We start from the raw sequence: 115343 nt of genomic DNA, 5'->3' as shown, positions 1-115343 counted from the left end.
CCGGTCGAGGGCGGCCAGCCCGGCCACGACGGGCTCGCCCCGCGCGCCGGACGCCTGCACCTCGCCGAGCACGCGGTCGACGAGCGACGGCGCCCCGGCGAACCGCGCGTAGATCGCCCCGAACGCGGGAAGCACGTAGGGCAGGTACGTCTCCTTGAATTCCCGATAACCCGGGTGGTCCGATTGCGACCCCCACAGCACGTGCTCCAGCACGAAAAGCGGCATTTCCACCGCGCCGGGGCCGAGGTAGCTCCGGCCCCCGACCCGAATCGGTTCGTAGTACGGCCGAAGCTCGTCGTAGAAGACCTGCACCGAGATATAGCGGTACGCGTAAACGATCGATTCGACCATCTTGTGGAGATAGTCCGCCAGCTCGTCGCACCCTTCGGCGAACGACGGCGACCGCAGGGGCACGTCGTACAGCTCGACGGTCATCCCGATGGCCGCCTCGAGCGCCGCCATCGAGATGCGCACGCTCTCGAGCAGGTGCGCTTCGTCGCGCAGCCCGGTGTAGCTCCGCTGCGCGTCGGCCGCTGCCGGGTTCCAGACCGTCACGTGCAGGAGCGTCTCGCGCGGCGGCAGGCCGGTCACGCGCGCCAGGTCGAGCAGCACCGGCTCGAGCCCGGGCACCGCGTCCACGGGCTCATGGCCGTGCCGCTTGAGCGAGCCCAGGAAGAACCCGATGTCCCGCATCGCGGCGGCGGCTTCGACGAAGCCCCAGCCGGCGGGCACGCCGCGCACCGGGAGGAACTCGCGCAACAGGCCGACGATGCCGGGCACGTCCTTTTGGCGGTTCAGGCCCGGCAGTTGCAGAACGAGTGCCCGCGCCCGCAGCGGATCGCAAGCCGCCACCGCGGCGTGCGTCGCCGCGAATGCGCATGCGCGGTCCAGGGTGCGCTCCACTACAGGATTTCCGGCGCCGCGAGCGTCGACCCGGGCTGGCTGCGAGACAGCCCCGCGCCGCCGTCGCGCAGCGACCGCAGGTAGTCGTAGTTCGTCGGCAGGCTCGTCCGCAGACGCTCGGCCTCGCGCCGGATACGGGCGAACATCGCCTCGGCCTTGTCGATCGACTCCGGCCGGTGCTGCAAGAGCGGCAGCGACCGGTCGGGCAGCAAGCCCAGGCCCGCAAAGATGCAGTAGTAGTTTCCGTTCAACCAGAAGTTCCTGAATTCGTAGTCGAACGTTTCGTAGTACGTGGAATCGTCGAACGACGTGGTGGTCAGCGGCAATCCTGCCTTGTAGCGCTGAACCTTTTCCTTGATGGCGTCCGAGAGGCGCAGGTCGTGCCGGTTCGCGAGCCAGAACGGCGTGTCGTCGCGCGACGCGGTGAAATAGTGCGCCTGGACGAAATCCCGGCAGTCGTCGAACATGTGGACGATCTCGGCGTTGAATGCGTCCGCCAGCCGCGGGTCGAACGAGGTATCGGGGAAGTGCTTCACGAGCTGGTAAAGCGCCGCGTAGATGAAGTAGATTCCCGTCGATTCCAGCGGCTCCAGGAAGCACGACGACAGCCCGATCGCGACGCAGTTGTTGACCCACGCCCGCCCGTTGCGCCCGACCCGGAACTTGATCTGGTTGAGCGGCTGCTTGTCCGACAGGCCCCAGAGGTTGAGGAAGTCGGCGGTGGCCTGGTCGCGCGACGTGAACTTGCTCGAGAAGACGTAGCCGCTGCCGAACCGGCCCAGCATCGGAATCTTCCAGGTCCACCCCGCATTCATGGCGATCGCCGAGGTGTACGGCTCGACTCCCACGCGCGCATCGGCGTTCGGCACGGCGCTGGCGACCGCGCTGTCGCACAGCAGGTAGTCGGACATGTCGATGAAGGGCTCTTTCAGCGTCTGGTTGATCAGCAGCCCCCGCATGCCGGAGCAGTCGATGAACAGGTCCGCCTCCAGCGTGCGCCCTTCCTTGGTGGACAGGCTGGCGATGTGGCCGCGTTCGTTCAGGTGAACCTGCTCGACCTCGTCGATCACCTGTTTCACCCCGCGCTCGATGGCCCAGCGCTTCAGGAAGTCGGCTACCAGGTGCGCATCGAAGTGCCACGCATGGGACATCTGGCGGGTGCCGTCGGACAGGCACGGTGCGAGCTTGGCGTCGAGCGCCCCGGGCTGCGGGTAGCACGCGTACTCCATCGGCTGCTGGAAGCCCTGTTCGCGCTTGCGCATCCAGTAGTGGGTAAGCGGCACGCCGTCGCAGTTCGGCACGGTGCCGAACAAGTGGTAGAAATGATCGTCGCGCGAGCGCTCGGGGGATTTCCTCCAGTTCACGAACTTGATGGCGGCCTTGAACGCGCCGTTCACCTGGGGCATCCACTCCCGCTCCGGTATCCCGAGGAAGTCGAAGAACACCTTCTGCAAACTCGGGATGGTCGCCTCGCCCACGCCGATCCGGGGGATCGCCGCGGACTCGACGAGCGTAATGCTCGTGTGCTGCTGGAGTGCCCGGACGAGGTACGAAGCGGCCATCCAGCCCGCGGTGCCGCCGCCCACGATGACGATATTCTTGATCGGGTTGCTCATGACACGGTTCTCATAGGATTTGAAACCTGAAGGGATAGTGCCGCCTGATCGAGCTGAACGCGTAAATCGTCCGGTAACGCGTCATGAATGGATTGGCTTGCCGATGCGGCAATTGCCATTAGCGTATCGAATACACTTAAAACTTCAGCTTCCCGAAGCTTTCCATACCGTTCGCGTAACCTGCCCGACACACCTTAACAGCGTTCACGTCGACACACCCCGCAAAATTTCATATCAATTTTCATTGCCCCAGAGAAATATTCAATCCATAAAATATCGGCGAGATATTTTCAAGATGAGCATTTACATTTTTAAAAATCAACCATTTCATTTTTAGGCAACGCATCAATTTATTGTATAAAAACGATAAATTAACTACCCAATTAACGGGAAACGAATGAGGTCGGCACCATTTGCGAAACGATGATGTCGACCCTTGCGCATTTCGGCGAACTTGACCTGCCCCCGGCGATGAAAGGGTGCTGCCCGACAGGCCTTAGCGGTTGAGTACGGAAAACGCCAGCGTGCCCGCGAACATCGCCAGCACGACCGACGCGCCGCGAAGCAGCGTTCCGGTATGGGTGGCCAGCGACCGGCGCGCCGTCAGGACGCCGCCGACCACAAGCCACATCGAACCGATCGTCACGGCGAGCACCGTGAAGACCGCGATCGAGCAGAGATAGAACGGAACCGATACGAAAGCCTGCGGGGGAAAGATCGCCGTGGCGAACAACAACGCCTTCGGGTTCATGGTTGTCGCGACGAACATGTCGCGAAAGCCGATGGTGCCCGACCGGATGCCATCAAGGTGCGGGCTTTTCCATAGCTGCAGGGCGAGATAGAAGATGTAGGCCGAACTCCCCAGCTTCAGCACATCGTAAAGCCAGGGCCGCGTGGCCGCGAAGGTCGCCAGGAAGAAACCCCACAGTGATATCGCGAAGCCGTAGCCCGATGCCTCCGCCACCAGGAGTCGCGACGATTGCCGGAAGCCGACCTTGATTCCCGAGGACAGCAACAAGGTATTTGTCGGGCCTGGCGTGGCCAGGACCAGCGAAACGTAGAGTGCCATCTTCAACATCACCTGGAATGTCGGCATCTTGCTTCCTTGGTGTCGATGACGGTCGCCATGTGTCGGGGCGAGCTGTCGTATCGGTTGTGGGTCATTCTGCATTCGGGCCGCTGTTGGCGTCCGCAACAGGCGCTGGCGGTGCCCGGAAACCATGCTTATGGCGATCAAGAGCAAACCAACCGGGTTCGAGGGGCTTTGGGGGAATGATGAATTTGTCACGGCATTGCCGTTTCGCAGCGAATTGTACGTCTCCGATCCGAATTATGCTGCGCCTTAAAATTCCTGCTCGCGATTATAAATAGACGCAACCAATGTTACTCAATCACACATTTTTTTGCGGCGCAAAGTAAAGCGGAATTTTCCGTGTGATTGATTCAATTACGCGTTATTAATCGTTTAATCGGGTCACGACGATCAGGATGGCCCCAATAGCCGCGAAAAGAACCGCACGGTAAAGGCAAGCATCATCTGTACGTCACTTTGAATATGCTGCGGGCCAAATCCGCCAATGCCGCCAATGGCCAGAGCCATATAGGTTCATAACAGGCACCGACCCTGCCGTTCGGCACGCAGACGTTCGCACAGATCACGCGCGCCGAAGTCCGCCAGCAACCGATCGATGCCGAAGCCGACGCGCTGCTCCCGATCAACCGTAACGACTGTCCGTCGTCGCGCGCGCAAATCGCTCGCAACCGCCAGCCTTACGCGCTCGCGTATCCCGACCGGCCCGACACCACCATCCCGTCCGGCAACCGCTTTACCCGCGTAGACGCCGCCGTGAGTCGCCGCTTCCCCGGCTCCGCCATTTTTCGAAATCCGGCGCTATTCGCGTGTCACTCTCATTCATCGACCTTCCACTGGATTGAAGGCATCCCCAGCCCAACGAAGTGAAGCGATGAACGCGAAACAATGGGTCGTGCTCGGCTCGGGCGTGCCGGGCGCATGCCTTTCCGTCCAGCCGGCGATGGCCGGCATTTCGATCGGTCTCGGCATCGCCGCGCCCGCCCGCGTCTATGTCGCGCCGGCATCCGTGTACGTCGCGCCGCCGGTCGTCGCACCGGCACCGCCCGTCGCGTACGCGCCCTATGCACCGGTCGTCGCCGCCGCACCTGTGATGGTGCCGACGGTGGGCATCTCGCTCGGCTGGCACTACGGCCGCGACCGGGACGGCCGCCGCTGGTGGGGCCGGCGGGAACGGGCAGCCCGCCGTCACGGGTAAGCCGCTCCCGATCCCGGGCCGCGCGCGGCCTCCCGCCGCCCGGCAGCACCGGCCCTTTCGGCCGTCCACGGTTTCACCGGTAACCGCGGCGCCGCGTGTGCCGTCACGCGGCGTCGGGCGAAATTTCCCGGCGATACAGCCTCTGTCCAGGAAACCGGGGAGCGGCCACCTTGTTATCAACCCAGCGCGGCATAAGTAACCTGCCATTCGAACCAATCGATGGTATCGCGAGGGTCGTTGGTTACCGCATGAATCGTGAAGCTTTGTGGCGTCGGAAAGTCCACGCGTAATCCCGACCAGGGTTCCGGCTTAGGATCGTTCTTGTAGATATGAATCGGCAAGACCGTCACCGAAACGATACCGAAACCCGGTGGAATCGTCGGGTTGATACGTGCGGGCAGATCAGCGTTACCTGTTACGCCGGATTTCCAGCCAATGCGGGTCGGGCTCGCGCCTTGACGTCCCTGGAAGGTCTGCCAGATGAACCAGTCGATACTGTCGCGCGGTTTAGTCCCGTCCGAACTGAGAAATATCGAACCGGATTCCGTAAATTCGGCAATCAAGCCGGGCCAAGGCTCGGGATTCGGATCATTGGAGTAAATGTGAATTGGCAGAACCGTGACCCCGGCAATGGCCTCATTGGGGGAGAGTTGCGTATTGATTTTCTGTGGCAACGAGGCGTTCGGGGTCACGCCGGATTTCCAGCTTCGTGGCTGATAGCCCGCCGGGGCGGTCCCATATGTAACCTGCCACATGAAAAACTGGATTGAATCGCGCGGATTATAAGGCTCGGCCGACAATATGAATCCGCGCCCGTCAGTCGTGAAGTTGGTCTGTAGCCCGGGAAACGGCTCGGGATGCGGGTCTTTGGAATAAAGGTGGATGGGCAAGACCGTCAGCCCCAGGATGATCGTGCCAGCTGGTAACGGCGGAAGTACCGATATAGAGCCATTTTGCTGCAGCGTGTTCTCGGCCGTTCCTGAAATCCATCCCGAGGGAGAAAATCCGGATACTCGATCGTCTGACATAGCATGCCCCGTTTTTAAAGGTGGTTTAAGAAGCCCCTCATGTACGTTTACATTTCTGCTACAACAGTTGCCCTATTTTTTTAATGCAACTCATTTGTGACAACTGATCGATTATTTCCCATTGCGAGTGAAAGGATAATAGTAATGAAAATGGCACGACGATACCTGTCAATCCTGGCAGGCCGAAGCCGATGATGTGGCGCGCATTATCGTGACGCGAGCGGCTGATAACTGATGCGAAGCTGACGTCCAAATGCCGGTTCAGCAAGACAGGCAAACGACGCCACATGGCCGGAAGCCGTCAGCAGCAGCCGAGCCGCCACCGACCATACATTCCTCCAGGGCGTGTCCGGAGTGCGGCATCTCGACGGAACGATTCGCATACAGAGGACCGTATATAAATCATGCCCCTACGGTCGTGCGGGGGAGCGTTCGACGCGAATAGACGACTTCGCTTCGGACATGGACCGGGCGACGCCAGCCGCTGCTCGAACTGATGACGCATGTCCTCGACAAACGTGGCGCATCGTCCCGGGGCAGCCACTGCACCCTGCCCCGTCGAACCCTGGCACGCTCCGGCGGCCCGCCCTCGTCAACGGCGATTCCTCCGGTTACCGGTCGTGGAAGTCGGAGACCATCGGAAAATACGAACGACCCGCATGGTCTCCTCCCTGCCCCCGCTTCGTTCAATTGCCGGGCGCGAGGTCGTTGGCAAACCGGTTCGTATAACCGAGCGTACCGACGCCGCCGATGGAGTTGCACGTCGACGATGCGGCGCCGGGCGGGCAATCGACGTCACGGTCGAACGACCAGAAGTGGACACCCACGAGGCCATTCTGTTTCACGAACTGCGCAACGGTGTCCGCATCGGCCGGCGTAAAGGTTTCGCCGCTCACATCGTTGCCGCCGATCATCGGCGTCAGCTCGATCTGGCTGTACGGCACGCCCCAGTGATCGTGCAGGTTCATCGCCGCCTGGATCGCCGACTGTCCCATCTGGCAGGTGCCGTTCGCCACCACGCAGTTCCCCGCCCCCGCCGACCCGTAGTCCATCGTCATCAGGTCGATGGTGTAGTTCTTCAGGCCGTGCGCCTGGATCGCCTGCATGACCCAGTCCCCATACACGTTGAAGCTGTCGGGGGCGCTGGCGCCCCAGGAGCTGGCCGTGGTCGCGCCCTGCTGGGAAGGGGCCAGTGTCGCGAGCGTAAAGCTGAAACGCAGGCCGGGATAATTCTGCTGGGCGACTGCCACGCGCCGGACGAGATCGTCGATCACCTGTTGTGTCTGCCCGCCCTCGATATCGAAGTCGATCCCGATGAGGTTGCTCGACGCATAACGATTGATGAAGGCCGCCATGCCCGCATCCGACCCGCACGTGAACATGCCGGCCGCGCCGCCGGTGGAAATCACGTAATTCACATTGGCCGCGGTGAAAAGCGGCACGTTGGCGGCCGCCATCGCGCCGCCGTCGACGCCCGCCCAGTTCTCGCTGCCGCATTCGCCGGTCGCAAACGCGAGCGTCAGCGTGCGGACACCGGCTGGCAGCACCGACAGCACCGGGCTCATCTGACCGGTGACGTTCGACGAGATGACGTTCGTGTTCCAGTTCATCGAAATCGTCGCGTCCTTGTACGGGCTATAAACGAATGCCGGCGCCGCGCCGGTACCCGTCCCGGCTGCCGCGGCGGTGCCGGTGCCAGTGCCGAAGGACGACCATGCCAACAGAAGCGCCAGCGCGCCCTTCAGGGTCGATCGCTGCATGATTCCGGATCGGTTGATCTTCATTTTCACGCCCTCATCGCGTTTTACGCATTACCGGCATCGGTCTTCCACGCGATCCATGCCGGGGAATATTTCAGGAAGACGCGCTCCGCCCACGCAGGCGTAACGGAAACCCGCCACGTCACGCGGACGGCAAGCGTCGGCATCATTGATACGGACTACAAAATCAATATCGTGATCAGATCAGCCATGTGGCTCCTCCACCCGGTGGCTTCCCCTTTCGATCGACAAAGCTCCGCCCAGGTCGAATTCACAAGAAATCAACCTTACAAATTGCCACCTGAAGACGAATTTCTATATCGATTCTGTTTTTATATCTACGACGGAAAAAACGACGACTTCGGTCTATGCTGGTGAAGCATGTGCACGCCACTTTCGCGCAGGGCCGGATGTCCGTCACAAGCGCGATGCAGGCGGTACGTGAAGCCGTTACGCAGGCCTGGGATAGCCGTGCCTGCCACGCGGCGGCGGATACCGGTCTTTTGCCGGCCGATGTAGTGATGCTTCAATCCGACGCCCACGTTTCGTTTGGTTATACTACATAATCGTCAGGCATCAACCCTTGAATCGAGTATTTTCACCCATATCGAAACCGGAAATATTCACGCGATCGCATTGCCATATTGAAATTATCGCCATTCGATAATTCAACCGGATATCCCGCAGCCATTTGGCTGATTGTTCAAATCAACGAAATTCAGGCGATGCGATCGGGCTTCATCGTATTGGCGGCCGACCTGCGATGACGTCACGTTGCCGTCCCTGATGCATACACCGAACCCGGAGGCCGAACATGACTGTCCATCTCGCCCCCCAAGCGTCGACCCGCACCGCCCAACTCATCACCCGGGTGTACGCGAGGCTCCTGCTGGTCGGCTTCGCGCTGGTGCCCGCCTATCTGATCGCCTACCTGTACTTCTTCCAGGACCCGTCGCTGAAATTCGAGAATCACGCCTTTCACGAGCTGGCGATCGCGGCCGCCACGCTCGAAGGCGCGTTCGTCACATATGTCTGCTGGCGCTGCTATCGCCTGTCGGGTGAGCCGTTGCTTCGCTGGCTTACGCTGGGCTTTCTGGGCTTTTCCGTCATCTATGCGTTGCATGGCCTGTTCACCGGCATGGCGCATCACAACATCTGGCTGTTCCTGCTGTACGGGCCGGCATCGCGCCTGACCATGTCGATCCTGATCCTTGTCGGGCAGCTCACCTACAGTCACAAGGCCGACAGCGCAGCGACCCGCGCCGATCCCCGCATCTGGTTACCCTGGCTCGCGCTGTTCGGGCTCGTCGACGTCGCGGTCGCCGTGATCGCCTTCTCGCCGGTGGCCGGCCACCTGTGGGTGCGCCTGTCGATGGAAGGCGGCGCACTGCTGCTCTCGGCCGTGAACGTCGTCGCGCTGGTCATACGTCGCATCCGCTCGCCGCTGATGACGATCTACGGCATTTCGGTCACGTCGTTCGCCCTCTCGTCGCTCGCCTTCATCCTCGGGCGGCCGTGGAATCACATGTGGTGGCTCGCGCACGCGATTTTCGCAGCCGGCTTCTTCCTGCTCAGTTTCGGCGTGGTACAGGCCTTTCAAACGACCCGTTCGTTTTCGAAGATCTACAGCCAGGCGGAACTGTTTGCCCGGTTGAGGGACGCGATGGCCAGGACGGAGCGCGCGTTGCAGGCGCTTCAACACACCAACGAAAAACTCGAGCACCTGGCGGCCACGGACCCGCTCACGGGCGCGGCCAACCGGCGGCAATTCATCGAAAGCGTGGAAGCGGAGATCAACCGGGCCAAGCGCAACGGCGCGCCGTTCTCGCTGCTCGCGCTCGACCTCGACCACTTCAAGGCGATCAACGACAGTTACGGGCATCAGGCGGGCGATCAGGTGTTGCAACGCTTCGTCGACAAATGCGCCGATGCGATCCGGCCGTACGATGGTGTTGCGCGGGTGGGCGGCGAGGAATTCATGGTGCTGCTGCCGCAAGCCGCGCTGGACACGGCCCGGTCAATTGGTGAGCGCATCCGCGCGGCGATCGCCGGCGCGCCGTTCGAAGCAGGCATCGGCGAACCGATCAAGGTCACCGTGAGTGTCGGCGCCTCCGAGTTCGGCCGGGACGGCGAGACGATCGACGCGATCCTGCGCAAGGCCGACGAACGCCTGTACCGCGCGAAGCATCAAGGCCGCAACCAGGTGGTCGCCGGATAAGCCGGTTACCGCGTGAGTGCCGCCCACCGCGCTCCTCACGCGGGTTGTTCATCTCATGACGCGCCGGGCATCGCCGGGCGCGTCATGTCGCGGCCGTATCAGAACGGGCTGCGTGTCGTATCGCCATTCGTGAAGATCGCGTCGACGACCTGATAGAACGCCATCGCCGTATCCGCGACTTCCCAGACCGCGAGGATCACGTGGTAGCCGCTACGCATCGGCAGCCGGCACGCGTGAATGGTCGGCTGCTGGGGCACCAGGTTCGCGTTCGGGTTCCAGTACGGCTGGCCGGGATTCTGGATCGTGCAGAACGGCGTGGGCTCGAACTGCGCACGCGTGAGCTTTTCCGACGGGTTCCAGTCGGCGCGTGTAATGAAGTAGTTCCAGCGACGCGTCTTGTGCACGGCGCTGAACTCCCATTTGAAATTCTGCACCGCGCCCGGTCGTAGCGGGATCTTCTGCCAGCGGCCCGGCGACTGCTCGTTCAGCACGGGCAGCGGGCCATTCGTGCTGGCGCCGGCGATTTCGCCGTCCTTCGGTGGCGCGGCATTCTTCGCGTCGTCCGGCGCGAACGGGTCCGACAGGCCGCTTTGCGTCGCGGGGAAGAACTTGCCGTTCTCCATCGCGTTCGCGTGCCACGCGTCGACAGGGCAGTTCGGATTCTGGCCTTGCGTGCACAGCACGATGCGCGAAGGCGGTTCGGTCAAGCGGCCGTGCGCGTGTGCACCGGCCGCCGCGACCAGCAGTGCCACACCGGCCAGCGCGCGTGGCATGACGGAAGCAACGTAGCTGCGGATGTTCTTGTTCATGAGCCCTCTCATGGCATGAATGTCGAAACGGATATGCGCACATCGAGCCTGTCGCAAGATTCCGCGAAGAGATTCCTGTCGACGCGTCGTCGCGCATGCTGATCGGCGAAAGCGGCGGTCGAATGAAACCGCGGCAAGCAATGATCAATCGCCATGCTTTCTGACAAATCACTTTCACCGAGTCGAACCTTATCCGCAAAAACCGGAAAAATAAACGTCCCTCATTGTTAATCTTTTGATTCGCGGCATCGAATCATCCATTCCCGCTTGCTTCGCTCGTCAACCCTGACTTAACGCGGATTCTGGTGCTTGACGATCGTGAATGATCGATCCCGGTATTTCGCGTTTGGAGGCTACCGGTATGGCCGCCGCCATTGTTCAATAATTTGATTCCTTGATTGATATTTGAATTGGATCAAGCCCGCCATTCATTCAAAATCCGGATCGGGAAGAATGATTATTTCGCTGGAAATTACGCCTGATTTGAAAATAGCTCAAATTTCATCGTCGACCGGGAGCTTCCAGATCAGGGCATATTCCAGCGCTGACGCGCTGCGCATCAATATCGGTCGCGTTGCGACGCGCGGCGTCAACTCCCCCGCGATGCGGCCAGGAGCATGCCCGCCTCCTGGAAGGGCGAACGGGTCATCACACCCCCAATCCCCCACCCCAAAGCGAACAACCCACAGCGCCCAACACCCGCGTTGTCGACCGCCCGCAGGCACGAAACCAACGCAAAAACTGAAAGACTGAATTGCCGATCCGCACGCTTTTGACGCAGCTATATTCTCGACGACCAGCCCTTTAAACAAGGACTGCGAACAATATCCGTCAACCTACGTTCGAGACCTTCATCCATGAATAAAACGACACGGCTGTTGCGCATGACGTGCGCACTCGCCTGCTGCAGCCTGTTCTCCCACGCGCATGCGCAAAGCAGCGTCACGCTGTACGGCATCATCGACACCGGGATCGACTTCGCGTCGAACGTCGACGGCCAGCACTTGTGGCAGATGGCGAGCGGCGTCAGCGCCGGCAGCCGCTGGGGGCTGCGCGGCAAGGAAGATCTCGGTGGCGGGCTCGCCGCGATCTTCGATCTCGAAAGCGGCTTCAATTCCACGAACGGCGGGCTCGGCAGCGGCCTCGCGTTCTCGCGCAACGCTTACGTCGGGCTGTCCGACCAACGCATGGGCACGCTGACGCTCGGCCGGCAGTGGGATCCGATCGTCGACCTGATCGAGCCGTATTCGCTGAACGACTATTACGGGGGCTGGTATTTCTCGCACCCGAACGACATGGACAACCTCGACAACGGCTTCGCGATCAGCAATGCCGTGAAATACACGAGCCCGACGATCGCCGGCTTCACCGCCGAGGCGCTCTACTCGTTCGGCGGGCAGCCCGGCCGCTTCTCCGACAACGCCGCGTACAGCGCGGCGCTCGCCTACACGAACGGGCCGTTCTCGGCCGGCGTCGGCTACCTGCGCGTCAACGATCCGGAGCAGGCCGTGCAGAGCTACCAGAACGGCGGCGGATACACGAACGCGGTGTACGGCGACGCGCTCATGAACGCGCGCAGCCAGAACATCTTCGCGGCCGGCGCGTCGTACCAGATCGGCAACGTCAAGCTGATGGGCAACTTCACCAACGTCGATTTCCAGCAAGGTGACGACGAACAGGACGTGAAGTTCCAGAACTACGAGATCGCCGGCACGCTCGCCGCCACGAGCCAGCTCAATTTCGGCCTCGGTTATACCTACACGACCGGCCGCGACCATGCGACCGGCCAGGAACCCAAATACCGTCAGCTGAACGCGAGCGCCGAGTACGAACTGTCGAAGCGCACGGCGGTCTACGCGCTCGCGGCACTGCAGATGGCGTCGGGCGGCGCCGTCGCGCAGGTCGCGGGCTTCGATCCGTCGTCGAGCGGCCGGCAGGCGGTCGGCCGGATCGGGCTGCGCCACACGTTCTAGGCGATCGCGCGAAGGGGCCGGCTTCCCGTGTACCGGAAGCCGGCCCCGGCCGGTGCGATCGACCCACGCGCCGAATCAGTTCGGCAGGCTGACCACCATCTGCTCGTCCTCGAGCAGTTGCGTGAGCGACCCGTGCAGGCGCTCGAGGCTCCGCGGCGGCAGCGCGAAACTCGCCCAGCCGAGCCCCGTATGCCGCAGCAACAGCACCGCGCCGCCGTACAGCGGATGGCGCTCCGCATACCAGCACGGGTCCATCTCCGTCACGAACTGCTGCGCGCGCGGCGGCATCTCGGGCACGGCCGGCTGCATCGACGCGCGCAACAGGCTCAGATACTGGATGACCGCATCGACGTCCTCCGGATCGAGCACCGCGGCACCCCGTTCGATCGACACCAGCACCACCGGCTTGCCGTGTTCCTGGATCATCTTGATACTCAGCGGCTGCGTCATGATTGCGTTCCTCGTGGCTACTCGCATCGGCCCATTATCGGCAGCCGCGTCACGCGCGCACCTGAAGATTTGATGCAGCTTCATTAATTTATTTTTAGGTTGTCTGCCGTTGCGGAAAACGCGTATTCGTCGTCGCGACGCACGACGATCTCGACGGTATGGTCGGGACCTTCGACGACACGCGTGTTCAGTGAATCGCAGCAACAGGCGAGAACGCCGTCCCGCACGCGCACGCGTCTTCCCCCGCGTCGTCCGCCGCTTCCTTAAACGAAATTTCATCCATTCCGCGTCGTTTTTTAAGCGTCCGGCGCCGGCCCGCATCCCATAATCGGCTCGCTACCTTGCCGGTCACGCGCGGCGGCACGCATCGAGCGATGCGTCGGCGGCGCATGCGAACGGTCAATTCTTTCCTTCGGCGGACCATGAACCAACTGCAAGCGATGCGCGTGTTCACGCGCGTAGTCGAGTTGTCGAGTTTCAATCTCGCCGCGCGCCAGCTCGGGATGTCGGCGGCCGCGGTCACGCGCAGCGTCGGCATGCTCGAAGCGCACCTGAACATGCGACTGCTGAACCGGACGACCCGCAGCCTGTCCCTCACCGAGACCGGCCGCGAATATCTCGACGGTTGCCGCTCGATCATCGAGAAGCTCGACGAGATTGAATCGAACCTCGTGCAGGTCACGCGCGACCCGCGCGGCACGTTGCGGATCGCCGCGTCGGCGACCTCCGTCGCGGCCGGCCTCGGCGTGCTGCTGTCGGCGTATCGCGACGGGCATCCGCGCGTCCGGTTCGACGTGACCACGTTCGACACGCACGTCGACATGGTCGAGGGCGGCTACGACGTCTGCTTCTGCGACGATCGCCGCCTCGTCAACGCGACCTTCGTGTCGCGGATGCTGACGAGCGTGCGCGACGTGGTCGTCGCGTCGCCCGAGTACCTCGCGCGCCACGGCACGCCGAACGATCCCGTCGAACTGAACGAACACAGCCTGCTGACCGTGTCGAACGGCACGGCGCGCAGCTGGGAATTCTCGGACGTCGACGGTTCCTACCGCGTCTACACCGGCAACGCACTGGCCTCGACCGGCAGCATGATGGTGCGGATCGCGGCGCTCAATCACATGGGCATCACGCAATTGCCGCACCCGCTCGTCGCCGACGATCTCGCACGCGGCGCGCTGGTGCCGCTGCTCGAACGCTACGAAGTGAACGGCGGCGCGCGCTGCATCTCGATGCTTTACCCGAGCCGCAACCATCTGTCGACCAAGGTCCGCAGCTTCATCGACTACGTGGTCGAACACTATCGCGCGCCCGAGCGCGCCGCCGCCTGATTCCGCCCGGGCCGCTCCGTCCATGCCCCACATCCTGACGATCGAAGACGATCCGCTGATCGCGGATCACATCACCCGGACGCTGCGCGCCGCCGGCCACCAGGTGGACGTCGCGCGCACCGGCCGCGACGGCATGGCCAGGGCGATGAGTGCGGACTACGACGTCGTGACGCTCGACCGCATGCTGCCGGATCTCGACGGGCTCACGATTCTCGCGACGATGCGCGGCGTCGGCCTCGACACGCCGGTGCTCGTGATGAGCGCGATGTCCGACGTCGACCAGCGCATCCAGGGGCTGCGCGCGGGCGGCGACGACTATCTCGTCAAGCCGTTCTCGCTCGACGAGATGTGCGCGCGCATCGACGTGCTGATCCGCCGCCGGCCGCGCGGCGCACAGGTCGAGACGGTCCTGCGCACGGGCGAGCTCGCATTCGACCTGGTGCGGCGCCGCGTCACGCTCGGCGCGAGCGAGCTCGCGCTGCTGCCGACCGAATTGCGCGTGCTCGAATTCATGATGCGCCACGCCGGGCGCGTGCTCACGCGCACGATGATCTTCGAGGCGGTGTGGGGCTGCCGTTTCGATCCGGGCACCAACCTCATCGACGTCCACGTCGGCCGCCTGCGCAAGAAGGTGAACCGGCCGGGTGCGGCACCGTTGATCCGCACGATCCGCGGCGCGGGCTACATGCTCGGCTGAATCCGGCCGCCGCCACCTAAAACTTCTTTCATCTTTTTAGCGACCGGCTGTTAGGGGCCGCTCCGCAGAATGCGGTCATCGGCTGCGTATCGGTGTTTTCCCGAAGCCGCGCGCATCCGGCTCTTCTTCACGACGCCTTTGAACGGAGCAGCACCCCATGCTGAAAATTGTCCGGCTCGCGCTCACCCGGCCCTACACGTTCGTCGTGCTGGCGCTGCTGATCCTGATCGCGGGTCCGCTCGCGGCACTCCGCACGCCCATCGACATCTTCCCGGATATCCGAATTCCGGTGATCAGCGTCGTCTGGAACTACGCCGGCCTGCAGCCGGACGACATGTCCGGACGCGTGATCACGTACTACGAGCGCACGCTCGGCACGACGGTCAACGATGTCCAGCATATCGAATCACAATCGTTCCGCGGCTACGGCATCGTGAAGATCTTCTTCCAGCCGACCGTCGATATCCGCACGGCGACCGCGCAGGTCACGTCGATCTCGCAGACCGTGCTCAAGCAGATGCCGCCCGGCACCACGCCGCCGCAAATCCTCAACTACAACGCGTCGACCGTCCCCGTGCTGCAGATCGCGCTGACCAGCAACACGCTCGACGAACAGAAGCTGGCGGATTACGCGGTCAACTTCATTCGACCGCAGTTGCTGTCGGTGCCCGGTGTCGCGATTCCGACGCCGTACGGCGGCAAGTCGCGTGAAGTGCAGATCGACCTCGACCCGCAGGCGCTGCAGTCGAAAGGGCTGTCGGCGCAGGACGTCGCGCACGCGCTCGCGCAGCAGAACCAGATCATCCCGGCCGGCACGCAGAAGATCGGCCGCTTCGAATACAACATCAAGCTCAACAACAGCCCGCTCTCGCTCGACGCGTTGAACGACCTGCCGATCAAGTCGGTCGACGGCACGACGATTTATATCCGTGACGTCGCGCACGTGCGTGACGGCTACCCGCCGCAGGGCAACATCGTGCGCGTGGACGGCCATCGCGCGGTGCTGATGAGTATCCTGAAGAACGGCTCGGCATCGACGCTCGACATCATCGCGGGCGTGAAGGCGAAGCTGCCGCTGGTCGAACAGACGCTGCCGCCGGGCCTGAAGCTCGTCACGATGGGCGACCAGTCGACCTTCGTGAACGGCGCCGTCAGCGGCGTCGCGCGGGAAGGCATCATCGCCGCCGCGCTGACGTCGCTGATGATCCTGCTGTTCCTCGGCTCGTGGCGCTCGACGCTGATCATCGCCGCGTCGATCCCGCTGGCCGTGCTCTCGGCGATCGCGCTGCTCGCGGCCACCGGCGAAACACTCAACGTGATGACGCTCGGCGGCCTCGCGCTCGCGGTCGGGATTCTGGTCGACGATGCGACGGTGACGATCGAGAACGTGAACTGGCACCTCGAACAGGGCAAGGACACGCGCACCGCGATCGTCGACGGCGCGAAACAGATCGTGATGCCGGCGCTCGTCTCGCTGCTGTGCATCTGCATCGTGTTCGTGCCGATGCTGATGCTCGACGGCATCTCGCGCTTCCTGTTCGTGCCGATGGCGAAGGCCGTGATCTTCTCGATGATGTCGTCGTTCGTGCTGTCGCGCACCTTCGTGCCGATGCTCGCGCAATACCTGCTCAAGCCGCATGCGTCGGCCGGTCATGCGTCGGGCGAGCTCGCGGCGATCATGGATTCGCATGCGGGCCATGCCGGCGCGCACGACGCGCCGCCGTCGCGCAATCCGCTGGTGCGCTTCCAGCGTGCATTCGAGCGCCGCTTCGAGTCCGTGCGCGCGTCGTACCGGATCCTGCTGGGCCTCGCGCTCACGCGCCGCAAGCCGTTCGTCGTCGCGTTCCTGTGCGTGGTGGCCGCATCGTTCCTGCTCGTCCCGTGGCTCGGCCGCAACTTCTTCCCGACGATCGACTCGGGCGAGATCTCGCTGCACGTGCGTGCGCCGGTCGGCACGCGGGTCGAGGAAACCGCCGCCGAGTTCGACCGTATCGAAAACACGATTCGCGGCGTGATCCCGCCCGCGCAGTTGCGCGAAGTGGTCGACAACATCGGCCTGCCGAACAGCGGGATCAACCTGACCTACAACAACAGCGGCACGCTCGGGCCGCAGGACGGCGACATCCTGATCTCGCTGTCGCACGACCACGCGCCGACCGCCGACTACGTGCGCGAGCTGCGCGAACGCCTGCCGCGCGCCTATCCGGGCACCACGTTCTCGTTCCTGCCTGCCGACATCGTCAGCCAGATCCTCAACTTCGGCGCACCGGCCCCGGTCGACCTGCAGGTGGCCGGCCCCAACCAGCAGGCCAACCTCGCTTATGCGCGGGAGCTGTATCGCAAGCTGCGCCTGATCGCCGGCGTGGCCGACCCGCGCATCCAGCAGGCCAGCACCTATCCGCAGTTCACGGTGGCGGTCGACCGGACGCGTGCCGACCAGCTCGGCATCACCGAGCAGGACGTGACGAACTCGGTGGTCGCGACGCTCGCGGGCACCAGCCAGGTCGACCCGACCTACTGGCTCAACCCGCGTAACGGCGTGTCCTATCCGATCGTCGCGCAGACGCCGCAGTACCGGATGACCACGCTGTCGGCGCTGCAGAACCTGCCCGTCACCGGCGCGAACGGCCAGTCGCAGCTGCTCGGCGGTCTCGCGACGATCACGCGCGGCGTCGGCAACGCGGTGGTGTCGCACTACAACATCGAACCGCTGTTCGACATCTACGCGACCACCCAGGGCCGCGACCTCGGCGCCGTCGCCGCCGACATCGGCAGCGTCGTCAAGGCCACCGCGAAGGACCTGCCCAAGGGCTCGACCGTCACGCTGCGCGGCCAGGTGCAGACCATGAACGGCGCGTTCACCGGCCTGCTGCTCGGGCTCGCGGGCGCCATCGTGCTGATCTACCTGCTCATCGTCGTGAACTTCCACTCGTGGGCCGATGCGTTCGTGATCGTCTCCGCGCTCCCGGCGGCGCTGGCCGGCATCGTCTGGATGCTGTTCACCACGCACACGCCGATGTCGGTGCCCGCGCTCACCGGCGCGATCCTGTGCATGGGCGTGGCCACCGCGAACGCGATCCTCGTCGTCAGCTTCGCGCGCGAGCGCCTCGCCGAAACCGGCAACGCGCTCGCCTCGGCGCTCGAAGCCGGCTTCACGCGTTTTCGGCCCGTGCTGATGACCGCGCTCGCGATGATCATCGGCATGGCGCCGATGGCGCTCGGCCTCGGCGACGGCGGCGAGCAGAACGCGCCGCTCGGCCGCGCCGTGATCGGCGGCCTCGCGTGCGCGACGATCGCGACACTGTTCTTCGTTCCCGTCGTGTTCAGCCTCGTGCATCGGCGCGATGCGCTGAAACACGACGCACCCCGCGCTTCCTCCCCTTCCGCGTCCGGAGCTTCCCATGTCCACTGAGATCGAAATCAAGTCGCCGAAACGGCTGCCCAACCTCAAGCTCGTCGCCACGATCGCCGCGCTGGTCGCAGCCGGCATCGTGACGGCCGGCGTCGCAGGCCGCGCGCACGCGAAACAGGAAATGACCCGATGGTCCGCCGAACAGGCGGTGCCGACCGTGGTCGCCTACACGCCGACGACCGGCGGCGACGGCGCCGCGCTCGTGCTGCCCGGCCACCTGTCCGCGTTCGAAAGCGCACCGATCCATGCGCAGGTGTCCGGCTACCTGCATGCGTGGTACACCGATATCGGCGCGCACGTGAAGTCGGGCCAGCTGCTCGGCCTGATCGACACGCCCGAGCTCGACCAGCAGCTGCAGCAGGCGCGCGCCGACCTGCAAAGCTCGCTCGCCAACGAGAAGCTGGCCGCGTCCACGGCCGCGCGCTGGACCAGGATGCTCGCGCAGGATTCCGTGTCGCAGCAGGAAACCGACGAGAAGACCAGCGACCTCGCCGCCAAGCAGGCGATCGTCGCGGCCAACAAGGCCAACGTGCGGCGTCTCGACGCGCTGGAGGCATTCAAGCGCATCGTCGCGCCGTTCGACGGCGTCGTCACCGCGCGCAAGACCGACATCGGCCAGCTGATCTCGGCCGGCGGCGGCACGGGCCCCGAACTGTTCGCCGTGTCCGACGTGCACCGGATGCGCGTCTACGTGAGCGTGCCGCAGAACGAGGCCGCCGCGATCCGCCCCGGCATGAGCGCGACGCTGACCGTGCCCGAGCATCCGGGCGAGACCTTCCATGCGACGCTCGCCGACACCGACGATTCGATCGCCGATTCGACCGGCACGCTGCTCGTGCAGCTGATGGTCGACAACCGCGACGGCAAGCTGATTCCGGGCGAATACACCGAGGTGCATTTCGCGCTGCCGGCCGGCAGCAGCCACGCGTTGACGATTCCGGCCAGCTCGCTGATCTTCCGCCAGGCCGGCCTGCAGGTCGCCGTGGTCGGCAAGGACGATCGCGCGGTGCTCAAGCCCGTCACGATTGCAACCGACCTCGGCACGCACGTGCAGATCGCGACCGGCCTCGCGCCCGACGATCGCGTGATCGACAACCCGCCCGACTCGCTGTCCGCGGGCGACCGCGTCCGGCTCGCGACGCCGGCCGGCACCGTCGCGGCGGCCGTGCGCGACACGGAGCGTGCGAATGGCTAACCCGCGTCGGCTCTGCGCGATGCTCGCCGGCATCGCGTTCCTCTCCGCCTGCTCGTTCGCGCCCGTCTATCACGCGCCGACCACCGCGCTGCCTGCCCGTTTCAAGGAAGCGGGCGGCTGGCAGCCGGCACAGCCGGCCGACCGCATCGCACGCGACGGCTGGTGGAAGGCGTTCCGCGATCCGGTGCTCGACCGGCTCGAAGCGCGGGTGGCCACCGCCAACCCCGACGTGGCCGCCGCGGTGGCCCGCCATGACGAAGCCGGCGCGCTGTTCGATCAGGCGCGCGCGGGGCTGTTCCCGACCATCGGCCTCGGCGCGCAGGTCTCGAGCAACCGGCAATCGGCCACGCGCCCGCTGCGCGGCGCGAACCAGCCGAACGTGTACGGCTCGAACACGCTCGAGGCCGGCTTCGACTACGACCTCGACCTGTGGGGCAAGGTGCGCAACGAGGTCGCGGCCGGGCGCGCGAACGCGCAGGCCAGCGCCGACGATCTCGCATCGGTGCAGCTGAGCCTGCAGGCCAGCCTCGCGAACGCGTACTTCAACCTGCGCGGGCTCGACCAGCAGCAGCAGTTGCTGTCCGACACGATCGACACGTACCAGCGTGCGCTGAAACTCACGATGAGCCGGCACGCGGGCGGCATCGCATCCGATCTCGACGTCTCGCGCGCGCAGACGCAGCTCGACTCGGCCCGCGCGTCGGCCGAGGACGTGCGGGCGCGGCGCGCGCTGTACGAGCACGCGATCGCGACGCTCACCGGCGTGCCGGCCTCGTCGTTCTCGCTCGCGCCGGACCTGAGCGTGGCGTATCTGCCCGCGATCCCGGCCGGCATTCCCGCCACGCTGCTGCAACGGCGGCCCGACGTTGCGGCCGCCGAACGCCGCATGGCGGCCGCCAACGCGCGGATCGGCGTGGTGCGCGCGGCGTTCTTCCCCGACATCACGCTCGGGCTGATCGGCGGGTACCAGAGTTCGGGGCTCGGCCATTGGCTCAGCGCGCCGAACGAGATCTGGTCGATCGGGCCCAGCCTCGCGCTCACGCTGTTCGACGGCGGCCGCCGCCAGGCGCTCACGGCCCAGGCGCACGCGCAGCTGGCCGAGAACGGCGCGAAATATCGCGCGGTGGTCCTCGACGCGTGCCAGCAGGTGGAAGACAACCTCGCGCTCACGCACCATCTCGGCGACGAAGCCGATCGCCAACAGGAAGCGCTCGACGCGGCCGAACGCACGTTGCAGTTGTCGATGTCGCGCTATCGGGACGGCGTCGTCAGCTATCTCGACGTGGTGACCGCACAGACCACCGAGCTCGACACGAAGGTGGCGATGCTGGAACTGGATACGCGCCGGCAGTTGGCGGCGGTCGGGTTGATCGCGGCACTGGGCGGAGGGTGGTCGGCCGACGACGCAGCGTCCGGCGCGAAAGCGCCGGTCGCGACGCCGGCGCGTTCGACGACCTGAGCCCGTTGCGGCACGTGGGGAGCGTGTCGCGTTTGGATGCACCCGTCATCGCGACGGGTGCTTTTTTTACGCGGGCCCGGCCGATCAAAACTTGTGACGGATGCCGGCCGCGACCACCGCCTGGCGATCGTTGCTCGACGCGGCCAGATTGAAGATCCCCGCGTTGCCGAGCACCGCGACACCGTCCGCGCCCGTCACGCGCTGATACACGCCTTCGAGATACAGATCGGTGCGGCGCGACAGCGCATAGTCGGCCTGCAGCATGAACTGGTTCCACTTCGGCGCGATGCTGCGGCCCGCATCGTCGAAGCGGCCCTGCGTGAACGTATACGAGCCGCCCAGCGAGAAGGCCGGCGTCAGGAAGTAGCGCCCGTTCAGTTCGTAGTTGCTGAAGGTCAGCAACTGGCCGTTCACGGTTCCATACGCGCCGCCCTGCGACAGTTCGCGCGGGTCGTTCAGGATCGTTCTCGTATAGACGAAGCCGATCGTCGCGTGATCGAACGCATAGTGCGCGCCGGCGCCGAACGTGCGCCAGCGGCCGCCCGCGAGCATCGCATCGCCGTCCGAGCTGCTCAGCGAGCCGCCGGTGTTCCGCGGCGCATTCACGCCGCCCGGCTGGTTCGACTGCAGGTACGCCACGGCCACGTCGAGCGGACCGTTCGCATACCGCGCGCCGACGCTGTACGCGTTGTTGTTGCTGAACCCGCCGCCCTGGTTGCTGAAACCGTACGCGCCGCCGAACGTGAGGCCGCCATAGTCTGCACTACGGAACTTCACCGCGTTGTTCATCCGCGTGTCGTTGGCGAGGTTGTCGTTGTCGTAAGGGTGATCGGCGATGTTGCCGCCGAATCCCGAGCCCGTCGCCGACAGCGGCGCGACGAAGTCGACCAGGAAATCGTATTGCCGGCCGAGCGTCACCGTGCCCCATTGGCGGCTCGCGAGGCCGACCCAGGCCTGACGGCCGAACTCGTCGCCGCCGTTGCCGAGCTTGCCGTTCGCGACGTTGAAGCCGTTCTCGAGGGTGAACACGGCGGCCAGGCCGCCGCCGAGATCCTCGTTGCCGCGCAGCCCCCAGCGCGACGTGCTGACGTTGCCGCTCTGCACGCCGTAAGCGGGCCCCGCGCCGGCCGCCGATTTCTGGTTGCTGATGTAGTCCAGGCCCGCGTCGATCGTGCCGTACAGCGTGACGCTGCTCTGCGCATGCGCCGCGCCTGCAAGCAGGCACGCAACCGCTGCCGGGATTGCCAGAAGTTTCTTCATGATGGTTTCGCTAGAGTGGATCGGTCTTCTCGCATCGCCGGCCGGTGTGGAACGGCCGATCCGTCCGCGATGCGATGGCGCACAATTTAGGCAGCGGGCATGACAGCGCCGTTATCGAAACGGCCCGAAAAATGAAACCTTCTTCATCCTCGCGATGCGTCGCATTCATGTCCGTGCGAAACGCGCCGGCGCATGAATTTCTTTTCACGTTGCGTATGCCGATCCGATAGCGCCGCTCCCCTATGCTTGTCCTCAACCCGACGCGCGGCGTCGACTGGCCGCACCGGGGATGATCCATTCAATCATCATGAGGATTCCGAACATGAAAACCACCACGATCGTCGCTTCCACGCTGCTCGCCGCGTGCGCCGCGCTGTCCGTTCCCGCGTTCGCGCAGACGAGTACCCAGGCGCAGATGACGCCGGCCGCCACCAAGGACGGCGTGCCCGGCGCGCAGGCCGCCGGCCAGTGGGTGCCGCCGTACGGACAGCCGATCCACGAGAAGACGCGTGCCCAGGTCTACGCCGAACTCGTGCACGCCGAACAGGACGGGCAGATCAAGTACCTCGACTCCACGCTCTATTCGCATTGATGCGCCCCGCCGTGCGGCCGGGCGTGCTGCCCGGCGCGCGCCGCCCGCCCCTCGCATCACCCGTCATTCATGAAGCTTCGTCCCTTACTCGTTCGTTCCGCCCGTGTTGCGCTCGTCGCGATCGCGGCCGGCGTGATGCTGTCGGGCTGCGCCGGCGCGCAACCCGACGGCCCCGGCGATTGTGTCGGCCCGCCCGATTTCTGTGTGCCGTTCTTCGGCTCGTAAACGCACGACGGGCGCGCTGCCATCGGCAACGCGCCCGTTCGTACAGGGGGGGCCGCGCGGCTATGCGTCCGGCAGCGTCACCTGGTAGCCGTAGCGGCTCACCGTATCGATCCGGACATCGGGCAGATGCCGCGCGAGCTTGCGGCGCAGCCGCGACACCACGAGATTGACGCTCGATGGATCGACATCGTCCTTGTCCTGCCACACATACCGGATCAACTGGTCGCGCGGCACCGGCGCGTTCGGATGGCGCATCAGGCATTCGAGCAGCAGGCATTCGCGCCGCGTCACGGCGAGGCGCAGCTTGCCGTCCTTGAGTTCGCGCGCGAGCGTTTCCAGCATGGACACCGCCGCGACCGGGCCTTCCGTGTCGCGCGGCCCGGCCAGCCGCTGCAACGCCTGCAGGCGCTCGTGCAGCTCGATGAACGAATACGGCGCGCCGAAACACGCATCGGCACCTGCGTGCAGCACGCGGATGCGCTCGCGCGCCGACGCCTGGCCGATCAGCACCACCAGTGCCGCGCCGCCGCCGTCGGCGACGAAACGCGGCAGCATCGCGATCAGCGCGGCATCGCTGCCCGGCTCGAACGCGGTCGCGACGATCGCGTCGAACGTCTCCTGCGACGCGAGGAACAACCCGTCGCGCAGATCGTCCGCACGCTGCAGGCTGTGCCCGCTCTCCTGCAGCGCCTTGTACAGCCACGCTGCTTCCGGGTGCGGCGAAGTCACGAGCAGCACGCGCATCGTCAGCCCCCTTCGCGGCGGCAATGCGCGCGCACGTGCAGCCGGATGCGAACGACCGTCATCCGAGCGACCTCGGCCAGCATTCGATCGTCACGCGCGTGCCCGGCTCTGCATTGCCGATGCGCAGCGTGAAGTCGTGCACGTTGACGACCGTCGACACGATGCTCAGGCCGAGCCCGGCCCCGGCGAGGTGCCCGGTGCGGCGGCTGCGGTAACGGTGCTGCAGCACGGCCTCGCGCTCGTTCGCGGCGATACCCGGGCCGTTGTCGACCACGTCGATGCGCGGACCGGCCGCCGTATCGTGAAGTTCGAGGCGCACGGTGTCGCCCGAGGTCGTGTACTTGAGCGCGTTGTCGAGCAGGTTCGTGAGCGCCTCGAACAGCAGCGCGCGATCGCCGTGAATCCGGGCGACAGGTTCGACGAGCACGACGAAATGGATGGCACGGCTGTCGGCGAGCGGTTCGAACAGTTGCCCGACGTCCGTCACGAGATCTTCCAGCGCGAGCTCGGCGAACCCGCCGCGCCGCTGCAGCGACCCGATTTCGGCGATGCGCAGCATCGCGCGAAACCGGCTGAGCAGCACGTCGGTCTCGTTGCGTGCGCGGGCGACGAGCGACGCCAGCGCGGCATCGTCGAGCCCGTCCGCGCGCTCCGCCGCATGCGCAAGCAGCGTATGCACGTGCGCGAGCGGCGTGCGCAGGTCGTGCGCGATGCCGTCGCAGACACCCTTCACCTCGTTCATCAGGCGCTCGACTTCCTCGAGCATGTGATTGACCAGATGCGACAGCAGGTCGATCTCGTCGTGCCCGCCGATCGGCAGCCGCTGCCCGAGGTCGCCCTGCGCGATGCGCTGCGTGATGCGCCGGACTTCCTTCAGGCGCCGCATCTGCCGCACGCTGAGAATCAGGCCGCCGACGACGCCCGCGCCCAGGCAGAACAGGCCGCCGCCGACCAGCGCCTGGATGATCGCCGCGCGAATCCGCAGGATGTGCGTCAGGTCGCGCCCGAGCACCAGCACGTCGCCGTTGGCGCGCCGCTCCGCCATCGTGCGAACGACCGGCGGCACCTGGTCGCCCGCGATCGTCATCGTGTGGTCGAGCGTCACGCCGTTGCGATCCGGCCGGATGCCGTCGGGCATGGCCAGCACGTCGCCGGCGACATGCCTGCCGTCGGCCGTGAAGAGTCCGTAGTAGTTGGTGTGCATCCGCTCGTGCTCGATCCGGTGCTGGATGGCCGCGGCAAGCTGGTTGTCCTGGAGCGAATCGAAGTAGATCATCTGCCAGTCGATCACCACGTCGGTTTCGCGCTCCATGTCGTGCGTGATGATCGATGCGATGAAGCCGAGCAGCAGCATCACCGACACGGAAAACGTCACCGCGTAGACCGACACGAGCCGGAACGTGCTGGAATACCAGTGACGCTTCGGCGCCGGCTGGACGTGATCCGTCGAGGACATCAAGGTCGCGGACTCAGCCAAGGATGTAGCCCGCGCCGCGTACCGTCTGGATCATCTGCTTCGCATCGGGTGGATCGATCTTCTTGCGCAGCCGGCCCATGTGCACTTCGATCAGGTTGGTGCCGGGATCGAAGTGATAGCCCCAGACGGCCTCGAACAGCATCGTGCGCGTGATGGTCTGGCCGGCATTGCGCATCATGTATTCGAGCACGCGGTATTCGGTCGGCAGCAGCGCGATTTCGTCGCCGTCGCGAAACACCTTGCGCGAGATCAGGTCGAGCTTGAGCGGGCCGACGGTCAGCGTCGTGGCGAACGGCGCCGGCGCGGTCTGACTCCGGCGCAGCAGGACCTCCAGGCGCGCCGCCATTTCCTCGGGATCGAACGGTTTGGTCAGGTAATCGTCGCCGCCCGCACGCAGGCCGCGCACGCGTTCGTCGACATCGCCGAGCGCGCTCAGCATCAGCACCGGAGTGCGCACGCCGACGCTGCGCATCGTGGTCAGGATCGTGAGGCCGTCGACGACCGGCAGCATGCGGTCGAGCGTGATCACGTCGAACTCGTTGCCGAGCGCGCGGGCCATGCCGTCGCGGCCGTTCGCCACCCATTCGACCGTGAAACCGCGCCCTTGCAGTTCCCTGACTATTTCGTTCGCGGTGATTTCGTCGTCTTCGATCGTCAGTACGTGCGCCATGGCCGTACCGCTCCTGGCCAGCCTGTCGGGCAGGGCCGGCGTGTTACCGGGGGAAACTGATGATGCCATTTACGATTCTCGTCTTCAGCGAAGGGACGCACGCGCTTCGACACCCGAAGGGCGAGCGCGTTCGGATGGAGACTACACGCGCGCGTGTAAATCGTGCGCGTCGACTTCATGAAGAAAGTTTCATATACGGCGGCAACGCCCGCCGGCGTTACCGGCGCGCGTTGTTGCGACAGGATGCCGCACGGCCCTTCGCCTTCGCGCACGGACGGTTGCAACCGATCGCGTCGAAAGGTATCGGTAAAGAATCGCGCATCAGCTTCGGTGCGGCTCCACGCCGGGCTGATCGACGCGATGCGAAGCGACGCGATGTGCCGCGTTCTCCACACGCTGCATGCGCTCGGCCTTCTCGTGCGCGAGCGTCACGTCGGCAATCGCGAGCCCCGTTCCCTGCACCTTCGCGAACGCCAGCACCGGTGAGCACACCAGCGCGATGAGCGCGGCCATCCTGACGGTCTCTTTCATTGCATTACCCCGATGCAGGCCGCGCCGTGCGCAGCGTCGATTGATCACGGGTTCGACGATACGCCCGCACGGCTAACCGTTCGGTCGCGCGTGCGTGAAGGTTTCTTTAAGGTTCGTTGCGTGCGACGACGATCGCTTCCGCGCGCGGTCGATGCGGATAAAACTAGTTTCATCTTCGCGCGGCCGTTTCGATAGTCCGCGGTGCCTAACCTGTGCCGTGAGGTCGACGTTGGCAAGCCACCGTACGGCCGGTTCCCAACGCTTCCCAGGAGTCGAAGATGAAACATCCCGCCCGTTACCTCGCCTGTTCCGCGCTGCTCGTGATGAGCTTCGCCGCGCACGCCGCGCCGACGCTCACGCCGGCGCAATGCCACGACTATCCGTTCGTGCATACGCACGGCCCGGTCTCCCACCGGCAACTGATCAACGAGCTGAACGAGCTGGAATCCGTCGGCTACAACCCGTCGTCGGGCGACGAGAGCAGCTATCCGGACGATATCGATTCGGCGCAGGCGCGCCTGATGAACGAGTATCAGAAGGATTGCGCGGGCGCAGCCAACACCGTCGCGTCGAACGGCAACTGACTCGCCAACGGCGAACGATCTCCGAGTTTGCGCGCGTGCCTCGCGGCCGCGCGTTTTTTTCGTCGATGCCGCGCACGCTACGCGACCGTTTTTTTTCAACGACGGGCGGATCGCGACGGAACGCAACGTCGTGATCGTGAACGTCGCCGGACGTGCGGTGATCGGTACGATCGATTTCACCGGCTACCACGGGCCGCCGCGACAGCGCGTTGTCCCCCGTATGGCAAGCACACACGCGCTCGCGATCGGCTTCAACGTGCGGTGTCGCTGTTCGGCGGCACGACGCCGCTCGTCACCGCGGCGCGCGTCGATCGCACCGGCGTCGCGCGCGACGGCACGCCGCCTGCCGTCCTATCCGACGCGATACATCGGCAGCACGTTGCTGCCGGCCGCTTCCTGACCCGACGCGAGCGGATGGCGCGCCTGTTCGAGCAGCCAGTTGGTCAGCACCGCGATGTCGAACTCGTTGCACGCATCCGGGTTCTGCACCAGCACGTAACTGCCCGATGCGACCGTGCAGTGCGCGAACAACTCGACGAGCCGGCCCTGCTTCAGCAACCCGTCGACCAGCGGCCGCCGCCCGATCGCGATGCCGTGCCCGTCGACCGCCGCCTGCACCAGCTGGTCGTACTGGCTGAAATGCAGCGCGCCGGCAGGCCGCAAGCGCGGCACGCCGAGTTCCTTCAGCAGATGGCTCCACCCGTGCCACGGCCATTCGCAGCGCGGATCGTCGAGATGCAGCAGCACGTGCTTTTCAAGGTCCTCCGGCTTCATCGACGCCGCATCGCCCGCCGTCGCCATCAGGCTCGGGCTGCAGACCGCCACGACGCGCTCGCGAAACAGCACGTCCGTATCGTCCGTCGACGTATACGGCCCCGCATATCGCACGGCCAGGTGCAAACGTTTGCGCTTAAGATCTTCAATTTCGCTCGTTGCCGATACGCGCACGTCGATGTCGGGGTAGCTTGCGCGGAACGAACCGAGGCGCGGAATCAGCCACAGCGCCGCGAACGATACGGTCGTCGACAACGAGATCGCGCGCTGTCCCACGCTCGACGACAGCTTGCCGATCACCGATTCCAGGTCGGACAACGCGAACGAGATCGCGTCGTACAGCTCCCGTCCCTTGTCGGTCAGCGTCAGGGATCGAATGTGCCGGTGAAAGAGCTCGATCCGGAGTTGCTCCTCGAGTGCCTTGACCTGCCGACTCACGGCAGATTGTGTGACGTTCAGTTCCTGCCCGGCGCGTGTAAAGCTCAAATGACGCGCCGCGCATTCGAAGCCTCTCAGGAAATCCAGCGAAGGCATACTTCTCAATCGTTTTGCCAATCTCACATTAGCCATACCGCCGCCTCAAAGTTGCACCCATCGACAGGCAAGTCGCCTTTCGTTCCCCTGAATCGTTTCTCCTATTTGGATTCTGAAGCGATTTTATATTGAAGGATGGATGCGGATCATTCTTATTTTCAATCGTGACACTTGTATTTATCTATCGATTTTAGCCACCACGGAAATTCTTACATTAAAATTATGAAGTAGTGATTTTGTAAATAAATATCCGGGTGGAATGATGCCGGAAACGGCCTGAAAATACCCGCAAAAACAGCGCATTGCGGGCAAAAAACGATGTCATGACGGGCATCCCGACGTCGCAACGGAATCACGCACCCGCGCCTACAATACAATTTCAGCCGCCCGACATATTTATTAATTTGCCGCATTACGGAAAGAAAACATACCTCAACATACACGCGGAATACCATTTAAATCCGGAATTCCATGTTTATAAAAATATACTAAACGCATGAAATTTGATTGAACCATGCAATAACAGGAAATTGATGAACCAATTGTGTCCGGAAATGAATATCCCGCCGGCCGGATACGGCGCGCCGTGCTCACTACGTCATCTTGCCGGCCGGAATCGGTTCCGCCCATGCTGGGCGGAACACGCATCCGCTATATGGCGTCCACCATGCCATCCGCCACACGGTTCGTCCGCGCGGTCACTTCTCGGCGATAGCGGTTCAGCTCCTGCGCGGTCGTGAATGTGCGCTCGAACAGGATCGACAGGTTGTGCAGGATCCGTTCGACGACCCTCTTTTCCCACTCGCCGTCGAACCGGATCTGCTCGTCGAGCCAGCGCTCGAGCCATTCCGGATCGGGCAGGCGCGACTGCACGGTATCGCGCGGGAACAGCGCCTGGTTCACGTGCAGGTTGGTCGGGTGCAGCGGCTTCTCGGTGCGGCGCGCCGATGCCATCAGCACGCCGATCTTCGCGAACGCCGCGCGCGCGACGTCGCCGCAGTCGTTCAGCGCCTTCTTCATGTAGCGCAGGTAGGCGCCGCCATGGCGCGCCTCATCGCGCGAAATCGTTTCGTAGATCTGCTTGATGACCGGCTCGGTGTGCCAGTCGGCTGCGCAGCGGTACCAGTGGTTCAGGCGGATCTCGCCGCAGAAGTGCAGCATCAGCGTCTCGAGCTGCGGCGCCGGGTCGAATTCGAAGCGCACCGCGTGCAGCTCCGCTTCGGTCGGCACCCTCTCCGGCCGGAAGCGGCGCAGGTATTCCATCAGCACGAGCGAATGCTTCTGTTCCTCGAAGAACCACACGCTCATGAACGCGGAAAAGTCGCTGTCGTGCCGGTTGTCGCGCAGGAACATTTCCGTCGCGGGCAACGCCGACCATTCGGTGATCGCGTTCATCCTGATCGTCTCGACCTGCTCGTCGGTGAGCAGCGAAGCGTCGAACCGGTTCCACGGAATGTCCGTCTCCATGTTCCAGCGCACCGCTTCCAGCGACCTGAATAATTCCGGATAGAGCATCGTCGTCACCGTCGTTGAACAACGTTCCGGCACGGCACGCAAGCAGGCGGCCGGCCCCGTCGCGGTCATGCCGATTGCGTGGACGCCGGCGCCGCCGCTTCGGCATCGGGCGCACGCTCGTCCGCATCGTCGTCAACCGTGCGCGGCGACAGCCTGCCGCGCAGCAGCGCGTAATAGAACTGCCGGTACGTGCGGTGGTAATAGCGGATGCGCGGCCCGATCGCGCCATGCAGGTCGTGCAGCCGCTCGATCGGCAGGTTCGGCATCATGTGATGCTCGACGTGATAGTTGTTGCCGTTCGTGAACCACGTCATGAATGCGTTGCTCTCGATCGTCCGCGTGTTGCGGAACGGGTCGGTGCTCGTCAGGTCGCAGCGGTAGTGCTCGGGCATCTCGACCAGCGCATGCACGGGCGCGGCGACGAACACCAGCGGCACGACCCACACCCACACGGCAAACCACGTGTGCAGCACGACCGACACGCCGGCCAGCAGCGCGATCGCCGCGACCATCAGCAGGTGATCGCGGCGGATCGCGCGTGACACGAGCGGGTTGTCGCCGAAGCGCGCTCCCGGCACGACGAGCTTCGCGACGTTCTTCGCGAACTGGATATAGTGCGCGGCCATCGACAGCCGCCACGCCCACAGGCCGAGATTGACGACGGGGCTCGCGCCGTACTGGTCGCCGTAGTCGAAGAACTCCTTGTTCTCCGGCGTGCCGAGCAGCCGGTGATGACGCAGGTGGCTGTCCTGGTACGCGTGGAACGACACCAGCATCGGCATGCCGAGCAGCACGCCGAACACCATGTTGAGCCGCTTGCTCCGGAACCCCTGGTAGTGCAGCGCCTGGTGCTGCAGCTCGACGCCGTGTGCGTACATCGCGCCGATCAGCAGGATCCCGACGATCTTCAGGATCACATACGTCGACAGCGCGAACAGCATGCCGTGCGCAACGAGCGCGACGTATACCGCGAGCTTCAGCGAGAAGACGACGCCGCTCGGGCGGCTCTTCATGTCTGCAACCGGTTTCTGACGGGCGACAAGCGATGAGGTGACGGACAAGACGCTCTCCTTGAGCCGGACCCTGCCCGGCGCCATGACACGGCGACGCTGGCGCGCTGCCGGGTTGCAATTCTTCTGTGAGTCGATGCTTCGGACAAACGAATTTTCCGAACGCATTGCATGACGCCCGCGCATGAGCGCACCACATCGTGAACTAGACGACCGGTCGAATGCGTACCGGCCATTCACCCGGCGCGGGTTCACATGCATCCGTGCGGGGCAGACACGAGTGGATGCGTGGCGCTCATGCATAGCCTGCAAATATTCCGTTTGTCGCGTCATGTCGATCCGGCAAGAATCCCCCTCACTCGACGAACGGCGCCGCCGGCACCGTGGCACGAGCGGCCGTGTTCCTCAACGGGAGATTCTCGTGACGAAGTGCGCATCCACCATTCATCGCCTGATCGAATCGCTCGAGGACGTCGCGGGCGCCACGCATCGCATGACGTTCGTCGACGAGGCCGGCAACGAGGCAGGCATCACGTACCGGCGCTTCGCGGAAGCAGTGTTTCACCAGGCCGGCGCGCTGCGTGAACTCGACGTGCGCGAGAACGACCTGGTGATGCTCGCCTTGCCCGCGTCGGTCGAGCACGCGGTCGCGATGATGGCCTGCGTGATGACGGGCGCGCTGCCCTGCACCGTGCCCGTTCCCGCGCGCCGCGCCACCGCCGGCAGGCAAGTGATCGACGTCGCGTGCGAGCTGTACCGGCCGCGCCTCGTCATTGCCGCCGATGCGCAGGCCGCCGCGTGGCGCGACGACGCGTTTCCCGCGGCATCGACGCGCGTGGTCGATCTCGACACGCTGTCGATCGCCGCGGATGCCGGCGCACGCGCGCTGATCAGCGCGAAAAGCGGCCGCGACCCGCATCATGTGCAGCTCACGTCGGGCTCGACGTCGCATCCGAAAGCCGCGGTGCTCAGCCATGAGAACGTGATCGCGAACGTGCTCGGCATCGGCGGGTCGGTCCGCTTCGACATCGCGGCCGGTGACGGCACCGCCTCGTGGCTGCCGCTCTATCACGACATGGGGCTGCTCACGCTGCTGTCGAACCTGCATTACCGCGCGCCGCTGCTGATGATGCAGCCGAACAGCTTCATCCGGAATCCGCTCGGCTGGCTGAAGCGCATCGCGTCGGCGCGCGCGACGACGACGTCGGTGCCGACCTTCGCGCTGCGCTACTGCGTGCGCCGCTTCAATGCCGCCGCGATGGAAGGCGTCGACCTGTCCGCGTGCCGCAACATCTTCATCGGCGGCGAACGCGTGGACGACGCGACGCTGCACGACTTCGCCGCGACGTTCGCGCCGTATGGCCTCGCCGCATCGGCGCTGCAGCCGTGCTACGGGATGGCCGAATCGACGCTCGCGGTGTCGATGCACCGTGCGTGGCATGAAGGCACGGTGGACGGCGCACCGTACGTGATCGCCGACACGCTCGACCGGCGTGCGCTGATCGAGCGCCGCGACGCGCAACCGGCCGCCGCGAACGACGGCGCCGAGACCGAAACCGAAACCGTGCTCGCGATGGGCACGCCGATCGACGGCATGGCCTTCCGGATCCTCGACGACGGCGACCATGCACTCGCGAACCGCGCCGTCGGCGAAGTCGCGATTCGCGGCACGTCGGTGATGCTCGGCTACCTGAATCCCGACGACGGCTCGATCGCCGCGCCGCTGACGGCCGACGGCTGGTTCCGCACCGGCGACATCGGCTACGTCGCGGACGGCCAGCTCCATATCCTCGGGCGCAAGAAGGAAGTCATCATCATCCGCGGCAGCAACTACTTCCCGCACGACATCGAGGAAGCGCTGGCATCGCATCGCACGCTGCGCAAGAACACGTGCATCGCGTTCGGGTTGCCCGACCCGGAGACGGGCACCGAGCGGCTGGTCGTCGCGATCGAGGCGCGGCCCGCCGATGCGACGCCGCAGACGCGTGCCGAGTGCCAGCAGCTGCTCGCATCGCGCATCGGCTTCGCCGCGCAGGATCTGTGCTTCGTCGAGCCCGGCTCGTTGCCGCGCACCACGAGCGGCAAGCTGCAGCGCCTGAAATGCCGCGACCTCTATGCGAACGGCGCGCTGCCTGTCATCCATGCAGCGGCGGCGGTCGAAGCCGGCCAGGGAGCGTACGCATGACGGCCGCCCCGCTCACGCCGGTGCTCGAGCTGCGCGACGTCACGCGCGTGTACGAGGGCGCGGGCCGCGTCGTCGCGGTGCGCGACGCGACGATCTCGATCGGCCGGCGCGACGTCGTCGCGCTCGTCGGCCCGTCGGGCAGCGGCAAGAGCACGCTGCTCAACCTGGCCGGCTTTCTCGACGTGCCGAGCAGCGGCGAACGCTGGCTCGAAGGCCATCGGATCGACGACGCGCCGGACACGCTCGAACGGATCCGCCGCGAGCGCATCGGCTTCGTGTTCCAGCAGTTCAACCTGATTCCGGTGATGTCGGCGCTCGAGAACGTCGAGCTCGGCTGCTTCGCGTGGGGCACGCCGCGCACGCGCCGCGAGCGCGCCCGCGCGATGCTCGACGCGGTGGGGCTCGCCGCGCGCGAACGCCACCGCCCCGGCGAGCTGTCCGGCGGCGAGCAGCAACGGGTCGCGCTGGCGCGCGCGCTCGCCAAGGAGCCGGCGATCGTGATCGCGGACGAGCCGACCGCCAGCCTCGACAGCACCAACGCGCGCGCGGTGGCCGAGCTGATCCTCGACACCAACCGCACGCTGGGCACCGCCTTTCTGATTGCGTCGCACGACGATCGTCTGTGCGCGCACCTGCCGCGCCGCATCGAGATGCGCGACGGCGTACCGGGAGTGAATCGTGAACTGGTCGACGTTTGCGTGGCGTAACCTCTGGCGCAACAAGCGCCGCACCGTGCTGACGATGGCGATGATCGGCGTCGCCGCGTTCGCGTCGAGCCTCGCGCTCGGCTACGTGATCGCGACCTTCGACGCGGTGCGCGAAGGCTCGATCGACAGCGGCGTCGGCCACGTGCAGGTGCTGCACCACGGTTATCTCGACCTGATCGGCGAACGGCCGCTGCAGTACGGGCTGACCGCCGACGAGCAGGCTGCCGCCGCGCGCGCCGTCGCCGCGCTGCAGGGTGTCGCCACCACCGCGCGCGGCATCGACTTCGACGGGCTGATCTCGAACGGCGATCTCAGCTACGGCTTCGTCGGCGAAGGCATCGAGCCGAACCGCGAGCCGCCCGGCTTCTTCGACTATCACACGGTGCTGTCGGGCCGCTACCTGTCGCCCACGAATGCCGGCACCGAAGTCGTCGTCGGCGCCGAACTCGCGCGCAAGCTCGGCGTGCACGTCGGCTCGGTCGTGCAGTTGATGGCCTCGACCGCGCACGGCGGCATCAACGCGACCGACGCGCAGATCGTCGGCGTGATGAGCACGGGCAACAAGGACGTCGACGAACGGATCGTCAACGTGACGTTCGCGGCCGCGCAGGCGCTGCTGCGTACCGACCGCGCGTCGCGCATCGCGGTGTTCCTGTCGGACACGGCGCGCACGCCGGCCGACGCCGCGACGCTGCGCGCCGCGCTGCCCGCGCTCGACGTGAAGACCTGGGACCAGCTCGTATCGCTCTATCACCAGGTCGTCGCGCTGTACAAGAACCAGTTCTCGGTGTTCGGCGCGATCCTGTGCGTGACGATCCTGCTGTCGATGAGCAACTGGATCCTGATGAGCATCGTCGAGCGCCGCCGCGAGATCTCGACCCTGCGCGCGCTCGGCGTGCCGGCCGCGACGGTGCGCGGCGTGCTGATCCAGGAGACTGCCTTCCTCGGCCTGCTCGGCGCGGCCGCCGGCATCGCGGCGGCGCTGCTGACGATGGTCATGCTCAACCACGCGCAGATCCACCTGCCCGCGCCGCCCGGCCGCGTGAAGCCGATCCTGCTCGAATTCACGGTTTCGCCGGCCGCCGTGGCCGCCGTCGAAGGCGCGTTCGTCGTGCTCGGCGTGGCCGCCGCGCTGCTCGCGACGCTCGGGCTCGCCAAACGCAACATCCTCGAAGGACTCGCCCCATGAACCGCATTCGCCTGATGGTCGCCGCGCTCGTCGCGTGCGCGCCGCTCGCCCACGCAGCCGACGCACCGGCGGCCCAGACCATGCTCGCCCGTGCCGACGCGTACCGCAGCACGGCCGCCGATACGCAGACGAACATCCAGATCACGAACGAGGTCGGCGGACAATCCGGCGACGCGACGCGCTATCTCGTCTACACGCGCGGCAACGGCGACACGCTCGCGCTGACGCGCAGCGGCGAGAACGACGGCCAGAAGTATCTCGCGACGACGCGCGGCCACTGGTTCTACGTGCCGAACACGCGCAGCGCGGTACGCATCAACGGGATGCAGCGGCTGCAGGGCGAGGTCGTGATCAGCGACATCACGCGCACGCACTGGGCGGACAGCTATCGCGCGTCGGCCGCGCCCGGCGCGACGACGATCGCCGGCAAACCGGCCACCGAGCTCGACCTGACCGCGACCGATCCCGACAACGTCTACCCGACGATCAAGCTGTGGGTCACGCCCGACACCGACGTGCCGGTGCGCGCGCAGTTCTTCCTCGCGAGCGGCCTGCTGTTCCGCAGCGCCGATTTCTCCGCGCCGGTCGATGCGAACGGGCGCAAGGTGATCCGCAAGATCACCTATCGCAACGAGATCGAGAAGCAGCGCGCGAGCGTCGTCGACATCCTCGACGGCCAGCCGCGCAAGATTCCGTCGGGCTGGTTCAACCCCGACACGCTTGCCGATGGCCAGTGACCACGACGCCCATGCCGACGCCCGTCGTGACCGCCCTCGCCCCTCGTCCGGCCGCCTCCGGCGCGGCATCGTACTCGCCGTTCCGCTCGCGCTCGGCTGCCCGCTCGCGCACGGAGAATCGCTGATGGAACAGTTGAGCACGCTGAACGGCATCGCCTACGCACGCTCGGTCGACAGCATGGACGGCCATGCGCTGCTCGGCAGCCTGATCGGCGACCAGCCGCGCAACCAGCAGGAAGCGGGCCTGCTCGCGCGCATCGACGGCGAGAACCTGTTCCTGAACGCGCGCGCCGTCGCGAGCAACCACTCGCTCGGCGCGCAGGCCACCCGCTTCAACGAGGCCGGCGTGCGCTACGCATTCGACAACGGCATCACGCTCACCGCCGGCAAGCGGATCGACCCGCTCGACACGTCGCAGGCGTTCTTCCCGCTCGGCTTCTTCCAGAAGCGGGCCGCGACGGCCGACATCTACGACCGCTACGGCGACGTCGAAGGCACGCCGCTCGTCGAAGCGAAATGGGCCGGCGAACAGGCCACGCTGCAGTTCATCGCCGGCGAGAACCGCACGCTGCGCAACGACGTCGACAACCGCGACGTGCAGGGCGCGACGCAGCTCGTGCGCGGCGCGTACAACTGGTCGGGCGGCTCGGCCGCGCTGCTCGCCGGACGTCATGCGGGCCACGGCGGCGCCGGCGCGACGCTGTCGTTCGACGTCGCGCGCTCGAACACCGTCTATGCGAGCGCATGGCTCGAACGCGGCACGACACGGCCGCTGCCGGCCTTCATCGCGAACGGCACGCCGCTCGATTCGCCGGCCGCATACGACGCCGTCGATCGCCGCAACGACCGCCAGGTCATGTGGCGCAGTGCGGTCGGCATGCAGAGCGCATTGCCCGGCAACCTGTCGCTGATCGTCGAGTGGTCGCACGACGAGGCGCGATACGACGCGAACCAGTGGCGCCGGATGGTCGGCGCGGTGCGCGCGAACAACGCGCTGCTGCCCGTCGCGCCCGGCCCCGCGCTGGCCGGCCTCGGCGGCACCGCCGATTTCGTGAGCGCGGACGGCAACCTGCGCGACTACCTGTTCGCACGGCTCGGCAAGAAGATCGGCCGCGTCGAGTATTCGCTGCGCGGCGTCTATTCGCCGCAGGACAAGGGCCTGCTCGCGATCGCCCAGGTCGTCGCCGACGTGAACAAGCGCGTGAGCGTCGATGTCGCGCTCACCCGCGCGTTCTCCGACAGCAACTCCGAGTACCGGATGGTCGGTCTCGGCACTCGTATCGACGCCGCCGTGCGCGTGCGCTTCTGACAGGAACCCCGCCCCATGTCCACGCTTTCCGCCCCCGCTTCGTCCGTCGACCTGCCCGCACCGCTGCTGCTGCGCGTGGCCGACCAGGCCGCGTATCCGGTGCTGCGCCACCTCGACTCGATCGGCACCATCGGCACGCCGCCGCGCGCGGCCGCCCGGCTCGTCGAGGCGGCCGCCGTGCGGCTGCTCGACAGCGAGATGGTGATCGCGCTGCGCGCTGCGACGCCGGACGTGCTGCCCGATTCGTCCGCATCGACGCCGCTGCGGCACGACGAGGCGCCGCTCACCGAAGCGCTGCTCGGCCAGATCGAACGCGAAGGGTTTCACCACCTGTTCAAGCCGTTCATGCGCGCGTTCATCCGCATCATGTTCGGGCTGTTCTTCTCCGACGACCAGAACCGTCGCGCATGCGACTGCATCGACAGCGGCCACAACTTCGCGTTCCTGATGAGCGACGGCGGCGGCCCGACCCTCGCCGCCTGGCGCACGGTCGTGCGCAGCGACGACAACGGCCTCGCGCTCACCGTCGACAAGGTGTGGGGCATCGAAGCGCATCGCGACTGCATGGCGGTCGTCGCCGCGCGGTTGCCGGGCGTGATGTTCCCGGCCGCGTACCTCGTGTGGCCCGACGAATACCGCAAGCTCGAGCGCACGACCTGCGGCGCGCCGTTCCTGGCGGGCAACCTGCAGCTCGCGAACGTTGGCGGCCAGGTGCGCGTGAGCGCCGAGGATCGCCTGCGGATCGGCGGCCCGACCGTGTTCAACAAGTACCTGACCGTCGTGCGCCCCTACTTCGTCCGCGCGCTGATGGCGCACGTCGAATGGCTCGCGCAAACCGGCCGCGTCGAGCTCGACGCCGACGCGCGCGCCGTCCACCGCTTCATCGCCGACGCCGCGCGCAACCAGACCGACGACGCGCACTACAGCTTCGGCAAGGTGCAGCGCGTGCTCGCGATCAAGCTGCTGTCGAACGAGTTCCTGACGGCGCTCGTGCGCGACGGCCGGGTCGCGACGTTCGACGACCAGCGCGACCTGCTGGCGTTTTCGAAGATGGAAGGCAGTTCGTACCGTTGTTATCACGAGCTTCGCAAGAGCCTGCGCTGCGAAGCCGGCAGTTGACCCACGCGACAGGCCGATCGATCCCGATCAACCCACTTCATTACCAGGAGCTCCTCTCATGACGACCCAGAACGTTCCGGCCGACGCGCTCGACATCCTGTCCCGCGAAGTCGCGAAGATCCTCAATGTCGAGACCGTCGACACCGACGCCGGCATCGGCGAACTCGGCATCGATTCGCTGAACATCGTCGAGCTGATCGTGTTCTGCGAACAGCTGTACGGTTCGATCGACCCGGAAGCGCTGAACATCACGCAGTACACGACGCTGCAGCAGCTCGACGCGCAACTGCGCCGCCAGCAGCACGCCGCCTGACACGACGATGCTCGCGCCCCTTGCGACCGTGGCGGCCGCCGCCGCCGAGCCGCTCCCGACGGCCCCGGCAGCCCCGGCGACCGCGCTGACCGTGCAGGCGCTCGCGTACCGGCACGTCGCGCCGTCACGCGACGGCGCGGCCGTGCCGCTCGACGACACGGCCCGCGCGATCGGCGCGCTCGCGTGCGCCGAACGCGAGCGGCTGTGCGGCGCGGTCGGCGCGGACGACTACGTGGTCAGCTCGACGATCCTGTCGATGCTGCTGATGAACGATTCGCCGCAGCATCGCGTGTTCGCGCAGGCGCTCGCCGGTGCGAACGACTACACGCCCGACTGGATGACCTGCTCGTACGAATGCGCGGGCTGGGGCTACGTGCTGCGCCGCGCGCTCGCCACCGCGGCCGAAACCGGGCCGCGCACGCTGCTGCTGCAGATCGTCGACGTCGACGTGCACGGCTATACGTATTGGCACGGCAACCCCGCGTGGGGGCGTTCGGGCTTCGGCGTGTGCACGCTGCTCATCGACGTCGGCCGCGAAGCGTCGCCGGCCGCACCGTCGGTGCTCGCGGACGCCGCGCCGCCGGCCAGCGCGGTCGTGCGGCTCGGCCGCGACATCCGCACCTTCTGCGCGGCCCGCCCCGGCGTGCACGCGGCGCTGCCGTTCTTTCCGGCGACGTCGCGCCGCGCGCTGCTCGCATCGGTCGGCAAGACGCCGCTGCTGCCCGACGGCCACGGGCTGTTCGGCCATTCGTTCGGCAGCGATCCGTGGCTGTCGGTGCTGCTCGCGCATCGCGACGGCGACACGCCGCACCGCGCGGCCGTCTGCTCGCTCGCGCTGAACGGCTATTACGCGGTCGCCGACGTCGCATTCGCGCCGGACGCGACGTTCTCTCTCGACAGCGAGGCATGACATGGTGCGGCCCGTTCACTTCACCTACCGGATCGAGCGCGATGCGCGGCAGCCGGTCGCGGTCGCCGCGAGCGCGTACCGGATGCCGCTCGACACGCCGGCCGACTATGCGCGCGCCGCGCTTGCGGAAGCGGCCGGCGAACCGTACGACGCCGGCGATGCCGGCGACGCATCCGGCGGCGAGCGCCGCGTGCTGCTCGACCACGTCCAGTATTTCGCGTTCCTCGCGGAAGCGACCGCGCGAATCCGCGACGCGGTGCATCCCGACGCGCGCGTGTTCATCGAAGTCTGCGCGCCGTACTTCGGTGCGCTGCCGGCCGAACTGCTCGCGCCGCATGTCCTGCTCGGGGTGCACCTGTACGACGAAGCGCTGCGCGACGCCGCGCGCGGCGCGCCCGTCGTGTGGATCGGCGACCGGATCCTGCGCGATGCCGAGTTCTCCGGCGACAACCGCGTGTGCTGCGCGATCTGGCCCGCGCGGCTCGCCGATGCGTTCGACGCGCAGCTGCGCGGCCCGTGGCCGTCGTATGCGATCCGCCTCGTGCCGCATCCGCCGACACCGCGCGCCGCCGCCGCGACGCATACCGATTCCGCCCATCATTCCGGCGCCGCCGCGCGGCCGGGGAGACCCTAAATGACTGACACGCTCACCGTTATGCAGGACACGGCCGACATCCGCTGGTCGATGCCCGTCGACGCCCTGATGTCGAACGACTACGCGCTGCGCGAAGAGGCGCTGAACCGGCTCTACGAAAAGGCGAAGGCCGCGCAGTGGGACGTCGCGACCGACGTCGACTGGAGCCACGACCTCGACCCGGCAAATCCGCTCGGCATGCCCGACCCGACGCTGCTGATCTACGGCACCGAGCTGTGGAGCAAGCTGTCCGACGCCGACAAGCGCGAGGTGCGCCATCACGCGCAGGGCTGGCTGCTGTCGCAGATCCTGCACGGCGAGCAGGCCGCGCTGATCTGCGCATCGAAGCTCGCGTCGGCCGAGGATGGGCTGAGCGCGCGCCTGTGCGCCGCCGCGCAGATGATGGACGAAGCGCGCCACGTCGAGGCATACGCGAAGCTCGTCAACGAGAAACTCGACGTCAGCTACCCGATGAGCCGCTCGCTGAAGGGCCTGCTGCACGACACGATCACGAGCAGCGCGCTCGACATGACGAACCTCGGGATGCAGGTGCTCGTCGAAGGCATCGCGCTGTCGATCTTCCAGAGTGTCGTCGCGTACAGCACCGATCCGTTCATCAAGGATCTGTTCCTGCGGATCCAGCGCGACGAGGCGCGTCACTTCGCGGTCGGCCGGATCACGCTGTGCCGCGTGTATGCGGAGATGAGTTCGACCGAGCTGCGCGAGCGCGAGGAATTCGTCTGCGAAGGCGCGGCCGTGCTGTACGAGCACCTGTGCGCGGACGACATCTGGGAGCCGATGGGCCTGTCGAAGCGCGAATGCAGCGCGATGGTGCGCGAGTCGCCGGTCTCCAGCTCGATCCGCCGCTCGATCTTCCGGCGCCTGGTGCCGACGATCCGCGAGATGGGCCTGCTCACGCCGACCGTGCAGGCGACCTTCGAAAAACTCGATGTTCTCGACTACGCGGCGATGCCGCTCAACTGAACCATGACGAACTCCTCCCAGGCATCACGCGATTTCTGGATCGGCATCGACGCGGTGGCCTACGAACTGCCGGGCCCGCCGGTCGACATCGAGGCATGGGCCGCCGAGCGCGACTACCCGGCGCAACGGGCCGCGGCGATCGCACAGTCGGGCAGCCGCTACTTCCACATGGCGCTCGACACGAGCGAGACCGATCTCGCGATCGCGGCGGCGGGCCGCCTGCTCGACACCGCGCGCGTGCATCCGTCCGACATCGGCGCGATCGTCCACGTGCACACGCAGCAGTTCAGCGTGCCGCCCGCGCCGCGCAGCCTGCCGCACGAGCTCGCCGCGCAGCTCGGCATCGAGCCGCTGTGGCTCGGCTCGGTCGCGCAGCTGAACTGCGTGTCGGTCGCGGCCGGCATCGAGACCGTTCGCGCGCTGATGCGTCGTTATCCGCAACTCGACGCGGCGCTCGTCGTGTCGTCCGACCGCGTGTACGGCGAGGATTACCGGATGCGGCAGATGACGGGCGTGCAGTGCGACGGCGCGGCCGCGATGCTGATCGCGCGCAACAGCACGAAGAACCGGCTCGGCGGCATCGCGATCGAGACGCACGCGAAATGGCATCGCGGCTCGGACACCGTCGCCGCGAACGAGGCCGACCTGATCATGATGGAGTGGCCGTACACGCGCAAGGCGATCGACGCGGCGGTCGCGCTCGAACCGCATGCGCTCGACGCATACGAGCTCGTGCTGCCGCACAACGCCGACCTGCCGGGCTGGAACGCGCTGTGCCGCGCGATGCGCGTGCCGGCCGAGCGGCTGTATGCGGAGAACATCCATGCACGCGGCCATGCGTGCTGCTCGGATTTCCCGATCAACCTGGCCGACGTCGGGCTCGACGCGGTCGCGCGCGGGCAGCGCGTGCTCGGCGTGATGCAGTCGAACTGCGGCGCGTATGCCGCCGCCACGCTTCATCCGGTGGGCCGCCATGACGCCTGAGCGCCCGCTTCCCCCCGCCGGCGACCACGCGTGGATCCCCGACCTGCGCACGCCGTGCTACGTGTACGAGCCGGAAGTCGCGATTGCGCGCTACCGGTCGCTGAAGGCGCGGCTCGGCACGCGGCTGATCGTGTCGCTGAAGGCGAACCCGAACCAGGACATGCTCGCGCGCTGTGCCCATGCGTACGAGGACGGCGTCGAACTCGCGAGCCGCGGCGAACTCGACGCGGTGATCGGCCGGATCAGGACGCCGCGCTACCTGAACAACCCGTCGATGGACGAGATGTTCATGCGTGCCGGGCTCGCGTCGCGCTGCCATTTCGTGCTCGACAACCCGGACGCGGTCGCGCGCTTCGTGCCGCTGGCGCGCGAAACCGCGGCCGGCGGCGGCACGCCGGGCCCGGTACTGCTGCGCGTGAACGCCGGCGCGCTGGCCGGCGACGACGCGCGGGCGCTGTGGCACGACCACTTCGGGATGACGCCGAACGAGGCACACGACGCGGTGCGCACGCTCGCCGCCGCCGGCCTGCCCGTTGCCGGGCTGCACGTGTTCTCCGGCCCGCATTCGTTCATCCGCCAGGACGCGACGCAGCCCGACACGCTCGTGCTGCCCGAGCGGCTCGCGGCGCTCGCCCGCGATCTCGCGCCGGCCAACGGCGCACCGCTCGGCTCGCTGAGCCTCGGCGGCGGTTTCGCCGACGATCACCCGGGCGATGCCGCGTTCGAGCGCTATGCGGCCGCGCTCGCCCCGCTGGCCGGCCGGTATTCGCTCGCGCACGAATCCGGTCGCGCGATCTTCGCCGACGCGGGCGTGTTCGCGACGCGCGTCGTCGCGGTCAAGACATGGCCGGACCGCACGATCGCCGTCTGCGACGGCGGGCTGTCGCATGCGTTCCTGCTCGCGCAGACCGAATCGGTGATGCGCCGGCTGGCCGCGCCGTCGCTCGTGCGCCGCATGCCTGCACCGCCCGCGCGCGGCGTGCCGACGATCTACGCCGGCAGCACGTGCAGCCGCGCGGACGTGATCGGCCGCGACGATGCGGGCGCACCGCCGCAGGTCGGCGACATCGCCGTGTTCGCGCGCTGCGGCGCCTATCACCGGACGTACTCGATGGCGCATTTCCTGTCCCACGAAGCCGCACACGTGTACGTGCGGCCCGCCTAGACCCACCAGAGAGAGGAGCCGATCATGAACGCCCTGATCAGCATCGCCGACCTGCTCGACCACGGCGCCGCGCGCTGGCCGCATCATCCCGCGTATGCCGACGGCGGCGGCACGATGACCTACGAACAGCTCGCGCGCGCGGTCCGCCGCGCGGCCGCCGCGCTCGCGTCGCGCGGCGTGCGGCCCGGCGAGCGCGTCGCGATCTACGCGCCGAAACGCATCGAAACCGTGGTCGCGATGCTCGCGGCCAACGCACTCGGCGCGATCTTCGTGCCGGTCAATCCGCAATTGAAGGAAGCGCAGATCGAACACATCGTCGCCGACAGCGGCGCGGCGCTGTTCATGACCGGCGCGCAGCGATTGAAGCGCCTGCCGGCACTCGCCGCGCTCGTCGGCACCCGCGCGATGCTGATCGAGGAGCTGGCCGATGCGATCGCCGCGTCCGACGCCGGCGCTTCGGCACCTTCGGCACCTTTGGCCGCCGGCCGCCCGGTCGACGACGATCCCGCCGCGCTGCTCTATACGTCCGGCTCGACCGGCAAGCCCAAAGGCGTGGTCGTATCGCACCGCAACCTGGTGTCGGGCGCGTTCAGCGTCGCCGCGTACCAGGGGCTGGCCGACGACGACGTCGTGCTCGGCGTGCTGCCGCTCAGCTTCGACGCGGGCCTGAGCCAGCTCACGACCGCGCTGGCGTTCGGCGCATGTTATGCGCCGCTCGACTTCCTGCAGCCGGCCGACGTGCCGCGCCATTGCGACGCGTTCGGCGTGACGTCGATCACCGGCGTGCCGCCGCTGTGGATGCAGCTCGCGTCGGCCGGCTGGAGCGATACGGCGCGCACGCGAATCCGCCGCTTCGCGAACACCGGCGGCCATCTCGCGACGCCGCTGCTGCACCGCCTGCAGGCGCTGTTCACGCACGCCGCGCCGTACCTGATGTACGGATTGACCGAAGCGTTCCGTTCGACGTACCTGCCGCCGGCCGACGCGGCGTTGCGCCCGACGTCGATCGGCAAGGCCGTGCCGAACGCCGAGATCCTCGTGCTGCGTGCGGACGGCAGCGAATGCGCGGCCGACGAGCCGGGCGAACTCGTGCATCGCGGCGCGTTCGTCACGCTCGGCTACTGGAACCGGCCCGAGCTGACCGCGCAGCGCTTTCGCCCGCTGCCGCGCCGGCACGGCGAGATCCCGCGCCCCGACGTCGCGGTGTGGTCCGGCGACATCGTGCGGCGCGACGCCGACGGCTACCTGTATTTCGTCGCGCGCGGCGACGACATGATCAAGACCTCCGGCTACCGCGTGAGCCCGACCGAAGTCGAGGACGTGCTGTTCGCGCTGCCCCACATCCGCGAGGCGGCGGTGTTCGGCGTGCCGCACGCATCGCTCGGCGAGGCGATCGCCGCGTGCGTCGTGTCGACGCTCGACGCCGACGCGTGCCGCGCCGACATCGCACGCGCGTGCCGCGACGCGTTGCCGACCTACATGAGCCCGCTCGTCGTCGAGCCGCTGCCGGCGCTGCCGCGCAACCCGAACGGCAAGATCGACCGCCCCGCGCTGAAAAACCAGTATCGCGACGCGTTCGCACGCACGAACGAGGAGACCGCCGCATGACCCTGTCGACGCTCGATGAAACCTGCCTCGGCGCGCGCCGCGTCGCCGCGCCCGGCACGCTCGCCCTGTCCGGCGGCGTCGTGGTGCTGCCGCCCGCCGTCGTGTTCAGCGCGATCCAGGCACAGGAGCGCCATCCCGGCTACCGGCACCTGCTGCTGCCGCAGGCGCGCTTCGCGCGGCCGCGCGGGATGGGCGCGCTGACGCCCGAGGAAGGCACGCGCCTCGCGCCCGGCGGCCGGCCCGCGCTGCGGGTCGCACCGCCCGGGCGCAGCCTCGCCGATCTCGCCGCCGACGCCGCGCTCGACCTGCGCGACCAGCTCGGCTCCGGGCAACTGGCCCGCACGACCCACGTGATCGTCGCGAGCTGCGCGCTCAACGAAGGCATCGGCGACTCGGTCGTCGGCCGCATGCAGTACGAACTCGGCCTGCAACGCGTGACGCCGTTCGCGCTCGGCCAGAACGGCACGCTCGGCTGGTATTCGGCGCTGATGCTGCTCGACGGGCTGCTCGACGAAGGCGACCAGGCGCTCGTGATCCTCAGCGACAAGTGGCTCTACCCGTTCTTCCGCCAGTTCGGCGACCTGGTCGGCTACGGCGACGCGGCCGCCGCGCTGCTCGTGTCGCGCGCGGGCCCGGCGCCCGAGCCGGCCGACTGGGGCGGCGTGCGGTCCGTCGCGCTCGAGTTCGGGCCGTCGATCGCCGATCCGTGGGCCGACGCGCCGGGCGCGCTGCGCGACACGCTCGCGCCGCTCGCCGCGCGCGCGATCCGCCGCGCACTCGACATGGCCGGGCTGCGCGCCGATCAGATCGACTGGTGCGTGCCTCCCGGCTTCGATCCCGGCTTCGCGGCGCGCGTGGCCGACGCCGCGTCGATCCCGGTCGGCGCGCGGATTCAGCACGACGGATCGGGCCACCTGTCGTCGGCCGAATCGGCCGCCGCACTGATCCGGCTCGCCGGTGCGCTCGACGAAGGCGAGCGCCGCACGGTGCTCGTGTGGGATGCGGCACTGCATGGCGCGGCGGCGGCGGCCGTCGTCGACCTCGCCGGCGGCCTCGATGCCGCACTCGATATCGAAGGAGACGCATGATGAGCGCCTACAAGGTCAGCCTGCGCGAACTGCGCTTCTTTCTGTGGGAACTGTTCGAAGCCGACAAGCGGTTCCTGGCGGAACACGGCCTGTACGGCACCCATGACCGTGCATCGATCGACGCGCTGCTCGAACGCGCGCGCGACTTCGCGCTCGACCTCGGCCGCAGCTACCAGCAGGCGGACGTCGAGGGCTGCACGCTGCTCGACGACGGCCAGGTGCGCATTCCGTCGCATTTCCACGCGTTGTGGGCGCGGTTTCGCGACGAATGGTCGAACACGCTGTTCGGCACCGCGCACGGGCTGCCGCCGATCGTCACGCAGATGATCTACGAGATGTTCATGGGCGCGAACCCGTCGTTCATGACGTACGGCGGCTTCACGCGCCCCGCGATCAAGCTGCTGCAGATGCACGGCACGCCGCACCAGAAAGCGCTGATCGCGCCGCTCGAGGCGTACCGCTGGGATGCGTGCTTCTGCGCGACCGAGCCGCAGGCCGGCACCGACCTCACCGCGGTCGCGCTGCGCGCGACGCCGCTCGAACGCGACATCTACGCGATCGACGGCGAGAAGGTCTACATCTCGGCCGGCATGCACGAGCTGACCGAGAACACGCTGTATTTCGTGCTCGGCCGCATCGACACCGCGTCGCCCGATTCCTTCTCGCTGTCGTGCCTCGTCGTGCCGCGCTTCTGGCCGGACGAGGAAACCGGCGAATTGCAGCCGAACCATGTCGACTGCATCGGCCTGCCGCGCAAGATGGGGCTCAAGGGCTGCGCGAACACGCACCTGGTGTTCGGCGCGAACGGCACGACCCGCGGCTGGCTGCTCGGCGGCCGGCGCAACGTCGGCCTGCTGCAATTGATGCCGCTGATGAACCAGGCGCGGATGAGTACCGGGATGTTCGGCGTCGGCGTCGCGTCGAGCGCGTACCTGCACGCGGTCGAGTATGCGGGCCGCCGGCTGCAGGGCCGGCCGATCGAGCGCGCGTCGAACACGAATGCCGCGCGCGTCGCGATCGTCGAGCACGCGGACGTGCAGCGCATGCTGGTCGACATGAAAAGCCGCGTCGACGGCTGCCGCGGCCTGCTCGGCAAGCTCGCCGCGACCGCGACGCGCGCGGCGATGCTCGAAGCGACACCCGACGCCGATCCGGCCGAGATCGAGCGCCACCGCAAGCTGCAACTGCTGCTGACGCCGGTCTGCAAGGCGTTCATCTCCGACCAGGCGTGGCGGATCTGCGAAACCGCGATCCAGGTGCACGGCGGGCTCGGCTACACCGACGCGAGCCCCGTCGAGCAGAACGCGCGCGACGTGAAGATCCTGTCGATCTGGGAAGGCACGAACTACATCCAGGCGCAGGACCTCGTGCGCGACAAGCTCGGCTTCGGCCGCCATTCGCGGCTGATCCAGTACTACCGCGACGAACTCGACGTGTTCCTCGCGCGCCAGCATCACACGGGCACGCATGCGGAGCTGCGCCCGCTGTTCGACGCGCTGCGCACGGGCGCCGACCGGATCGCCGCCGCGCTCGACGACATCGCGCGCGACGTGCAGGACGGTCATACGCACCGCAGCAGCCAGTTCTATACGCGTTTTCTCGAGATGTTCGGCGTCGTCACGTCGGCGTGGGTGCTGCTCGAATCGGCGACGATCGCCGCGCGCCGGCTCGACGCGCCGGACACGGCCGACACGCCGGCCGAACTCGCGTTCTATCGCGGCAAGCTGAAAAGCGCGCGCTACTACTTCGCGAACGTGCTGCCCGTGGTCGACCAGCACGCGGCCGTGATCGCCGCGATGGCGCACGCGGCGATCAGCGTCAGCAGCGAAGAACTCGTGCAGGCGGAATGACATGGACACGACACTCGATTCCGGCACGAACGTTTCGACTGGCACGAACGCTTCGGCCGCCTCGACCGGCGACGCCCCGCGCAACCTGCTCGGCCGCCCGGCAACGCGCCATCGCGGCACCGACATCGACGGCGCGACGCTCGAGCCCGAAGCGCTGCGCGTGCGCGATCTCGACCTGAACGCGCTGATCGGCGCGACGACCTTCGAAGGCGCACTCGCGCACCTGTGGTTCGACGTCGCGCCGGGCAGCGCCGCCCATCGTGCGCACGAGGCGGCGATCGGCGCGCGGCTCGCGGCGTTCGCCGGGGTGCTGGCGCCCGGCTCGGCTGCGCAGTCCATCGCCGCGGATCTCGGCGCGGCGGGTGTCGCGCCGGTGTTCGCGGCCGCGTCCGGCCTGTTGCGCGGCTTCGACGACGTGACGGCACGCATGCCCGGCAACGCGCCGGACGACGCCGATCTCGACACGATGCTGCTGTGCGCGGCCGCCGCGCCGTTCCTGCTGCACGCGGCGATCGAAGGCCGTCCGTTTGCCGCCGGCACCGACGGCGGCGCTTCGCTCGATACCGCCGCGACGCAAGCGCAACGCATGCTCGTGCTGACCGGCGCGACGCGCCACGATGCGCAAGCGCAAGCCGCAATGGACATGCTGCTCGTCGCGTGGCACGCCGGCTTCGGCTACATCACGCCGACCGTGCTCGCGCCGCGCGTTGCGATCGGCACCGGCGTCACACTCACGCAGGCGATCGCGTCCGGTTTCCTCGCGAGCGGCCCGTCGCACGTCGGCGCGGCACTCGAAGCGATGCACTGGCTCGCCGCGCTCGCACGCTCGGTCCCGGGCGGCATCGACGCACCGGCCGCCGCGCTCGACGCCGCCGGCCGCGCGGCGATCGATGCGGCGCTCGACGCGAAACACACGCTGTACGGCTTCGGCCATCCGCTGTTCGTCGCCGATCCGCGTCCGCCGCACATGCGCGGCCTGTTCGCCGCGCACGGCTTCGACGGTGCATACGTGACGCTGTTCGACGCGTGCTGCGCGCAGGCCGACGCCCGCCGCGCGTTGCGGCCGAACATCGATTTCCTGACGGCGGCGACGCTGCTCGAACTCGGTGTCGCCGCGCCGTCGTGGGGCGTCGGTGTCGGGCTCGGCGCACGCATCGCGGCGATGGCCGCGCATGCGGTCGAGCGCCGGCGACGCCCGGCCTTCGGCGTCAACAGCGCGACCGCGCGACGGCTGCTGGCCGCCGTGCCGGTCGGCTGGTTGTGAACCTTCATCCATCGGCACCATTCAGCAAAAGGAACGTCATGCTGCTCAAGAACCTGCGCCCGGCGAACGACTACGATCGCTTCGCCACCGAAACGCTCGAACCGTGGGACCTGCTGTTCATCAGCCGCATCCGCCAGCTCGCGCGCGGGATGACGCCCGGCGTGATCGCCGACATCGGCACGGCCACCGGCGTCGTACCGGTGCGGCTCGCCACCGACCCGGCGATGCGCGGCTGGCGCTACGTCGGCATCGACCTCGATCCGGCCATGCTCGACGAAGGCCGCCCGCGCATCCGCGAACTCGATCTCGACGACACGATCGAGATGCGCGTCGGCGACGCGCTCGCGCTGCCGTTCGACGACGGCACGCTGACGATGGCCGTCGGCCGCGCGACGCTGCACCACCTGCCCGACAAGGCGCTCAGCCTGACCGAGATGTATCGCGTGCTGGAGCCGGGCGGCATCGCGCTCGTGCACGACATGCGCCGCGACGCGCCGCAGCACCTGCTCGACCGCTTCACCGAGATGCGCGCCGCCGCCGACTATCCGCCGACCCACGTCGAGGAAAAGATCACGCTCGACGAAGCGCATGCGCTCGTCGCCGAAGCCGGCCTCGCGGACGTCGCGTCGATCTACAGCCCGAGCGCCGGGCTCGGCGCGCTCGGCTTCGAGATCCTGCTGAAGAAACCGGCGCTGGCCTGAGCGATGACCGACCTCGCCTTTCTCGCCGCGCACGCCGCCGTGCGGCTCGGCGCCGACGACGTGCACTGCGCGGCGGTCGCGCCCGGCGCGACGCTGCCGCTGTGCGTGACGCCGCGCAGCGCCGAGCTCGCGACCTCGCCGGAGATGTTCGTCGCGTGGTACCGCTCGCGGCTCGACACGATCGACACGCTGCTCGACGCGTGCGGCGCGCTGCTGTGGCGCGGTTTCGCGGTGCCCGACACCGCCGCGTTCGGCCGCCTCGGCGCGCTGTATCCGGCGCACGCGAACGGTTACACGGCGGGCGCCGCGCCGCGCAAGCAGATCGACGGCCAGGTGTACGAATCGACCCGCATGCCGCCGCCGTTCAAGATCGGGCTGCACCAGGAGATGGCCTACATGCCCGCGTTCCCGCGCCTCGTCGCGTTCTATTGCCGGCAGCCGGCCGATGCGGGCGGCGAAACGCCGATCTGCGACATGCGGCGCGTGACGGCACGCGTGCCGGCCGCGCTGCGCGAACGGTTCGCCGCGCGCGGCGTGATGTACCTGCGCAACTTCGCGGCGCCCGGCGATCGCGCGGACGGCCTCGCCGCCAACCCGAACCTGCCGTTCGCCGAATACCACCGGCCGTGGCACGACGCGTTCGGCACGCGCGACCGCGACGAGGTCGAGCGGCTGTGCGCGGAACGCGGCGTCGGCTGCCGCTGGCTCGACGACGGCAGCGTGACCGTGTCGCACGTCGGCAGCGCGCTGCGCGCGCATCCGCGCACCGGCGAAACCGTCTGGTTCAACCAGGCCAGCGCGCAGCACCCGAACCCGCGCTCGATGGGCGAGCTCAGCTACCGCTACCTGCAGCGCATGTACGGCGCGCGCGCCGCGTTCCCGTACGAGATCCGCTACGGCGACGGCTCGCCGATGCCGTTCGACGATCTCGTCGCGATCTACGACGCGTTCGACGAAGAGGAGCTCGCATTCCCGTGGCAGGCCGGCGACGTGCTCGTCGTCGACAACATGCTGGTCGCGCACGGCCGCAACCCGTACCGGGGCGCGCGCGACACGCAGGTCATGCTGTTCGACTGACAGGAAGCCGACGATGAGCGATTCGTTCCTCGCCTCCGTGCGCGCGCTGTTCGGCCCGCACGCCGCGTTCGACCGGCCGCTGCGCACGGCCTCGCAGCCGCCGCCCGATGCGCACGCGCCGGGCGCGGCGCTCGGTGCGCGCGCGATCGACGTCGCGGCCGGCGATTTCCGTTTCTCCGCGCGGCACGTGCGGTTCCGGCTCGGCGCGGTCACGGCGATCGTCGGGCCGAACGGTTCCGGCAAGACCACGCTGCTCGAAACGCTGCTCGGCTTCCGGCGCGGCGGCACCGACGTGCGCGTGCTCGACGTGCCGGCCGCGCGCTTCATGCGCGACACGCCGTCGCTGCGGCGGCTCGGCGCGCAGCTGCAGAAGGTCGAGTATCCCGACCATCTCCGCGTGTCGGAGATCGTCGCGCTGCACCGCGCGATGTACGTGCAGGCGGACGCCGCGGTCACGGAGGCGCTCGGCATCGCCGAACTGCTCGACAAGCCGTGCCGCGCGCTGTCGAAGGGGCAGCGCCAGCGCGTGGATCTCTACGTGGCGCTCGCGCACCGCCCCGAACTGGCCGTGCTCGATGAACCGTTCACCGGCCTCGACCGTCGCTATGCGGGCGTCGTGATCGACCTTCTGCGCCACCGCGCGCGCGGCACGAGCGTCGCGATGATCTGCCACGCCGAGGAGGAGCTTGCCGTCGTCGACGATCTCGTCTGGGTGCGCGACGGCGCCGTGCGCTACCAGGGCGACAAGGACGCGCTGCGCGCCGAGCTCGTCGGCGAAGCGCGCGCGGTCCTGCATTGCCGCGACGAAGCCGACGCGCGCGCGCTGCGCAAGCGGCTCGCGGCGCTGCCGGGCGTGACCGGCGTGCGCGTGTCGGCCGCGCACGTCGTCGAGGTGTTCGGCGATGCGACGCTGCATCCGAACGTGCACCGCATCGTCGGCGAACAGGGCATCCAGCATCTCGCGCTCGCGCCGAGCACGCCGGGCGACCTGCTGCGCCTCTGTACCGAGGGCCCCGTCCATGACTAAGGTGTTCCTGATTCTCGTGCGCAACGAGCTGCTCGGTTATCTGCGCAGCCGCTCGTCGCTGTTCTGGACGCTCGTGTTCCCGGTGTTCCTGCTGAGCGTGATGCTGTTCGCGTTCGGCGGATCGGGGTCGCTCGGCACCGCCGACATCGCGTTCGACGTGCCCGGCGGCGCGACGCCGTACAGCCGCGCATGCGAAGCGCAGATCGTCGCCAGCCTCACGCACAGCGACACGGTGAAGGCGACCTTCGGCGGGCACGGCGCGGCGGCCGATCGCGTGACCGTCGTGCTCGGCGCCGACGAGCGCACGCCGGCGACGATCCGCTACGACTTCAACGGCTCGCTCGCGGTCAAGGCCGCGTCGCGCGTCGTCGAGATCGCGCTCGCCCGCTGCGCCGCGCAGCGGCTCGGGCTGCCGGCCGCGCAGGCGCGCTTCGAGAACGCGGCACCGGCGCGCCGTCCGTTCGACTATGGCGCGTTCTTCGCGACCGGCATTCTCGTGATGGCGTTCATGGCGATCGGCCTGAACTCGACGACCACCGCGATCGCGTCGCTGCGCGAACGCAATACCTTCAAGCTGTACGTGTGCTTCCCGGTCTCGCGCGGCGTGTTCCTCGCCGCGCTGATCGTCGCGCGGATGGTGATGATGGCGCTGTCGGCGCTCGTGCTGCTGACGGTCGCACGCGTCGCGTTCGGCATCGCGCTGCCGATCGCGACGCCGGACGGGCTGCGCGCCTTGCCGATCGTGCTGCTCGGCGCGGCGATGGTGCTCAGCATCGGCGTGCTGCTCGCGAGCCGCACGCGGTCGCTCGCGGCCGCCGAACTCGCATGCAACGTCACCTACTACCCGCTGCTGTTCTTCAGCGACCTGACGATCCCGATGCACGACGCACCGGCCTGGCTCAAGGCGGTACTCGCGTTCCTGCCGACCAACCAGTTCGCCGTCGCGCTGCGCGGCGCGCTGGTCGACGGCGCCCCGTACGCGCAGCTCGCGCCGCAACTGCTCGGCATGACCGCGAGCACGGCGCTGTTCCTGTTCGCCGCCGCGCGGCTGTTCCGCTGGCACGACGCATGACGCATGACGCGTCGCCCATTGTTTCGACGTTTCGACGAAGGAGAATCTCCCGATGAAATCGAGCAATCCCATCACCGACTACCTGCTGCACGCGAGCAACTTCCTGCCGGCGATCGTGTTCCTGTTCTACGGCCGGCTCGGGCCCGGACAGCCGGATGTGCGCTGGACGCACGCGTTCCTGATCGGCGGCGTGCTCGCGCTCGTGCACGGCGCATGGCTGATCCGCCGCGCGGACCGCAACAGCATCGCGATCGGCGTCGACCTGTTCCTCGTGATCGGCGCGGTGCTGGCGCTCGTGTCACCGACAGGTAGCCGTTTGTGGGGAGAAGAACTCGGGCCGGCCGCGATGCTCGTCTGCGTGCTGGTCGTCGGCATCGTGCATACCGCGTGGTCGGACGGCGGATTCGTCGACGGCACGTTCGTCGACCATGCGCGCGCCCGTTCGCTGTCGATCGTGCTGCTCGCCGTCACCGTCGTCGCGCTCGCGGTGTCGATCGCGATGCGCCACAGCCCGCTGTGGGGCGGCGTCGTGCCGCTGATCGCGCTGGTCGTCGTGCGCGGCCGCCTGCGCAAGCAGCTCGTGCGGGCCGGCTGACGATGAGCGCGCTGCCCGACCGTGCCGCGCAACGGCACGCGCTCGCCGCGACGCTCGGCGACGGCTGGCTCGACGGTGCGTCGGCCGAAGCCTGCGAGCCGTACGCGACGGACGTGACGCGACACGGCGGCCTCGCGCTCGGAGTCGCGCGGCCGGCGTCGACCGCCGACACGAGCGCGCTCGCGCGGGTCGCCGTCGCGCACCGCGTCGCGCTCGTCGCACAGGGGGCGCGCACCGGGCTCGTCGGCGCCGCCGTGCCCGATCGCAGCGGCACGCAATGCGTGGTGTCGTTCGACCGGATGCGCGCCGTTCGCGCGTTCGACGCGGCGAATCGCAGCATCACCGTCGAGGCCGGCGCGCGGCTGTCCGACATCAACCGCGTGGCGGCCGACGCCGGCCTCTGCCTGCCGGTCGACCTCGGCAGCGATCCGGCGGCCGGCGGCCTCGTCGGCGCCAACGCGGGCGGCAGCCGGCTGATCAAGTACGGCGACGTGCGCCGCAACGTGCTCGGCGTCGAAGTCGTGCTCGCCGACGCGGCGGGCACCGTGATCGACGCGCTCGCGCCGCTGCGCAAGCGCAACGCAGGCTTCGACGTCACGCAATGCTTCATCGGTGCGAACGGCGCCCACGGGCTCGTGACGGCCGTGTCGTTCGCGCTCGCACCGCTCGAACGGTCGTCGTGTGCCGCGTTCGTCGCGTTTGCGTCATACGACGCGGCGCTCGCCGGCCTGCTTGCGTTCGAGCGCGCGTTCGGCGAGATGCTGTCGGCGTTCGAATTCATGTCGGCCGCGACCGTCGGTTGCGTCGCCGCCGCGTTTCCGGCGCTGCGCATTCCGTTTGAAGCGGATGCCGCCGCATGCTACGCGCTCGTCGAGATCGCGACCGGCATGCCGGGGCTCGACGGGCTGCTCGAGGAACGCACGCTTGCGACGCTCGACACGCTGGCGGGTGAACGCGTGGTACTCGACGCGGCCTGCGCGCCGGCCGAACGGTTCTGGCGGATCCGCGATGCACTGCCGGTCGCGGTTGCGCAGCACGGCATTCCGCTGTCGTTCGACGTGTCGTTTCCGCGCGGCGCGCTGGCCGCATTCGTCGCCGATGCCGAGCAATGGATCGCGGCGGCGCATCCGTCGCTGCGCTGTCACGCGTTCGGTCATTTCGGCGACGGCGGCTGCCATCTCGTCGTGTCGATCCCCCACGCCGGCGCGGAGCGCTACGGGCCGCTGCAGCAGGTGGCGCTGCGCGGCGCGCTGTACGAGCGCGTCGTGCGGGCCGGCGGCTGCTTCAGCGCGGAGCATGGCGTCGGGCCGGTCAACGTCGCGTATTACCGCAAGCACGTGCCGGCCGCGCAACGGGAACTCGCCGCAGCCGTCCAGAACGCCGTCGATCCGTTGGGGTTGATCGGGCGGGTCCGTTATTGATGCGCCGATTCGCGGCGCCAGGGAGAATTCGCATGATGCTTCGACACCCGCCCGGCCCGGGTACGGCTTCCGAACCGGATACCGACCCGCCGCTCTCCGGCATTCCGGCCACGCTACCCGACTCGGGAGCCGTGATCAACGTGCGAGGGGTGGCCTACGTGATCCCGCTGCCGCCGCGCGATCATGCACGTCCGGCGCTGTGGCGCGAGCTGGCGGAGTGGCGCGACGAACGGCCGGCCGATGGAAACGGCGAACCGGAGGCGCGGCGGGATTGAGCGGGCATGTGCGTTCCGGTGAATTCAAAGGGCGCCGCGCAAACAAACGCGGCGCCGGACAACCTCGGTCGTCCGGCGCCGCGTCAGGCAACGCATCCGGTCAGAACACCGCGTGCCCGCTGATCAGGCTGGGCAGCCAGGTCGAGAAGAACGGCATGTAAGTGACGATGTTGATCGCACTGAAGATCGCGAGGTAATACGGCCACGCCATCTTCGTCGTCTCCCCGATCGACACGTTGCCGATCGCGCAGCCGACGAACTGCACCGAGCCGATCGGCGGATGCACGAGGCCGAGCGAGCAGTTCAGCAGCAGCATGATCCCGAACTGCACCGGCCCGACACCGCACGCCATCGCGATCGGCAGGAACAGCGGCGTCGTGATCAGGATGTGCGCGGCCATGTCGACGAACGTGCCGAGGAACACCTGGATGATGTTGATGTACAGCAGCATCAGCCACGGCGCGGCGGTCGACTGCTTCAGCAGCCCCTCGATCGCATCCGGAATCTCCAGGTACGACATCTGGAAGCGCAGCATGTTCGACACCGCGATCAGCAGCAGCACGACCCCCGTCGTGCGCGCCGCATGCGACAGCGCGCGGCGCAGCTTCTCGGCCGTCAGCGTGCGGTACACGAACGCGGTCAGCACGAGCGAGTACACGACGGCGATCGCGGCGGCTTCGGTCGCGGTCGCGATCCCCTTCGCGACGCACACGAGGATGATCGCGATCACCATCAGCCCGGGCACCGCGCCGACGAAGCTGCGCAGCACCGCATACCAGCCGGGAAACGCGGGCAGCGCGGACGAACCGTCTTCGCGGCGCGGGTAGCCGTGGCGCACCGCCTGCCAGTACGCGGCGGCGAGCACGAAGCCCATCACCCACAACACCGGCAGCAGCCCGGAAAACAGCAGGTCGCCGATCGACACGCCACTCACCGGCTGGCCGTGCAGCATCCCGGTGATGCCCTGCGCGGCGAACGCGTAGATGATCATGTTGGTCGACGTCGGCATCAGCGCGCCGGCGAGCGACGCGTGCGTCGTCACGTTGACCGCGTACGCGGCGCTGTAGCCTTCGCGCTTCATCAGCGGAATCACCACGCCGCCCATCGCCGACGTATCGGCGGTCGGCGAGCCCGACACGCCGCCGAACAGCGTGCAGGCGACGACGTTCGCCATCCCGAGGCCGCCGCGGAAGTGGCCGACGGTCGCCTGCGCGAAGCGCAGGATCCGGTCCGCGATGCCGCCGTGCAGCATCAGTTCGCCGGAGAAGATGAAGAACGGCACCGCGAGAAACGAGAACGCATTCATCCCCGAGATCATCGCCTGCATCGCGGTCGCGATCGGCAGGCCTTCGACCATATAGGTCAGCACGCAGGCGATGCCGAGCGCGAACGACACGGGCACGCCGAGTACGAGGAAAATCAGAAAACTGACGGACAGGATCGCGAGTTCCATGGCGTTATTGCCCCGGCGAAGAACGACGAAGCGCGAGCAGGTGCTCGAGCGAGAAGAGGATGATGGCGATCGCGGCCGGCATCGTGATCAGGTAACGCACGCCTTCGGGCAGCCCGATGATCGGAATGCGGTCGCCCATCGTCTCGGCGGCCATGCTGCCGCAGCCGGCCATGATCATGATCGCGAACGCGATCAGGCTCACGTGCTGGATCGCGATCACCACCGTGCGCGATCTGGGCGGCAGCCGGCGCACGAGCGAATCGAGGCCGATGTGACCACCGTCGCGCACCTTCATCGCCGCGCCGAACATCGCGATCACGATCACGAGCAGCAGCGCGATCGGCTCCACGAAATCCGGCGCGTTCTCGAACACGTAGCGCATCACGACCGCGTAGAACACCAGCACCGTCAGCACCGCGAGGCACGCCGACGCGATCACCGCCAGCACGCGGAACAGCACGTCGTTCACGCAGCGCAGGAGCGGCGCGACATGCGGCCGCGCCGGCTCCGCGCCGTCCGGGGCGGCCGCCCCGCCGGCGGCCGCGGCGCCGTTCAGGGAAGTGCGACGCGTCACTTGGTGGCCTCGATCTCGTCGACGATCTGCTTCATCTGCGGCGTCTTCTCGTACTTCGTCCACAGCGGCTGCATCGCCTTCACGAACGCCGCGCGATCGATCTGCGCGGCCGGCAGGACCTTCGCGCCGCCCTTCGTCACAGCCTGCTGCGCGGACGCCTCGCGCGCGGTCCACAGCTTCTGGTAGTACGGCACCGAATCGGCCGCGGCCTTCCTGATCGCCGCCTGCTCCTGCGGCGACAACGTGTCCCAGACCTTCTTCGAGAACACCAGCACTTCCGGCGTCATCGCGTGCTGCGTCTCCGAGTAGTCGGGCGCCACTTCGTAGTGCTTGGTTTCCTCGTATGACGGCATGTTGTTTTCGGCCGCGTCGACGAGGCCCGTCTTCAGCCCCGTGTACACCTCGGCGAACGGCATCGGCGTCGGCGTGCCGCCCATCGCCTTGATCTCGTCGACCATCAGGTCAGACGGTTGCACGCGCACCTTCAGCCCCTTCATGTCGGCCGGCGAGCGCACCGGGCGCTTCGCGTAGATCGAGCGCGCGCCGCTCTCGTAGAACGTCAGCGCGATCATCCCCTTCGCGGTGAACGCGTCCAGGATCTTCTGGCCGGCCGGGCCGTACATCGCCTTGCGGAAATGATCGACGTCGCGGAACAGGAACGGGAACGACGGGATCAGCGATTCCGGCACGATCTCGTTGAACGACGCGCCGTTCACGCGCGCCATGTCGATCGCACCGATCCGCACCTGGTCGACCGTGTCCTTCTCCGAGCCGAGCGCGCTGTTGCCGAACACCTTGATCGAATCCTTGCCGCCCGTCTGCTTCGACAGTTCGTCGCCCATGAACTTCACGGCCATGTTGGTCGGGAAGTTGTCGCCATGCACGTCCGCCGAGCGGAACACGCGCGCCTGGGCGGACATCGCGAAGCCGGCCAGCAGCGCAACGGCCAGGGCGGTACGGGAGCGGGTGAATCGGTGCTTCATCGTCAGTCTCCTTGATGGTTGTACTCGTTGTCGCGCGGCGATCGGCCGGCATGCGCACGCTTCGACGCCGTGCTCGCCGACCGCAGAGTCATACGTCGTATGACGTGTTGACGCGAATGTACGTCGGTTAATCGTTTAACTCACTTGGTGCATACCCGTAGAAGCTCAGCCACGAAGGGTTTGCAGCGAATTTCGGGGAATCGTATTCTCTGTTTAGGCGGCGCCAGGCGAAACGTTTTCCGGAAGCGGGTTCGCCTTTGCGCCAAGCGGCCGGCTGATTGCCTGGGCTGACAGGGGAAATCGATCGATCGCTTCGCTTTCGATTGTTATAGGATGACTGATCTCAACGTGTGTACGTCGGCGCAATGTCATGCGCACGCGCCGCCGGCGGCGCGATTCAGGAAGGAAAGAACGAGGGGGAAAGCGTGCAGCGACAGGCGCGCTCGCCTGCCGTTGCCGTCATGTCTGCATGACCAGCGACGTCAGTTGCGCCGCGCGTGCCACGGCCGTCTTCGCGTAGATCGACTTGATCTGCGTGCGGATCGTGCCGATCGACACGCCGCGCAGCCCCGCGCATTCCTGCGGCGACAGCCCGTCGCAGCACAGCAGCACGGCGAGATCGGCCTCGGCCGACGACAGCCCGTAAAACACGCGCAGCCGCTGCGCGCGGGCCGACGGCGAACGCAGGTCGGCGGCCGTCATCAGCGTCGCGACGCCCGGCCGCTCGCGCATCAGGCGCGACTGCTCGGGCACCGGCATCAACGCCAGCGGCAACGGTTCGCCCGTCGCGCGCCGCAACAACAGCCCGCCGCGCGCGTACGCGTGCCGCCATTGCACGTCGTCGACGCAGCCTTCCGGCGCGAAACGCCCGTTCACCACCCGCAACGCCGGCTCCGCCGCGATCAGCTGATCGGCCGCGCGATTCGTATAGCGCAATTCGCGCTGCGCGCCGAGCAGGAAGACCGGCACCGGAATCGCATCGAGCGCCGATTCGGCCGCGGCCACGCGCGCCTCGAGCTCGCCGATCCGCGCCTGGATCTGCAGCGCGCGGCTGATGTGCATCCCCATGTTTTCGATCGCGCGACGCTGATCGTCGGACAGCCCCTGCGATTCGAGGCCGCCCTGGACGCTGAGGAATGCGCCCGAACCCTCGCTGCGATGGATGTACAGGCCCGAGATGCTGCCGATCCCATAAGGGTGAAGGAACTCCTGATAGAACTCGCTGTGCGCGCGCTGGTGCGCGGACAGGTGCTTGACGTCCTCGAACCAGCGGCCCGCCGGCCAGTTGCCGGCGACCGGCACGACCGGGTCGTACCGATAGAACTCGGTGTTGTACGTGTGATAACACGCGGCGACCCATGACGCGTCGTCACCCGCCGCCTTCTCGATCGCCGGCACCCGCGCCGCGTCGTCGAACGACAGCAGCGTGACCATGCGCACGCCGACCCACGATCTCAGCCCGTCCAGCACCGTTTCCCAGCGTTGATCGCCCAGTGCCGCAGCATAGACGTCATCGATCCATGCCGATGGAATCAACCCGTTCATTTGCATCTGGCTACCCCGCGCCGTGCGTTTTTGTCGAACGTCTTGTGCGCATCTTAGTCAATTGACGCCAACGTTTGAATCACTCGTTCGCATTTGATCGAAATACGACGTTTGTTACCGTCTATCGTCAGACGTAATGGGCGTTTTGCCGGTGTTGCGGCTCGATCGAATCCGGCGCACACGGGGTGGCGCGCTTTTCTTCCGGACCGCGGTATGCCATGATGCGGCGCATGACGATTCGAAACACCACGCTCTCGCTGCACCATCACCACGGACGCCCCCTGTTGCGCCGTGGTTCGTTTCGCATCTAGCAATTGCATCGGGTGAATGCCCGATCAAGACGACAACCAAGGCGCCTGCGGCGCCTTTTTTGTTTTTTGCCGCCTTAAAAACCTGCTGCGCCGATCAATCGATACCGTACGGAGTGTTTTCAATGCAACAGACCTGGAAAGAAGTCGCCTTGTCGGATCTGCCGCTGCGCGAGGACCTCAGGTTGCAGCACGCGTACGGGGCGCCGCAGCTCGACGTGCCGGTCTGCCTGAACGTCAACGAGAATCCCTATCCGCCGTCGCCCGCGCTCGTCGAGCGCATCGCGACCGCGGTGGCCGACGCCGCGCGCGCGGCGAACCGCTATCCCGATCGCGACTTCGCCGAGCTGCGATCGCATCTGGCGGCGTATCTGACGCACGACACCGGCGTGACGGTCGACGCAGCGGGCATCTGGGCCGCCAACGGCTCGAACGAGGTGATCCAGCAGATCCTGCAGGCATTCGGCGGCCCGGGGCGATCGGCGCTGGCCTTTACGCCCGCGTATCCCATGTATGACGAATACTGCCGCACGACTTTCACGCGCCTCCATACGTTGCCGCGCACCGGGGATTTCGCGCTGGACGTGGATCAGGCGCTCGACAGTATTCGCGCGCACCAGCCCGGCGTGGTGCTGCTGACGTCGCCGAACAACCCGACCGGAACCGCGCTGCCGGTCGGCGATATTCGCGCCATCCTCGACGTCGCGCCGGGCGTGGTCGTCGTCGACGAAGCCTATGCGGAGTTCCGGCGTCACGGCGTACCCAGCGCGGTGACGCTGCTACCGGATCATCCTCGGCTCATCGTGACCCGCACGTTGAGCAAGGCATTCAAGTTCGCGGGCGGCCGCGTCGGGTACTGCGCGTGCGTGCCCGCGGTCGTGCAGGCGCTGAAGCTGGTTCGATTGCCCTACCACCTGTCCGCCTTCACCCAGGCGGCGGCCTGCGCGGCGCTGGTCGCGCGCGACGAGATGCTGTCGCAAGTCGAGACGATCAAGGCCGAGCGCGATGCGACCGTCGGCTGGCTGCGCGGCCTGGGCCTCACGGTGGCCGATTCCGATGCGAACTTCGTGATGTTCGGCGAGTTTGCCGACCGGCACCGGATCTGGAGCGGCCTGCTGCGCCACGGCGTCCTCATTCGCGAATCGGGCCCGCCGGCGTATCTGCGCGTGTCCGTCGGCACCGCTGCGGAGATGGCCGCATTCCGTGCGGCCCTGCTTGACGTGATGGCGGCCGGATAAGCGACCGGCCATCCGGTCGACGACGCGACGAAACCCATGCCGGCGCCGTCTCCGACGATGTACTTACTTCATCGCCGCGAAGCGCATTTCCATCTCGTCGATCTTCGCGAGCACCGCTTCGCTGAGCTTTCTGATGTGGCGCGGCACATCGGGCGCCGACAGCAGCTCCTCGATTCGCCCGCGCCAGTAGCTCGGATGCCGCACACGCCCCGCGCCCGACATCGACACATCGTCAGCGTTCTGTTCGCTGTCCAGGAGAGCCACCATTCTCTGGATGTGAGAGAGCTCTCGTTCCACATAGTCTCGTGCCAGCATATTGATTGAAATTCCCCGAAATACGACAGCAGGCCTTCCGTCATCAACGCGCCATCGTGTTGCGATGAAAACGACTCACCGCACACGTCGAACGCCATCGTACGCAGAAGCTGTGTCAACAAACTGCGTGGACATGTGTTGATTTCGACTCGGAATGGCGGGCTTGCCCGCTTGTTCTGATGCCATCCGTCCCCGATGCCCTGTGGTCAATCGTAGGCTTACTGTCGGGCAATGGCATCTCCCAAAGTGGGGATGCCGGCAGATATTGGCGGGGGGATTTCCGGAAATCGTGGGGCGTCGGGAGGCGCGCATGCGGCGGCCGGCCGGGGATGAATTCGCGATCGGCCGGCTACTTGAATGGCGTGCAACCGGCGCACTGCCGCCGCGCAGGCAAGGGGCGAGGATTTGCAGCGCGCACGAGCGTGGCTAGGGGTTCGTGTTCACGACGATTGCGGATGGGAACGTGTGGCGTGTGACGTGTGCCGTCCGTCGTCCGCCGTGCGCATAGACAACGTTTGCGCCTGCTTGACGCGCCAGCGTGCGAGATTGTTTCGACACGGGGTGCGCGACGGCGCAGCCCACTTGCCCGGCTCGCCGCGCGCATTCATATCGCCGGTATCGAACGCCGCCTGACGCTTCGTCAAATCCTTTGGATCGAGCAACCTGTCGAAGTCCTTCAGCGGGTGTTTTTTGGGGTATTGCAAGCGCTTGTCGGTAGTGATTCGCGTGTCACGCGCGAATATCCGGATGTTTCGCGAAACGACCTACCCGCGAGATACAGCCCGTCGGAATCAGATACCGGCATTGCCCGGCTTCAACCCGAAAATGAAATCCGCTTCCACCGATGCGCCTTTGGGCAATTGAAGCACGCCGACCGATGTACGCGTATGAACACCGGCGTCGCCAAGCACCGCATACAACACATCGGATGCGCCGTCGGCAACTTCGCTTTGCATCGTAAAGCCGGGCGCGCTTCGCACATACACGGTCATGCGAGGCACCGTCGTTATGACATCAAGCGTGCCGCAACGCTTTCTGATCAGCGAAAGCGCACGCAGTGCCGATACGCCGGCAGCCCGGCGACCTTCATCGAGCGAAATGGATTCCCCCACTATGCCAACGAAATGCACCGCTTCGCCGATCCGTGGAATCTGGCCGGCAATATAGGCCGTATTCCAGTCGACCAGAACGGGTGTGTACTTTCCACCAATCCTGATTTCCTCGTCCGGATTGAAGCCGAATTCGGCGGCAATCTGAATCAGCTTCTCGTCTCTGTTCATCAGTGAATTCCCCGATACTTCATAAAAATGTAAAGAGCCGTTAAATCCCGGTTGCCTGTCTTGAAGAAGAAAACCCGTGCGATCGGTCAACTTGACATGCCGGTGCCGTTAAAGACGCCCGGGTAATCCTCTACGTCTTCGTCAATACGACACACTTCTCAGGTGTTCGAAGCAGTCCTGCATCGCCATATTGACGACAAAACACGTAGTCGACGAGAATTTCCTCAAAATTTTCCGTTGAAACCGCTATCATGTGAGTACTCAACCTGAAGAGCGATACATGGCAACTTACAAGGAACTGAAAGCCCAAATGGAAGCTTTGGCCGAGAAAGCCGAAGCTGCACGTGCCGCGGAATTCCAGGCGATCGTCGACGACATCCGCACCAAGGTTGCGGAATTCGGCATTACCGAGAAGGACATTTTCGGTAACCGTCGCGGCCGTCCGGCCAAGCAAGCGGCCGCCCCCGTGCAGGCAAAGTATCGCGACCCGAAGACCGGGGCAACCTGGTCGGGCCGCGGTCGTGCGCCTGCATGGATCAAGGACGCGAAGAATCGCAATCGATTCCTGATCCAGGAATAAGATTCTCGACGCATACCGGCGCGCGGTTTTGCGCGCCGTCCTGCTATTTGGGCATCGATACCGGCGGTATTCAACGACCGTGCCGGGTTGACGAGGCTTTGTCTCATTCGGCGCGCGGCGGCATGCTGCGCGCCGGATCGTATTTTGCCCCGCCCAATCTTTCCTGATTCAACGTTCGTAATAGATCGCAAGCCAGACAGTTTGCGTTTCTTCGTGCGTCCACGCAACGCGATGGCGGCAATGCGGCTCGATCAGCACGTAGTCGCCGGGGTGCATTTCATGGCGCGTCGGGCCTTCCTCGAATTCGAGCACCGCTGCCCCCGACAACAGCACGACCCATTCGGCGCGTGAGTCGTCATACCAAAAACCATCCGGGCTCGTGTGGCCCATCGATACGATTCGCTCGACGTTCAGACGCTGGCCCGTGACGAGGAGGTCGATTTTTTCGTCCTCATCGCGCCGGCCATCGGCGGTGAACAGGTTGCCGGTTTGAAGTTGCATGGGATGGCCTCGTCGGCGGTATTGGATGGGCGCCGGGGTTGACGGTGGCGGGAAAGGTTCACTGTAGCCCAATGGATGCGATTGGAACCGGCTCGTTTCGCCGGAAGAAGACGATGGGGGTGCCTATTTCCCTGATCGGCCAACAAGAGACGATCATCGTCCTTTTCTCAATGGCCGCTGTCGGGAAGCATCGCGTCGAGCAGACGGCGGGTCTGGTTCGCGATCGTGTCGGAATCCTTGACCTTGCCAACCGTCGATACGTTTTTACCGCTACACGAAAGCACGTTACGCCCTGGAAACGTTGCGCACTGGACATCCGAAGGTCGCAACGCTACAGAATCCGAATGCCCCGTTCGAGTTGCTTTCCCTGACATTCGAAATGAAGGGAAAGCGAAGCATACGGCGAAAATTGATACTGTTTTCGAGTCGGCTGCACGCTTCGCCGCATCTTTCGACCCGGCAATATGCTCGGCTGGTTCATCGCTGGATCGCGTCCATCGGCTTGGACGACACGGCGTATGGCACGCACACCACGCGGCGGAAAAAGATCTCTCTGATTTACCGACGAACGAAGAACCTGCGGGCCGTTCAACTGCTGCTCGCGCATACAAGGCTGGAGATTACTGGCCGATACCTCGGCATCGAGGTTGACGATGCGCTTGAGATGGCGGAACAAGCGGAGGCCCGACCCAACGGCCGGCGAGCGGTCGTTTGCCGGCCACAAGCGGTCATTGGCCCATCCAAAGCAAACGGCCGCTTCCCGTCGGGATGCGGCCGTTCCTGGCGGCAACTGTCACGTTACGCAAATCGTCCGGTTTAGCCGGTCGTTCACGCCATTGGGTCGGTCACGCGAGCCAGGTTTTGATAGACGCAGCCATTAGCAGGCTGATCGCCGACACTGGACTTGCCGTGCTGTTCGGCTCGCATCGGATGCGGGATATCCGTCAGATTGCCGCCATCTGCATGATCGTCCACGACGGCGCATGTGATAGGCCTCCCCGTCAATCGCGTTCGTTTGCCCGCGTATCTGCAGTCCGGGCGGCCGGCTTCGTTCACGGAGATCGTCAGCATCTCCTGCATCAGCCATGCAAAAGCAACGGCGGGTTTGCGTCTACCCGTAAAGGCGCCCGAGAATCGAAGCCCGCCAGTGCTACGTATGGTCACGTACCGCAGGCAAAAGCCACCGCGCGTCAATCCGTCGCCGGAATCCACGAGGCCGTCACCGCGTCGCTTGCGCGGAACGCGGGAAACTTCGCGCCGAGCTCCGCGATCGTGCGGATGTCGTTCTTCACGAGATCATCGCGCGTGATCAGCGTCGGCTTGACGACGATCCGCCGGCCCGGATCTTGCCCCGCGACGAGCAGCGCGGCGGCCCGCACCGACACCGCGCCGACGACTGCGGGATTCGTTGCGGCCGTCGCGACCCATGCGCTGCCGGGGGCGCGGATCGCTTCGATATCGGCGGTCGAAATGTCGGCGCTATAGATGCGCAACTTCGACGCCAGCTTCGCCTCGTCGGCCGCGAGCTTCGCCCCGCGCGCGAATTCGTCGTAAGGCGCGAACACCACGCGGATGTCGGGATGCGCACGATAGGCGGCCGCGGCCTGGTTCGCGACCGATTGCGCGATCGGATTGTCGACGGTGCCCCAGCGCGCCTGCTCGCGCACCTTCGGATGCGCGCGCTTGAAGTCCCGCCACGCGGCGTCGCGCCGGTCGAGCGGCGCAAACCCGGCGACATACACGTAGCCGGCCGAGAACGCATCGCCGTTGTCCTTCACCGCCTGGTCGAGCAGCAAATTCGCGAGGTCGCGATCGCTCTGTTCGATCTGCGGCACCTTCGGGTTACCGAGGTCGACATCGAACGCGACGACCTTGATGCCCTTGTCCAGCGCGCGCTGCACGACGTCCTTCAGCGATTCGGGGAGCCCGTGGTTGACGATGATCGCCGACACGCCGACGCTGATCGCCTGCTGGATCTGCTCGCGCTGCTCGGTTGCGTCCTGGCGACCTTCGTAGATGCGCAGGTCGATACCGAGCGCCTTCGCCTGCTTCTGCGCGCCGGCCTCGTATGCCTGGAAGAAATCGCCGGTCGACAGGTAGTTGACGAGCGCGACCTTCACGCCGCCCTTGTCGAACGGCGCCGGTGCGCCTTTGAGCGGGCCGGCATGCGATGCGGGCATGGTCAACGCGGCAACGGACAGGAGCGCGAGCGCGCGGATCATCCGGACGGGGCGGGACGGACGGCGAAACGGGAATCGCATGCGGATCTTCCTTGGCTGGTGTCGGTATCCGGAAAATCTATCAGCGCGGCGAACCGGTTCAAACCGAGCGATTCGGCAATCGATATTCCTTCGGATGGCAAATCGTTGAAGCCCGCCGCGCCGCCCCGGCACAAGCATTCGAGCGCGCGCGTGATATGCGTAGCAGGAATCGATGGTTAGCGTGCGGGCGCGTTGTCATTAGAGTCGCAAAGTTCAGCCCCCCTCTTTTTTCAGCGCCCATCGACGCCATGACCCGTCCCGCCCGAACCCGTCGCACCGTTGCCGCCGCCCTGCTGACGCTCGCCGCCGTCGCCGCGCTCTCCCCTGCCCGCGCGCAAGGCGATGCGGCGACAGGTAACGCCGCCGTGCCGTCGCTGAAAGGCAAGCGCATCGGCATCACGGCGATCGGCACCGATCATTACTGGGACCTGAAGGCATACCAGGGTGCGATCGACGAAGTGAAGCGGCTCGGCGGGACGCCGATCGCACTCGACGCCGGCCGCAACGACAACCGCCAGATCGCGCAGATCCAGACGCTGATCGCGCAGAAGCCCGATGCGATCATCGAGCAGCTCGGCACGGCGAGCGTGCTCGAACCGTGGCTGCAAAAGATCCGGCAGGCCGGCATTCCGCTGTTCACGATCGACACGGCCTCGCCGTCGAGCCTCAACGTCACGACCTCGGACAACTTCTTCATCGGCGAACAACTCGCGCTGAAGCTCGTCAACGACATCCACGGCGAAGGCAACATTCTCGTGTTCAACGGCTTCTACGGCGTGCCGGTGTGCGCGATCCGCTATGACCAGTTGAAGGCGGTGCTCAAGTACTACCCGAAGGTGAAGATCCTGCAGCCCGAGTTGCGCGACGTGATTCCGAACACCGTGCAGAGCGCGTACGCGCAGGTCAGCCAGCTGCTCGCGAAATACCCGAAGGGGCAGATCGCCGCGATCTGGGCCGCGTGGGACGTGCCGCAAGTCGGTGCGACGCAGGCCGTCGACGCCGCGCGCCGCAGCGAGATCAGGACCTACGCGGTGGACGGCAGCCCCGATGTCGTCGCGCTCGTGAAAGACCCGAAATCGAGCGCGGCGGCCGTGGTCGCGCAACAACCCGCGCTGATCGGCAAGACCGCGGTCGACAACGTCGCGCGCTACCTGGCCGGCGAGCGCACGCTGCCGCCCTATACATACGTCCCGTCGCTGCTCGTCACGAAGGACAACGCCGGCTCGGCCCAGCAGACGCTCGGGCAGGCCGCCGCCCCGAAATGAGCGCCGACACGCGCCCGCCCGCGCTGGCGCTGCGCGGGATCGTCAAACATTTCGACGGCGTGCCGGCGCTGCGCGGCGCGTCGCTCGACGTCGCGAGCGGCACCGTGCACGGGCTGATCGGGCAGAACGGCGCCGGCAAGTCGACGCTGATCCGGATTCTCGCCGGCATCGACACGGCCGATGCCGGTACGATCGCGATCGACGGTGCGACACAGGCGCTCGCACACCGCGCGCCGCCGGAAGGCATTGCGTTCATTCACCAGGAGCGTCTGCTGCCGGCGACGTTCACAGTCGCCGAGGCGCTGCAGTTCGGCAACGAACCGGCCTATGGCGCGGGGCCGCTCGGGCTGCTGGCGGCACGCCGGATGCGACGCGATGCCAGCGACGCGCTGCACGCGCATTTCGGCCTCGACCTGCCGCCGAACCGCCTGATTGCCGAGTTGAGCGTCGCCGAGCGGCAGATCGTGCAGATCACGCGCGCGCTGATGCGCGACCCGCGCATCCTCGTGCTCGACGAACCGACCGCCGCGCTCGTCAGCAGCGAGGTCGACCGCCTGCTTCAGACACTCGACCGGCTGCGGCGCCGCGGGCTAACGATCCTCTACGTGTCGCACTACCTGAACGAGATCGCGGCGATCTGCGATCGCGTCTCCGTGCTGCGCGACGGCACCGACGTCGCGCACGTCGACGCACGGACCACGCCGACCGAGGCGCTCGTCGCGGCGATGATAGGCACCGGGATCGCCGCACGATCGCAAGCGCCGGTACGCGTGCCCGGCCCGTCCGCGCTGCGGGTCGCCGGCCTCGCGGCGCCCGGCCGGTTCGACGACGTGTCGTTCGAGGTCCGGCGCGGCGAGATCGTCGGTGTCACGGGGCTGCTCGGTTCCGGCGGAAAACAGGTCGTGCGCAGCCTGTTCGGTCTCGAACGCGGCGTGCGCGGCACGGTGACGCTAGACGGCCGCGTGACGCGGCTGCGCAGCCCGCGCGACGCGGTGCGTCGCGGCATCGCGTTCGTGCCGGAAGACCGCCGCTCGCACGGCATCGCACCGAGCCTGTCCGTGCGCGAGAACATCACGCTCGCGAGCCTTGCGCGCTTCACCCGATTCGGTCTGGTCGCGCGGCGCCGCGAGGACGACGCGGTGCAACGGCTGATCGCCGCGCTCGACGTGCGGGCGCCCGGCCCGGACGCGCCGGTGCGCCAGCTGTCCGGCGGCAACCAGCAGAAAGTCGCGCTCGCGAAATGGCTGAGCCGTGGCGCCGAGCGCACGTCGCCGGTGTATCTGTTCGACGAGCCGACGGTGGGCGTCGATATCGGCGCCAAAGCGGAAATCTACCGGCTGCTCGATCGCCTCGCACGCGACGGCGCGGCGATCCTGCTGTTCTCGAGCGACCTGATCGAGCTGCTGGACGTCACCGATCGCGTGCTCGTGATGGCACGCGGCCGGATCGTGCGTGACGTCGCGACCCGCGACGCCACGCGCCACGATCTGCTCGCGTGGGCGACCGGCGCACGCGGCCACACGCCGCGGCAGGAGGTGGCCGCATGAACCGGACTCTCGATCGCGCGCCGCCCGGAGCGGCGTTCGCGCGGCTGCCGGGCACGTTCGGCGCGCAATTCTGGCTGCGCTGGGGCGCGGCACTGGCGTTCGCCGTCGTGTGTGCAGTGTTTGCCGCGAGTTCGCCGCTCTTTCTGACCGTCGCAAACCTCGCGAACGTGCTGCAGCAGTCGGCCGTGGTCGGCATCCTCGGGTTCGGGTTGACGGCCGTGCTGATCGGCGGCGGCCCCGATCCGATCCGCGGCGGTCTCGACCTGTCGGTCGCGGCGAACATGGGCCTCTGCGCAGCCGTTCAGGCCGTCGCGCTACGCGACGGGGCGCCGGACGGCGCGGCGCTTGCGCTGATGCTGGCCACCGGCGCGGCGGTCGGTGCGCTCAACGCGTTCGCGGTGATCGCGCTGCGCATCGTCCCGCTGCTGGCCACGCTGACGACGATGAATCTGTGCGCCGGCTTCGAACTGGTGCTGACGCAGAACACGTCGGTCGCGGCGGCGAGCCCGGTGCTCGCCTTTCTGATCGACAGCGGCCCGTTCGACGTACCGCATCTCGCGCCCGCGTTGCTGATCGTCGCGCTGCTGTTCGGCGTGCTGCTGCACCGAACCCGCTTCGGCCTGCGGCTCGCCGCGACCGGTGCGCATCGCGATGCCGCCCGCGCGGCCGGGCTGCGCGTGAACGCGTATGTCGCGGCCAGCTACGTGCTGAGCGGCGTCTCCGCCGCGCTGGCCGCGCTGGCGTCGAGTGCCTTGCTGAGCGGCAGCTCGCCCGGCGCCGGCGAAAACCTGCTGGCCGTCGTCGCGGTCGCGCTGCTCGGCGTCGTGTTCTCGCGGCGGCTCGTGCCGACGATACCGGGCACGCTGCTCGCCGCGCTGTTCGTCGGCATCGTCGGCAACGGCTTCCAGCTCGACAACGTGTCGAGCTACTGGGTCAACGGCGTCGAAGGCGCGCTGATCCTGTTCGTCGTCGCGACGACCGCGCTGATTCGGCGCCGCCATACGGAACACCATGCTCATGACTGAACGGATCGGCCGCCTGCAGCGGTTCTCGCTCGTGGCGGCACTGCTCGCGGTGATCGCCTTCTTCGCCGTGTTCGCACCGGGGTTCATGCGGCCCGCCAATCTCGCCGACGTACTGGTGAACAACTTCGCACTGCTGGCGATCGCCGCGCTCGGGATGACGCTCGCGCTGTCGATCGGCGCGGTCGACCTGTCGCTGGGCACCGCGATCGACGTCGCGAGCCTCGTGTTCGTGCAGCTGGTCGCGCACCAGGTAGGCGTGCTGCCGGCCCTGCTCGGCGGCCTCGGTGCGGCGGTGCTGGTCGGCACGTTCAACGGCGCGCTGGTCGCCGGGCTCGGGATCGCGCCGTTTCTCGCGACGCTCGGCACGCTGTTCATCGGCCAGACCGTCCAGCAGCTCGCCACCGGCGGCGGCCAGCCCGTCTACCTGCTGAACGTGGCGCTGCCGCCGCTGTTCGGCGCGCTCGCACACGGTACGCTCGCGGGCGTGCCGGTGCCGCTGTGGTGCGTCGTCGTCCTCGCCGCGGCCGTGCATGTCGTGCTCGCGCATTCGGCGTTCGGGCGCCACAGCGTCGCGCTCGGCGCGCAGCCGGGCGTCGCGCGCCATTCGGGGCTGCCGGTCGCCGCGACCGTCGTGGCGACGTTCGTCGCGAGCGCGCTCGTCTACGGCGTGGTCGGCCTGCTGCTGTCGTCGACGGTCAAGGCCTATGTGCCACAGGCCGGCAACGGCTTCCTGCTGAACGCGATCGGCGCGACCTTCATCGGCACGACGCTGTCGCCGACACGCCGTCCCGGCGTCGCCGGCACCCTGCTCGGCGTGCTGCTGATCAGCCTCGTCGCCAACGGGCTGTTGCTGATCGGCTGGAACTTCTACTGGCAGCAGGTCGCCACCGGCGCGCTGATCCTCGCGGTGCTCGCGCTGAGTTTCATGGGGCGGCGTGTACGCACGGCGTGAGCCGCCGCACGCCGTGCCCCCGCCCCCTACGCCGCGCTCAGGCGCGGGCGTCCGCGCGCCGGCCGATGCCGAACGTGAACGCCAGCGCGAGCACCAGCAGCGCCCCTTTCACGAAATCCTGCAGGTAATACGGCGCATTCAGCATCGTCAGGCCGTTGAGCAGCACCCCGACGAACACGGCCCCGACCACGGTGCCGAACACGTTCGGCCGTTTCGCGCCCCACACCGCGTACCCGACCAGCGCGGCGGCCACCGCGTCGAGCAGCAGCGAGTGCCCGGCGCTGACGTCGCCGCGCCCGACGCGGGCAGAGATCAACACGCCCCCCGATGCCGCAATTGCGCCCGATACGACATACGCCGCGACCCGGTAGCGCGCCGCAGGCGCACCGGCCAGCCGCGCGGCCGTCTCGTTGCCGCCGATCGCATAGATCACGCGGCCCCAGCGCGTCGCTTCCATCGCGATGCAAGCCAGCACCGTCACCGCCGCCAGTATCAGAACCGGCAACGGCACCACGTCGAACACGCGCAGGCGCCCGAGCGCGAGAAACGCGTCGGGAAACATGCCGCTCGCTTCCGTGCCGTCGGGCAGCACCGAACCGGTCGCGAGCGAACGCCCGCCGGTCGGAATCAACTGCAGGCCCGCGAGCAGGAACAGCGTGCCGAGCGTCGCAAGCTGGTCCGGCACGCGCAGGCGCGTGATCAGCACACCGTTGAACAGGCCGGCTGCCACACCGAGCGCAACGCAGGCCGCCACCGCCGCGAGCGCGCTGCCGTGCCAGACAACCAGCACGTAGCTCGCCGCCATCTGCGCGGATGCGGCGATGCTGCCCACCGACAAGTCGAAGCCGCCCGCCGCGAGCGTGATCGTCACACCGATCCCGAGCAGCGCGACGATCGACACCGCCTGCAGGATGCTGAACAGGTTGTCCACGTTCAGGAACGCGGGCTCGTTGACGGTAAAGACGACCACCAGCGCGGCGAGCACGAGCAGGATGCCGGTGCGTTCGAGGCCGGCGCGCAGGCGGGCCGACGCGGACAGCGCCGGCCTGGTGGACGGCGCATCGGGTGCAACGGCAGGTGTGGCGGATTTCAGCATCGTGATGGGTCAGTCCGACGGGTGGGAGGATGAATGATCGAGCGTCGCGCGATCGAACCGGACGACTCGATCGGCGACTTCGACCGCTTCCTCGAGATCGCTGACGAACACGAGCGTCGCGCGTTCGTGCGCATGGCGCCGCAACATGTCGACGATATCGGCGCGCGCACCGGCGTCGATGCCCTGGAACGGTTCGTCGAGCAGCAGCAGCCGCGCGGGTTCCGCGTGCCAGCGGGCGAGCACGACCTTCTGCTGGTTGCCACCGGACAGCCGCACGAGACGGTCGTCGGGGCCCGTGCAGCGAATCCCGAAGCGCGCGATCGCGGCGGCGGCCGCCGTGCGCTCGCGCGCGGCGCGCACCGCGCCGCCGCCGAACCAGCGCGACAGGAACGGAAAGCTGATGGTGCCCGCGATCGACGCAAACGGCACGCTGTCGGGAAACAGCGACGTGCGCCAGCGGTCCTCGCCGGCGAGGAACACGCCGGCGCGAATCGCGTCGGCAGGTGAACGCGGGCGCCACGGCCTGCCGTCGAGCGTCATCGCGCCCTGCGCCGCGCGCACGGCGCCGAAGATCGTGTTTGCGAGGCGCGACTTGCCGCCGCCGACGGGCCCCGCGATCGCGACGATCTCGCCGCGCCGCACGTCGAGATCGAACGGCGCGCTGGCCTGCGTCAGGCGCAACCCGCGCACGCTCAGGCCGCCGTCGCCGGGCCGCGCGAGCGGCGCCGGGCCGGGCACACGCGCCTTCGGCAACGGCCGCCCGATCATCGTTTCGACCGCCGCGTCGAAATCGACCGGTGCGGCGAGATCGGCGACGATCCGTCCGTCGCGCACGATCGCGACGCGATCAGCGATACGGCGCAGGTCGCCGAGCCGGTGCGACACCAGCAGGACCGCGACGCCTTCGTCACGTAATGTATCGAGCAGCGCGAACAGGCGCTCGGCCTCCGGCGCCGACAGGCTCGCGGTCGGTTCGTCGAGGATCAGCAGGCCCGGCTGCCCGGCAAGTGCTCGCGCGAGCGTCACGCGCTGCTGGTCCGCCAGCGAAAGCGACGCGAGCGGCGCCGCCAGGTCGGCGTCGAGCCCGACGCGTTCGGCGAGCGGCCATGCGGCATCGCGCCGGGCGGCCGGCGGCACGCGCCACGGCGATGCCGGATCGCACAGCCGGTCGAGCAGCAGGTTGTCGGCGATCGACAGCGTCGGCACCACCGCGTCGGCAACCGACTGATGCACGGTCGCGATGCCGAGCTGCTTCGCCGCGTGCGGCGAAGCGGGCCGGTAAGGCGTGCCGCGCAGCGTCAGCGTGCCGCCGTCGTGACGGATCACGCCGCTCAGGATCTTGACGAACGTCGATTTGCCCGCGCCGTTGGCCCCCATCAGCGCGACGACCTCGCCGGCGCCGATCGACAGGTCGAGCGATGCGAGCGCGGTCGTCGCGCCGAAGCGCTTCGACACGCCGATGGCCGTCAGGACGGGCTGCCGCGCGACGCGATGCCGTCGATCAATTCGGGAATTTGATGAAGTCGTCGTCAATGGCGTGTCGAAAAGATGTGCCTCTCGGCGAGCGGCGCCATGTGCGCAACGCCACCCGGTCACCGGAAACGTGCGGCGGGATGCTTTGCGCAGGGGCAATCCCGCTTGGGCGGGGACCGCGTGCCGCGGCTTATCGGCTTCGGCCTCCACGTCGATCCACGTTGAGCATGACTGCGCCGGGCAGGCACCGACGCCGGTTCGGCCAATCTAGCGTGCCGCACGACGTACCCGCAAACAACGATTTCTGTCATCGATATGACGTGGGCGAGAATCCCGACTCCGCACCCTGTCACGATCCTTACGCTGCCGGAGATGTGCGAACCGCTGCGTGACGCGCTCTAATATTTTTTCTTTACCAGACTTTGTTTACCTGAAAATATAGCCCAGCAGTTCGCGCGATTCGCAAAGAGTCCGGACATTTGCGGATACGCGTATCGTCGGCCCGGCATCGATCTGAATACGCGGCACCTCGTCACGCTTGGAGTAAGCAGTGCCATGAGCGGCTGCGAGAATCAATTGCGTTTCCAGCCTGGCGCTGCCTTGCATCTCGGCGTATTGGCGTATCGCGCCGAGCAGATCCGCGAGGTATTCATTGCAAGGTTTTGCCGGGAATGCGCGGGCGTTCAATGCGGCAGCCATTTTCAAATCCGTCGCCGACACGTTTCAGAATAACGAATAGCATGATGCCCTCGACCCGGTGGCAACTGATCGTGACGTATGTGTGCGCCGACGCAGCCGTGACGGTTTCGTCTCGCATCCTGCAGTTCTATGCCACCTGGCTTTTGCTGAAGGGTCTCGCGAACCCGTCGGCACTCACGCTGACGCTGATCGCAACGTGGGCGACGACCCTGCTGATCCTTCCGTTCACCGGCATCGTCGCCGACCGGGTCCGCAAAAGTACGGTTTTGCTGGGCGCATCGCTGCTTGCCCTTGCGTCGGTGATACCGGTCGTCGTCGTCGCACTTGCGCTTCACGGCACCAACACGAACTGGCTTATCGTCGTCATCGTCGTCGCAAGCGTGACTTCGAGTGTCGCCGTGGCGGCCCTCATGCCGCTGAGCACGCCGCTCATACCTGAAATTTCGCCGGATGCCGACGAGGTTCGTCGAGGTCTGCGCCTGAAGGCATCGGGTTTCATCCTGAATATCCTGTTCGGCCCGACGCTGGCAGGTTTCATGATCGGGGCATTCGGCGGCGAGTCCGCGCTATGGGTGAGTGTCGCAAGCAGTTGTTTCGGCGTCGTAGCGGCGCTCGCCTTCCACATATCGTTCAGCGCGGGCCAATCGGTGCACGCGCACTCCGGCGAAGCGCCGTCGTTTTTTCAGGATCTGCGCCGCGGGATGCAGCGGGTGCTCGGTATTCGAGCCGAGCGGGCGATCGCGACAGCGTCGCTGCTTGCCAACATGCTGTTCGTCCCGTTCGTCTTCTTCCTGTTGCCGGCCAAGGTTCTCGCGGAGGGCGGCTCGATGCTGAACGTCGCCGGCATCGAACTGTCATTGGGTGCGGGCGTATTGGCGGCTTCGGCCTTGCTGATCCAGCAAGCACGACGCATTGTTTCCGATCACGCCATTTCGGTCGTCGGCATTGCAATGATCGGCGCCTCCATCTTCGCGTTCGGTTGCTCGCACACGCTCCCCGTCTGGTGCATGCTCGGTTTCGCATTGGGTACCGGATTGACGATGTTCAACGTCACCGTCAATTCGAAACGGGCAATGGCCATTCCAGCCGGGCATCGTGCCGGCATGGAATCGAGCCTGATGTTTCTTTGCACGGCCGCTGCTCCTTTGGGTATCTGGATGTCGGGCGCGGCGCTGAAAGCCTTGTCGCCAAACGCTGTCATCATCTACGGCAGCGAACTTTTCGTACTTGCGCTCCTTTGCATTGCCTTTTCCAGGCCGTTGAGGCGCATGCTCAATTCCGACGATGGTGGCTCGCCCCACTATCTCCAGACCAACCGCGAACTGTTCGATCTTCAATCGCCGTCGTGACCTGTCCATTCCTGCCAGTGCCGGGTGTGGCTTCGTCATTGTCAACGGGGTTCGAATCCCGGCTGAAGTCCGCGTATGACGATCGGCTCGAATAACGCTCGACGCATGCGCCAGAGCTGTTTCCCGACAGGGTTCGCGCATACTTCGCGGCCTCGCAGCCAGGCGAATCAGTTCACAAATCAAAATCAATGTGCCAACATGACCGGCATGGAACTCCGTAACGTCCCGAACCAATCTCGTCATCATCACGGCCGTCACTCGATGCGCCGTGGTTCGTTACGTCCATAGCAGGACATCCGGGATTGCAGTTCCCCCTTCCTGTACAAACGACCAAGGCGCCTACGGCGCCTTTTTTATTTTTTACCCCGAGGAGAACGCTCATGACCATGATTCGCGGAACACGCTTCATCGTCGGCAAGGAAGCCGCGCAAATTCGCGCTCTGGAAACTCGATTCCGGAGCTATCTTCATTAACGTTGGGGCAGAGGAGGCGATTGTCCCGGCGTTGTGGTCGCAAGATACATTCATTCAAAAGGCCGGGGGCAGCGAGATCATCGGCCAGATGTGGGCCTTTCCCGACAAGAAAGGACGCGCTTGCTGCCTGATTCCCGAGGCAACGGCACTGTTCCAGGAGCGATGCAGCGAGTTGCTGGGCCGACAACGGGAGCGGATGCTGTTTTATATCGCTCGATGCTACCGCTATGAACGACCGCAAGCCGGTCGCTACCGCGAATTCACCCAACTAGGATTTGAGTATCTGTGCCCCAACCCGGAATCCGCGGTCAAACGCAGCCAGGAGGTGGCGACCGGTTTTTTCGATTCACTCGGCCTTCGCTATGAAATCGACGATTCGGCCCGCAGAGGCCTCAGCTACTACCTGAACGGTCGGGGCTTCGAAATGCGCTGTACCGAACTCGGCGCACAACAGCAGGTGGTTGGTGGCGGCGCCTATCGGGAGGGGGCCGGCTTCGGCATCGGCGCTGAACGACTGTTGTTGGCGATGACCGCTCAAGGGCTTGTGTAGTGAAGTGCCTGCCGACGCGGCTTGCGGGTCGGGACAGTCGCAAGCGCCATATCGCCGGTTATACGTAGTAAGGCGATGGTGCGAACGTCGGGGTTCCGCGATTTCGACTGTCGCTTGTGGGTCAATTACGGCCTACTGTGTCGGGCGGTAGTCGGTCACGAGGCGACGCTCCTCGAGAGCACCACCCGGACATTCGAACGTCAGCGGCAACCAGGAGGCGGTCGTCTGATCGCGACGCAACCAGCCCCGCCAACTTGCTGGGGGTGGATACGAGATGCGTTTTATCTGTCGATGCACGCAGAAGGTGCTGTCGCCGTGTCGAACGCCAGACGCACGGACTTTCCTACCGTCATTTCACCGCATGGAAGGTACGGCAAGCGCTTATTTAATCGATATCACAAAATTTCGCGAATAATTCTTCTACAATAACACGGCGAAACAGTGGAAGAGAAATCTTAGGTGATCGGTTGTGCCAGTTGATTTCTGACTGACGACTGATTCGGCGTCGAAGACTAAAACGAAGACTAAACGGGGTGGCAAGTGGCGTTCAGAAAGGCGGTTACTATCCCGGCGATTTACGCCGTTCACGGATTGGTTGAAGGCAATAGAGTGCTTCAACTGGAGAGGGATGCGCAGACGCGTGAAGTATTGGTGAGCGAGCCACTAGGCCGCGCTCGCAGCTACTTGGTTTTGGAAGGATTCGACGCCGAGAAAATCGCGGTCGCGACAAGGTCGATTCCCGTTCCAGAAGGTATGGACCGCCTTCTGGTTCTGTCAGATTCGTCTGAGATTCCTTCTGAGGGCTCAAACTGGGACCTTTCGACTCGGTCTACGCGCTGGACGTTTCCAAAGGCATTGAATGTTGGCACCGAGCCAATTGACGAAAGCACATTGCGGACCGCGTCGATTGTCGAAAGTTGGGAGGACGCATTTCTATATCGTGAAGAACGCATAGAGGAAGATGGAACGATTCGTCCCGGATTGCGTGCGCCACAGATTGGCGCACTGCATGCGGTGTTAGGTCATTGGCGCGCTTCCTCGAAACCGGCAACCGTAGTGATGCCAACCGGCACCGGAAAAACGGAGACAATGCTTGCATTGCTTGTCGCTCAACGTATTCCGCGGTTGTTGGTTCTTGTTCCCAGCGATGCCCTTCGGGAACAGATTGGCTCCAAGTTCGTCACACTCGGATGGCTAAAAAAATTTGGGGTTGTGGGTTCCAAGGCTCAGTTGCCCGTGGTGGGTATCCTCAAGGCCATGCCGAGAGATGCAGAAGCCCTTCAGCGCATCCTTGAATGCTGCAACGTCGTAGTGGCAACCATGAGTATTGCGGCGAACAGCCGAGCGTCGCATCGGGAAGTCCTCGCAAGTTGGGCAACGCACCTGTTCATTGATGAAGCGCATCACGTCTCTGCGGCAACTTGGACCGCATTTCGCGACCGATTTGGCGAGAAACCCGTCCTCCAATTCACGGCAACGCCATTCCGCACGGACGGAAAGTTGGTTGATGGAAAGGTAATTTTCAATTATCCACTTCGACGTGCTCAAGCTGAGGGTTACTTCAAGCCGGTGAGCTTTCGGCCTATTGTTGAGTACAACAATGAGCGCGCAGACGATCGCATCATGGAGCAGGCGGTTTCTGTGCTCAGGGCAGATTTGGCTGCAAAGCGCGACCATGTCCTCATGGCCCGGGTCCATTCAATTTCGCGAGCTGAGGCGATACATCAAATTTATAGTGCGCACGCGGCTGACCTGTGCCCGCTGATTGTTCACAGCCGTCAAACCACGGTCACTAGGCAGGCCAATCTGCAGGCCCTCCGCACACGGGTCTCTAGGGTGATTGTCTGCGTCGATATGCTGGGTGAAGGTTTCGATATGCCACAGCTCAAGGTTGCCGCGCTTCACGATATGCACAAAAGTCTCGCAATCACGCTGCAGTTTACCGGACGGTTTACACGGACGTCGGGCGACGACATCGGCGACGCTACAGTTGTTGCCAACATCGCCGATGTAGAGGTCGGCGAGCGCTTGCGCGCACTATATGCAGAAGACGCGGAATGGAACGAACTGCTGAGAGTACTGAGCGAGGGGGCCACGGAAGACGAAATTCGGCGTTCCGAGTTTCTTGAAGGATTTCGAGAATCTGCGCCACAAATTGCGTTGCAGAACATTGCGCCGAAGATGAGCGCCGTAGTCTATCGGACCGGTACGTCGTGGGACCCAGAACGTATTCAACGCACAATAAAGGCAGCGCGCATGTATGCGGGACCCTTCTATAATCCGGCAGAACATGTCAGCGTATTTGTCACCAAGGATCAAGAACAGGTTCCGTGGGGCGACGTACGCGATTTGAAGAACACGACGTGGAACGTATTCGTATTGCACTGGAGCGAAGAACAAAGACTTCTGTTCATCAACAGCTCTGACAACTCTTCGGTGCACGAGGAACTCGCTCGAGCTGTCTGTGGTCCCGATACGACTCTAATCAAAGGCGAACAAATCTTTAAGTCGTTGCACGGCGTCACGAGATTTCTCATCATGAACCTCGGTCTACGCCATCTGATAAGCAAGACGGTCCAATTTTCGATGTACAGCGGCGCTGACGTTGGGAATGCACTCACGCTGGCCCTGCGCCAGAATCGGTCAAAGTCTAACTTGTTCGGTCGAGGCTACGAAGGCGGTGAGCGAGTTACGGTAGGCTGTTCTCAGAAGGGGCGTCTTTGGTCACATCGAATTGCCTACGACCTTGCAAAATGGGTGAAGTGGTGTCATGAGGTCGGCTCAAAGCTAAACAATCCCGATATTTCAACGGAAGATATTTTCAGGAATGTCGTCATTCCGGAGGTCATATCGGCGCGGCCGGCGGCCGTCCTGATTGCTGTCGACTGGAGTGAAGAGATGTTGCACCGGCGGGAGGACGCGGTCGACGTCGAAATCGACGGAACGCTGAGCGCTCTCTATGACGTAGACCTTCAGCCGGATTTGACCGCCGCGGAAGGTGCATTGCGCTTGAGGCTCAGAACGCCAAACGGTGATTCCGTGTACGAGGTGCGCTTCCGTGCGGAGGATGTATCTTATGTACTCGTTGAGGGTATCGCAGCGCATATTGTATCGGGGCGTAAGCGTGTACCGTTGGAGGAGTGGTTCCGCGCTGAGCCGCCTAGTTTGTACTTCGCTGATGGTTCAACGCTCGTTCACAATGAGCTTTTCAGACTTCCCGCGACTGAGCGTCGGGTCGCATTCGAACGCGAACGTCTGGTCGCTTGGGATTGGGCCGGCGTGAACATCCGGAAAGAATCGCAGGGCGCAAACAAAGATGCAGACTCGATTCAACGAAGAGTTATCGAAAGTCTTCTTGCGTACCAAGGTGAGGACCAAATGGACATCATCTTTGATGATGATGGCTCTGGCGAGATGGCTGATGTAGTCGCAATGAAAGTTCTCCCTGGACAGGTCGCGGTTTCCTTCTACCATTGCAAGTACTCGGGAGGTGATAGAGCTGGGGCGCGCATTGATGACCTTTACGTGGTTTGTGGCCAGGCGCAGCGAAGCGTCTATTGGAAGGGCGAGTCCGTGCGACTGTTTAGGCATCTGCAGCACCGAGAGGTTGGTCGGCAACGCAGCGGACGCACACGATTCGAACGAGGGGACTTGAGGGTGCTCTCGACCGTTGCGCGGTCACTTCAATCTAGCCGGTTATCACTCAAAATTTACGTCGTGCAGCCGGGCGTTTTGAATGCAGACGTGAGTCCCGCACAGCTTGAGCTGCTTGGGGTAACCGAACTTTATTTGCGTGAGACATACGACTGCGCTTTTGAGTTTATCGGAAGCTGAGGCAAGGCCCGGCATGAGTTGCCTGAAGATGACGGGATTTCTGATTATGCAGAATTTTTTGGCGGTACTCGGCGAGCCGTACCAACAAAAAATCCACGCTTTCGCCCAAACTGTAGAGTTGCATCAAAGAGGGGCGCTTGTGAAATCCCAGCCTGAGTCCGATTTGGATGCGAAGCGACATGACGTAGCTTCACGGGTTCAGGCATCATCTGCCGGCACTCAGTCCTTTGGCAGTGTTCTTCAGATAAGCGGTCCAGTTAAACAATCTGGCTGACCCTCATGATCTGGATCTATATAATGAATTGATTTCAATCATAACTTCGCCGATCGTGAAAAAATAGACATTCGAAAATGGATAGAAAACTTATCGTAAAAATTGATCGATCGACGTGGCCAGGACCGGGAATTCGGCCGCTATTTCCGAGAAGTTTCACAAACGGGACGAGTTCCTATGACCTAAACATTCCTGCGATGCTGATGGTAATCGGGTATCTGACGACCCCGACTTCGTCGACGGGCGTTTCCCTGAGCGAGTTTTGGGCGTGGGTACGATATCTGGCCGCAATATCGAACGAGCCGCACGTTAGTCTCACCCGCAGCTTCGCGGAGCTCGACGCACATCAGCGGACTATCTTGAGCGACGACTTCGGTATGGGGGTGCCGATCCTCTGGCTGTTCGACAAGCTATCGCTGACAGAAGTCGTCGACGGTAGGTATTTCATGCAGAAAATTGCAGCATCGGTCGGCGCGACTCAGAAGCGAACCGCAAAGCGAGGACCGAATAAGACCCCCGATTTCGTTGCCCGAGATGTAGCCGGTAGATGGCATGTCATTGAATGTAAAGGTACCCAGTCGGGTCCAGAGTACAGCATTAAACAGCTTGGGTCCAAAGGGCCAGTCCTAAAGGGTGGCGTTGCTCAGAAGCGGTCAATTCAGTTTCCCGCTGGACACACCGGCCAGCGACTTGTCTGTGGTCTTGACATTGATGTCGAGGGTGGAAGGGAGGGCGTCCTCCGGATTGTAGATCCGGAGCCAGAAGATCCATTCGAAATTGCAGCAAACCAACTTATCTTTGCTGACGACGCCGCAAATCGGGGTGTAATGTCCAAAGCGCTTCGTATGGCTGGCTTTGAGGTGACTGCAGAGGCGGTGGCTTCACCGTTTGGTCGTCGACCGGATGCAATGCGTGCAAGATCGGCTAAAGCGGAAAGCGTACGACAGGAAGAAATGAAGGCACGCGATCAAAGATCGCGAGATGAGCTTCGCGATGAGGTCGATCATCCAAGGGTGTTTGATGGGCGATTCCGCGGGCGGGAAACTGTCATTGAATTACCGCGAGAGGTTTGGGTAGATGAGGAGCCTGTGAAGCAGGTAGTCATCAGGCAGGGGGTAAATCGTGACGCTTTGGCCGAGCTCCAGGAGCGACCAACGGTTGAAGATTTAGCGGACAGGGATCGCGCGCCGTGGACCAAGCTGATGGGGAGAAGCATTATCGAGTCGGATGGAATGGCTGCGACAATGAAAATCGGCGATGTGTTCCGTTCTGAAATCATTCTGCGGGGGCGCAACGGATAGCCAATTTCGACCGTTGAGAGATGAAGGTTTCAGTGCCGGTAAACAGCTGCTTGTTGGAAACCGGCCTGCGACCGTCCGCTAAAACCGAGAAGTCGCTGAACCTCGGACTAGACGGATGTTCGTTTGACTTCAGAAGTGGTCGTTGAGGTCGCGCCAGCTTGGCTGACCGTTTAGGGTCTATCTGCGCCGGTCGCGCGTCACAGGGCGGCGGCCGGCTGCGTTCGGCCACTCGCAGCCGTTCGACATGGCGTCTCATATCGGCCACAATCGATCTTGCGGATGCTCGCGACGTCGACTTCTTTGATCTTTCTCGGATTTTAGGAATGCGCTGAAGTGTGCTTCAGAAAGAAAATCGAAATCTTGTTCTGATTCGGTCTCCACTAATGAATAATCAATTGATCGTTGTTGCACCGGACGAGGTGGTAAAGGCAGCTGAGGAAGCAGAAGCCGCTGCTCTCCAACCCAAGAAGGGAATTGACTTTGCAAAGATTGGCGAAAACGCGCTGAGGGCGCTCTACGGCGCAAATCTAGCAGGCGTCTTGGTTGCTGGTGCGGAAGCTTTGATCGCATGGAGCAAAGCGCGCCAGAGCGGGCTCGACATCACCCAGATAAGCCGGACGCAAGCTAACTCACTGACCTTCCCTCCGGGCCACCCACGCGACGGCGTACTGTATGTGGCCCACCCGGCGGTAAATGGGATTTATTTCACCGTTGCCTCGTTTCATCGCCTTGCTTTTGAGCACAAATTCTCGGAAGCGATTGATCTACTAATGTCTTTGGGAGCAAGTGAAATTAAGGTGGAGCATGTAAGAGGCTGGTCGCGAGAATTCGCAGCCACCCTCTCTGCTCCAATGTCGGACGCTAATGCTGGCACCGAAATTTCCAGCAAGCAGTCGGGCGTGTCCGCACTTTTGTATGAAGCTCACCTCTGTGGAACCACTCAACCCTCTCTACCTGAACCGCTCGTATGGTACCCTCACGAGCCCACGTGGCAATCAATTGCGAAAGGCAGAATCAAATTCGGATTGACTGAATTTTCACTAACCGTGAACTACGAAGACGACTTCGGGATCAATGCAGGACTGAAGCTGACTGCCGGCAAGTCGGGTTTGGACCTCGGCGGGTCGTTTGAGGATCATTGCGCTACCACTTGGAAAATCCACGGAAAATTTCGCGAAAAAGAATCGGTAACGAGTTAATAAGATAGCGTCGCCTACCCGGGCCGAACAGGTGGACGACTGACTGCTATCACCGGTTTCATTTGACCGTTATGAGCCGGCTACGGAGGTTGGCGGCTGACGCAGATGCGCATGGGCGGTACCTAGCGCCGAACTTCCGAGGTCGGCGGCGAATTCAACCGGTCGATGCAACACAATAGGCGCTGCGTAAGCAGTGGAGGTGTTGCATCGACCGGTTGAATCCACCGTCGACCACGGTCAACCAGCTCCGACCAGCTGCCCAGAACCAATCGCTCGACGCCACGTGCCAGTCTGTTGATAATCAGGACATGATCCGCCGACGCAAGGCGTCGGTGGTTAACCAAACAATCGCGATCGACACGTCTTTTGCGCATTTCTTGCCGGAGTTCTTTGTGTACATCGATGTACCCCGCGGTCTCGTGTTCTTCGACCAAACTGACGCTTTCCTTCCCGAGCCGGCGTTAGTGCAATACGACCGTGATTCGAAAACGATTACATCGGTCGCCGGCGCGCAGACGGACGATACGGTGTGTGATGTATCACGCGACGGCCGTCGTCTTGCATTGGCATCGGCGTCGTGGATAATCGCACGCAATACCAACCGCAGCCGCTTGACCGTGGTTGCCGATGGCGCCGTCCTGCATCAGACCGACAGGTTTCTGTCGTTCTGGACGCGCCTGGATACTTCCGGGCGCTATGCGCTGGTAAGCGCCTTCAAGAGCAATGACAAAGGCCGTCCGGTGGTGATCGATCTGGACACCGGCGAGCTTGGCGATCCTGTCGCGCGTGATTTCGATGCACGTTTCGGCGACGTGGATCCGGTCGACGGACTCCTTTGGGCTCCAGACGAACGAACCAGGAACTCGGTGCTGACCGTGAATTGCCGCAGCGGCGAGATCAACACGGTCAATCTCCCGGCGGGCGGCAAGGTCAAGCGCCTGCGCTTTGCGCGCGATGGGTCAGTCATGTTCGTCGCGAGCGATACCAATCAATTGCTGTGCTGTGACCGGAACGGCTCGGTGGCATGGTCGCGCGATATTGGCGAATTTGGAGAGGTTCGCTCGGCCAACATCCTGTTCAACGAGAGTGGCAGCCATTTGTGCGTACCCTTGCCGGAAACGGCACGCTGCAATTGGGGCGAGGATCTGGTGATCGACGCACATACCGGTGCGGTCGAACATGCCATTCAACGTCACCGTGGGCCGCCCGCGCGACTGGCAGCAGATTGGTTCGGCGACCGGCTGCTGACGCGTGGCGGTGAAATCGTCGATTTTTATACCGGCAAGGTGACGGACATGCTGTCGTTCAAAAACGGCAGCAGCGCGATCGCGGGGAACCTCGGCGGCTGACATATTGACACCCCACCGCCTCACTCGGTCAGCAACTCAACACCGCGACGCAACGAGATCGCGGCCAGCTGTTCAGCAGGCTGCGGCCGCGCGAACAGAAACCCCTGCACCTGGTGGCAGCCGATTTCCTGCAGGAACGCCAGCTGTTTCTCCGTCTCGACGCCCTCCATCACGACATCGAGCCCCAGCGCGCGCCCCATCGCAACGATCGCGCGCACGATTGCATCATCCGTGCTGCCCGAACCGCAGTCCGTCAGGAACGACCGATCGATCTTCAGCGTATCGACGGGCAGATCCTTCAGGTACACCAGCGACGAATAGCCCGTACCGAAATCGTCGATCGCCAGGCTGATCCCCCGTGTCGCCAGTTCGCGCAGCAGGATGCCGATTTCCTCGCGGGTGTTCATCGCCATGCTTTCAAGCAACTCGAGCTGCAGGCATTCGGCCGGCAGCGCGGTTTCGCTGAGGATGGTCGTCAGGTCGCTGAGGAAATGGTCGGTAAAGCACTGCCGTGCCGACACGTTCACCGACACCCGCCCGAACTCGAAACCCTCGTCGAGCCAGCGGCGCGCCTGCCGGCAGGCTTCGCGCAGCACCCACCGGCCGATCGGGACGATCAGCGCCGACCGCTCCGCCAGCCCGATGAAGTCGCCCGGCGGCACCAGGCCCTTGCGTGGATGCAGCCAGCGCAGCAGCGCCTCCACGCCGACGATCCGGCCGCTGGCCAGATCGTATTGCGGCTGGTAGAACAGCCGGAATTCGTTCTGCTCGAGCGCGCGGTGAAGCTCGCCGAGCGTCTCCAGCTGCTCCATCGCCGACGACGTCATCTTGCTCTCGAAGAACTGGAACACGTTCCTGCCGCGGCTCTTCGCGCCGTACATCGCCTGATCCGCGAGCAGGATCAGGTGCTCCGCCTCGGTGCCGTCGTCCGGATAGATGCTGATGCCGATGCTCGGCGTCACGAAGATCTCGCGACCGCCGACATCGATCGCCCGCGCCACTTCGTCCAGCAGCTTGCGTGCAACGCGCCCGACGTCGCGGACATCGTCGAATTCCTCGAGCACGAGCGCGAATTCGTCGCCGCCCATGCGCGCCACCGTGTCGTTCGCGCGCACCGACGTGACGATGCGCTCCGCGACCTGCTTGAGCACCTCGTCGCCGGCGTTGTGGCCGAGCGTGTCGTTGACCAGCTTGAAGCGGTCGAGATCGAGGTACATCACCGCGACCTTGCGACCGACCCGCTTCGCGTGAGCGATCGCATGCGCGAGCCGCTCCTCGAACAGCGCCCGGTTCGCGAGATCGGTGAGCACGTCGTGCGTGGCGAGATAGCCCAGCCGCTCCTCCGCCTGACGCCGCTGCGTGATGTCGGAGAAGATCGCCGCATAGTGCGAGATCTCGTCTTCGTTGTCGCGAATGCTGGTGATCGTCAGGTATTCCAGAAACAGCTCGCCGGTCTTGCGGCGATTCCAGATTTCGCCTTGCCAGTGGCCGTCGGTCGTCAGCGAATGCCACAACTGCTTGTAGAAATCCGGCGTCTGGCGCCCGGAACTCAGCAGGCCCGGGTTGCGCCCGATCACTTCGTCCGCGGTGTACCCGGTCAGGCGCGTGAAGGCCTGGTTGACGCGCTCGATCCTCGCGTGCCGATCGGTGACCATGATGCCTTCGAGCGCCGATTCGAACACCCGATCCGCCATGCGCAGGTTGAAGCGCGCGAGACCCAGCGCTTCGTCGCGCTCGCGCACGGCGCTGCGCAACTCGTTCGCGTATTCATGCTCGATGCTCTGCAGCACGTCCGCGAAACAGAGCAGCCCGGTCAGTCTGCCCGCCTCGTCCCGAATGCCGACGTGCCGCATATTGTGCTCGGTCATGAAGCGCTGTGCTGTATACAAACTCTGCTTCGCGCTCAGCATCTGCAGCGGCTTGCTCGCGTAGGCCCCGACCGCGCCCTGGGACGCGCCTTCCGCCAGGAGCCGAACGATGTCCCGCTCGGTCAGGATGCCGTGCTCACCGTCGTCGTAGCCGACCAGGATCGCATCGAGTCGTTGCGTGCGCATCCGCGTGACAACGTCGTGCAGCGCGACCTGCTCGGACACCACGACGGGCGGATGAATGCGGATCGATTCGATCGGCTTCAGGTGCAGAAAGAACTCCGGCCCCTGGTTCACGACGACGTCGGTCTGCGTCAGCACGCCGATCGCGACGTTATCGCGGACCACCACGAAGTGCCGGACGCCCGACTGCTTGAACTTCATCGCGGCCTCACCCAGCGGCGTGTTGGCCTCGAGCGTCAGCACCGGATGGCTCATTACCTCGCTGACCGGCCGATCGAGCCCGTGCGGATCGTCGCCGGCCGACAGTGCATCGCGCTCGGTCCAGATCCCGACGACCTGTTCATCCTCCATCACGACGATCGAGCTGCAACGCTCGATGAACATGCGTCGCGCGACCTCCCGCACCGGCGTGGCGGGCGTGCAGGACAGAATCTGACGCGCGACGAGGCGCGCAATCGGAACATCGTAGCTGCTCGGATACATTCTCTAACCAAGACGAAAAGCCCTCGCCGGCGCGCTTCGATCCGGCAACCTTCAGGCTCGCCCGCGGCGACAGGCACGGTGCGATCCCGCTTGCCTCGAATGGTTGCGTACTCATCGAACTCGCAGACGGGGCATTGACCCATCGCGTGAGGCGTCGCGGCGGCGAGCGTGGCCATGGGCCGCGACGTCGCATTTGACGATCCCTTGTCCAGCGGGTTCAGACGCCGGAGCGCCGCCCACTCGGAGGCAGCCGCCCTGAGTTAACGACAGATTCGTGGAAGAGTTGAGTGCCGCGACGACATTCGTGCTGCGCGCCGGCAAGTCGAGCGGCTGCGGGACGGGTGAACCGTCAATGCGGCCGAGACACCCCCGGCTTCAGCAGGACTTTTGTTACACGCGGGTGACAAGGCGTCGCATGGACCGGCGGCGGCGCTCATGGAGGAATGGAAGCCGTCCACGGCTGCGGTGAAGTCCGGGCGATTCGTCGAACGAGGCTCGAGATCGGGCGGCCAGCTGCGCCCCGGCCGCTTGCGGCCGTCTGACACGAGCGCTCGAATCGTTGACGATCCGAGCGCTCATGGTCCATGTGGAACCACCAGAATGCTGCCAGCCCGGAGTATTGCACCCACTACTCCGGGCTTCCGGGCCTGCGATTTGAAGATCAGAAGCTATGGTGCATGCCGATGTTGACCTGAACCTGGTTACCGCCCGATGAGGTGTTGCCAAAGTCGGCAGCCGAAGCCTGAGCGCCCTGGGCATGGACGTAGGCGCCCACGGCGTAAACCGACGTGCGCTTCGACAGCGCGTACATGGCACCGAGCGACGCCTGGTTGATCGAAGCCATCGTGCGGCCTTCGGCAGCCTGGCTGGGCGTGGCTGCCGAACCGTAGACATACGTGTACCCGGTGGCCAGCGACAATGCCGGGGTGACCTGGTACTGCAGGAGCGCACCCAGCACGTTGAAGTGGATCGACGGCTGGCCGTTGTTGCCTTGGTACTGCGCGTTCGAGTATCGCAAGCCCGCCGTGTACGGACCGATCTGGTATTGAGTTGCGACCTGGGCGATGCCCGCGCTCTTGAACGCATTGCCACCGTTATAACCCGAGCTCGGATAGCCCAGCGCGGTACCGAAACCCGGTTGTGCCGTTGCGTTCTGCCACCCGTTCTCACCCTGGTTTGCCGCGCGGAAGTAACCGCCGGCGACGGTCAGGCCGCCTTGAGCGTAGTTCGCCGCCACCGACCACGATTGCCCCGAACCCATCGCACCGGCAACACCGCCGAACGAGTACGCACCTTCAGCCTGGAAGCCGTTGATGACCGGCGAAATGTACTTCACGGCGCTGTTCTGGTTCGTCGTGTTGTCGTTGTTGTCGACGTCGCCCGGCGTCGAGAATGTCGATGCTGAAATGGCGTCGCCCGTCAGGCCCTGCACCATTTCCGTCACGGCGTCGAGCTGGCGCCCCATGCGCAGGGTGCCGTACCGATCGGAAGCAATGCCGACGTAGGCCTGGCGGTTGAACAACGAACGCGTGGCACCAATCGGCCCCTGGCCGTTTATGCCGCCTGTACCGATGTTGAAACCGTTTTCGATCTTGAATACCGCCTTGAGGCCGCCGCCGAGGTCTTCGTCCCCCTTGAGGCCCCACTTGTTCGAACCTACGGCGCCCCCGTCGAGGCCGAACCGCTTGTGGCCATTGATGTTCGAGGTGTAGCCGATACCCGAATCGAGCATGCCGTACAGGGTGACCGACGACTGCGCCATTGCTGCCGAAGATGCGGCGAATGCGGCAACAGCGATAACGCTGACGTTGATGTTTTTGTTTTTCATCTGTATTTCACAGTCAGGAGTGGTTTTGGGATTGTTTGAAACGGGTTGTGTCGTATTCGAATGCAGACGACGGCGCACGGCCTGCGCGTCGTCTCGGCCGCAACGGCCAACGTCATATTCGCCAAATCGGCATAATCAAATCAATCATTTCGTCATCCTCAAAATTGCATGCGGAGAGGTACCACGCATCTCGACCTGTCCGGCACTCTTTCGATTAGACCAATCGCGGCGCCCCTACCTGGATCAAAGCCGCTTCCTTGCTTCCGTTGTCGCTCCGGCCATATGGCACCGTGAATCGAGAATGTGCCGGGTCGCCTGTTTGCTGCATCGATACCTTGCCTTCCAGCTCCGGCGAAACTTCACCGTCGATCACGCGAAGAAACTTGCCCCCTGCGCGGTGATTTCCGGGCGCGCCTTGGCCACGAGCGCGCACTAGAGGATTCATTCGAACTGACATCCTCCCGCCGCATTCATGATCCGGCGAACCGATGTGCCGAATCCGCGAAGCCGGATAACTCGAGCGGATCACCGCGCCCGGCCGAACGTTCCCCGATGGCATTTCGGAGCAGTCCGACGTCGTCACGTCCAGCGCCCGTGCAATGCCCGCGAGCAAGGTCGGCGATGACGAAACCGGATCACGCTCCACCTGCTACAAAAGACCGTCTGGAAGTACCGGCCGCCATTGCAGGCTGCTTGAGCGTCCGGTTCAACCGCTGGCGAAGTACGCGAACCTAATCGCCGGGCACCAACGTGGCCGGATCGCGCTTAGCGAGTGCGAAAGACCATATCAGGAACATAATTTTGCGTCAAAAATTGTTTGATATAAGTTAATCTGGTTTGATAACGTTGCGCCATGCCGGACTTACCCTTATAGGAACTGGCCCGAGGACACCGCGTCAGCAAGATCCGCGCCGTGACGCTGATCCACGATCGGACGAAAACCCGGTGTCGAACGGGAGCGCTTACGCGCTGACGGCAGACGCTCCCTATCCAATGTCGGGCCGGGGCCAAAATGGCAGCGGGAAGCGAGGTATCCTGGCTCGCATCGCAGGGCACCACCCCGTTGAGACAGACGCTGCACGCCGTTCTCTCGAAGTGCTCGCTGCCATCGAGGTTTCCGTCGCTTCCGCATCCGCTGCCCGGGCCTTGATGATTCCGTGACCGCGTGTGACTCCTTTCGAGAAATGCGCCTGGCAGCTTCCGGTACCTGAATGAATTCATGCCCCGTTCGACTCCGTGAACACGTACCGTCCGACATCGAGCGATTTTGCGAATTGCAGATGAGCTCGCAAGTGGCCCGCCATGTGTCGTGGCTCCCGCGCACGAGAGCGCAATGTGAACATGCGTTGGCAGACGCGATCGCACAGCAACGATCCGCGGAGCGGATACGCTTCTTCTACGCGGTTGAATGTCAGCACGTGAAAGGAATGATCGGGAGTGTCGGCTACACGATCCGCGACTCGGTTTCGGCTGATTGTGGCTGGTTTTTATTGCCTGACTTTTGGGGAAAGGGCTACGCAGCTCATGCGATTCGTGCGCTGCTCGTTCTCGCGTTCGGCTCGGGCAGGATGACGAGCTTGACGGCGTCATGCGCTATCCGGAATCGAGCCTCTCTTCGAGTCGCCGAAAAATGCGGGTTTCGCCTGATAGCCACGACAGGTGATCGATGCACCTTCGAAATCCACAAGGAAGAAGTCAATCGCCACAGCGCGACAATGTGAACCTCTTGGTGACTTCGTAACCGCCAATCACGTGACATCCGTGCTTACGACGAAATATCAAATAATTCCACAGTCGATTGATATTGATTCCGCACGCAATGAATTTACTAACGCTTACCTCGCATTCAAGGATGCACTTTTTATTTGCAAGCTTTGCTCATTGAACAATCCTCCCGAAAAGTGACGGTATGATTTTGTCAAGCCATGACAACGCTCCGTTAATTCCGGGCGTGCGAGGCAGCCATCACATCGCTGCGTCCGGGCCCGACACCTTTAACCCGCAAACGCAAACCTCAAAGCACTGGGAAGGCCGACAGAATCGACGGCTCGCGACTACGGACATGGGAAATTTGTCAAAGCAGCGACCTTCTCTGTGCACAGGGTTCACATCACATTGGGTCTTTTGAGGGCGACATGGATGGAATAGCCAAGGCACTTGTACTGGCCGTGAGGTACATCGATCAGCGGAGTAACTTGCACGCCGAGGACGACGACGTCAACGCGCTTGAGGAGATCGCAGCGGCACTTGCAGTTGCATCGACAACAGAGCAGGATGCCTTTGCCAGGATGGCAACGTCGCTTGGCTTCCCTGAGATAGTGGAGCAACTCGGCCTGGATTCGCCGCGATGACCGCCTTGCGAGCCCGACATTTCATCTGAGCCAACATCAAGGGCTGCGTGGTTCAGCGCGACGGGCGGCGTTTTCGGGGTGACCGGCGGCCGCTTTGGCGCATTCCCGCTGACCGCATCAGGCGGCAGTCAGCCAGCCAAAAAGCGACAGTCGACCATTGTGTCAAGATTGATAACACTGCGAACCATTCCAACAAAGGCAAAACAATGATGACTTCCGGCGACGGCCTGACCAGTCCCGCGCGGCTCCTGCGACTCGCCTCATGGGTGATCGCGATCATCTTCGCCGTCTTTCTGAACATGCTCGGCAGCCTCGTGATCCGCGACATGGCGTTTGCCCCGACGGGCGGCCCACCCGCCATCGAGCAATTCGCCGATGCGCCGACGAAAGCGCGGCTGGACGCGGCGCGGCGCAATCTGCAGACGCAGCACAACGCGCTTGCCGACAAGGCCGACACCATGGAGGTCGCGCGCAGCCGCGCCGCGAAGGAGTATGCGGCCGAGAAGGAAAGCTTCCGCAACTGGCTGGCGACGCGCTCGGTGACCGGCGACAGTGCGCGGGACCCAGACATTCTGGCGAGAACTCGCAAGCTGGATTCGCTCCAGGCCGTGGTGGTCAACTGGCAGCATCAGATCGATGCGATCAACGATCAGCAACGGGCGCTGGCATCGCAGCAGACTCAAGTGGACACGCAAATCGCCGAAGCGGACGCAGCAGCCGAACGGCGCTTCGACGAAGCGACACGGCACTACGAGCTGCAAGTGTTCGGGCTGCGGCTTGCGCTGACGCTGCCGATACTCCTGGTTGCGATCTGGTTGTTCATACGCTACCGCAAGATACGCTACTGGCCTTTCGTGTACGGTTTTGGCCTGTTTGCACTGAGCGCGTTCTTCATCGAACTGGTTCCGTACTTGCCGAATTTCGGCGGTTATGTCCGGGTCCTGGTGGGCATTGCGCTCACGGTGTTCGCCGGCCTTTACATGATGAAGGCCTTTCAGCGCTATGCCGAACGAAAGCGGCTCGAATTGCAGCAGGATCAGGGAGAACGCGCGCGCACGATCGGCTACGAAAAAGCCGTTCGTTCGCTCGAAAAGAAGCGCTGCCCGTCATGCGACAAACAATGGAATCTCGGCGGCGACGACTCCACGTTCTGCGTGCATTGCGGATTACGACTCTTCAATGTCTGCGAATGCGGCGGCCGGAATTTCTTCTTTTTCCCGCATTGCCATCAATGCGGTGCGGCTCAGGGAAATGAGGTGCCGGCGTCGTCCGACTGACAGTCGTCGTGTATTCAACACGCACCGGTGTCGATAGCCTTTAGCGAACCGGGTCAGGTCAGTCGCGGATTGTCGGAGCAGGCAGTGACCGGGTTCCGCGGCGGATTCAAAAGGTCGTTCGGCACGAGCCGCTCGATCATTCACAATCCTCTGCCCGTCGCCCCCGGCGCGTTGAATCCGCAACCATCCGCGAACGCCGCCGATGCCGTCACGCGAGCGTTTCAGCGACAGCTTCGCCCGGCTTCACTGCCATTCACCGGGATGACAGACCACCCAGCCCGGATGATAGCTGTCCATGTCCGTATGCCCCCAGCACCAGCCGTGCTGGCGAATGGTTTTCATCATCAGCTCGCGTTGTGCGCACGCACTGCCCGGAGCATATTGCCCGTCAGGCAATAGTTTCGGTGCCGCGCCGTTCCTGCATTGGCCATCGACCACTTCTTCCTGACGCATCAACTCCTGGACAGCGGGTGGAACGGTGCGGGCCAGCGTCGCCTTGTATTCGATGCAGGCGGCCGCCTTGGGGTCGCTGGACTTGCCGGCACATCGGGACTGGAGCTTGTCGATGTTTCTCGACACTTCTGGCGGATACGTCTCGGCGTGCGCCGCGGCAATACATCCCGCCAGCAACAGGCAGGCGGCGGCAAGAGATCTGATCAAAATCATTTCGTGAAGGACACGATGCGTCGGGTAGCCCAGGAACCGGCGAATTATGGCACGTGCGCGTTTTCAACGACTCGCCGGGCAAGGGTGTCCGGACAACCACCGGCGCCGCAACGGGACACTCACGAACACGGCCGGCGCCCCGCGGATTGCTCCAGTCGCGCGAGGTAAGCATCGCCCCATTGCTTCATTGCGTCGAGCACCGGGGCGAGCGTTCTGCCGAATTCGGTCAACGTGTGTTCGACGCGGGGCGGGACCTCGGCGAAAACCGTCCGGGTCACGATGCCATCCGATTCGAGCTCGCGAAGCTGCAACGTCAACGAGCGCTGGGTCACCGCTCCGATCAAGCCGCGCAACTCGCCGAACCTTTTGGTACCGCCCAGCAGATAGTGCACGATCAGCGGCTTCCATTTCCCTCCTGCAACATCGACCGTCGCGGCGACCGAGCACGGATACGTGCTAACCGAAGATGTCATGCCGGCTCCCAATAGGATAATTTCTTTCCCTATATATCAAAGACGTGCCTTCTTGTGCAAAAGCGGTCGACCGCCGATAGTCCCGGCATCGTTACATCGGCCGCCGATAACCGGCGACCGGACTCATTCAAGGGACCCGATCGATGAAGGCCGCTTATTACGAACGTCAGGGCAAAGCTTCGGAAGTGTTGAGGCTCGGAGATTTTCCGGTTCCGCAACCGGGTCCCGGCGAAGTCCGGGTGCGCATCCACGCATCGGGCCTGAATCCCAGCGACATCAAGGCGCGTACCGGCTTCTCCGGCCCTTCCGCATTCCCGATGGTCATTCCGCATCAAGACGGCGCGGGCGTGATCGACGCGGTCGGTGCCGGCGTTGCGCCGACACGGACCGGCGAACGGGTGTGGCTGTTCGAAGCGCAATATCGCCGCCCCTTCGGCACGGCCGCGGAATATGCGGTCGTGCCGGAAGCACAGGCCGTTCCTTTGCCCGACAACGTTTCGTTCGAGGTCGGCGCCTGCCTGGGCATTCCGGCACTCACGGCCCATCGCTGCCTCTTCTCCGACGGCGACATCAAGGGTCGCTCGATACTCGTCCAGGGCGGCGCGGGAGCAGTCGGAACCGCGGCAATCCTGCTCGCAAAATGGGCTGGCGCGTGGGTCGCGACGACCGTTTCAACGCCCGGACAGGCGGACGCCGCACGGCGTGCGGGTGCCGACCTCGTCATCAATCGACGGCTGCAGGATGTGGTCGCGATCGTGAAGTCGGCAACACGGCAGCGGGGAGTCGATCGTATCGTGGAAGTCAGTCTGCAAGACAACCTCGACATCGATATGCGTTGCCTCGCCAACGGCGGCATCATCAGTTCGTATGCCGTAGGATCCGCTGCCGATCAGGTGCCGCTTCCCCTGCTCGACGCCATGATCGCAGGCTGCACATTCCGGTTCGTCTACATTTACACCGTCCCGGCGACCGCCAAGTCCGCAGCCGTTTCGGCGATCGGCCAATGCCTCGAGGACGGCGCCTATGTGCCGACCATAGGCATGCAAGTCGCGCTCGACGCCATCGTTGAAGCCCACCAGGCGCAAGAATCTGGCCAGGTTATCGGCAAGATCATCGTCAGGCCGTCGCTCGTCCGGTCGCATGGGCCGGAGGACATTCAGCCGAATGATTGATCACCGCAAGGACGTGTCGGCAAACCAGCGTCCCCGCATTCGCAAGCCGGGCACCTCCTGCGAAGGACGGCCGCGATTCATGAGCCCCCCTGCCGCGAAATCGAACCGACGACGCTCATGTTCGAACGTGTCGTGGTCAGCGTCATGAAGCTCCCTCGAGAATGACGAAGGTCCCGGTTGCCGCCCCGGCGCGGAGTGCCTTGGCCGTCTGGTATTCGGGGCTCTCATAAAAACGCCTGGCCTCGGCGAACGAATCGAACTCGAGGACCACATGCCGCTCATGGGCCTCGCCTTCGAGGTTTTCATACTGCCCCCAGGCCGCAATGACCTTGGGGCCGAAAGCCTTGATTGCATCGCCCGCGGCTTCCGCATAAGCAGCATAGGCGGCCGGGTCTGAAACGCTGACATGTGCGACTAGATAACCCTTTGGCATGTCGATCTCTCTTTGGTAACGGGAACACGCAATTCAACGCGGGGGGCGATCTTCAACGACTTGCTTCGACCGGATTGAGGTGCATTAGCCGGTTCTATTCCGACGCGACGCGCCGGAAAGGTTGAGGGCGCCTGCCCGCCTCCTGACGCTCGATCATCCAGCCGGGATAGCAGGCCGGCAAAGCACTCACGGCATCGAGACGCGCAAGCTCGGCCTCGGTCAGGACGACATCGACCGCGCCGAGATTGTCTTCAAGCTGTTCGATCCGTTTGGCGCCGACAATCACGCTCGTGACGTGCGGCCTCGCAAGCAGCCACGCGAGCGCGATCCGCGCGACCGAGACATCGTGCGCATCGGCGATGGCGCGCATCTCTGCCACGCACGGCCAGGCTCGCTCAGGATCGACCGGCGGAAAATCGAAATGGGTGCGCCGCGAACCGCTGTCGGTCGACGCACCGGGACCGAACTTCCCCGACAGCAACCCGCCGGCGAGGGGCGACCAGACGAGCAGCCCCATCTGCTCCTCGACGACGAGCGGCACCAGTTCGCGCTCGACGTCACGTCCGGCGATCGAATAGTAGGCCTGGAGCGTCTCGAAGCGCGTCGCGCGAAGCGCCTCACTCAGCCCGAGCGCCTTGCCGATCTTGCCCGCGCGCCAATTCGACACGCCGACATATCGCACCAGCCCCTGCCGCGTGAGATCGTCGAGGGCGCGCAGCGTCTCTTCGATCGGCGTGACAGGATCGTTGGCGTGAATCTGGTACAGGTCGATATGGTCGACCTGAAGCCGTTCCAGGCTTCTCTGCACGGAATCCATGATGTGGCCGCGCGACGCCCCCTGTTCGTTGGGCTTCCGGCCCATCACGCCGGCCGTCTTGGTCGCGAGCACGATCTCGCTGCGCGGCACGCCGATGTCCCGGAGGGCCTGCCCGACGATGCGTTCAGACTGGCCAAAGGAGTAAATGTCGGCGGTATCGATGAAATTGATTCCGTCGGCAAGCGCGCGGGCGATCAGCTGGTTCGCCTCGTCCTGTTCGACGGCGCCGATCGCCTTCCACATGCCGGCGTCGGCGTTGCCGCCCAGCGTCATCGTGCCGAGGCACAACTCGGAAACGTACAGGCCGGTGCGGCCCAGTTGCTTGTATTTCATCACCCTTCCCTTCAAACGTGGCTGGATGGCATGCGGCGGCGTCCGTTGCGTCACGTCCCGCCGCGCATGCCGGGATTTCAGTTGCCTCGAGGTGCTCCGGACCGAAACTGTCCGGCGATCGTCGCGACGCGCATGCCATGGCGGCGTGCCGTCTCGAGGTCGCCCGGCGACATTTCCTCGGGCGACGCATCGGCAGGCGTTTGCGCCATCGGCCCGATATAGGCGCCCATGCGATTCAGGTCGTCACGCATCGAGGCTTTCACGTTCGCCGGCTTGATGTCCATGCTGACCCAGATGCCGCCGTGCTGCCCGGCCAGCAGGAAGAAGTATTCGAGCGTGTTGAGCTTGTCGCCGTTGATGCTTGCGCTGTTGGTGAAGCCGCCAAAGACCTTGTTCCGCCATCCGCCTTCGAACCAGACCTTCGAGGATGCATCGGCAAACTTCTTGAACTGCCAGCTCGGGCCGCCCATGTAGGTCGGCGAGCCGAACAGGATCGCGTCCGCGCCGGCGAGCGTTTCCCAGGCATCCGCTGGAATGTTTCCCTCGCTGTCGATCGCGACGAGCACGGCGCGGGCGCCTTCGGCGACAGCGCTTGCCATGCGCTCGGTATGCCCGTGGCCGGAGTGGAATACGACGACCGTGTTGACCGGAGCGGCGTGTGGTGTCATGGGTGCTTCCTTTCGTTCGGGTTGTCCGTCGTGGACAACATGGGAAGCCACTCTACCGAGCCGCAACTGAGTTATAAACGATGACAAATTGAACGTTCTGTTACTCCCTGGGTGAACAATGCAAAACCTCGACGCGCTTTTGATCTTTGCCCGTGTCGCCGAAATGACGAGCTTCACGCGCGCGGCCGAAAGCCTCGGTATTCAGAAGGGACGTGTGTCGATGGTGATCCGTGAACTCGAGCGGGATGTGGGCGTTGCGCTCCTGCACCGGACCACGAGACGCGTTCAGCTGACTGAAGACGGGCGCGCCTTTTATTCACGCGCGCGCGACCTGCTGGCCGAAGTACAGGAGTTGCAATCGATGTTCTCCGGCAACGGCACACCGTTGCGGGGAAGGCTGCGCGTCGACATGCCCACCGAGCTGGCACGCAGCGTCGTGATTCCCGCACTCCCGCAACTGATGGCGGCGCATCCGGAACTGGAACTGGAACTTTCGAGCACCGACCGGCGTGTCGATCTTGTCCAGGAAGGATTCGATTGCGTGATCCGGCTCGGGCCGATCGTCGACGAGACGCTGATTGCCCGGCCGCTGGGAAAACTGCGGATGACCAATGCGGCGAGCCCGAGCTATCTGGCGCGGTACGGCACACCGCACACGCTCGATGATCTGCGCACGCAGGGACACCGGATGATCCAGTACACGCTGACACTCGGTGCCAGGCATGCCGGATGGGAATACCCGGACGGCGACGGCTATGCGTCGCTACCGCTGCCGAGCGCGATGCAGGTCAACAGTGTGCAGACCTATCATGCAGCCGGGCTGGCAGGCCTTGGGTTGATCCAGGCGGGATATCCGACACTTGCGCATTACATCGAAAGCGGCGCGCTGGTTGAGGTGCTGCCCGACTTGCGGCCCGAGCCGCTCGCCGCGTCGCTTGTCGTGGCCCATCGGCGCAATCTGTCGCCTCGCGTCCGGGCCTTCATGGACTGGATCGAGGGGGTGTTGGAGCCTTATCTTGATTGAGCGGCGGGTGTGGTGGTTTATGTCCGGCGCGGGTCGTTCGGTCGTTCGGTCGTTCGGCGACACCTTCGTCGATCACGCCTTGAATCGCGCTGGCGCTGGTACGTTCGTCGAAGGTCGCTTACTGGAACGCAAGTCGAATGGTCGTGGCAAATCGCAAAGTTGCGAAGCGTTGGATCAGAATCCATAGGTCAGGCGACCATAGCTGGACGGTCCCTTGATGTCCGCAGGCAGCACGATGAATGTCCGATTTGGCTTTCGACGCAGGTCAAGAAGGGTTGAATCCGCAACCATAAATGGTCAATCGACGCGAGAGGATTCCGGAATGCTCACAACAGCGTTCGTCGTTGAGGTTCCCGCAGCCGAGTCAACAGTAGCGGACCTTCGGAGCCGGTTTGATGCCACCTCTGACCTGGGCATGCCGGCGCATATCACGGTTCTGTTTCCCTTCATGCCGCCTGACGAAATTACGCCCGATGTCCTTCGCCGGGCGCAAAGCGCGCTGAGTGTTGTGCAGCCGTTCGAATTCTCGTTGACGAAGGTCGAGCGGTTTGCGGTCACCACTTATCTTGCTCCCGATCCACCAGAACCGTTCGTCGCCTTGACGACTGCGTTGGTCGAGCGCTTCCCCATGTTTCGCCCCTATGGTGGTGCACACGATGGCATCGTTCCACATCTGACTGTCGCGCACGGAGATGCTGCGACAGCACATTTGGCTGCCGTCGAGCTCGAACATCGTCTGTCTGTGCGGGGCGCCATTCGAACGCGCTGTAGCGCTGTCACTCTGCTGGAGAACTCGTCGGGCCACTGGAGGAAGATGCATGTGATTGATCTTCCAAATGTCTACGTGTAGCGACGATCGACCGCAGTCCGGTCTGGACTGTTCCATGGGACTAGGCGTTTGCCCCATCTGAAGCGAATGGCCGCTTTGTGGAAAGCAGGCCGGCCGCGTTCGGCCACGAAGAGACCGTCGACGACGGCGTCTACATCGTCGACAATCTGCGAGTCGTCAAAGTAACCTTCTCATGCAAAAGGGCCCCGCGATGCCAAGCTCGACCCGCGAGCGTAGCGCGCAACTTTGGAAGCGCACGCTGTCCGACAGCCGCCATCGGCCTGTTGCGTTGTCAGCCAGTGTCCGCCACGTACAGCGGTGACGTACCTGCGCTCGGGCTGCTTTTCTTCGCGGCCTTTCATGGAACGATCGACGATGCTGGGCACACTGAAACTCAGTATGCGTTAAAGGCAGCGGCGATCCTTGGCGGACGGTACGGCGAATGGATCCCCGAGGCATCGTGGATAGTTGAGCAGACGGGCGGTCTCCAGTCGGCCTGCCTTGTTTGCGACTATCAGCCTTATGGATGTCCGGTAATAGCTGTCGTAGCCACAGCACCCGCCAATCAGAGGTTCGGCACAGCCGGAACGTTGCTTGATGCCGCACTGGCTACATTATCCGCGCTCGGTCATCCCGAATGCTGTGCGATGGTTACCCAGGGAAATGTCGCTTCGGAGCGTTTATTCGGAAGTCGCGGATTTTTTCCTCACGCTGACGTCCGCGGTTCGTAACGTGGTGTCCGCTTCATTTCGGCCATACCCCGCCGCTCAGCGAGCGCGGAAACCTGCCGTTGGAATGGCTGCAGCGGCCCGCAAGCGGTCCACGATGCCCGCTCAAGTCGTACGCGTAACGACGAACAACGACTCGACCACACGAGCTGGCCCGATTCAGCACGTGGATGCCGGCCGACCGCGATGAAGTCGTGCGATGGGTCACCGTTGACATTAGCGAGGTTCGGCCGTCAGTTGCAGCAACTGTTCGAGCAGTTTGACGGTGGGGCTCGATAATAAGCAGTGCCGACGCCGAAATGCGGTCAGCGTACGCCGCCCGACGCCCGCCGGCGATTCGAGCGTATCAAATCGTTCGGCAAGCGGAGGCCGTTTGCGACGAATACCTGCCGCATGTGCTCGAATGGCGCGGTACCGCGAGGCGGAATCTCGCATGCTGTTGATCCATCGTAACGGTCAGCGTGATCCCCTGCTTTCCCCGCAGCGAGTGATCGAGCGTCGCCACCACGTAGCTGGGTTGCGTGACGTGCAAGGTCTAGGCCGCGCGTCCGAGACGGCAGACTGAGGCGATCGTGATGAAAGCGTGAAACTACTGGCGATTGAAAGTCATGCCTGACGGTAATGCCTTTTGGCGAAATCGGCAATTCCGGATTCTGCCGGATGTTTAGATAATGCGTTCACCAGAACCGTACTGAACAATAGGAGACTCCAATGGCGCACAGCGTTCCGCCACAAGGCCATCAAGCCGGCAATGCGCAGGGCATGACAGTACGCGATGCGGTGATCGCTTGCGCAAACGACAACCGCTACGGTCTCGCGGCGGCCGTGTTTAGTCGGGACAGCGCACGCGCGATGAACGTTGGCCGGCGCGTCGAATCCGGAATCTGCCGTATCAATGGGCCGGTGGTACACGACGGAGCTCAAATGCCGTTCGGCGGCGCCAAGGACAGCGGCTTCGGGCGATTCGGCGGCCGCGCGGAATTTACCGACTTGCGGTGGATCGCCCTGCAGCCCCCCCGCCACTATCCGTTCTGAGGAGCATGCCATGCAGATCGCCATTCTGGGCGCCGGTGCGATGGGTTCGTTCTTTGGCGGCCGCCTCGCGCTGGCAGGTCATTCCGTCAGCCTGCTCGATATCGACGAGGCTCATCTTGCCTCGATTCGCGCCCACGGCCTGCGGCTGTCGACCGATTCGGGCGAGCAAGTTGTGCGCAATCTCGTCGCGCTGAGGCCGGAGGAGGCCAGCAAGCCCGTCGACCTCGTCATCGTTTTCACGAAGACGATGCATACGACCGCCGCACTCGCTGCCGCAAGCGCCGTACTCGGCTCTGACACCGTCATCCTGTCTTTGCAGAACGGCCTGGGGAATGCCGAACGGCTCGCCCGATCCGTATCGTCCGACCGGGTCATGGTCGGCGTGACCACGTGGCCAGCCGACAAGTCGGAGCCTGGGGCCGTCCGCTCGCATGGCCAGGGCACGATTCGACTGATGAACGCGAACGGCGCGCATACGAGCGCGCTCGAACAGACCGTGCAAGCCTTGAACGACGCCGGCCTCTCGTGCCATGTCGATCCCGACGTCTGGGCCGCGATTTGGGAGAAGGTTGCATTTAACGCCGCCCTCAACAGCCTGTGTGCCGTGACGCAATGCATGGTCGGCGAGTTGACCAATACCCCTGACGGCGAAGAATTGGCGCTGAAGATCGTTTCGGAGGTGATGGCCGTCGCCCGTGCGCTCGGTATTTCGGCAACTGAAGAGCACGTGGTGTCGAACGTGCGCGATGCGCTCGCCCATCATCGTACGCATCGGCCATCGATGCTGCAGGACGTGCTGGCCGGGCGGCGTACCGAGATCGAAGCAATCAACGGCGCCGTAGTCGAGGCTGCTCGCAAGGTCGGTGTAGAAGTGCCGTATACGAACAGCCTGGCGTGCCTCGTCAGGCTCGTCGACGCTCGTGCACGCCAGTCGGATGGAGCGACGGCTCGACATTGAAGCACGTGGCGGTTGCCGCCACGCGCGTCGTCGAATTGTCCGTCGACCAATCCACGCAGCCGGCGCGGTGCGGAGCGTCACGCAACCCGCCGCGGCCATTTCAAAACACAAGGGCACGCTGCGCGCACCACAAGACAAGATGAGCCCCTTCCTTCCCGCGTCGTCTGACGGGCGAGCCCCATTAAGCGATCTCGGCACTGCTCCGCGCGCGCGTGTGCGATGGCGGTCGCCCGCTACGGTTCGCGTGCCCCCCTGCTTCCGTGCTGCATCGGTGGCGCCGTCAGCATGACTGACCCTTGGTGCGGACATGAAGCATTAGGCCGCACTCCTGATCACTGGAATCGGGCTGCACGGTCTGTTCGTCAACGCAGTCCAGTCGACGATGTATGCACGCTGCGCGTACGTCCATTCGACGGGCGTGCGGGCAACCGGCACGGCGTCCGCGCCGGCTTTCGGCCGGCTAGGCGCAATCCCTGGCGCATTTGCCGGTGCGGCCGTGATCACCGTGACCGGAGGACCGGCTACCTGCTGATGTCTGGATCGGCGATGATGGTCGTGTTCGTCGCCCTTGCCGTCGTTCGTCAGCATATTCCTCAGGTTTAACGCGACCTTAGGCATACGCGCTTCCGGTGATCGGCACATCGGAGACGCTTATCGGAAGCGCGAACCTGTCGCATCGAAAAGAACATTGCACGCAGCGAATCGCCGGTTGACGCTGGAATTTTGCGGAACCATATTTATGCGGATGACTCATGCGGCCCCAGCCGCCTGCCGTAGGAAGATCGAATCATGGGATCGCCAGACAACCCGAATACGAATTGTCGTGCCAACGAATCGCTCGCCCAATGGGAGCAGGCGGCGGCGCAGTGCTGCGTTCCGCTTGCCATATCGCACGAGCGGGATGCGCACTTCTCGGGAAGTATACAAAGCGCGACCATCGCCGACGTCTGCATTTCACGGATTTCGGCCGGTAGGCATGTCGCCGTGCACGATGTCCCGTCGATTTCCAGAACGGGGGGCGACTATATCCTTGTCGGTCTCCAGTTGGAGGGAGCCGGCAAACTGATTCAGGACGGGCGTTGCGCGTCGGTCGAACATCACGACCTCGTCCTGTTCGACTCGCGCAGACCGTTTCGCTGGGAACTCTCCGAGCCGTTCGAGCAGATCTGCATCCGGTTTCCGATGTCGCTGGTCGTGCACCGGATCCCGCTTCGGAACACCTTCGTCGCGCATGCGATTTCCGGCGCGGAGGGTCTGGGCATGCTCGTGGCCCAACACCTCATCACCCTGTGCGCCGAACGCGACCGGCTCGCCCGTTCCCCGAGCGCGCCGCAAATTTCCGCGTCAGCCGCCGATCTGGTCGGCGGGCTGCTGGCGGAGTGGATGCAGGTTCGCCCCGGCCCCCGCACCAATCTTCATTCAATGCACTTGCAACAGTTGCGTCAGTTCATTTCGAACAATCTTCGCAACCCCGATCTCAATGCCGATTTGGCCGCAGCAGCGCTCGGCATGTCGGCACGCTACCTGCATCGCCTCGTTCAGCAGGATGAAACCACCATCGGCCGCATGATCCTCGTCGCGCGACTGGAGCGCTGTGCACAGTGGCTCTCGCTGAAATGCTACGCAAATTGCTCGATCGAGCAGATCGCGGGAACCTGGGGGTTTGCAAGCGCGGCGCATTTCAGTCGGGCCTTTCGTGCCCATTACATGAGAACGCCGCGCGAATACCGGCTAATTCATCAGTCGATGCCTTCCTGAGCGTCGTCGGTGCCGCTCCATGCGCCATCTCGCGCCGGCACCAGCAGCCTCCGCGACACATCGTTTTCGCCGGCATGCTCCACGCACCGCCGCGGTTGCTTGTCGAACCAGAGTTTCAGCACGTCGGGGCGGGCATAGTGTCCGACCGGATCCGCCGAGGCCTTCGCGAGCGAGATGCGCCCGAGATCGATGTCGACGTACAGCAACCCTTCAGCCGTCTCCGGCAGTTTCTCCACAAGCGCCTTCCCGTCCGGCCCGTACGCCGTGGCATGCCCGCCGCCGGCGCGGATCATCGCACGCTTGTCCGCCGTATCGCACAACATGTCGACCATCTTTTCGCTGATCACCGCACACGGCGCGAGCACGAAGCACGAGCCTTCAACGGCATATACGCGGCTGACCGCGTTGTTCACCTCATGACCGAGTGCGGGCGCGAATTCATACATGGAGAAACTCGGCCACGCCGCGACGTGCACCTGTTCGTGCTGCGCGTACATCGCGTACTTGGTCAGCGGCTGAATGTGCTCCCAGCAACACAATGCGCCGAGGCGTCCGATGTCGAGATCGTGCACGGCCAGGTCGCTGCCGTCGCCGTCGCCGAATACGGTGCGCTCGATATGCGTTGGCCGCAGCTTGCGACGCGTGGCGACAGTCGCGCCGTCCGGGCCGATGATCCACTGCGCGATATAGAGACTGCCACCGCAGCGCTCCGACAGGCCCAATACCACGGTCATCTTGTTGCGTGCCGCAGCTGCCCGCAGGACATCGGCCTGCGGACTGTCATACGTCATCGAATGATCGAAATAGCGCTGGACGAAACCGGAGCCAAGCGCCCATGCGGGCGGTCCGAGCCACACGTGGAACGGATAGCCGGGCAGCCAGGTTTCCGGAAATGCAATCAGCGCGGCTCCGTTTCGTCCGGCTTCATCGATCAACGCGACCGTTTTTTCGATCCCGCTGTCGAGGTTCAGGAATTCGGGCGCGGCCTGGACGACGGCCGCGACGTACTTCGGATGTTCTAGTGCCATTTGAGTACCTGTGATTGAATTGATCACCGCTTCGGCTAGAACCGGTGTTGAATGCCGACCGACGCGGCCAGCGTATTGCCGTCCGGGATTCGGGTGAGATCGCCGTTTGCGGCGACGCCCGTTCCCATGCCGCCGTGATTGTTGACGAGCGCGACCTGTGCATAGAGCGACGTCCGCCTCGACAATGAATACATCGCTCCGCCCGAATACATCAGCGAATGACTGCCGCTTGCCGATCTGTCCTTCGAGTAATACACGCCGCAGTCCAGGAGAATCGAAGCGGACGGATTCCACGAGAGCCCGCCCGCGTAGGTCATATAGTTCGGGTTGCCAGGCACTTCGTTATTGCGCAGACGAATGGCGAATGCATAACCCGTCACCGATTCGAACGAATACGACGCACCGAGCGTTGCGCCGTCGATGGCTGTCTGGCCCGTCGCCGTGTCTTTCGCCTGGTAGTACGCCGCGTCGGCGGAAAATGGTCCGGCCGCGTAAGTCAGCGACCCGGAGAGCCGCCGCCCCTTTACGCCGCTACCCGCGATTCCGCCCGGTGCGTACTGGACGCTGCCGGTGAAACCTGCGAATGTTGGGGATGTATACACGAGCGAGTTGGAATCGAAAATCCCGTTGATGCCGACCTTGCCGAGATACTCCGTGAACGCGCTCGCGAAATTGGACATGGCGCGCGGGTCGCGACCGTCGATCGCCAGAAGGAACGGCGAAAATTGCAGACCGGCCTTGATGTCGCCGAAACCGCCCGTTGCCTGGACGTATGCATGGCGGCCGAAGATACCGCCGTTGGAATTGCCGAATTGCCCTGTCGTCGTCGAGAACCCGTCCTCAAGCGCGAACCCGATCTTGGTCCCGCCGCCGATATCCTCCTGTCCTTTCAGCCCCCAGATCGACGGCGCCCACCCACCATCGAGTGCGCCTTTCAAAGCGCCGGAGTTACCGGAAGTCTTGGATTGATAGACGAGGCTGGTATCGACGATGCCATACAACGTGACACTCGATTGCCCAAGTGCATGAGTGGATACGCCGCCAAGGGCTGCCATCGCCAGCAAGGCGGCTGACGGACGATGAAGCTTTTTCATTTGACGATCTCCGATGGAATCAGTTTTTCTGTGCGCCCAGGCTTTCATGCGTAATGGCATGGTCTCGCTTTCCCGGTGCCGTTTCCCGCAGCAGAAAGGCGAGCAGAAAGCCGGCACCGAGCGCCGCGGAGGCAAAGAGGATCGTCAATTGAAGGCCCATATGCTGGGCAATGAACCCTGCAATGGCCGGGGCGACACCGCCGCCAAAGATCTCGCCGGCGCCTATGACGGCGCCCACTGCGGACGAGGTCAGGGACGAAGGCACGGCCTCGGCGGCAACTGGCCCCCCCATCAGCGAGATTGCGCCGCAGCAGAAAAATGCGATCGCAAACAGGAGTACGAACAACACTGTCGGAATAGTCGGTGCATAGGCGAAGGCGAGCAGGGACGCACAACCGCAAAGGAAGGTGATCTTCGCGGCATTCCTGCGCCCGATGGAGTCGGATATGCCGCACACGAAGATCTGGCCTGCAAATCCGCCAAATCCGAGGCCCGACATCACGAAGCCCATCTGGGCCGTCGACATGTGACGAAAGTCGGTCAGATACACGGGGGTGATGGCCGCGAGAACGAACAGTCCGGCCATTGCACAGAAAATGGCGCCCATGCCGACGCGTACGTTGCCGTACCGAAGCACCGAACCCCAGCTCTCCCGGCGCGGCGCGTGTTTGGGCGACTCCGTCGGGGCGATATGAACTGGCTCACGAATCGTTCGATAAATCAGGAATGCGAGCAGAAGCCCTGGTGCTGCGACGATGGCAAAAACGAGGCGCCACGACGGAACGACCGACAGCAGTTGCGTGGCGATGATCGGCCCGAGGCCGAGCCCGAAAAGTGCGAAGCATCCCTGAATGATGCCGAGATTCAGGCCGCGGCGGCCCGGAGGCGATGCGTCGTCTCCGGCCGCGAAGCTCGCCGGACAGTACGCGCCTTCGGTGACGCCCATCAGTACACGCGTCAGCATGAGCACGCCGACACCGCCGACGAGGCCCGTCGACCCGGACAGCAGCGAAAACAGGACGATGGCGGGAATCAGGATCTTGCGTCGGCCGACCGTGTCGGACAGACGACCCATCAGGATCGCCGACGCGCCCCAAGCGAGGCCAAGAACGGCCGTGACGTTCCCGAGATCCTGATACGTGAGGCCAAGGTCCCGCATCATTTGCGGGAACAGCGGTGTAATGAGCCAGCGGTCGAGACCGACCAGCCCAAAGCCAAGCGCAAGCAGCGCAATCGCCCGCCGCTCATAAGTCAAATCTGATCGGATGTTCGTATTCATGGTGCAACCCCTTTGCGTCTCCCGCAGTCAGTCTTCAGCACGTACATCAACCCGTTGACCCGCTCCGGCACGTGCCACGTGTCGGAGCGGCGTCAGGGCAATCGTGCGTCGCGGAAATTTTCAGAGGTTGACTGACAGCGAACTGCTTATTGACGCGGAGTGCCACGCGCGAAAATGAGGGTTGACGCTACAGGTTGGCGGGTGGACTGGAGGCGATAACGGGGGCGATGTTCCGGGAGCGTCCACTTCTTCAGTGAGCACATGCGGAAATCGTTGAGTTAGTCCATCGGGACACCCGTCAGGTTTTCTCAACCCTTGCGCTCGGCGAGCACGCTCAACAATCGTGTTTCCGAAGTGTTCATGGCACTGAGAAATGGCGATTGCGCCGAATGTTCGCCCCGCCCGAGATACCAGCTGTTGGCAGCACAACAACCCGATAGTCTGCAACGGGCCGGAAGTCGCCGGCCGAGCGCCGGAAGGCCGCGACCGGCCAGGAGCGGACCCTCGACAATGACTGCCGAATTGCCCCCAACCGCGCGGCTATCACGCTTTGAGATGCGCGCGATAGTCCTCGTCCCAGAGCCGAGCAATCCAATAGTCTTTCACGTAAATCGCGATCTGGCTGTGTGCAGTGGTTAAGGGCAACTTTCGCGCCCACGCGACGTATTGCAAAAACGCGGAACGTCGAGCGTCTAGCCAGGCTACTGCCTCATCGACGGAAAGAGCCGAGTACACCAATCGGCCAAAGGGCGGTGCCATCAAGCGTGCAGGGTCGAAAACCCACTCGCTCGGTTTGCCGCCAATCAGGTTTTCGCAACTGAAAACCCAAGGGTAGTCTCCAGGATCGCGCGGTATGCCGGTCGGTTGGCTTTCGGACTTCCCTCGCAGAAACGAATGACGGAAGCAAACTAAATGGGCAACTGCCCCCGGTCCGGATAGCCGTCCGCCCCCTCGTATCCATGCGAACTGACAGTTGGCATCGCCTCCGAACAGGCTTTTTCCTTGTTTTTGAAAGCCGTCCGCTTCAAGTGGGCGAGCCACGACGTCGTTAAACAACTCGTCAAATTCTTGAGCGCGCATCGCGAAATAACCGGGTCGTTCGATGTCGAAGTCTACCGCACTGACTGGCCGCTTTGAGGCAAAACGACCGTCCCCTTCGGGTCGGATTGCGCCCGTCGCGGGTCGTTGGGACTGCAACCGGCTGGGTTCGGCCAGCATCGGACCTTCGATATCATGGTCAGGATGGGCGACAATCGCCTGCCACCCAAGAATGTGAACTATGCCTTTTCGCTCGCTATTTCGATCGCCCCGCTCAAAACAAGCTGCGCAGCAGCGGACCGATTCTATTCATAGAACCGTCGATTGCAAGCGGTTTGCCCATCCGGAATTCCAGATCCAGGTCACCAACGGTGCAATCCCCGATCAGGACATCAGTCGGCTGCTACGCTTCCTTGAGCAGCGTGTCGCCGACGGCGAGCGATTCCGCGCGGGCGAGACCCTGCAGATCGGCTGGATGCTAACGATGCTCGATGAAGGGCCGACAGACACACTGCGCATCACCGAACCCGATATGAAAGAGATTCCGATCAGGTTCATCGATTCCGTCAACAGCACGCTGATGCATCTGCGCAATCAGAAGGACGTGGTTGGAAGCGTCGCCATGGATCTGCAACCTGACTTTCCTTCGCTACTGCAAAGTGCAGTTGTGCATACCGAATACAAGAGCGCATGTCGTGTACTGCTGACTCGTGATCTTGCTCATGAAACAGACTCTGGTTGGTCGCTCACAGATTTGAATGATGAACTAGATTCGCAGAATCCCGGGCAATTCATCAGAATCTCGCTTTATCAATTGGGCGTAGATAGACCCGATTTGATCAAATTCTTTGCCTTGCCGCCGGGGCTGCAAGTTGCCGTCAATGATCCGCAGATTCGCGTGATAGGACCTGAAGGCGAGATGCAACCAATACCCGGCTCATTTCTTGACGCGTTGAATAGTCGCCACCTACAACGTCACAGTGAGTGACTGCTTCGGGGAAGGTGCGCTGTCCGCTTCGGGCTGCGGATTCAACCGGTCGATGCAACAACCTGATGGGATCGTTCAGCAGGTGATCGGAGAAACGTTGGAACCGGGCATTGTCACGCACCCGCGTTGTCGGCGGATTCGCGAGTGACCGCACGAACAACGAGCACGCCAGCACATAAAAGGCTTGAACCCACCCAGCCCCCCTCCCTCTACTCCGCATGCTCACGATCGAACGCACGATTACTCGCCTCGATCGTCGCGAGCGCATTCTCCGCCCACGCCTTGAGATCGATGACGAGCGGAAGCAGCGTACCGGCCAGAGAACTCAGCGCGTACTCCACACGCAGCGGCAGTTCGTCATAGACATTGCGCACCACCAGTCCGTCACGCTCCATCGCGCGCAGCGTCTGGGTCAGCATCTTCTGCGACACACCTTCCAGGCGACGCTTGATGTCGCCAAAACGCATCGGCCCATCCTTCATCGCGACCATGGCCAGCACGGTCCACTTCTGCCCGATACGCGCGAGCACCGCGCGTGACGGACAGACTTTCAGGAACGCATCGGGCGGCAACTCGATCTTCTTCGTCATGGTTACCCTCGGGTACCTAATTGATTGCAGAAACCGGAATTGAAAGAATGATGCCACCCAATCAATCGTGAGGTACATGCCATGAAGATCGCATTCCTGGGCGGTGGAAACTTTGGCGGGAATCTGGCCGAATTGCTGGTCACGGCGGGACATGATGTCGTGGTCGGCTTGCGCAATCCCGAGAGGGCGCGCCCGGGCGCCCGGTACCGAATCGTGTCGCTGGAAGAGGCTGCGGCGCATGGTGATGTTGTCGTCATCGCCGTCCTCTATCAGGCGTGCGCCGAGGTACTTCCCTCCCTTGCGCATCGGCTGGCCGGCAAGGTCGTTGTTGACGCAACGAATGCGCTCAAGGACGACTGGTCGCCACTTCCGCTGGGGGCCGACGGATCGGCAGCCGAGGCGATCGGCCACCTGCTGCCGGGCGCGCGTCTGGTGAAGTGCTTCAACACGGTGTTCGCCGACATCATGACGGCGGATCGCATCGATCGCGGTGGCCACGCCGTTACGGCATTCATCGCGGGCAACGACGTCCAGGCCAACACGACGGTCGCCGGGATCGCGGAAAGTGCGGGGTTCGCGCCCGTCGTGACCGGCCCCTTGAACAACGCCCGTTATCTCGAGGCCATGGCACACCTCAATATTCAGATCGCCGTAGGTCGGGGCGGCGGAACGAATGCCGGCTTCGTGTATCACCGCGCGCTCGCTTAGAAACCTGGGCGTTCAACCTCGACGCGGTCGCCAATGGAATCCCGGCCGCGCAGAAATGGCGCGGCGCCAGCGGGCGGCGCTCGCTTCGGCTCTCAAGTGCCATGCACTCGCAACGCGTCGCCTGCTTCCCGTTGGTTCAGTTGACACATAGACACCAGCGACGCGTCGTTTCCCGTCGACATTCGCTTCGCCACGAATCCACGATCGCTACCTGCGTCCGACTTCGCCCCCCGGCCCCGCACCATGCTCGATCAAATGCTCGACGAAACGAGTCAGCTTCGGCAATGGCCGCCGATCGTGCCGATACACGATATGAACCGGGTGCGGCGCCGGCAAGTACGCTTGCAGCACCGGTACCAGCGCGCCACTCGCCAGATCGTGCGCCACCAGAACTTCAGGCTGCAGCAACAATCCCGCGCCCGCGATGGCGGCCATGCGCAGCCCGTTCCCGTCGTCGCACGTGAAGACCGAATCCTGCGAAACCTGCGGCCCGTCCCACCCGCCGAGCTTCCACCCGTTACGGCCGTTCCACACCGAGTGAGACAGGCAGTGATGCACGCCCAGATCCTGCGGCGTCTCCGGACGTCCATGCCGCGCGAGGTAACCGGGCGATGCGCAAATCACCATGCGATACATGGTCAACGGCTTTGCGATCAGATCGACGTCACCCAGTTCGCCAATTCGAACGGCGAGATCGAAACCCTCGTCCACCAGGTCGACGACGCGATTGCTCAACGCCAGCTCGATGCGCACGAGTGGATGCATCTGCTGGAACGTCGCGGCCAGCGGCGCGACGACGCATGCACCGAAGGTAATCGGCGCGCTGATCCGCAACGTGCCGGACGGCGACGCACGCAATCGCTCGACCGATGTCTCGGCGATCCGCACCTGTTCAAGCGCGCGCTTGGCGTCTTCGTAGAACACGCGCCCCGCGTCCGTCAGGCTCTGCCGTCGCGTGGTGCGCTCCAGCATGCGCGCGCCGAGGCGCTCTTCAAGTTCGCGCACGTACTTGCCGACCATGACCGCCGACATGCCAAGCCGCTGCGCCGCCTCGGTGAAGTTGCCCCCTTCCACAACGGCAACGAAGGTTTCCATTGAACGCAGCTTGTCCATATTGCGAACTGGCGATTAGTAGTGTCGGAAATTAGAGCACATTTATCTCAATATTGGTTCGGAGAACAATGGCTGCTCCAACCTGAAATCGAAAAGGAGTGGTTCCATGAAGATCGTTGTAATCGGCGCTGGCGGAGACGTCGGACGTGCCGTGGCAGATGAGCTTGCGCGTGACGGAAGACACGAAGTCGTTCGCGTGGGTCGCACCTCCGGTGATCATCAGGTCGACATCACCCGTGACGAGAGCGTGAATGCGCTGTTCGAGAAGATCGGGCAAGTCGACGCAATCGTCGCCGCCGCGGGCAATGTCATCCTTGCCCCGATCGAGAAGATGACGGCGGCCGACTTCCATAAGGGATTGCAGGACAAACTGCTGAGCCAGGTGCGCGTCGCACTGGTGGGCCAGCACTATCTGGTCGACGGCGGGTCGATCACGCTGACCTCGGGCATCGCGGTCGATGATCCGATTGCGCAAGGCGCCCATGCCGCCGCATCGAATGCCGGGATTGAAGGATTCGTGCGCGGGGCCGCGTGCGATTTTCCGCGCGGTATCCGGATCAACGTCGTGAGCCCGACGGTGCTGACGGAATCCATGGATCGGTTCGGTCCGTTCTTTCCCGGCTGCGAGAGCGTGCCGGCGTCACGTGTGGCCATGGCCTATCGACGCAGCGTGGAAGGCGTGCATAGCGGTCGCGTCTATCGGGTCGGTCATTGACGTTGAGGGCTCGCCCCGCGAGCCCGGATTCCTCGCGCCCCTGCCTGCCCCAGATTCCGCCACGCCATCACCGCACCGGCCACCAGCAACAGAACCGAAACGATCAACGCCCGCGCCATCCCGTGAACGAACGTCGCGCCGTCTGCCGCCCGAACGAAGAAACCAAACAGCGCGACGCCCAACACGCCGCCCACCTGTCGGGCCGTATTCAACAACCCGGACGCCACCCCTGACTGCGCGGCGCTCACCGCCGCGAGCGCCGCGTCCGTGATGGTCGGTATCGTCAGCGCGATGCCGCTGCCTGCCAGCAGCATCGGTATCGCGAGCAGCGCGTTGGAGTGCACGGCGATCGCCGGCCACATCGCGAGATACCCGACCGCGGATATCGACAGGCCGGCCGTCGCCAGCGTGCGCGCACCGAGCCTGCCGGTGAGTCTGCCGGAAGCGATGCTCATGACCATCAGCACGCCCATCGCCGGTGTTCATGGGCGACGACGATCCCGGGTTGCAGCGCCTGCCGTTCGACGGGGAACCGTATGCCCGGGATCTCTGGCTGGTCGTGCATGCCGACCTCAGACATGCGCCGACGATTCGCGCGGCAATCGACTTCATCGTGGACGTGACGGGCAGGACGTTCGCGCCGGACGCCCGACCGTAGCAACGGCGACCACGGCCGCCCGATCGCGCTGGCCGAGCCGGCCGTCAGCACGCCGCTTCAACGTCGGAAGCAGCCGGTCTCGCTCATCGTCAACCGCCCGCCCCCGGCATCCGCGCGCCAATCAGGCCACCGCCCTCAACCACGCAAGCACATCCGCCTGCGCTTGCCCCGCCACCACCGGCTCCGGCGTCAACAGGCAGTAGTGCGAACCATCCTCGACGAACCCCATCGGCGCGACCAGCACACCGCTTTCGATATCGTCGCGAACGAGATGCCACGGGCCGATGGCGACACCCAGCCCCGCAACCGCCGCCTGCAGGCTGAAGTAGAAATGATCGAACACCTGCCCGCGCCCGCTCACGGCCGGCTGATGCGCGGCAACCGCCCATTCCTTCCATGCGTCCGGCCGTGTCCGCGTATGCAACTGCGGAACGTCCGTCTTCAACGAACGCTCGCCGCGACGAGCGGAAAACCACGCATCGACCTTGTCCGGCCGGCAAACCGGCCCCACCCGCTCCGCGAACAGACGCTCCGCGTGATAACCCGCCGGCCACGCAAAGTCGTTGCGTCGAATCGCCATGTCGATGCCGCTGTCGAATGAAAACGGGCCACCCGCGGCCGCCAGGTGAACGTCGATGCCCGCATGTCGCGCCTGAAAAACCGGCCAGCGCGGAATCAGCCAGCGCATCAGAAGTGTCGGCTCGCACGACAGGACCCAGCGCCGCGCCCGGGCGGCCTCGGTGCGCAATTCCTGCGCGGCGTGACGCATCAGCCCCAGCCCGTCGTGGACCGCCTGCGCCAGCTTGCGGCCCGCGTCGGTCAGGAACACGCGCCGGCTGCGCCGCTGGAACAGCGCCACGCCCAGGTCGTCCTCGAGCAGCCGCACCGCGCGGCTGACCGCGCCGTGGGTCAGGCACAGCTCGTCGGCGGCACGGCTGAAATTCTCGTGACGCGCCGCCGCCTCGAAGCAACGCAGGGCCATGAGCGAAGGCAGGTTCGCGCGCATCGATTGTGAATCCACCTCACCATTCTGGTCAGAAATCATCGCTTTTCCGGATGAAACATGACCCATAAGATTGCGCCATCAAGCCATCAATCGCAAGGACAGGACGATGACCGAACTGATAGTTGTAGTCACCATCACGCTGCTGGCCGTGATCAGCCCGGGCCCGGACTTCGCGATGGTCACGCGCAACAGCCTGATGCTGTCGCGCCGCTCGGGCGTGCTCACCGCGCTGGGTATCGGGCTGGGCGTGACGGTTCACGTGAGCTACACGCTGCTGGGCGTCGGCCTGCTGATCCGGCAATCGCTGTGGCTCTTCAATGCCGTCAAGCTGATCGGCGCGATCTACCTGGTCTACCTCGGCGTGAAGATGCTCATGACGAAGGCCGGCAACGGGCAGGCCGACGCGCCGGCCGCACCGCTGTCGGACCTGGCCGCGCTGCGCACCGGCTTCCTGACCAATGCGCTGAACCCCAAGACCACGGTGTTCATCGTCAGCCTATTCATGCAGGCCGTGCGGCCCGACACGCCGTTGATCGTGCAGATCGGCTACGGTGCATTCATCGCGCTGGCGCACGCCGGCTGGTTCAGTCTGGTGGCCGTGTGCTTCTCCGCGACGGCCGTCCGCGATCGCCTGCTGTCGCTGCGGCACTGGATCGACCGCACCTTCGGATGCCTGCTCGTCGGCTTCGGCGTCGCGCTCGCCATCGCGCGCGGCGGGCGCTGATCCGGGCGTCCTCGCCGCACGCCGACACAAGCGCCGGGAGCACACCGCCGACGCACCGACTCACCGGCGCACCGGATACGCTGCGCGGCAACGTCAGAACCCGCGCGCGATCGATCGGGCCTCGTCGATCGCGCGGCTGCGATCGACCTTTCCGTCGGCACCGAACAATGTACGCTCGACGACGATGCCCGTGACGTCCGTCACGCCCACGAACCTGAGCCAGGTTTCCATGTACGGGCGCTGAAGATCGAACTCGGCGGCCGGCGTAAACGAACCCGGCGACTGATAACCGAGCCCGCGCGCGTAGACCACGGCCGCCTTTTTTCCGGCCAGCTTGCCGGTAAAGCCCGCGTCGTCGAACGTGAACAGCACGTCCTTCTGCGAGATCGCATCGATCAGGTGCTTGAGCTTGTACGGAATGCTGAAGTTCCACAGCGGCACGCCGAACAGGAACTTGTCCGCTGCGTGAAACGGCGCTGCGAGCTGCTCGATCCGCTGCCATGCCGCCGTCTGCGACGGTGTCAACGCGGTGCCGCTCAGCCCCGCATATTTCGCGGCCAGCGCATCTTCGTCGAATTCGGGCATCGCCAGATCCCACACGTCGAGCTTCCGTATTTCATGATCGGGGTGCGCGTGCCGGTACGCGTCGAGAAACGCATTGCACACTTCGATGGATGCGGAATATGCCTTGTTGGGTGAACCTTCGATATAGAGCACGCACGTCATGGAGCCGGTCCTTGCCAGGAGTGACGGCGACGCGCCGGATGCGCGGTCGCCCACTACGGTTCGCAGCGTATCGAGCCCGCTTATAATTTGGAAACGATA

Annotated in this window: 104 protein-coding genes and 2 pseudogenes (1 of these 106 cut by a window edge); 63 read left to right on the top strand and 43 right to left on the bottom strand. The window is 64.7% G+C overall.

Annotated elements, in window-relative coordinates:
• The 3 genes from prnB to PQB87_RS35345 form a co-directional block, all read right to left on the bottom strand.
• Window positions 1-903, bottom strand: partial view of a monodechloroaminopyrrolnitrin synthase PrnB gene (gene prnB / locus PQB87_RS35355; RefSeq protein WP_060223802.1) — the 5' portion only. It extends 183 nt beyond the left edge of the window; the window shows 903 of its 1086 coding nt (coding positions 1-903); its start codon is at window positions 901-903; its stop codon lies beyond the left edge, outside the window.
• Window positions 903-2519, bottom strand: coding sequence for a tryptophan 7-halogenase PrnA (gene prnA / locus PQB87_RS35350; protein ID WP_489244943.1), 1617 nt, complete (start codon window positions 2517-2519; stop codon window positions 903-905). Before prnA ends, prnB begins: the two co-directional genes overlap by 1 nt.
• 496 nt (window positions 2520-3015) lie before the next feature.
• On the bottom strand, window positions 3016-3615 hold the full coding sequence (locus PQB87_RS35345) for a LysE family translocator (RefSeq protein ID WP_060067513.1): 600 nt from the start codon (window positions 3613-3615) through the stop codon (window positions 3016-3018).
• A gap of 868 nt (window positions 3616-4483) precedes the next feature.
• On the opposite strand from PQB87_RS35345, the gene PQB87_RS35340 reads away from it, so the two are divergent.
• The gene (locus tag PQB87_RS35340) at window positions 4484-4807 is read left to right on the top strand and encodes a hypothetical protein (RefSeq protein WP_489244942.1); all 324 of its coding nucleotides are present in this window, start codon (window positions 4484-4486) and stop codon (window positions 4805-4807) included.
• Between the two features lie 176 nt (window positions 4808-4983).
• Here PQB87_RS35340 and PQB87_RS35335 read toward each other — a convergent pair whose 3' ends face one another.
• Window positions 4984-5835 (bottom strand): hypothetical protein, encoded by an 852-nt coding sequence (locus PQB87_RS35335; protein WP_489244940.1) that lies wholly within the window; start codon window positions 5833-5835, stop codon window positions 4984-4986.
• Window positions 5836-6521: 686 nt separating this feature from the next.
• Window positions 6522-7595, bottom strand: a complete 1074-nt coding sequence (locus PQB87_RS35330) for a chitinase (RefSeq protein WP_489244938.1) — start codon at window positions 7593-7595, stop codon at window positions 6522-6524.
• A 368-nt stretch (window positions 7596-7963) separates the two neighbouring features.
• Here PQB87_RS35330 and PQB87_RS35325 point away from each other — a divergent pair, with 368 nt between their 5' ends.
• Together PQB87_RS35325 and PQB87_RS35320 are read left to right on the top strand one after the other, a co-directional pair.
• Window positions 7964-8161, top strand: a complete 198-nt coding sequence (locus PQB87_RS35325) for a hypothetical protein (protein WP_489244937.1) — start codon at window positions 7964-7966, stop codon at window positions 8159-8161.
• A gap of 248 nt (window positions 8162-8409) precedes the next feature.
• Complete coding sequence (locus tag PQB87_RS35320) at window positions 8410-9813, top strand: GGDEF domain-containing protein (protein WP_060067793.1); 1404 nt, start codon at window positions 8410-8412, stop codon at window positions 9811-9813.
• 98 nt (window positions 9814-9911) lie between these two features.
• Here PQB87_RS35320 and PQB87_RS35315 read toward each other — a convergent pair whose 3' ends face one another.
• Window positions 9912-10586 (bottom strand): lytic polysaccharide monooxygenase auxiliary activity family 9 protein, encoded by a 675-nt coding sequence (locus PQB87_RS35315; protein ID WP_059686281.1) that lies wholly within the window; start codon window positions 10584-10586, stop codon window positions 9912-9914.
• A gap of 920 nt (window positions 10587-11506) precedes the next feature.
• Between PQB87_RS35315 and PQB87_RS35310 the strand changes: the two genes are divergently transcribed.
• Window positions 11507-12595: a porin gene (locus PQB87_RS35310; RefSeq protein WP_489245171.1), complete on the top strand. Its 1089-nt coding sequence runs from the start codon at window positions 11507-11509 to the stop codon at window positions 12593-12595.
• A gap of 75 nt (window positions 12596-12670) precedes the next feature.
• On the opposite strand, the gene PQB87_RS35305 is transcribed toward PQB87_RS35310, so the two are convergent.
• A complete protein-coding gene (locus PQB87_RS35305) occupies window positions 12671-13045 on the bottom strand; it encodes a hypothetical protein (RefSeq protein WP_021160469.1) in 375 nt (124 codons plus the stop codon).
• Between the two features lie 422 nt (window positions 13046-13467).
• On the opposite strand from PQB87_RS35305, the gene PQB87_RS35300 reads away from it, so the two are divergent.
• From PQB87_RS35300 to PQB87_RS35280, 5 genes are all read left to right on the top strand, one after another.
• Window positions 13468-14376, top strand: a complete 909-nt coding sequence (locus PQB87_RS35300) for a LysR family transcriptional regulator (RefSeq protein ID WP_489244935.1) — start codon at window positions 13468-13470, stop codon at window positions 14374-14376.
• A 22-nt stretch (window positions 14377-14398) separates the two neighbouring features.
• Window positions 14399-15073, top strand: coding sequence for a response regulator transcription factor (locus PQB87_RS35295; protein WP_059686256.1), 675 nt, complete (start codon window positions 14399-14401; stop codon window positions 15071-15073).
• A gap of 157 nt (window positions 15074-15230) precedes the next feature.
• The gene (locus tag PQB87_RS35290; RefSeq protein WP_489244932.1) at window positions 15231-18485 is read left to right on the top strand and encodes an efflux RND transporter permease subunit; all 3255 of its coding nucleotides are present in this window, start codon (window positions 15231-15233) and stop codon (window positions 18483-18485) included.
• A complete protein-coding gene (locus tag PQB87_RS35285) occupies window positions 18475-19680 on the top strand; it encodes an efflux RND transporter periplasmic adaptor subunit (protein ID WP_489244931.1) in 1206 nt (401 codons plus the stop codon). The genes PQB87_RS35290 and PQB87_RS35285 overlap by 11 nt, the downstream gene beginning before the upstream one ends.
• Window positions 19673-21139, top strand: a complete 1467-nt coding sequence (locus PQB87_RS35280; RefSeq protein ID WP_489244930.1) for an efflux transporter outer membrane subunit — start codon at window positions 19673-19675, stop codon at window positions 21137-21139. The genes PQB87_RS35285 and PQB87_RS35280 overlap by 8 nt, the downstream gene beginning before the upstream one ends.
• Window positions 21140-21223: 84 nt before the next feature.
• Here the strand turns inward: PQB87_RS35280 and PQB87_RS35275 are convergent, their stop codons facing one another.
• Window positions 21224-22399 (bottom strand): porin, encoded by a 1176-nt coding sequence (locus PQB87_RS35275; protein WP_489244929.1) that lies wholly within the window; start codon window positions 22397-22399, stop codon window positions 21224-21226.
• 322 nt (window positions 22400-22721) lie between these two features.
• Here PQB87_RS35275 and PQB87_RS35270 point away from each other — a divergent pair, with 322 nt between their 5' ends.
• Together PQB87_RS35270 and PQB87_RS35265 are read left to right on the top strand one after the other, a co-directional pair.
• Window positions 22722-22991, top strand: coding sequence for a DUF4148 domain-containing protein (locus PQB87_RS35270; RefSeq protein ID WP_153491407.1), 270 nt, complete (start codon window positions 22722-22724; stop codon window positions 22989-22991).
• Window positions 22992-23060: 69 nt separating this feature from the next.
• On the top strand, window positions 23061-23216 hold the full coding sequence (locus tag PQB87_RS35265) for a hypothetical protein (protein WP_162923038.1): 156 nt from the start codon (window positions 23061-23063) through the stop codon (window positions 23214-23216).
• 60 nt (window positions 23217-23276) lie between these two features.
• Here PQB87_RS35265 and PQB87_RS35260 read toward each other — a convergent pair whose 3' ends face one another.
• The 4 genes from PQB87_RS35260 to PQB87_RS35245 form a co-directional block, all read right to left on the bottom strand.
• The gene (locus PQB87_RS35260) at window positions 23277-23960 is read right to left on the bottom strand and encodes a response regulator transcription factor (protein WP_027792901.1); all 684 of its coding nucleotides are present in this window, start codon (window positions 23958-23960) and stop codon (window positions 23277-23279) included.
• A gap of 58 nt (window positions 23961-24018) precedes the next feature.
• Window positions 24019-25416 carry a sensor histidine kinase gene (locus PQB87_RS35255; protein ID WP_060372509.1) on the bottom strand — a complete coding sequence of 466 codons (1398 nt, stop codon included), beginning with the start codon at window positions 25414-25416 and terminating at the stop codon, window positions 24019-24021.
• A 13-nt stretch (window positions 25417-25429) separates the two neighbouring features.
• The gene (locus PQB87_RS35250) at window positions 25430-26107 is read right to left on the bottom strand and encodes a response regulator transcription factor (RefSeq protein ID WP_226151420.1); all 678 of its coding nucleotides are present in this window, start codon (window positions 26105-26107) and stop codon (window positions 25430-25432) included.
• A gap of 321 nt (window positions 26108-26428) precedes the next feature.
• A complete protein-coding gene (locus tag PQB87_RS35245; RefSeq protein ID WP_226127340.1) occupies window positions 26429-26620 on the bottom strand; it encodes a hypothetical protein in 192 nt (63 codons plus the stop codon).
• A 296-nt stretch (window positions 26621-26916) separates the two neighbouring features.
• Between PQB87_RS35245 and PQB87_RS35240 the strand changes: the two genes are divergently transcribed.
• Window positions 26917-27222, top strand: coding sequence for a DUF4148 domain-containing protein (locus tag PQB87_RS35240; protein WP_059699639.1), 306 nt, complete (start codon window positions 26917-26919; stop codon window positions 27220-27222).
• A 351-nt stretch (window positions 27223-27573) separates the two neighbouring features.
• Here PQB87_RS35240 and PQB87_RS35235 read toward each other — a convergent pair whose 3' ends face one another.
• The 3 genes from PQB87_RS35235 to PQB87_RS35225 all read right to left on the bottom strand — a co-directional run bounded on the left by PQB87_RS35235 (window position 27574) and on the right by PQB87_RS35225 (window position 31058).
• Window positions 27574-28566 (bottom strand): LysR substrate-binding domain-containing protein, encoded by a 993-nt coding sequence (locus tag PQB87_RS35235; protein ID WP_048027489.1) that lies wholly within the window; start codon window positions 28564-28566, stop codon window positions 27574-27576.
• A 615-nt stretch (window positions 28567-29181) separates the two neighbouring features.
• Window positions 29182-30054 carry a ferritin family protein gene (locus tag PQB87_RS35230; RefSeq protein ID WP_489244927.1) on the bottom strand — a complete coding sequence of 291 codons (873 nt, stop codon included), beginning with the start codon at window positions 30052-30054 and terminating at the stop codon, window positions 29182-29184.
• A 56-nt stretch (window positions 30055-30110) separates the two neighbouring features.
• Complete coding sequence (locus PQB87_RS35225; protein WP_489245170.1) at window positions 30111-31058, bottom strand: fatty acid desaturase family protein; 948 nt, start codon at window positions 31056-31058, stop codon at window positions 30111-30113.
• Window positions 31059-31476: 418 nt separating this feature from the next.
• Between PQB87_RS35225 and PQB87_RS35220 the strand changes: the two genes are divergently transcribed.
• Genes PQB87_RS35220 through PQB87_RS35110 form a run of 23 tightly spaced genes read left to right on the top strand, consistent with a single transcriptional unit; the run spans window position 31477 to window position 55269 of the window.
• A complete protein-coding gene (locus tag PQB87_RS35220) occupies window positions 31477-33240 on the top strand; it encodes a fatty acyl-AMP ligase (RefSeq protein ID WP_489244926.1) in 1764 nt (587 codons plus the stop codon).
• Entirely contained in the window at window positions 33237-33947 is a 711-nt protein-coding gene (locus PQB87_RS35215; protein WP_021161213.1) for an ABC transporter ATP-binding protein, read from the top strand. Before PQB87_RS35220 ends, PQB87_RS35215 begins: the two co-directional genes overlap by 4 nt.
• Entirely contained in the window at window positions 33919-35136 is a 1218-nt protein-coding gene (locus PQB87_RS35210) for an ABC transporter permease (RefSeq protein ID WP_489244924.1), read from the top strand. Before PQB87_RS35215 ends, PQB87_RS35210 begins: the two co-directional genes overlap by 29 nt.
• The gene (locus PQB87_RS35205) at window positions 35133-35873 is read left to right on the top strand and encodes an outer membrane lipoprotein-sorting protein (RefSeq protein WP_021161211.1); all 741 of its coding nucleotides are present in this window, start codon (window positions 35133-35135) and stop codon (window positions 35871-35873) included. The genes PQB87_RS35210 and PQB87_RS35205 overlap by 4 nt, the downstream gene beginning before the upstream one ends.
• Window positions 35863-37182 carry a hypothetical protein gene (locus PQB87_RS35200; RefSeq protein ID WP_489244922.1) on the top strand — a complete coding sequence of 440 codons (1320 nt, stop codon included), beginning with the start codon at window positions 35863-35865 and terminating at the stop codon, window positions 37180-37182. The genes PQB87_RS35205 and PQB87_RS35200 overlap by 11 nt, the downstream gene beginning before the upstream one ends.
• Before the next feature lie 15 nt (window positions 37183-37197).
• The gene (locus tag PQB87_RS35195; protein ID WP_111999175.1) at window positions 37198-38301 is read left to right on the top strand and encodes a hypothetical protein; all 1104 of its coding nucleotides are present in this window, start codon (window positions 37198-37200) and stop codon (window positions 38299-38301) included.
• A gap of 58 nt (window positions 38302-38359) precedes the next feature.
• Window positions 38360-38614, top strand: coding sequence for an acyl carrier protein (locus PQB87_RS35190; RefSeq protein ID WP_011350104.1), 255 nt, complete (start codon window positions 38360-38362; stop codon window positions 38612-38614).
• Window positions 38615-38621: 7 nt separating this feature from the next.
• Window positions 38622-39524, top strand: a complete 903-nt coding sequence (locus PQB87_RS35185; RefSeq protein ID WP_489244920.1) for a hypothetical protein — start codon at window positions 38622-38624, stop codon at window positions 39522-39524.
• Window position 39525: 1 nt separating this feature from the next.
• Complete coding sequence (locus PQB87_RS35180; protein ID WP_489244918.1) at window positions 39526-40158, top strand: hypothetical protein; 633 nt, start codon at window positions 39526-39528, stop codon at window positions 40156-40158.
• Entirely contained in the window at window positions 40159-41142 is a 984-nt protein-coding gene (locus PQB87_RS35175; protein WP_021164011.1) for a ferritin-like domain-containing protein, read from the top strand.
• Window positions 41143-41145: 3 nt separating this feature from the next.
• Complete coding sequence (locus PQB87_RS35170; RefSeq protein ID WP_060089119.1) at window positions 41146-42126, top strand: ketoacyl-ACP synthase III family protein; 981 nt, start codon at window positions 41146-41148, stop codon at window positions 42124-42126.
• Window positions 42116-43291 carry a PLP-dependent decarboxylase gene (locus PQB87_RS35165; RefSeq protein ID WP_489244917.1) on the top strand — a complete coding sequence of 392 codons (1176 nt, stop codon included), beginning with the start codon at window positions 42116-42118 and terminating at the stop codon, window positions 43289-43291. Before PQB87_RS35170 ends, PQB87_RS35165 begins: the two co-directional genes overlap by 11 nt.
• A 24-nt stretch (window positions 43292-43315) precedes the next feature.
• Window positions 43316-44899: an acyl-CoA ligase (AMP-forming), exosortase A system-associated gene (locus tag PQB87_RS35160; RefSeq protein ID WP_489244916.1), complete on the top strand. Its 1584-nt coding sequence runs from the start codon at window positions 43316-43318 to the stop codon at window positions 44897-44899.
• A complete protein-coding gene (locus PQB87_RS35155; RefSeq protein WP_111939497.1) occupies window positions 44896-45987 on the top strand; it encodes a hypothetical protein in 1092 nt (363 codons plus the stop codon). The genes PQB87_RS35160 and PQB87_RS35155 overlap by 4 nt, the downstream gene beginning before the upstream one ends.
• On the top strand, window positions 45987-47837 hold the full coding sequence (locus tag PQB87_RS35150; protein ID WP_233345041.1) for an acyl-CoA dehydrogenase family protein: 1851 nt from the start codon (window positions 45987-45989) through the stop codon (window positions 47835-47837). The genes PQB87_RS35155 and PQB87_RS35150 overlap by 1 nt, the downstream gene beginning before the upstream one ends.
• A 1-nt stretch (window position 47838) precedes the next feature.
• Complete coding sequence (locus tag PQB87_RS35145; RefSeq protein WP_489244913.1) at window positions 47839-49101, top strand: citrate/2-methylcitrate synthase; 1263 nt, start codon at window positions 47839-47841, stop codon at window positions 49099-49101.
• A gap of 38 nt (window positions 49102-49139) precedes the next feature.
• The gene (locus PQB87_RS35140; RefSeq protein ID WP_021160286.1) at window positions 49140-49802 is read left to right on the top strand and encodes a class I SAM-dependent methyltransferase; all 663 of its coding nucleotides are present in this window, start codon (window positions 49140-49142) and stop codon (window positions 49800-49802) included.
• 3 nt (window positions 49803-49805) lie between these two features.
• Window positions 49806-50879 carry a TauD/TfdA family dioxygenase gene (locus PQB87_RS35135; protein WP_048027529.1) on the top strand — a complete coding sequence of 358 codons (1074 nt, stop codon included), beginning with the start codon at window positions 49806-49808 and terminating at the stop codon, window positions 50877-50879.
• Window positions 50880-50892: 13 nt separating this feature from the next.
• Window positions 50893-51906 carry an ATP-binding cassette domain-containing protein gene (locus PQB87_RS35130; protein WP_489244911.1) on the top strand — a complete coding sequence of 338 codons (1014 nt, stop codon included), beginning with the start codon at window positions 50893-50895 and terminating at the stop codon, window positions 51904-51906.
• The gene (locus PQB87_RS35125; RefSeq protein ID WP_059697031.1) at window positions 51899-52978 is read left to right on the top strand and encodes an ABC transporter permease; all 1080 of its coding nucleotides are present in this window, start codon (window positions 51899-51901) and stop codon (window positions 52976-52978) included. The genes PQB87_RS35130 and PQB87_RS35125 overlap by 8 nt, the downstream gene beginning before the upstream one ends.
• 52 nt (window positions 52979-53030) lie before the next feature.
• Window positions 53031-53573, top strand: coding sequence for a hypothetical protein (locus tag PQB87_RS35120; protein ID WP_021160282.1), 543 nt, complete (start codon window positions 53031-53033; stop codon window positions 53571-53573).
• A gap of 2 nt (window positions 53574-53575) precedes the next feature.
• Complete coding sequence (locus PQB87_RS35115; RefSeq protein ID WP_489244910.1) at window positions 53576-54994, top strand: FAD-binding oxidoreductase; 1419 nt, start codon at window positions 53576-53578, stop codon at window positions 54992-54994.
• Window positions 54995-55026: 32 nt separating this feature from the next.
• Window positions 55027-55269 carry a hypothetical protein gene (locus PQB87_RS35110; protein ID WP_489244908.1) on the top strand — a complete coding sequence of 81 codons (243 nt, stop codon included), beginning with the start codon at window positions 55027-55029 and terminating at the stop codon, window positions 55267-55269.
• Window positions 55270-55369: 100 nt separating this feature from the next.
• Here the strand turns inward: PQB87_RS35110 and PQB87_RS35105 are convergent, their stop codons facing one another.
• The 4 genes from PQB87_RS35105 to PQB87_RS35090 form a co-directional block, all read right to left on the bottom strand.
• Complete coding sequence (locus PQB87_RS35105; protein WP_059688723.1) at window positions 55370-56722, bottom strand: TRAP transporter large permease; 1353 nt, start codon at window positions 56720-56722, stop codon at window positions 55370-55372.
• Between the two features lie 4 nt (window positions 56723-56726).
• A complete protein-coding gene (locus tag PQB87_RS35100; protein ID WP_059688724.1) occupies window positions 56727-57296 on the bottom strand; it encodes a TRAP transporter small permease in 570 nt (189 codons plus the stop codon).
• Window positions 57293-58279, bottom strand: a complete 987-nt coding sequence (locus PQB87_RS35095) for a TRAP transporter substrate-binding protein (RefSeq protein WP_048027553.1) — start codon at window positions 58277-58279, stop codon at window positions 57293-57295. The genes PQB87_RS35100 and PQB87_RS35095 overlap by 4 nt, the downstream gene beginning before the upstream one ends.
• A gap of 459 nt (window positions 58280-58738) precedes the next feature.
• Window positions 58739-59824 (bottom strand): helix-turn-helix transcriptional regulator, encoded by a 1086-nt coding sequence (locus PQB87_RS35090; RefSeq protein WP_226127343.1) that lies wholly within the window; start codon window positions 59822-59824, stop codon window positions 58739-58741.
• 136 nt (window positions 59825-59960) lie between these two features.
• On the opposite strand from PQB87_RS35090, the gene PQB87_RS35085 reads away from it, so the two are divergent.
• Window positions 59961-61370 (top strand): histidinol-phosphate transaminase, encoded by a 1410-nt coding sequence (locus PQB87_RS35085; RefSeq protein WP_258403667.1) that lies wholly within the window; start codon window positions 59961-59963, stop codon window positions 61368-61370.
• Between the two features lie 63 nt (window positions 61371-61433).
• On the opposite strand, the gene PQB87_RS35080 is transcribed toward PQB87_RS35085, so the two are convergent.
• The 3 genes from PQB87_RS35080 to PQB87_RS35070 form a co-directional block, all read right to left on the bottom strand.
• Window positions 61434-61685, bottom strand: coding sequence for a hypothetical protein (locus tag PQB87_RS35080; protein ID WP_042975551.1), 252 nt, complete (start codon window positions 61683-61685; stop codon window positions 61434-61436).
• 440 nt (window positions 61686-62125) lie between these two features.
• Window positions 62126-62389, bottom strand: a complete 264-nt coding sequence (locus PQB87_RS35075) for a hypothetical protein (RefSeq protein ID WP_489244904.1) — start codon at window positions 62387-62389, stop codon at window positions 62126-62128.
• Between the two features lie 87 nt (window positions 62390-62476).
• On the bottom strand, window positions 62477-62965 hold the full coding sequence (locus PQB87_RS35070) for a RidA family protein (RefSeq protein ID WP_489244902.1): 489 nt from the start codon (window positions 62963-62965) through the stop codon (window positions 62477-62479).
• Window positions 62966-63245: 280 nt separating this feature from the next.
• Here PQB87_RS35070 and PQB87_RS35065 point away from each other — a divergent pair, with 280 nt between their 5' ends.
• Window positions 63246-63545: an H-NS histone family protein gene (locus tag PQB87_RS35065; protein ID WP_021160271.1), complete on the top strand. Its 300-nt coding sequence runs from the start codon at window positions 63246-63248 to the stop codon at window positions 63543-63545.
• Between the two features lie 168 nt (window positions 63546-63713).
• On the opposite strand, the gene PQB87_RS35060 is transcribed toward PQB87_RS35065, so the two are convergent.
• Complete coding sequence (locus PQB87_RS35060) at window positions 63714-64046, bottom strand: cupin domain-containing protein (RefSeq protein ID WP_059688728.1); 333 nt, start codon at window positions 64044-64046, stop codon at window positions 63714-63716.
• A gap of 304 nt (window positions 64047-64350) precedes the next feature.
• Between PQB87_RS35060 and PQB87_RS35055 the strand changes: the two are divergent.
• Window positions 64351-64728, top strand: a pseudogene (locus PQB87_RS35055) (tyrosine-type recombinase/integrase); the annotation flags it as partial.
• A 146-nt stretch (window positions 64729-64874) separates the two neighbouring features.
• On the opposite strand, the gene PQB87_RS35050 reads toward PQB87_RS35055, so the two are convergent.
• Together PQB87_RS35050 and PQB87_RS35045 are read right to left on the bottom strand one after the other, a co-directional pair.
• On the bottom strand, window positions 64875-65258 hold the full coding sequence (locus PQB87_RS35050) for a hypothetical protein (RefSeq protein WP_489244900.1): 384 nt from the start codon (window positions 65256-65258) through the stop codon (window positions 64875-64877).
• A complete protein-coding gene (locus PQB87_RS35045) occupies window positions 65237-66307 on the bottom strand; it encodes a substrate-binding domain-containing protein (RefSeq protein WP_153491377.1) in 1071 nt (356 codons plus the stop codon). Before PQB87_RS35045 ends, PQB87_RS35050 begins: the two co-directional genes overlap by 22 nt.
• A 248-nt stretch (window positions 66308-66555) precedes the next feature.
• Here PQB87_RS35045 and PQB87_RS35040 point away from each other — a divergent pair, with 248 nt between their 5' ends.
• The 4 genes from PQB87_RS35040 to PQB87_RS35025 are packed head-to-tail and all read left to right on the top strand — an operon-like array spanning window position 66556 to window position 71096.
• On the top strand, window positions 66556-67572 hold the full coding sequence (locus tag PQB87_RS35040) for a sugar ABC transporter substrate-binding protein (protein ID WP_059489418.1): 1017 nt from the start codon (window positions 66556-66558) through the stop codon (window positions 67570-67572).
• The gene (locus tag PQB87_RS35035) at window positions 67569-69119 is read left to right on the top strand and encodes a sugar ABC transporter ATP-binding protein (RefSeq protein WP_489244897.1); all 1551 of its coding nucleotides are present in this window, start codon (window positions 67569-67571) and stop codon (window positions 69117-69119) included. The genes PQB87_RS35040 and PQB87_RS35035 overlap by 4 nt, the downstream gene beginning before the upstream one ends.
• Window positions 69116-70144 (top strand): ABC transporter permease, encoded by a 1029-nt coding sequence (locus tag PQB87_RS35030; RefSeq protein ID WP_060064095.1) that lies wholly within the window; start codon window positions 69116-69118, stop codon window positions 70142-70144. Before PQB87_RS35035 ends, PQB87_RS35030 begins: the two co-directional genes overlap by 4 nt.
• On the top strand, window positions 70137-71096 hold the full coding sequence (locus tag PQB87_RS35025) for an ABC transporter permease (protein ID WP_489244895.1): 960 nt from the start codon (window positions 70137-70139) through the stop codon (window positions 71094-71096). Before PQB87_RS35030 ends, PQB87_RS35025 begins: the two co-directional genes overlap by 8 nt.
• 37 nt (window positions 71097-71133) lie before the next feature.
• Here the strand turns inward: PQB87_RS35025 and PQB87_RS35020 are convergent, their stop codons facing one another.
• Together PQB87_RS35020 and PQB87_RS35015 are read right to left on the bottom strand one after the other, a co-directional pair.
• On the bottom strand, window positions 71134-72192 hold the full coding sequence (locus PQB87_RS35020) for an ABC transporter permease (protein WP_489244893.1): 1059 nt from the start codon (window positions 72190-72192) through the stop codon (window positions 71134-71136).
• A 9-nt stretch (window positions 72193-72201) separates the two neighbouring features.
• Entirely contained in the window at window positions 72202-73725 is a 1524-nt protein-coding gene (locus tag PQB87_RS35015; protein ID WP_489244891.1) for a sugar ABC transporter ATP-binding protein, read from the bottom strand.
• Between the two features lie 378 nt (window positions 73726-74103).
• On the opposite strand from PQB87_RS35015, the gene PQB87_RS35010 reads away from it, so the two are divergent.
• The 7 genes from PQB87_RS35010 to PQB87_RS34980 all read left to right on the top strand — a co-directional run bounded on the left by PQB87_RS35010 (window position 74104) and on the right by PQB87_RS34980 (window position 84693).
• A complete protein-coding gene (locus PQB87_RS35010) occupies window positions 74104-74397 on the top strand; it encodes a carboxymuconolactone decarboxylase family protein (RefSeq protein WP_489245169.1) in 294 nt (97 codons plus the stop codon).
• A gap of 8 nt (window positions 74398-74405) precedes the next feature.
• Window positions 74406-75713: an MFS transporter gene (locus PQB87_RS35005; RefSeq protein WP_489244889.1), complete on the top strand. Its 1308-nt coding sequence runs from the start codon at window positions 74406-74408 to the stop codon at window positions 75711-75713.
• A gap of 462 nt (window positions 75714-76175) precedes the next feature.
• Window positions 76176-76736: an ATP phosphoribosyltransferase regulatory subunit gene (locus PQB87_RS35000; RefSeq protein ID WP_111939513.1), complete on the top strand. Its 561-nt coding sequence runs from the start codon at window positions 76176-76178 to the stop codon at window positions 76734-76736.
• A 540-nt stretch (window positions 76737-77276) separates the two neighbouring features.
• Window positions 77277-80570: a DEAD/DEAH box helicase gene (locus PQB87_RS34995; RefSeq protein WP_489244887.1), complete on the top strand. Its 3294-nt coding sequence runs from the start codon at window positions 77277-77279 to the stop codon at window positions 80568-80570.
• A gap of 633 nt (window positions 80571-81203) precedes the next feature.
• Complete coding sequence (locus tag PQB87_RS34990; protein ID WP_258403672.1) at window positions 81204-82145, top strand: hypothetical protein; 942 nt, start codon at window positions 81204-81206, stop codon at window positions 82143-82145.
• A 383-nt stretch (window positions 82146-82528) separates the two neighbouring features.
• Window positions 82529-83344 carry a hypothetical protein gene (locus tag PQB87_RS34985; RefSeq protein WP_146756289.1) on the top strand — a complete coding sequence of 272 codons (816 nt, stop codon included), beginning with the start codon at window positions 82529-82531 and terminating at the stop codon, window positions 83342-83344.
• A gap of 215 nt (window positions 83345-83559) precedes the next feature.
• Window positions 83560-84693, top strand: coding sequence for a YncE family protein (locus tag PQB87_RS34980; RefSeq protein ID WP_489244884.1), 1134 nt, complete (start codon window positions 83560-83562; stop codon window positions 84691-84693).
• Between the two features lie 20 nt (window positions 84694-84713).
• Here the strand turns inward: PQB87_RS34980 and PQB87_RS34975 are convergent, their stop codons facing one another.
• Complete coding sequence (locus tag PQB87_RS34975) at window positions 84714-87227, bottom strand: EAL domain-containing protein (RefSeq protein ID WP_489244882.1); 2514 nt, start codon at window positions 87225-87227, stop codon at window positions 84714-84716.
• Window positions 87228-87888: 661 nt separating this feature from the next.
• Window positions 87889-89055, bottom strand: a complete 1167-nt coding sequence (locus PQB87_RS34970; protein ID WP_059683025.1) for a porin — start codon at window positions 89053-89055, stop codon at window positions 87889-87891.
• A gap of 1211 nt (window positions 89056-90266) precedes the next feature.
• On the opposite strand from PQB87_RS34970, the gene PQB87_RS34965 reads away from it, so the two are divergent.
• From PQB87_RS34965 to PQB87_RS34955, 3 genes are all read left to right on the top strand, one after another.
• The gene (locus PQB87_RS34965; protein ID WP_489244880.1) at window positions 90267-90776 is read left to right on the top strand and encodes a GNAT family N-acetyltransferase; all 510 of its coding nucleotides are present in this window, start codon (window positions 90267-90269) and stop codon (window positions 90774-90776) included.
• A 414-nt stretch (window positions 90777-91190) separates the two neighbouring features.
• Window positions 91191-91406 carry a hypothetical protein gene (locus PQB87_RS34960; RefSeq protein ID WP_489244878.1) on the top strand — a complete coding sequence of 72 codons (216 nt, stop codon included), beginning with the start codon at window positions 91191-91193 and terminating at the stop codon, window positions 91404-91406.
• A 209-nt stretch (window positions 91407-91615) separates the two neighbouring features.
• Window positions 91616-92683 (top strand): hypothetical protein, encoded by a 1068-nt coding sequence (locus tag PQB87_RS34955; protein ID WP_489244877.1) that lies wholly within the window; start codon window positions 91616-91618, stop codon window positions 92681-92683.
• A gap of 243 nt (window positions 92684-92926) precedes the next feature.
• Here PQB87_RS34955 and PQB87_RS34950 read toward each other — a convergent pair whose 3' ends face one another.
• Both PQB87_RS34950 and PQB87_RS34945 read right to left on the bottom strand, forming a co-directional pair.
• A complete protein-coding gene (locus tag PQB87_RS34950; protein WP_059683023.1) occupies window positions 92927-93349 on the bottom strand; it encodes a hypothetical protein in 423 nt (140 codons plus the stop codon).
• A gap of 119 nt (window positions 93350-93468) precedes the next feature.
• A complete protein-coding gene (locus PQB87_RS34945; RefSeq protein WP_489244874.1) occupies window positions 93469-93822 on the bottom strand; it encodes a winged helix-turn-helix transcriptional regulator in 354 nt (117 codons plus the stop codon).
• A 143-nt stretch (window positions 93823-93965) separates the two neighbouring features.
• On the opposite strand from PQB87_RS34945, the gene PQB87_RS34940 reads away from it, so the two are divergent.
• On the top strand, window positions 93966-94994 hold the full coding sequence (locus tag PQB87_RS34940) for an NADPH:quinone reductase (RefSeq protein WP_489244872.1): 1029 nt from the start codon (window positions 93966-93968) through the stop codon (window positions 94992-94994).
• Window positions 94995-95136: 142 nt separating this feature from the next.
• Here PQB87_RS34940 and PQB87_RS34935 read toward each other — a convergent pair whose 3' ends face one another.
• The 3 genes from PQB87_RS34935 to PQB87_RS34925 form a co-directional block, all read right to left on the bottom strand.
• Window positions 95137-95427 (bottom strand): DUF1330 domain-containing protein, encoded by a 291-nt coding sequence (locus tag PQB87_RS34935; RefSeq protein WP_027792058.1) that lies wholly within the window; start codon window positions 95425-95427, stop codon window positions 95137-95139.
• Window positions 95428-95521: 94 nt separating this feature from the next.
• Window positions 95522-96577 carry an aldo/keto reductase gene (locus tag PQB87_RS34930; protein WP_059555089.1) on the bottom strand — a complete coding sequence of 352 codons (1056 nt, stop codon included), beginning with the start codon at window positions 96575-96577 and terminating at the stop codon, window positions 95522-95524.
• Window positions 96578-96654: 77 nt separating this feature from the next.
• Complete coding sequence (locus PQB87_RS34925; RefSeq protein ID WP_272544300.1) at window positions 96655-97245, bottom strand: flavodoxin family protein; 591 nt, start codon at window positions 97243-97245, stop codon at window positions 96655-96657.
• Window positions 97246-97363: 118 nt separating this feature from the next.
• Between PQB87_RS34925 and PQB87_RS34920 the strand changes: the two genes are divergently transcribed.
• The 5 genes and pseudogenes from PQB87_RS34920 (at window position 97364) to PQB87_RS34900 (ending at window position 103577) form a co-directional block, all read left to right on the top strand.
• Entirely contained in the window at window positions 97364-98269 is a 906-nt protein-coding gene (locus PQB87_RS34920) for a LysR family transcriptional regulator (protein ID WP_059683015.1), read from the top strand.
• A gap of 322 nt (window positions 98270-98591) precedes the next feature.
• On the top strand, window positions 98592-99119 hold the full coding sequence (locus PQB87_RS34915; RefSeq protein WP_489244869.1) for a 2'-5' RNA ligase family protein: 528 nt from the start codon (window positions 98592-98594) through the stop codon (window positions 99117-99119).
• A 1481-nt stretch (window positions 99120-100600) separates the two neighbouring features.
• A pseudogene (locus tag PQB87_RS34910) lies at window positions 100601-100861 on the top strand (aldehyde dehydrogenase family protein); the annotation flags it as partial.
• Window positions 100862-100871: 10 nt separating this feature from the next.
• On the top strand, window positions 100872-101819 hold the full coding sequence (locus PQB87_RS34905) for a ketopantoate reductase family protein (RefSeq protein WP_060147499.1): 948 nt from the start codon (window positions 100872-100874) through the stop codon (window positions 101817-101819).
• Between the two features lie 789 nt (window positions 101820-102608).
• Window positions 102609-103577: an AraC family transcriptional regulator gene (locus tag PQB87_RS34900; protein WP_081079483.1), complete on the top strand. Its 969-nt coding sequence runs from the start codon at window positions 102609-102611 to the stop codon at window positions 103575-103577.
• Here the strand turns inward: PQB87_RS34900 and PQB87_RS34895 are convergent.
• From PQB87_RS34895 to PQB87_RS34880, 4 genes are all read right to left on the bottom strand, one after another.
• Entirely contained in the window at window positions 103559-104605 is a 1047-nt protein-coding gene (locus tag PQB87_RS34895; protein ID WP_489245168.1) for a carbon-nitrogen hydrolase family protein, read from the bottom strand. The genes PQB87_RS34900 and PQB87_RS34895 overlap by 19 nt on opposite strands.
• Before the next feature lie 35 nt (window positions 104606-104640).
• Window positions 104641-105699 (bottom strand): porin, encoded by a 1059-nt coding sequence (locus PQB87_RS34890; RefSeq protein WP_063806881.1) that lies wholly within the window; start codon window positions 105697-105699, stop codon window positions 104641-104643.
• A 19-nt stretch (window positions 105700-105718) separates the two neighbouring features.
• Window positions 105719-106978 carry an MFS transporter gene (locus PQB87_RS34885; protein ID WP_489244866.1) on the bottom strand — a complete coding sequence of 420 codons (1260 nt, stop codon included), beginning with the start codon at window positions 106976-106978 and terminating at the stop codon, window positions 105719-105721.
• Between the two features lie 543 nt (window positions 106979-107521).
• Window positions 107522-108196, bottom strand: coding sequence for a hypothetical protein (locus PQB87_RS34880; RefSeq protein WP_489244864.1), 675 nt, complete (start codon window positions 108194-108196; stop codon window positions 107522-107524).
• Window positions 108197-108257: 61 nt separating this feature from the next.
• Here PQB87_RS34880 and PQB87_RS34875 point away from each other — a divergent pair, with 61 nt between their 5' ends.
• On the top strand, window positions 108258-109004 hold the full coding sequence (locus tag PQB87_RS34875; RefSeq protein ID WP_489244862.1) for an immunity protein Imm33 domain-containing protein: 747 nt from the start codon (window positions 108258-108260) through the stop codon (window positions 109002-109004).
• 209 nt (window positions 109005-109213) lie between these two features.
• On the opposite strand, the gene PQB87_RS34870 is transcribed toward PQB87_RS34875, so the two are convergent.
• A complete protein-coding gene (locus PQB87_RS34870; RefSeq protein WP_034196196.1) occupies window positions 109214-109594 on the bottom strand; it encodes a winged helix-turn-helix transcriptional regulator in 381 nt (126 codons plus the stop codon).
• Window positions 109595-109675: 81 nt separating this feature from the next.
• Here PQB87_RS34870 and PQB87_RS34865 point away from each other — a divergent pair, with 81 nt between their 5' ends.
• On the top strand, window positions 109676-110302 hold the full coding sequence (locus PQB87_RS34865; protein WP_489244860.1) for an NADPH-dependent F420 reductase: 627 nt from the start codon (window positions 109676-109678) through the stop codon (window positions 110300-110302).
• A 207-nt stretch (window positions 110303-110509) separates the two neighbouring features.
• Here PQB87_RS34865 and PQB87_RS34860 read toward each other — a convergent pair whose 3' ends face one another.
• Entirely contained in the window at window positions 110510-111415 is a 906-nt protein-coding gene (locus PQB87_RS34860; protein WP_489244858.1) for a LysR family transcriptional regulator, read from the bottom strand.
• Window positions 111416-111521: 106 nt separating this feature from the next.
• Between PQB87_RS34860 and PQB87_RS34855 the strand changes: the two genes are divergently transcribed.
• Entirely contained in the window at window positions 111522-112130 is a 609-nt protein-coding gene (locus PQB87_RS34855; protein ID WP_111939531.1) for a short chain dehydrogenase, read from the top strand.
• On the opposite strand, the gene PQB87_RS34850 is transcribed toward PQB87_RS34855, so the two are convergent.
• Complete coding sequence (locus tag PQB87_RS34850; protein ID WP_489244856.1) at window positions 112124-112603, bottom strand: MFS transporter; 480 nt, start codon at window positions 112601-112603, stop codon at window positions 112124-112126. The two genes, PQB87_RS34855 and PQB87_RS34850, sit on opposite strands and share 7 nt — an antisense overlap.
• An 11-nt stretch (window positions 112604-112614) precedes the next feature.
• Between PQB87_RS34850 and PQB87_RS34845 the strand changes: the two genes are divergently transcribed.
• The gene (locus tag PQB87_RS34845) at window positions 112615-112788 is read left to right on the top strand and encodes a hypothetical protein (RefSeq protein WP_174414595.1); all 174 of its coding nucleotides are present in this window, start codon (window positions 112615-112617) and stop codon (window positions 112786-112788) included.
• A gap of 121 nt (window positions 112789-112909) precedes the next feature.
• Here the strand turns inward: PQB87_RS34845 and PQB87_RS34840 are convergent, their stop codons facing one another.
• Window positions 112910-113833 carry a LysR family transcriptional regulator gene (locus tag PQB87_RS34840; RefSeq protein WP_489244853.1) on the bottom strand — a complete coding sequence of 308 codons (924 nt, stop codon included), beginning with the start codon at window positions 113831-113833 and terminating at the stop codon, window positions 112910-112912.
• A 67-nt stretch (window positions 113834-113900) separates the two neighbouring features.
• Here PQB87_RS34840 and PQB87_RS34835 point away from each other — a divergent pair, with 67 nt between their 5' ends.
• Window positions 113901-114518, top strand: a complete 618-nt coding sequence (locus PQB87_RS34835) for a LysE family translocator (protein ID WP_059492539.1) — start codon at window positions 113901-113903, stop codon at window positions 114516-114518.
• A gap of 93 nt (window positions 114519-114611) precedes the next feature.
• Here PQB87_RS34835 and PQB87_RS34830 read toward each other — a convergent pair whose 3' ends face one another.
• Window positions 114612-115244, bottom strand: a complete 633-nt coding sequence (locus PQB87_RS34830) for an FMN-dependent NADH-azoreductase (RefSeq protein WP_301861371.1) — start codon at window positions 115242-115244, stop codon at window positions 114612-114614.
• Window positions 115245-115343: the final 99 nt, after the last annotated feature.

This window comes from Burkholderia sp. KL41 (assembly GCF_057005415.2).
This window is presented reverse-complemented; position numbering and strand designations above follow the sequence as displayed.

Excerpts from the sequence above, each read along its gene's own strand:
- prnA (WP_489244943.1), bottom strand. The coding sequence starts at position 2,519 with ATGAGCAACCCGATCAAGAATATCGTCATCGTGGGCGGCGGCACCGCG.
- PQB87_RS35345 (WP_060067513.1), bottom strand. The coding sequence starts at position 3,615 with ATGCCGACATTCCAGGTGATGTTGAAGATGGCACTCTACGTTTCGCTG.
- PQB87_RS35340 (WP_489244942.1), top strand. The coding sequence starts at position 4,484 with ATGAACGCGAAACAATGGGTCGTGCTCGGCTCGGGCGTGCCGGGCGCA.
- PQB87_RS35335 (WP_489244940.1), bottom strand. The coding sequence starts at position 5,835 with ATGTCAGACGATCGAGTATCCGGATTTTCTCCCTCGGGATGGATTTCA.
- PQB87_RS35330 (WP_489244938.1), bottom strand. The coding sequence starts at position 7,595 with ATGCAGCGATCGACCCTGAAGGGCGCGCTGGCGCTTCTGTTGGCATGG.
- PQB87_RS35325 (WP_489244937.1), top strand. The coding sequence starts at position 7,964 with ATGCTGGTGAAGCATGTGCACGCCACTTTCGCGCAGGGCCGGATGTCC.
- PQB87_RS35320 (WP_060067793.1), top strand. The coding sequence starts at position 8,410 with ATGACTGTCCATCTCGCCCCCCAAGCGTCGACCCGCACCGCCCAACTC.
- PQB87_RS35315 (WP_059686281.1), bottom strand. The coding sequence starts at position 10,586 with ATGCCACGCGCGCTGGCCGGTGTGGCACTGCTGGTCGCGGCGGCCGGT.
- PQB87_RS35310 (WP_489245171.1), top strand. The coding sequence starts at position 11,507 with ATGACGTGCGCACTCGCCTGCTGCAGCCTGTTCTCCCACGCGCATGCG.
- PQB87_RS35305 (WP_021160469.1), bottom strand. The coding sequence starts at position 13,045 with ATGACGCAGCCGCTGAGTATCAAGATGATCCAGGAACACGGCAAGCCG.
- PQB87_RS35300 (WP_489244935.1), top strand. The coding sequence starts at position 13,468 with ATGAACCAACTGCAAGCGATGCGCGTGTTCACGCGCGTAGTCGAGTTG.
- PQB87_RS35295 (WP_059686256.1), top strand. The coding sequence starts at position 14,399 with ATGCCCCACATCCTGACGATCGAAGACGATCCGCTGATCGCGGATCAC.
- PQB87_RS35290 (WP_489244932.1), top strand. The coding sequence starts at position 15,231 with ATGCTGAAAATTGTCCGGCTCGCGCTCACCCGGCCCTACACGTTCGTC.
- PQB87_RS35285 (WP_489244931.1), top strand. The coding sequence starts at position 18,475 with ATGTCCACTGAGATCGAAATCAAGTCGCCGAAACGGCTGCCCAACCTC.
- PQB87_RS35280 (WP_489244930.1), top strand. The coding sequence starts at position 19,673 with ATGGCTAACCCGCGTCGGCTCTGCGCGATGCTCGCCGGCATCGCGTTC.
- PQB87_RS35275 (WP_489244929.1), bottom strand. The coding sequence starts at position 22,399 with ATGAAGAAACTTCTGGCAATCCCGGCAGCGGTTGCGTGCCTGCTTGCA.
- PQB87_RS35270 (WP_153491407.1), top strand. The coding sequence starts at position 22,722 with ATGAAAACCACCACGATCGTCGCTTCCACGCTGCTCGCCGCGTGCGCC.
- PQB87_RS35265 (WP_162923038.1), top strand. The coding sequence starts at position 23,061 with ATGAAGCTTCGTCCCTTACTCGTTCGTTCCGCCCGTGTTGCGCTCGTC.
- PQB87_RS35260 (WP_027792901.1), bottom strand. The coding sequence starts at position 23,960 with ATGCGCGTGCTGCTCGTGACTTCGCCGCACCCGGAAGCAGCGTGGCTG.
- PQB87_RS35255 (WP_060372509.1), bottom strand. The coding sequence starts at position 25,416 with ATGTCCTCGACGGATCACGTCCAGCCGGCGCCGAAGCGTCACTGGTAT.
- PQB87_RS35250 (WP_226151420.1), bottom strand. The coding sequence starts at position 26,107 with ATGGCGCACGTACTGACGATCGAAGACGACGAAATCACCGCGAACGAA.
- PQB87_RS35245 (WP_226127340.1), bottom strand. The coding sequence starts at position 26,620 with ATGGCCGCGCTCATCGCGCTGGTGTGCTCACCGGTGCTGGCGTTCGCG.
- PQB87_RS35240 (WP_059699639.1), top strand. The coding sequence starts at position 26,917 with ATGAAACATCCCGCCCGTTACCTCGCCTGTTCCGCGCTGCTCGTGATG.
- PQB87_RS35235 (WP_048027489.1), bottom strand. The coding sequence starts at position 28,566 with ATGGCTAATGTGAGATTGGCAAAACGATTGAGAAGTATGCCTTCGCTG.
- PQB87_RS35225 (WP_489245170.1), bottom strand. The coding sequence starts at position 31,058 with ATGAAGAGCCGCCCGAGCGGCGTCGTCTTCTCGCTGAAGCTCGCGGTA.
- PQB87_RS35215 (WP_021161213.1), top strand. The coding sequence starts at position 33,237 with ATGACGGCCGCCCCGCTCACGCCGGTGCTCGAGCTGCGCGACGTCACG.
- PQB87_RS35205 (WP_021161211.1), top strand. The coding sequence starts at position 35,133 with ATGAACCGCATTCGCCTGATGGTCGCCGCGCTCGTCGCGTGCGCGCCG.
- PQB87_RS35200 (WP_489244922.1), top strand. The coding sequence starts at position 35,863 with ATGGCCAGTGACCACGACGCCCATGCCGACGCCCGTCGTGACCGCCCT.
- PQB87_RS35195 (WP_111999175.1), top strand. The coding sequence starts at position 37,198 with ATGTCCACGCTTTCCGCCCCCGCTTCGTCCGTCGACCTGCCCGCACCG.
- PQB87_RS35190 (WP_011350104.1), top strand. The coding sequence starts at position 38,360 with ATGACGACCCAGAACGTTCCGGCCGACGCGCTCGACATCCTGTCCCGC.
- PQB87_RS35185 (WP_489244920.1), top strand. The coding sequence starts at position 38,622 with ATGCTCGCGCCCCTTGCGACCGTGGCGGCCGCCGCCGCCGAGCCGCTC.
- PQB87_RS35180 (WP_489244918.1), top strand. The coding sequence starts at position 39,526 with ATGGTGCGGCCCGTTCACTTCACCTACCGGATCGAGCGCGATGCGCGG.
- PQB87_RS35175 (WP_021164011.1), top strand. The coding sequence starts at position 40,159 with ATGACTGACACGCTCACCGTTATGCAGGACACGGCCGACATCCGCTGG.
- PQB87_RS35170 (WP_060089119.1), top strand. The coding sequence starts at position 41,146 with ATGACGAACTCCTCCCAGGCATCACGCGATTTCTGGATCGGCATCGAC.
- PQB87_RS35165 (WP_489244917.1), top strand. The coding sequence starts at position 42,116 with ATGACGCCTGAGCGCCCGCTTCCCCCCGCCGGCGACCACGCGTGGATC.
- PQB87_RS35160 (WP_489244916.1), top strand. The coding sequence starts at position 43,316 with ATGAACGCCCTGATCAGCATCGCCGACCTGCTCGACCACGGCGCCGCG.
- PQB87_RS35155 (WP_111939497.1), top strand. The coding sequence starts at position 44,896 with ATGACCCTGTCGACGCTCGATGAAACCTGCCTCGGCGCGCGCCGCGTC.
- PQB87_RS35150 (WP_233345041.1), top strand. The coding sequence starts at position 45,987 with ATGAGCGCCTACAAGGTCAGCCTGCGCGAACTGCGCTTCTTTCTGTGG.
- PQB87_RS35145 (WP_489244913.1), top strand. The coding sequence starts at position 47,839 with ATGGACACGACACTCGATTCCGGCACGAACGTTTCGACTGGCACGAAC.
- PQB87_RS35140 (WP_021160286.1), top strand. The coding sequence starts at position 49,140 with ATGCTGCTCAAGAACCTGCGCCCGGCGAACGACTACGATCGCTTCGCC.
- PQB87_RS35135 (WP_048027529.1), top strand. The coding sequence starts at position 49,806 with ATGACCGACCTCGCCTTTCTCGCCGCGCACGCCGCCGTGCGGCTCGGC.
- PQB87_RS35130 (WP_489244911.1), top strand. The coding sequence starts at position 50,893 with ATGAGCGATTCGTTCCTCGCCTCCGTGCGCGCGCTGTTCGGCCCGCAC.
- PQB87_RS35125 (WP_059697031.1), top strand. The coding sequence starts at position 51,899 with ATGACTAAGGTGTTCCTGATTCTCGTGCGCAACGAGCTGCTCGGTTAT.
- PQB87_RS35120 (WP_021160282.1), top strand. The coding sequence starts at position 53,031 with ATGAAATCGAGCAATCCCATCACCGACTACCTGCTGCACGCGAGCAAC.
- PQB87_RS35115 (WP_489244910.1), top strand. The coding sequence starts at position 53,576 with ATGAGCGCGCTGCCCGACCGTGCCGCGCAACGGCACGCGCTCGCCGCG.
- PQB87_RS35110 (WP_489244908.1), top strand. The coding sequence starts at position 55,027 with ATGATGCTTCGACACCCGCCCGGCCCGGGTACGGCTTCCGAACCGGAT.
- PQB87_RS35105 (WP_059688723.1), bottom strand. The coding sequence starts at position 56,722 with ATGGAACTCGCGATCCTGTCCGTCAGTTTTCTGATTTTCCTCGTACTC.
- PQB87_RS35095 (WP_048027553.1), bottom strand. The coding sequence starts at position 58,279 with ATGAAGCACCGATTCACCCGCTCCCGTACCGCCCTGGCCGTTGCGCTG.
- PQB87_RS35090 (WP_226127343.1), bottom strand. The coding sequence starts at position 59,824 with ATGAACGGGTTGATTCCATCGGCATGGATCGATGACGTCTATGCTGCG.
- PQB87_RS35085 (WP_258403667.1), top strand. The coding sequence starts at position 59,961 with ATGGGCGTTTTGCCGGTGTTGCGGCTCGATCGAATCCGGCGCACACGG.
- PQB87_RS35080 (WP_042975551.1), bottom strand. The coding sequence starts at position 61,685 with ATGCTGGCACGAGACTATGTGGAACGAGAGCTCTCTCACATCCAGAGA.
- PQB87_RS35070 (WP_489244902.1), bottom strand. The coding sequence starts at position 62,965 with ATGAACAGAGACGAGAAGCTGATTCAGATTGCCGCCGAATTCGGCTTC.
- PQB87_RS35065 (WP_021160271.1), top strand. The coding sequence starts at position 63,246 with ATGGCAACTTACAAGGAACTGAAAGCCCAAATGGAAGCTTTGGCCGAG.
- PQB87_RS35060 (WP_059688728.1), bottom strand. The coding sequence starts at position 64,046 with ATGCAACTTCAAACCGGCAACCTGTTCACCGCCGATGGCCGGCGCGAT.
- PQB87_RS35045 (WP_153491377.1), bottom strand. The coding sequence starts at position 66,307 with ATGCGATTCCCGTTTCGCCGTCCGTCCCGCCCCGTCCGGATGATCCGC.
- PQB87_RS35040 (WP_059489418.1), top strand. The coding sequence starts at position 66,556 with ATGACCCGTCCCGCCCGAACCCGTCGCACCGTTGCCGCCGCCCTGCTG.
- PQB87_RS35035 (WP_489244897.1), top strand. The coding sequence starts at position 67,569 with ATGAGCGCCGACACGCGCCCGCCCGCGCTGGCGCTGCGCGGGATCGTC.
- PQB87_RS35030 (WP_060064095.1), top strand. The coding sequence starts at position 69,116 with ATGAACCGGACTCTCGATCGCGCGCCGCCCGGAGCGGCGTTCGCGCGG.
- PQB87_RS35025 (WP_489244895.1), top strand. The coding sequence starts at position 70,137 with ATGACTGAACGGATCGGCCGCCTGCAGCGGTTCTCGCTCGTGGCGGCA.
- PQB87_RS35020 (WP_489244893.1), bottom strand. The coding sequence starts at position 72,192 with ATGCTGAAATCCGCCACACCTGCCGTTGCACCCGATGCGCCGTCCACC.
- PQB87_RS35005 (WP_489244889.1), top strand. The coding sequence starts at position 74,406 with ATGATGCCCTCGACCCGGTGGCAACTGATCGTGACGTATGTGTGCGCC.
- PQB87_RS34985 (WP_146756289.1), top strand. The coding sequence starts at position 82,529 with ATGAATAATCAATTGATCGTTGTTGCACCGGACGAGGTGGTAAAGGCA.
- PQB87_RS34975 (WP_489244882.1), bottom strand. The coding sequence starts at position 87,227 with ATGTATCCGAGCAGCTACGATGTTCCGATTGCGCGCCTCGTCGCGCGT.
- PQB87_RS34970 (WP_059683025.1), bottom strand. The coding sequence starts at position 89,055 with ATGAAAAACAAAAACATCAACGTCAGCGTTATCGCTGTTGCCGCATTC.
- PQB87_RS34965 (WP_489244880.1), top strand. The coding sequence starts at position 90,267 with ATGAATTCATGCCCCGTTCGACTCCGTGAACACGTACCGTCCGACATC.
- PQB87_RS34960 (WP_489244878.1), top strand. The coding sequence starts at position 91,191 with ATGGATGGAATAGCCAAGGCACTTGTACTGGCCGTGAGGTACATCGAT.
- PQB87_RS34955 (WP_489244877.1), top strand. The coding sequence starts at position 91,616 with ATGACTTCCGGCGACGGCCTGACCAGTCCCGCGCGGCTCCTGCGACTC.
- PQB87_RS34950 (WP_059683023.1), bottom strand. The coding sequence starts at position 93,349 with ATGATTTTGATCAGATCTCTTGCCGCCGCCTGCCTGTTGCTGGCGGGA.
- PQB87_RS34945 (WP_489244874.1), bottom strand. The coding sequence starts at position 93,822 with ATGACATCTTCGGTTAGCACGTATCCGTGCTCGGTCGCCGCGACGGTC.
- PQB87_RS34940 (WP_489244872.1), top strand. The coding sequence starts at position 93,966 with ATGAAGGCCGCTTATTACGAACGTCAGGGCAAAGCTTCGGAAGTGTTG.
- PQB87_RS34935 (WP_027792058.1), bottom strand. The coding sequence starts at position 95,427 with ATGCCAAAGGGTTATCTAGTCGCACATGTCAGCGTTTCAGACCCGGCC.
- PQB87_RS34930 (WP_059555089.1), bottom strand. The coding sequence starts at position 96,577 with ATGAAATACAAGCAACTGGGCCGCACCGGCCTGTACGTTTCCGAGTTG.
- PQB87_RS34925 (WP_272544300.1), bottom strand. The coding sequence starts at position 97,245 with ATGACACCACACGCCGCTCCGGTCAACACGGTCGTCGTATTCCACTCC.
- PQB87_RS34920 (WP_059683015.1), top strand. The coding sequence starts at position 97,364 with ATGCAAAACCTCGACGCGCTTTTGATCTTTGCCCGTGTCGCCGAAATG.
- PQB87_RS34915 (WP_489244869.1), top strand. The coding sequence starts at position 98,592 with ATGCTCACAACAGCGTTCGTCGTTGAGGTTCCCGCAGCCGAGTCAACA.
- PQB87_RS34905 (WP_060147499.1), top strand. The coding sequence starts at position 100,872 with ATGCAGATCGCCATTCTGGGCGCCGGTGCGATGGGTTCGTTCTTTGGC.
- PQB87_RS34900 (WP_081079483.1), top strand. The coding sequence starts at position 102,609 with ATGGGATCGCCAGACAACCCGAATACGAATTGTCGTGCCAACGAATCG.
- PQB87_RS34895 (WP_489245168.1), bottom strand. The coding sequence starts at position 104,605 with ATGGCACTAGAACATCCGAAGTACGTCGCGGCCGTCGTCCAGGCCGCG.
- PQB87_RS34890 (WP_063806881.1), bottom strand. The coding sequence starts at position 105,699 with ATGAAAAAGCTTCATCGTCCGTCAGCCGCCTTGCTGGCGATGGCAGCC.
- PQB87_RS34885 (WP_489244866.1), bottom strand. The coding sequence starts at position 106,978 with ATGAATACGAACATCCGATCAGATTTGACTTATGAGCGGCGGGCGATT.
- PQB87_RS34880 (WP_489244864.1), bottom strand. The coding sequence starts at position 108,196 with ATGCTGGCCGAACCCAGCCGGTTGCAGTCCCAACGACCCGCGACGGGC.
- PQB87_RS34875 (WP_489244862.1), top strand. The coding sequence starts at position 108,258 with ATGCCTTTTCGCTCGCTATTTCGATCGCCCCGCTCAAAACAAGCTGCG.
- PQB87_RS34870 (WP_034196196.1), bottom strand. The coding sequence starts at position 109,594 with ATGACGAAGAAGATCGAGTTGCCGCCCGATGCGTTCCTGAAAGTCTGT.
- PQB87_RS34865 (WP_489244860.1), top strand. The coding sequence starts at position 109,676 with ATGAAGATCGCATTCCTGGGCGGTGGAAACTTTGGCGGGAATCTGGCC.
- PQB87_RS34860 (WP_489244858.1), bottom strand. The coding sequence starts at position 111,415 with ATGGACAAGCTGCGTTCAATGGAAACCTTCGTTGCCGTTGTGGAAGGG.
- PQB87_RS34855 (WP_111939531.1), top strand. The coding sequence starts at position 111,522 with ATGAAGATCGTTGTAATCGGCGCTGGCGGAGACGTCGGACGTGCCGTG.
- PQB87_RS34850 (WP_489244856.1), bottom strand. The coding sequence starts at position 112,603 with ATGGGCGTGCTGATGGTCATGAGCATCGCTTCCGGCAGACTCACCGGC.
- PQB87_RS34845 (WP_174414595.1), top strand. The coding sequence starts at position 112,615 with ATGGGCGACGACGATCCCGGGTTGCAGCGCCTGCCGTTCGACGGGGAA.
- PQB87_RS34840 (WP_489244853.1), bottom strand. The coding sequence starts at position 113,833 with ATGATTTCTGACCAGAATGGTGAGGTGGATTCACAATCGATGCGCGCG.
- PQB87_RS34835 (WP_059492539.1), top strand. The coding sequence starts at position 113,901 with ATGACCGAACTGATAGTTGTAGTCACCATCACGCTGCTGGCCGTGATC.
- PQB87_RS34830 (WP_301861371.1), bottom strand. The coding sequence starts at position 115,244 with ATGACGTGCGTGCTCTATATCGAAGGTTCACCCAACAAGGCATATTCC.